The 109,720-nt window shown below is 71.4% G+C and carries 116 protein-coding genes and 4 tRNA genes (2 of these 120 running past the window's edge); 70 read left to right on the top strand and 50 right to left on the bottom strand.

Annotation, left to right across the window (positions count from 1 at the left end; all coding sequences use genetic code 11):
* The 3 genes from ACH54P_RS27900 to ACH54P_RS27890 form a co-directional block, all read right to left on the bottom strand.
* A protein-coding gene (locus ACH54P_RS27900; protein ID WP_489906302.1) for an STAS domain-containing protein crosses the window boundary here: on the bottom strand, window positions 1-1,558 show its 5' portion. 353 nt of this gene lie to the left of the window's left edge; the window shows 1,558 of its 1,911 coding nt (coding positions 1-1,558); the start codon lies at window positions 1,556-1,558; its stop codon lies beyond the left edge, outside the window.
* 121 nt (window positions 1,559-1,679) lie between these two features.
* Complete coding sequence (locus ACH54P_RS27895) at window positions 1,680-2,177, bottom strand: hydrogenase maturation protease (RefSeq protein ID WP_489906301.1); 498 nt, start codon at window positions 2,175-2,177, stop codon at window positions 1,680-1,682.
* A gap of 59 nt (window positions 2,178-2,236) precedes the next feature.
* Window positions 2,237-3,280 carry an SEL1-like repeat protein gene (locus ACH54P_RS27890; protein ID WP_489906300.1) on the bottom strand — a complete coding sequence of 348 codons (1,044 nt, stop codon included), beginning with the start codon at window positions 3,278-3,280 and terminating at the stop codon, window positions 2,237-2,239.
* A 176-nt stretch (window positions 3,281-3,456) separates the two neighbouring features.
* Here ACH54P_RS27890 and ACH54P_RS27885 point away from each other — a divergent pair, with 176 nt between their 5' ends.
* From ACH54P_RS27885 to ACH54P_RS27875, 3 genes are all read left to right on the top strand, one after another.
* Window positions 3,457-4,143, top strand: coding sequence for an HNH endonuclease family protein (locus ACH54P_RS27885; RefSeq protein ID WP_489906299.1), 687 nt, complete (start codon window positions 3,457-3,459; stop codon window positions 4,141-4,143).
* 9 nt (window positions 4,144-4,152) lie between these two features.
* Window positions 4,153-4,791: an alpha/beta fold hydrolase gene (locus ACH54P_RS27880; RefSeq protein ID WP_489906298.1), complete on the top strand. Its 639-nt coding sequence runs from the start codon at window positions 4,153-4,155 to the stop codon at window positions 4,789-4,791.
* 142 nt (window positions 4,792-4,933) lie between these two features.
* Entirely contained in the window at window positions 4,934-5,677 is a 744-nt protein-coding gene (locus ACH54P_RS27875; RefSeq protein ID WP_489906297.1) for a 3D domain-containing protein, read from the top strand.
* Between the two features lie 4 nt (window positions 5,678-5,681).
* Here ACH54P_RS27875 and ACH54P_RS27870 read toward each other — a convergent pair whose 3' ends face one another.
* Both ACH54P_RS27870 and ACH54P_RS27865 read right to left on the bottom strand, forming a co-directional pair.
* On the bottom strand, window positions 5,682-6,320 hold the full coding sequence (locus ACH54P_RS27870) for a nitroreductase family protein (RefSeq protein WP_489906296.1): 639 nt from the start codon (window positions 6,318-6,320) through the stop codon (window positions 5,682-5,684).
* Between the two features lie 18 nt (window positions 6,321-6,338).
* Window positions 6,339-7,316, bottom strand: a complete 978-nt coding sequence (locus tag ACH54P_RS27865; protein WP_489906295.1) for an aldo/keto reductase — start codon at window positions 7,314-7,316, stop codon at window positions 6,339-6,341.
* A gap of 41 nt (window positions 7,317-7,357) precedes the next feature.
* Between ACH54P_RS27865 and ACH54P_RS27860 the strand changes: the two genes are divergently transcribed.
* On the top strand, window positions 7,358-7,849 hold the full coding sequence (locus tag ACH54P_RS27860) for a MarR family winged helix-turn-helix transcriptional regulator (RefSeq protein WP_489906294.1): 492 nt from the start codon (window positions 7,358-7,360) through the stop codon (window positions 7,847-7,849).
* On the opposite strand, the gene ACH54P_RS27855 is transcribed toward ACH54P_RS27860, so the two are convergent.
* From ACH54P_RS27855 to ACH54P_RS27845, 3 genes are all read right to left on the bottom strand, one after another.
* Window positions 7,850-8,269, bottom strand: a complete 420-nt coding sequence (locus ACH54P_RS27855; protein ID WP_489906293.1) for an ATP-binding protein — start codon at window positions 8,267-8,269, stop codon at window positions 7,850-7,852.
* Between the two features lie 61 nt (window positions 8,270-8,330).
* Window positions 8,331-9,110 (bottom strand): SigB/SigF/SigG family RNA polymerase sigma factor, encoded by a 780-nt coding sequence (locus ACH54P_RS27850; protein ID WP_489906292.1) that lies wholly within the window; start codon window positions 9,108-9,110, stop codon window positions 8,331-8,333.
* Window positions 9,107-9,523: an anti-sigma factor gene (locus tag ACH54P_RS27845; RefSeq protein ID WP_489906291.1), complete on the bottom strand. Its 417-nt coding sequence runs from the start codon at window positions 9,521-9,523 to the stop codon at window positions 9,107-9,109. Before ACH54P_RS27845 ends, ACH54P_RS27850 begins: the two co-directional genes overlap by 4 nt.
* Window positions 9,524-9,686: 163 nt before the next feature.
* Here ACH54P_RS27845 and ACH54P_RS27840 point away from each other — a divergent pair, with 163 nt between their 5' ends.
* From ACH54P_RS27840 to ACH54P_RS27830, 3 genes are all read left to right on the top strand, one after another.
* Window positions 9,687-9,995, top strand: a complete 309-nt coding sequence (locus ACH54P_RS27840) for a WhiB family transcriptional regulator (RefSeq protein WP_489906290.1) — start codon at window positions 9,687-9,689, stop codon at window positions 9,993-9,995.
* Between the two features lie 205 nt (window positions 9,996-10,200).
* Entirely contained in the window at window positions 10,201-10,554 is a 354-nt protein-coding gene (locus ACH54P_RS27835) for an STAS domain-containing protein (RefSeq protein ID WP_086673555.1), read from the top strand.
* A gap of 144 nt (window positions 10,555-10,698) precedes the next feature.
* On the top strand, window positions 10,699-11,487 hold the full coding sequence (locus ACH54P_RS27830) for a metal-dependent hydrolase (RefSeq protein WP_489906289.1): 789 nt from the start codon (window positions 10,699-10,701) through the stop codon (window positions 11,485-11,487).
* On the opposite strand, the gene ACH54P_RS27825 is transcribed toward ACH54P_RS27830, so the two are convergent.
* Window positions 11,450-12,232, bottom strand: a complete 783-nt coding sequence (locus ACH54P_RS27825; protein ID WP_489906288.1) for a nuclear transport factor 2 family protein — start codon at window positions 12,230-12,232, stop codon at window positions 11,450-11,452. The two genes, ACH54P_RS27830 and ACH54P_RS27825, sit on opposite strands and share 38 nt — an antisense overlap.
* Window positions 12,233-12,328: 96 nt before the next feature.
* Here ACH54P_RS27825 and ACH54P_RS27820 point away from each other — a divergent pair, with 96 nt between their 5' ends.
* Window positions 12,329-12,889, top strand: coding sequence for a TetR/AcrR family transcriptional regulator (locus ACH54P_RS27820; RefSeq protein WP_489906287.1), 561 nt, complete (start codon window positions 12,329-12,331; stop codon window positions 12,887-12,889).
* On the opposite strand, the gene ACH54P_RS27815 is transcribed toward ACH54P_RS27820, so the two are convergent.
* Both ACH54P_RS27815 and ACH54P_RS27810 read right to left on the bottom strand, forming a co-directional pair.
* The gene (locus tag ACH54P_RS27815) at window positions 12,863-14,182 is read right to left on the bottom strand and encodes a helix-turn-helix transcriptional regulator (RefSeq protein ID WP_489906286.1); all 1,320 of its coding nucleotides are present in this window, start codon (window positions 14,180-14,182) and stop codon (window positions 12,863-12,865) included. The two genes, ACH54P_RS27820 and ACH54P_RS27815, sit on opposite strands and share 27 nt — an antisense overlap.
* 9 nt (window positions 14,183-14,191) lie before the next feature.
* Complete coding sequence (locus ACH54P_RS27810; RefSeq protein ID WP_489906285.1) at window positions 14,192-15,424, bottom strand: MFS transporter; 1,233 nt, start codon at window positions 15,422-15,424, stop codon at window positions 14,192-14,194.
* A gap of 141 nt (window positions 15,425-15,565) precedes the next feature.
* Between ACH54P_RS27810 and ACH54P_RS27805 the strand changes: the two genes are divergently transcribed.
* Window positions 15,566-15,889, top strand: coding sequence for a hypothetical protein (locus ACH54P_RS27805; protein WP_489906284.1), 324 nt, complete (start codon window positions 15,566-15,568; stop codon window positions 15,887-15,889).
* Between the two features lie 63 nt (window positions 15,890-15,952).
* Window positions 15,953-16,399, top strand: a complete 447-nt coding sequence (locus tag ACH54P_RS27800; protein WP_489906283.1) for a hypothetical protein — start codon at window positions 15,953-15,955, stop codon at window positions 16,397-16,399.
* On the opposite strand, the gene ACH54P_RS27795 is transcribed toward ACH54P_RS27800, so the two are convergent.
* A complete protein-coding gene (locus ACH54P_RS27795; protein WP_489906282.1) occupies window positions 16,396-18,033 on the bottom strand; it encodes an ABC transporter permease in 1,638 nt (545 codons plus the stop codon). The genes ACH54P_RS27800 and ACH54P_RS27795 overlap by 4 nt on opposite strands.
* The gene (locus tag ACH54P_RS27790) at window positions 18,030-18,926 is read right to left on the bottom strand and encodes an ABC transporter ATP-binding protein (protein WP_489906281.1); all 897 of its coding nucleotides are present in this window, start codon (window positions 18,924-18,926) and stop codon (window positions 18,030-18,032) included. The genes ACH54P_RS27795 and ACH54P_RS27790 overlap by 4 nt, the downstream gene beginning before the upstream one ends.
* 93 nt (window positions 18,927-19,019) lie before the next feature.
* Between ACH54P_RS27790 and ACH54P_RS27785 the strand changes: the two genes are divergently transcribed.
* Entirely contained in the window at window positions 19,020-19,508 is a 489-nt protein-coding gene (locus ACH54P_RS27785) for a GbsR/MarR family transcriptional regulator (RefSeq protein ID WP_489906280.1), read from the top strand.
* Here the strand turns inward: ACH54P_RS27785 and ACH54P_RS27780 are convergent.
* Entirely contained in the window at window positions 19,505-20,068 is a 564-nt protein-coding gene (locus ACH54P_RS27780) for a TetR/AcrR family transcriptional regulator (protein WP_489906279.1), read from the bottom strand. The genes ACH54P_RS27785 and ACH54P_RS27780 overlap by 4 nt on opposite strands.
* Window positions 20,069-20,150: 82 nt before the next feature.
* Between ACH54P_RS27780 and ACH54P_RS27775 the strand changes: the two genes are divergently transcribed.
* The 4 genes from ACH54P_RS27775 (at window position 20,151) to ACH54P_RS27760 (ending at window position 22,960) form a co-directional block, all read left to right on the top strand.
* Complete coding sequence (locus tag ACH54P_RS27775; protein ID WP_489906278.1) at window positions 20,151-20,771, top strand: NAD(P)-dependent oxidoreductase; 621 nt, start codon at window positions 20,151-20,153, stop codon at window positions 20,769-20,771.
* Window positions 20,772-20,780: 9 nt separating this feature from the next.
* On the top strand, window positions 20,781-21,458 hold the full coding sequence (locus tag ACH54P_RS27770; RefSeq protein ID WP_489906277.1) for an SGNH/GDSL hydrolase family protein: 678 nt from the start codon (window positions 20,781-20,783) through the stop codon (window positions 21,456-21,458).
* A gap of 420 nt (window positions 21,459-21,878) precedes the next feature.
* The gene (locus ACH54P_RS27765; RefSeq protein ID WP_489906276.1) at window positions 21,879-22,484 is read left to right on the top strand and encodes an RNA polymerase sigma factor; all 606 of its coding nucleotides are present in this window, start codon (window positions 21,879-21,881) and stop codon (window positions 22,482-22,484) included.
* The gene (locus tag ACH54P_RS27760) at window positions 22,481-22,960 is read left to right on the top strand and encodes a carboxypeptidase regulatory-like domain-containing protein (protein ID WP_489906275.1); all 480 of its coding nucleotides are present in this window, start codon (window positions 22,481-22,483) and stop codon (window positions 22,958-22,960) included. Before ACH54P_RS27765 ends, ACH54P_RS27760 begins: the two co-directional genes overlap by 4 nt.
* Here the strand turns inward: ACH54P_RS27760 and ACH54P_RS27755 are convergent.
* Both ACH54P_RS27755 and ACH54P_RS27750 read right to left on the bottom strand, forming a co-directional pair.
* Window positions 22,957-23,721, bottom strand: coding sequence for a polysaccharide deacetylase family protein (locus tag ACH54P_RS27755; RefSeq protein WP_489906274.1), 765 nt, complete (start codon window positions 23,719-23,721; stop codon window positions 22,957-22,959). The genes ACH54P_RS27760 and ACH54P_RS27755 overlap by 4 nt on opposite strands.
* 83 nt (window positions 23,722-23,804) lie before the next feature.
* Window positions 23,805-24,242 (bottom strand): SRPBCC family protein, encoded by a 438-nt coding sequence (locus ACH54P_RS27750; RefSeq protein WP_086673582.1) that lies wholly within the window; start codon window positions 24,240-24,242, stop codon window positions 23,805-23,807.
* 68 nt (window positions 24,243-24,310) lie between these two features.
* Between ACH54P_RS27750 and ACH54P_RS27745 the strand changes: the two genes are divergently transcribed.
* Together ACH54P_RS27745 and ACH54P_RS27740 are read left to right on the top strand one after the other, a co-directional pair.
* Window positions 24,311-26,278, top strand: coding sequence for an FUSC family protein (locus tag ACH54P_RS27745; RefSeq protein WP_489906273.1), 1,968 nt, complete (start codon window positions 24,311-24,313; stop codon window positions 26,276-26,278).
* Window positions 26,279-26,301: 23 nt separating this feature from the next.
* Entirely contained in the window at window positions 26,302-26,511 is a 210-nt protein-coding gene (locus tag ACH54P_RS27740) for an antitoxin (RefSeq protein WP_489906272.1), read from the top strand.
* On the opposite strand, the gene ACH54P_RS27735 is transcribed toward ACH54P_RS27740, so the two are convergent.
* From ACH54P_RS27735 to ACH54P_RS27725, 3 genes are read right to left on the bottom strand one after another with little or no spacing between them, the layout of a single operon-like run.
* Window positions 26,512-27,489, bottom strand: a complete 978-nt coding sequence (locus ACH54P_RS27735) for a prephenate dehydrogenase (protein ID WP_489906271.1) — start codon at window positions 27,487-27,489, stop codon at window positions 26,512-26,514. It abuts the gene before it with no gap.
* Between the two features lie 26 nt (window positions 27,490-27,515).
* Window positions 27,516-29,528: an FAD-dependent oxidoreductase gene (locus ACH54P_RS27730; protein ID WP_489906270.1), complete on the bottom strand. Its 2,013-nt coding sequence runs from the start codon at window positions 29,526-29,528 to the stop codon at window positions 27,516-27,518.
* Window positions 29,528-30,070: a PadR family transcriptional regulator gene (locus ACH54P_RS27725; protein ID WP_489906269.1), complete on the bottom strand. Its 543-nt coding sequence runs from the start codon at window positions 30,068-30,070 to the stop codon at window positions 29,528-29,530. Before ACH54P_RS27725 ends, ACH54P_RS27730 begins: the two co-directional genes overlap by 1 nt.
* Before the next feature lie 14 nt (window positions 30,071-30,084).
* Between ACH54P_RS27725 and ACH54P_RS27720 the strand changes: the two genes are divergently transcribed.
* Entirely contained in the window at window positions 30,085-31,113 is a 1,029-nt protein-coding gene (locus tag ACH54P_RS27720; RefSeq protein WP_489906268.1) for a patatin-like phospholipase family protein, read from the top strand.
* On the opposite strand, the gene ACH54P_RS27715 is transcribed toward ACH54P_RS27720, so the two are convergent.
* Both ACH54P_RS27715 and ACH54P_RS27710 read right to left on the bottom strand, forming a co-directional pair.
* A complete protein-coding gene (locus tag ACH54P_RS27715; protein ID WP_489916666.1) occupies window positions 31,110-31,952 on the bottom strand; it encodes an SAM-dependent methyltransferase in 843 nt (280 codons plus the stop codon). The two genes, ACH54P_RS27720 and ACH54P_RS27715, sit on opposite strands and share 4 nt — an antisense overlap.
* Window positions 31,953-31,989: 37 nt before the next feature.
* A complete protein-coding gene (locus tag ACH54P_RS27710; RefSeq protein WP_489906267.1) occupies window positions 31,990-32,439 on the bottom strand; it encodes a MarR family winged helix-turn-helix transcriptional regulator in 450 nt (149 codons plus the stop codon).
* A 153-nt stretch (window positions 32,440-32,592) separates the two neighbouring features.
* On the opposite strand from ACH54P_RS27710, the gene ACH54P_RS27705 reads away from it, so the two are divergent.
* The gene (locus ACH54P_RS27705; protein ID WP_489906266.1) at window positions 32,593-33,555 is read left to right on the top strand and encodes an alpha/beta hydrolase; all 963 of its coding nucleotides are present in this window, start codon (window positions 32,593-32,595) and stop codon (window positions 33,553-33,555) included.
* A gap of 156 nt (window positions 33,556-33,711) precedes the next feature.
* Complete coding sequence (locus tag ACH54P_RS27700; protein ID WP_489906265.1) at window positions 33,712-34,920, top strand: alpha/beta hydrolase; 1,209 nt, start codon at window positions 33,712-33,714, stop codon at window positions 34,918-34,920.
* Between the two features lie 15 nt (window positions 34,921-34,935).
* Here ACH54P_RS27700 and ACH54P_RS27695 read toward each other — a convergent pair whose 3' ends face one another.
* On the bottom strand, window positions 34,936-35,838 hold the full coding sequence (locus tag ACH54P_RS27695) for a serine hydrolase (RefSeq protein WP_489906264.1): 903 nt from the start codon (window positions 35,836-35,838) through the stop codon (window positions 34,936-34,938).
* Window positions 35,839-36,028: 190 nt separating this feature from the next.
* Between ACH54P_RS27695 and ACH54P_RS27690 the strand changes: the two genes are divergently transcribed.
* Entirely contained in the window at window positions 36,029-36,670 is a 642-nt protein-coding gene (locus ACH54P_RS27690; RefSeq protein ID WP_489906263.1) for a DUF4383 domain-containing protein, read from the top strand.
* A 15-nt stretch (window positions 36,671-36,685) separates the two neighbouring features.
* Here the strand turns inward: ACH54P_RS27690 and ACH54P_RS27685 are convergent, their stop codons facing one another.
* Window positions 36,686-37,675, bottom strand: coding sequence for an SCO0930 family lipoprotein (locus tag ACH54P_RS27685; protein ID WP_489906262.1), 990 nt, complete (start codon window positions 37,673-37,675; stop codon window positions 36,686-36,688).
* Window positions 37,676-37,927: 252 nt separating this feature from the next.
* Entirely contained in the window at window positions 37,928-39,361 is a 1,434-nt protein-coding gene (locus ACH54P_RS27680; RefSeq protein ID WP_489906261.1) for a nitrosuccinate lyase, read from the bottom strand.
* Between the two features lie 68 nt (window positions 39,362-39,429).
* On the opposite strand from ACH54P_RS27680, the gene ACH54P_RS27675 reads away from it, so the two are divergent.
* Complete coding sequence (locus ACH54P_RS27675; RefSeq protein ID WP_489906260.1) at window positions 39,430-40,062, top strand: TMEM175 family protein; 633 nt, start codon at window positions 39,430-39,432, stop codon at window positions 40,060-40,062.
* 4 nt (window positions 40,063-40,066) lie between these two features.
* Here ACH54P_RS27675 and ACH54P_RS27670 read toward each other — a convergent pair whose 3' ends face one another.
* Window positions 40,067-40,609: a DinB family protein gene (locus ACH54P_RS27670; protein ID WP_489906259.1), complete on the bottom strand. Its 543-nt coding sequence runs from the start codon at window positions 40,607-40,609 to the stop codon at window positions 40,067-40,069.
* A 210-nt stretch (window positions 40,610-40,819) separates the two neighbouring features.
* On the opposite strand from ACH54P_RS27670, the gene ACH54P_RS27665 reads away from it, so the two are divergent.
* A complete protein-coding gene (locus ACH54P_RS27665) occupies window positions 40,820-41,665 on the top strand; it encodes a COG1361 family protein (protein WP_489906258.1) in 846 nt (281 codons plus the stop codon).
* A 54-nt stretch (window positions 41,666-41,719) separates the two neighbouring features.
* On the opposite strand, the gene ACH54P_RS27660 is transcribed toward ACH54P_RS27665, so the two are convergent.
* Window positions 41,720-42,265, bottom strand: a complete 546-nt coding sequence (locus tag ACH54P_RS27660; RefSeq protein WP_489906257.1) for an AAA family ATPase — start codon at window positions 42,263-42,265, stop codon at window positions 41,720-41,722.
* A 111-nt stretch (window positions 42,266-42,376) separates the two neighbouring features.
* Between ACH54P_RS27660 and ACH54P_RS27655 the strand changes: the two genes are divergently transcribed.
* The 3 genes from ACH54P_RS27655 (at window position 42,377) to ACH54P_RS27645 (ending at window position 44,749) form a co-directional block, all read left to right on the top strand.
* Window positions 42,377-42,452: transfer RNA gene (locus ACH54P_RS27655), tRNA-Lys, on the top strand.
* A gap of 718 nt (window positions 42,453-43,170) precedes the next feature.
* The gene (locus ACH54P_RS27650; RefSeq protein WP_489906256.1) at window positions 43,171-43,341 is read left to right on the top strand and encodes a hypothetical protein; all 171 of its coding nucleotides are present in this window, start codon (window positions 43,171-43,173) and stop codon (window positions 43,339-43,341) included.
* A 376-nt stretch (window positions 43,342-43,717) separates the two neighbouring features.
* Complete coding sequence (locus tag ACH54P_RS27645; RefSeq protein WP_489906255.1) at window positions 43,718-44,749, top strand: helix-turn-helix domain-containing protein; 1,032 nt, start codon at window positions 43,718-43,720, stop codon at window positions 44,747-44,749.
* A 24-nt stretch (window positions 44,750-44,773) separates the two neighbouring features.
* Here ACH54P_RS27645 and ACH54P_RS27640 read toward each other — a convergent pair whose 3' ends face one another.
* Window positions 44,774-45,199, bottom strand: a complete 426-nt coding sequence (locus ACH54P_RS27640; RefSeq protein WP_489906254.1) for a contact-dependent growth inhibition system immunity protein — start codon at window positions 45,197-45,199, stop codon at window positions 44,774-44,776.
* A 185-nt stretch (window positions 45,200-45,384) separates the two neighbouring features.
* Between ACH54P_RS27640 and ACH54P_RS27635 the strand changes: the two genes are divergently transcribed.
* The 6 genes from ACH54P_RS27635 to ACH54P_RS27610 all read left to right on the top strand — a co-directional run bounded on the left by ACH54P_RS27635 (window position 45,385) and on the right by ACH54P_RS27610 (window position 52,194).
* Window positions 45,385-46,620 (top strand): glycosyltransferase 87 family protein, encoded by a 1,236-nt coding sequence (locus ACH54P_RS27635; RefSeq protein WP_489906253.1) that lies wholly within the window; start codon window positions 45,385-45,387, stop codon window positions 46,618-46,620.
* A 9-nt stretch (window positions 46,621-46,629) separates the two neighbouring features.
* A complete protein-coding gene (locus ACH54P_RS27630; protein WP_489906252.1) occupies window positions 46,630-47,133 on the top strand; it encodes a SixA phosphatase family protein in 504 nt (167 codons plus the stop codon).
* Between the two features lie 57 nt (window positions 47,134-47,190).
* Window positions 47,191-49,512 carry a xanthine dehydrogenase family protein molybdopterin-binding subunit gene (locus tag ACH54P_RS27625; protein ID WP_489906251.1) on the top strand — a complete coding sequence of 774 codons (2,322 nt, stop codon included), beginning with the start codon at window positions 47,191-47,193 and terminating at the stop codon, window positions 49,510-49,512.
* Window positions 49,509-50,348 (top strand): FAD binding domain-containing protein, encoded by an 840-nt coding sequence (locus ACH54P_RS27620; RefSeq protein ID WP_489906250.1) that lies wholly within the window; start codon window positions 49,509-49,511, stop codon window positions 50,346-50,348. The genes ACH54P_RS27625 and ACH54P_RS27620 overlap by 4 nt, the downstream gene beginning before the upstream one ends.
* On the top strand, window positions 50,345-50,803 hold the full coding sequence (locus ACH54P_RS27615; protein ID WP_489906249.1) for a (2Fe-2S)-binding protein: 459 nt from the start codon (window positions 50,345-50,347) through the stop codon (window positions 50,801-50,803). The genes ACH54P_RS27620 and ACH54P_RS27615 overlap by 4 nt, the downstream gene beginning before the upstream one ends.
* Before the next feature lie 86 nt (window positions 50,804-50,889).
* A complete protein-coding gene (locus ACH54P_RS27610; protein ID WP_489906248.1) occupies window positions 50,890-52,194 on the top strand; it encodes an alginate lyase family protein in 1,305 nt (434 codons plus the stop codon).
* Between the two features lie 45 nt (window positions 52,195-52,239).
* On the opposite strand, the gene ACH54P_RS27605 is transcribed toward ACH54P_RS27610, so the two are convergent.
* Window positions 52,240-52,956 (bottom strand): S1 family peptidase, encoded by a 717-nt coding sequence (locus ACH54P_RS27605; protein ID WP_489906247.1) that lies wholly within the window; start codon window positions 52,954-52,956, stop codon window positions 52,240-52,242.
* A gap of 272 nt (window positions 52,957-53,228) precedes the next feature.
* On the opposite strand from ACH54P_RS27605, the gene ACH54P_RS27600 reads away from it, so the two are divergent.
* Entirely contained in the window at window positions 53,229-55,088 is a 1,860-nt protein-coding gene (locus ACH54P_RS27600) for an ArnT family glycosyltransferase (RefSeq protein WP_489906246.1), read from the top strand.
* Here the strand turns inward: ACH54P_RS27600 and ACH54P_RS27595 are convergent.
* Together ACH54P_RS27595 and ACH54P_RS27590 are read right to left on the bottom strand one after the other, a co-directional pair.
* Window positions 55,078-55,449, bottom strand: coding sequence for a hypothetical protein (locus tag ACH54P_RS27595; protein ID WP_489916664.1), 372 nt, complete (start codon window positions 55,447-55,449; stop codon window positions 55,078-55,080). The two genes, ACH54P_RS27600 and ACH54P_RS27595, sit on opposite strands and share 11 nt — an antisense overlap.
* A 22-nt stretch (window positions 55,450-55,471) precedes the next feature.
* Window positions 55,472-55,837 carry a hypothetical protein gene (locus ACH54P_RS27590; protein ID WP_489906245.1) on the bottom strand — a complete coding sequence of 122 codons (366 nt, stop codon included), beginning with the start codon at window positions 55,835-55,837 and terminating at the stop codon, window positions 55,472-55,474.
* A 447-nt stretch (window positions 55,838-56,284) separates the two neighbouring features.
* Here ACH54P_RS27590 and lanKC point away from each other — a divergent pair, with 447 nt between their 5' ends.
* The 4 genes from lanKC (at window position 56,285) to ACH54P_RS27570 (ending at window position 62,592) form a co-directional block, all read left to right on the top strand.
* A complete protein-coding gene (lanKC, locus tag ACH54P_RS27585; RefSeq protein ID WP_489906244.1) occupies window positions 56,285-58,846 on the top strand; it encodes a class III lanthionine synthetase LanKC in 2,562 nt (853 codons plus the stop codon).
* A 32-nt stretch (window positions 58,847-58,878) separates the two neighbouring features.
* The gene (locus tag ACH54P_RS27580) at window positions 58,879-59,016 is read left to right on the top strand and encodes a SapB/AmfS family lanthipeptide (RefSeq protein ID WP_489906243.1); all 138 of its coding nucleotides are present in this window, start codon (window positions 58,879-58,881) and stop codon (window positions 59,014-59,016) included.
* 103 nt (window positions 59,017-59,119) lie between these two features.
* Window positions 59,120-60,787, top strand: coding sequence for an ABC transporter ATP-binding protein (locus tag ACH54P_RS27575; protein ID WP_489906242.1), 1,668 nt, complete (start codon window positions 59,120-59,122; stop codon window positions 60,785-60,787).
* A complete protein-coding gene (locus ACH54P_RS27570; RefSeq protein ID WP_489906241.1) occupies window positions 60,784-62,592 on the top strand; it encodes an ATP-binding cassette domain-containing protein in 1,809 nt (602 codons plus the stop codon). The genes ACH54P_RS27575 and ACH54P_RS27570 overlap by 4 nt, the downstream gene beginning before the upstream one ends.
* 227 nt (window positions 62,593-62,819) lie before the next feature.
* Here the strand turns inward: ACH54P_RS27570 and ACH54P_RS27565 are convergent, their stop codons facing one another.
* Entirely contained in the window at window positions 62,820-63,233 is a 414-nt protein-coding gene (locus ACH54P_RS27565) for an acyl-CoA thioesterase (protein ID WP_489906240.1), read from the bottom strand.
* Window positions 63,227-64,459: a hydroxyacid-oxoacid transhydrogenase gene (locus tag ACH54P_RS27560; protein WP_489906239.1), complete on the bottom strand. Its 1,233-nt coding sequence runs from the start codon at window positions 64,457-64,459 to the stop codon at window positions 63,227-63,229. The genes ACH54P_RS27565 and ACH54P_RS27560 overlap by 7 nt, the downstream gene beginning before the upstream one ends.
* A gap of 183 nt (window positions 64,460-64,642) precedes the next feature.
* Between ACH54P_RS27560 and ACH54P_RS27555 the strand changes: the two genes are divergently transcribed.
* From ACH54P_RS27555 to ACH54P_RS27500, 12 genes are all read left to right on the top strand, one after another.
* Window positions 64,643-66,301: a thiamine pyrophosphate-binding protein gene (locus ACH54P_RS27555; protein WP_489916662.1), complete on the top strand. Its 1,659-nt coding sequence runs from the start codon at window positions 64,643-64,645 to the stop codon at window positions 66,299-66,301.
* Window positions 66,302-66,515: 214 nt separating this feature from the next.
* Window positions 66,516-66,689: a hypothetical protein gene (locus tag ACH54P_RS27550; RefSeq protein WP_166640346.1), complete on the top strand. Its 174-nt coding sequence runs from the start codon at window positions 66,516-66,518 to the stop codon at window positions 66,687-66,689.
* A 208-nt stretch (window positions 66,690-66,897) separates the two neighbouring features.
* The gene (locus ACH54P_RS27545; RefSeq protein ID WP_013222289.1) at window positions 66,898-67,101 is read left to right on the top strand and encodes a cold-shock protein; all 204 of its coding nucleotides are present in this window, start codon (window positions 66,898-66,900) and stop codon (window positions 67,099-67,101) included.
* A 64-nt stretch (window positions 67,102-67,165) separates the two neighbouring features.
* Window positions 67,166-67,390 carry a heavy-metal-associated domain-containing protein gene (locus tag ACH54P_RS27540; RefSeq protein WP_489906238.1) on the top strand — a complete coding sequence of 75 codons (225 nt, stop codon included), beginning with the start codon at window positions 67,166-67,168 and terminating at the stop codon, window positions 67,388-67,390.
* A 223-nt stretch (window positions 67,391-67,613) separates the two neighbouring features.
* Complete coding sequence (locus ACH54P_RS27535) at window positions 67,614-68,648, top strand: ATP-NAD kinase family protein (RefSeq protein WP_489906237.1); 1,035 nt, start codon at window positions 67,614-67,616, stop codon at window positions 68,646-68,648.
* Window positions 68,645-69,550: a thiamine pyrophosphate-dependent dehydrogenase E1 component subunit alpha gene (locus ACH54P_RS27530; protein WP_489906236.1), complete on the top strand. Its 906-nt coding sequence runs from the start codon at window positions 68,645-68,647 to the stop codon at window positions 69,548-69,550. Before ACH54P_RS27535 ends, ACH54P_RS27530 begins: the two co-directional genes overlap by 4 nt.
* A gap of 15 nt (window positions 69,551-69,565) precedes the next feature.
* Window positions 69,566-70,582 carry an alpha-ketoacid dehydrogenase subunit beta gene (locus ACH54P_RS27525; RefSeq protein ID WP_489906235.1) on the top strand — a complete coding sequence of 339 codons (1,017 nt, stop codon included), beginning with the start codon at window positions 69,566-69,568 and terminating at the stop codon, window positions 70,580-70,582.
* A 116-nt stretch (window positions 70,583-70,698) separates the two neighbouring features.
* On the top strand, window positions 70,699-71,961 hold the full coding sequence (locus ACH54P_RS27520) for a GAF domain-containing protein (RefSeq protein WP_489906234.1): 1,263 nt from the start codon (window positions 70,699-70,701) through the stop codon (window positions 71,959-71,961).
* 18 nt (window positions 71,962-71,979) lie between these two features.
* The gene (locus tag ACH54P_RS27515) at window positions 71,980-73,107 is read left to right on the top strand and encodes a sensor histidine kinase (RefSeq protein WP_489906233.1); all 1,128 of its coding nucleotides are present in this window, start codon (window positions 71,980-71,982) and stop codon (window positions 73,105-73,107) included.
* 175 nt (window positions 73,108-73,282) lie between these two features.
* Window positions 73,283-74,701 (top strand): GlnX family signal transduction membrane protein, encoded by a 1,419-nt coding sequence (locus tag ACH54P_RS27510; protein ID WP_489906232.1) that lies wholly within the window; start codon window positions 73,283-73,285, stop codon window positions 74,699-74,701.
* Window positions 74,698-75,669, top strand: coding sequence for a glutamate ABC transporter substrate-binding protein (locus ACH54P_RS27505; RefSeq protein ID WP_489906231.1), 972 nt, complete (start codon window positions 74,698-74,700; stop codon window positions 75,667-75,669). The genes ACH54P_RS27510 and ACH54P_RS27505 overlap by 4 nt, the downstream gene beginning before the upstream one ends.
* 52 nt (window positions 75,670-75,721) lie before the next feature.
* Window positions 75,722-78,415 carry a serine/threonine-protein kinase gene (locus ACH54P_RS27500; RefSeq protein ID WP_489906230.1) on the top strand — a complete coding sequence of 898 codons (2,694 nt, stop codon included), beginning with the start codon at window positions 75,722-75,724 and terminating at the stop codon, window positions 78,413-78,415.
* Window positions 78,416-78,442: 27 nt separating this feature from the next.
* Here the strand turns inward: ACH54P_RS27500 and ACH54P_RS27495 are convergent, their stop codons facing one another.
* The gene (locus tag ACH54P_RS27495) at window positions 78,443-79,036 is read right to left on the bottom strand and encodes a PaaI family thioesterase (RefSeq protein ID WP_489906229.1); all 594 of its coding nucleotides are present in this window, start codon (window positions 79,034-79,036) and stop codon (window positions 78,443-78,445) included.
* 237 nt (window positions 79,037-79,273) lie between these two features.
* On the opposite strand from ACH54P_RS27495, the gene ACH54P_RS27490 reads away from it, so the two are divergent.
* Window positions 79,274-80,608 carry an MFS transporter gene (locus tag ACH54P_RS27490; protein ID WP_489906228.1) on the top strand — a complete coding sequence of 445 codons (1,335 nt, stop codon included), beginning with the start codon at window positions 79,274-79,276 and terminating at the stop codon, window positions 80,606-80,608.
* A 340-nt stretch (window positions 80,609-80,948) separates the two neighbouring features.
* Here ACH54P_RS27490 and ACH54P_RS27485 read toward each other — a convergent pair whose 3' ends face one another.
* From ACH54P_RS27485 to ACH54P_RS27470, 4 genes are all read right to left on the bottom strand, one after another.
* Entirely contained in the window at window positions 80,949-81,425 is a 477-nt protein-coding gene (locus ACH54P_RS27485) for a hypothetical protein (protein WP_489906227.1), read from the bottom strand.
* 5 nt (window positions 81,426-81,430) lie between these two features.
* A complete protein-coding gene (locus ACH54P_RS27480) occupies window positions 81,431-81,985 on the bottom strand; it encodes a SigE family RNA polymerase sigma factor (RefSeq protein ID WP_489906226.1) in 555 nt (184 codons plus the stop codon).
* A gap of 4 nt (window positions 81,986-81,989) precedes the next feature.
* Window positions 81,990-82,289 (bottom strand): hypothetical protein, encoded by a 300-nt coding sequence (locus ACH54P_RS27475; protein WP_489906225.1) that lies wholly within the window; start codon window positions 82,287-82,289, stop codon window positions 81,990-81,992.
* 178 nt (window positions 82,290-82,467) lie between these two features.
* Window positions 82,468-83,679 (bottom strand): L,D-transpeptidase, encoded by a 1,212-nt coding sequence (locus tag ACH54P_RS27470; protein WP_489906224.1) that lies wholly within the window; start codon window positions 83,677-83,679, stop codon window positions 82,468-82,470.
* Window positions 83,680-84,137: 458 nt separating this feature from the next.
* On the opposite strand from ACH54P_RS27470, the gene ACH54P_RS27465 reads away from it, so the two are divergent.
* Window positions 84,138-84,341, top strand: a complete 204-nt coding sequence (locus ACH54P_RS27465) for a cold-shock protein (RefSeq protein ID WP_003097368.1) — start codon at window positions 84,138-84,140, stop codon at window positions 84,339-84,341.
* 136 nt (window positions 84,342-84,477) lie between these two features.
* Here the strand turns inward: ACH54P_RS27465 and ACH54P_RS27460 are convergent, their stop codons facing one another.
* Window positions 84,478-84,909 (bottom strand): hypothetical protein, encoded by a 432-nt coding sequence (locus ACH54P_RS27460; RefSeq protein WP_489906223.1) that lies wholly within the window; start codon window positions 84,907-84,909, stop codon window positions 84,478-84,480.
* 1,012 nt (window positions 84,910-85,921) lie between these two features.
* On the opposite strand from ACH54P_RS27460, the gene ACH54P_RS27455 reads away from it, so the two are divergent.
* The 5 genes from ACH54P_RS27455 to ACH54P_RS27435 all read left to right on the top strand — a co-directional run bounded on the left by ACH54P_RS27455 (window position 85,922) and on the right by ACH54P_RS27435 (window position 87,513).
* Entirely contained in the window at window positions 85,922-86,176 is a 255-nt protein-coding gene (locus ACH54P_RS27455) for a hypothetical protein (protein WP_086838175.1), read from the top strand.
* A 169-nt stretch (window positions 86,177-86,345) separates the two neighbouring features.
* Window positions 86,346-87,122: an SCO6745 family protein gene (locus ACH54P_RS27450; RefSeq protein ID WP_489906222.1), complete on the top strand. Its 777-nt coding sequence runs from the start codon at window positions 86,346-86,348 to the stop codon at window positions 87,120-87,122.
* A gap of 117 nt (window positions 87,123-87,239) precedes the next feature.
* Window positions 87,240-87,312: transfer RNA gene (locus ACH54P_RS27445), tRNA-Glu, on the top strand.
* Between the two features lie 22 nt (window positions 87,313-87,334).
* Window positions 87,335-87,408, top strand: a tRNA-Asp gene (locus tag ACH54P_RS27440).
* Window positions 87,409-87,439: 31 nt separating this feature from the next.
* Window positions 87,440-87,513: transfer RNA gene (locus ACH54P_RS27435), tRNA-Phe, on the top strand.
* A 51-nt stretch (window positions 87,514-87,564) separates the two neighbouring features.
* Here ACH54P_RS27435 and ACH54P_RS27430 read toward each other — a convergent pair.
* Both ACH54P_RS27430 and ACH54P_RS27425 read right to left on the bottom strand, forming a co-directional pair.
* Complete coding sequence (locus tag ACH54P_RS27430) at window positions 87,565-87,948, bottom strand: hypothetical protein (protein ID WP_489906221.1); 384 nt, start codon at window positions 87,946-87,948, stop codon at window positions 87,565-87,567.
* 28 nt (window positions 87,949-87,976) lie between these two features.
* Window positions 87,977-88,300 (bottom strand): hypothetical protein, encoded by a 324-nt coding sequence (locus ACH54P_RS27425; RefSeq protein WP_489906220.1) that lies wholly within the window; start codon window positions 88,298-88,300, stop codon window positions 87,977-87,979.
* 183 nt (window positions 88,301-88,483) lie between these two features.
* On the opposite strand from ACH54P_RS27425, the gene ACH54P_RS27420 reads away from it, so the two are divergent.
* Window positions 88,484-88,834, top strand: a complete 351-nt coding sequence (locus ACH54P_RS27420; protein WP_489906219.1) for a YciI family protein — start codon at window positions 88,484-88,486, stop codon at window positions 88,832-88,834.
* On the opposite strand, the gene ACH54P_RS27415 is transcribed toward ACH54P_RS27420, so the two are convergent.
* Entirely contained in the window at window positions 88,822-91,185 is a 2,364-nt protein-coding gene (locus ACH54P_RS27415; RefSeq protein WP_489906218.1) for a sensor domain-containing protein, read from the bottom strand. The two genes, ACH54P_RS27420 and ACH54P_RS27415, sit on opposite strands and share 13 nt — an antisense overlap.
* Window positions 91,186-91,225: 40 nt before the next feature.
* Complete coding sequence (locus tag ACH54P_RS27410; protein ID WP_489906217.1) at window positions 91,226-91,978, bottom strand: rhomboid-like protein; 753 nt, start codon at window positions 91,976-91,978, stop codon at window positions 91,226-91,228.
* A 169-nt stretch (window positions 91,979-92,147) separates the two neighbouring features.
* Here ACH54P_RS27410 and ACH54P_RS27405 point away from each other — a divergent pair, with 169 nt between their 5' ends.
* Window positions 92,148-92,672, top strand: a complete 525-nt coding sequence (locus tag ACH54P_RS27405; protein ID WP_489906216.1) for a hypothetical protein — start codon at window positions 92,148-92,150, stop codon at window positions 92,670-92,672.
* On the opposite strand, the gene ACH54P_RS27400 is transcribed toward ACH54P_RS27405, so the two are convergent.
* A complete protein-coding gene (locus ACH54P_RS27400) occupies window positions 92,673-93,119 on the bottom strand; it encodes a pyridoxamine 5'-phosphate oxidase family protein (protein ID WP_489906215.1) in 447 nt (148 codons plus the stop codon). It lies immediately after the preceding gene.
* A gap of 87 nt (window positions 93,120-93,206) precedes the next feature.
* On the opposite strand from ACH54P_RS27400, the gene ACH54P_RS27395 reads away from it, so the two are divergent.
* The gene (locus ACH54P_RS27395) at window positions 93,207-93,782 is read left to right on the top strand and encodes a TetR/AcrR family transcriptional regulator (protein ID WP_489906214.1); all 576 of its coding nucleotides are present in this window, start codon (window positions 93,207-93,209) and stop codon (window positions 93,780-93,782) included.
* On the opposite strand, the gene ACH54P_RS27390 is transcribed toward ACH54P_RS27395, so the two are convergent.
* Window positions 93,733-95,055: a nucleobase:cation symporter-2 family protein gene (locus ACH54P_RS27390; RefSeq protein ID WP_489906213.1), complete on the bottom strand. Its 1,323-nt coding sequence runs from the start codon at window positions 95,053-95,055 to the stop codon at window positions 93,733-93,735. The genes ACH54P_RS27395 and ACH54P_RS27390 overlap by 50 nt on opposite strands.
* Window positions 95,056-95,175: 120 nt before the next feature.
* Here ACH54P_RS27390 and ACH54P_RS27385 point away from each other — a divergent pair, with 120 nt between their 5' ends.
* The 6 genes from ACH54P_RS27385 to ACH54P_RS27360 are packed head-to-tail and all read left to right on the top strand — an operon-like array spanning window position 95,176 to window position 100,678.
* Window positions 95,176-96,315, top strand: coding sequence for a 5-methyltetrahydropteroyltriglutamate--homocysteine S-methyltransferase (locus tag ACH54P_RS27385; protein WP_489906212.1), 1,140 nt, complete (start codon window positions 95,176-95,178; stop codon window positions 96,313-96,315).
* Window positions 96,315-96,635, top strand: coding sequence for an NIPSNAP family protein (locus ACH54P_RS27380; RefSeq protein ID WP_489906211.1), 321 nt, complete (start codon window positions 96,315-96,317; stop codon window positions 96,633-96,635). Before ACH54P_RS27385 ends, ACH54P_RS27380 begins: the two co-directional genes overlap by 1 nt.
* Window positions 96,636-96,676: 41 nt before the next feature.
* Window positions 96,677-97,468 carry an IclR family transcriptional regulator gene (locus ACH54P_RS27375; RefSeq protein ID WP_489906210.1) on the top strand — a complete coding sequence of 264 codons (792 nt, stop codon included), beginning with the start codon at window positions 96,677-96,679 and terminating at the stop codon, window positions 97,466-97,468.
* Between the two features lie 24 nt (window positions 97,469-97,492).
* The gene (locus tag ACH54P_RS27370) at window positions 97,493-98,716 is read left to right on the top strand and encodes an NAD(P)/FAD-dependent oxidoreductase (protein WP_489906209.1); all 1,224 of its coding nucleotides are present in this window, start codon (window positions 97,493-97,495) and stop codon (window positions 98,714-98,716) included.
* Window positions 98,716-99,888, top strand: a complete 1,173-nt coding sequence (locus tag ACH54P_RS27365) for a 4-hydroxybenzoate 3-monooxygenase (protein WP_489906208.1) — start codon at window positions 98,716-98,718, stop codon at window positions 99,886-99,888. The genes ACH54P_RS27370 and ACH54P_RS27365 overlap by 1 nt, the downstream gene beginning before the upstream one ends.
* A gap of 52 nt (window positions 99,889-99,940) precedes the next feature.
* On the top strand, window positions 99,941-100,678 hold the full coding sequence (locus ACH54P_RS27360; RefSeq protein ID WP_489906207.1) for a Clp protease N-terminal domain-containing protein: 738 nt from the start codon (window positions 99,941-99,943) through the stop codon (window positions 100,676-100,678).
* A 128-nt stretch (window positions 100,679-100,806) separates the two neighbouring features.
* On the opposite strand, the gene gndA is transcribed toward ACH54P_RS27360, so the two are convergent.
* Window positions 100,807-102,246 (bottom strand): NADP-dependent phosphogluconate dehydrogenase, encoded by a 1,440-nt coding sequence (gene gndA, locus ACH54P_RS27355; protein WP_489906206.1) that lies wholly within the window; start codon window positions 102,244-102,246, stop codon window positions 100,807-100,809.
* A gap of 85 nt (window positions 102,247-102,331) precedes the next feature.
* The gene (locus ACH54P_RS27350; RefSeq protein WP_489906205.1) at window positions 102,332-103,252 is read right to left on the bottom strand and encodes an MBL fold metallo-hydrolase; all 921 of its coding nucleotides are present in this window, start codon (window positions 103,250-103,252) and stop codon (window positions 102,332-102,334) included.
* A gap of 236 nt (window positions 103,253-103,488) precedes the next feature.
* Here ACH54P_RS27350 and ACH54P_RS27345 point away from each other — a divergent pair, with 236 nt between their 5' ends.
* The 4 genes from ACH54P_RS27345 (at window position 103,489) to ACH54P_RS27330 (ending at window position 106,792) form a co-directional block, all read left to right on the top strand.
* A complete protein-coding gene (locus ACH54P_RS27345) occupies window positions 103,489-104,352 on the top strand; it encodes a helix-turn-helix domain-containing protein (protein WP_489906204.1) in 864 nt (287 codons plus the stop codon).
* Between the two features lie 159 nt (window positions 104,353-104,511).
* Window positions 104,512-105,342, top strand: a complete 831-nt coding sequence (locus ACH54P_RS27340) for an SAM-dependent methyltransferase (RefSeq protein ID WP_489906203.1) — start codon at window positions 104,512-104,514, stop codon at window positions 105,340-105,342.
* Complete coding sequence (locus ACH54P_RS27335) at window positions 105,339-106,187, top strand: SAM-dependent methyltransferase (protein ID WP_489906202.1); 849 nt, start codon at window positions 105,339-105,341, stop codon at window positions 106,185-106,187. The genes ACH54P_RS27340 and ACH54P_RS27335 overlap by 4 nt, the downstream gene beginning before the upstream one ends.
* Window positions 106,184-106,792, top strand: a complete 609-nt coding sequence (locus tag ACH54P_RS27330) for a class I SAM-dependent methyltransferase (protein WP_489906201.1) — start codon at window positions 106,184-106,186, stop codon at window positions 106,790-106,792. Before ACH54P_RS27335 ends, ACH54P_RS27330 begins: the two co-directional genes overlap by 4 nt.
* An 83-nt stretch (window positions 106,793-106,875) precedes the next feature.
* Here ACH54P_RS27330 and ACH54P_RS27325 read toward each other — a convergent pair whose 3' ends face one another.
* Together ACH54P_RS27325 and ACH54P_RS27320 are read right to left on the bottom strand one after the other, a co-directional pair.
* Complete coding sequence (locus ACH54P_RS27325; protein ID WP_489906200.1) at window positions 106,876-107,130, bottom strand: hypothetical protein; 255 nt, start codon at window positions 107,128-107,130, stop codon at window positions 106,876-106,878.
* Between the two features lie 3 nt (window positions 107,131-107,133).
* Window positions 107,134-107,445 carry a hypothetical protein gene (locus ACH54P_RS27320; protein WP_489906199.1) on the bottom strand — a complete coding sequence of 104 codons (312 nt, stop codon included), beginning with the start codon at window positions 107,443-107,445 and terminating at the stop codon, window positions 107,134-107,136.
* 287 nt (window positions 107,446-107,732) lie between these two features.
* On the opposite strand from ACH54P_RS27320, the gene ACH54P_RS27315 reads away from it, so the two are divergent.
* Window positions 107,733-107,987 (top strand): DUF397 domain-containing protein, encoded by a 255-nt coding sequence (locus tag ACH54P_RS27315; protein ID WP_489906198.1) that lies wholly within the window; start codon window positions 107,733-107,735, stop codon window positions 107,985-107,987.
* Window positions 107,988-108,122: 135 nt separating this feature from the next.
* On the opposite strand, the gene ACH54P_RS27310 is transcribed toward ACH54P_RS27315, so the two are convergent.
* Window positions 108,123-108,647 (bottom strand): hypothetical protein, encoded by a 525-nt coding sequence (locus ACH54P_RS27310; protein WP_489916660.1) that lies wholly within the window; start codon window positions 108,645-108,647, stop codon window positions 108,123-108,125.
* Window positions 108,648-108,723: 76 nt separating this feature from the next.
* Window positions 108,724-109,720, bottom strand: partial view of a hypothetical protein gene (locus ACH54P_RS27305; RefSeq protein WP_489906197.1) — the 3' portion only. 146 nt of this gene lie beyond the right edge of the window; the window shows 997 of its 1,143 coding nt (coding positions 147-1,143); its start codon lies beyond the right edge, outside the window; the stop codon is at window positions 108,724-108,726.

Here is a 109,720-nt window from a genome sequence, read left to right as displayed (position 1 = left end):
GCGACGAGCCGACGGAACCGCCTTCGCTGGACGACGTGCCGTGCGTGAACGTCTTGCCCATCTCTTCGGTCAGCTGCGAGAGCACGAACTTGAAGCCGCGGCCGATGAACTCCGCCGCGGCCGCCGCCTCGTCGGCGTTGCCCAGCTGCATCAGCAGGCTGACGCTGCCCGCGCCGCCGAGCAGCTTCCGCAGGTCGTCCCGCAGGTGCCGGAGCAGGAAGACCAGCCGGACCCCCGACCGCCGGGCCTGCTGGGCCATCGCCTCGAGGGCTTCGAGCCCGATCTGGTCGGCGCCGGCGACGATCAGCACCTCCCGGCCCGTCGTGTCGCGCGAGTGCAACTCCTGCAGCGCGCGGTGGAACACGACGTGGTCGAGGAACCGCTTGTGCCTGCCGATCTTGGTCCGGGTCGCGACGACGGACAGGCCGCGCGCCGGCCAGCTCGCGCGGAACCCGGTCGGGGCGGCTTCGGTGTGCTCGGCCCTGGCCAGCCCGCGGATCTCGCCTTCGAGGGCGATCAGCTCGTTGCGGACCTGCTCGGTGTTGCCGACGGTGTCGACGTAGGAGTTGAGCTTCCGCAGCTCGTCCGCCGACAGCGTTTCGTCGGAGCCCGCGTCGTAGACCCGGCGCAGCACCTGCAGCCCGGCGACCAGCTTCGTGAAGGTGACCGGCCCGGTCAGTCGTTCGGCGACCGTGGTGAGCAGGTCCGCGTGCAGGCCGCGCAGGTCGGCGCCCATCGCGGTCCGGTTCAGGTTGTGCATCGCCTCGGCGAGCACCTCGGCCAGCTCGTGCGCGTCGAGGTCGGCGAGCAGGCCGAACGCGCCGAGGTCGCGGGGCAGCTCGTGCACCGCGACTTCGTAGCCCTTGCCGGCCGCGGCGGTCACCAGGTCGTCGCCGAGGGCCATGTCCGTCAGGTCCAGCAGCATGATCGACGCGCCGCCGGCCAGCTGGGCCGTGCCGCTGGTGGTGAGCAGGCTCGCCCAGCCGTCCTCGGTCCCGCCGAAGACGTCGACCCGGTTCGGCCGCGACGACAGCTTGACCGGCTGCCAGAGCATCGCGGAGTTCACCCGGTTGCGCTCCCGCCGGTCGTGCTCGGCGACGCGCTGTTCCCAGGCGAAGTGCGCGTGCTTGTACGTCTCGAGCGCGTGGTCGTACTGCGTCTTGTACGTCCGCTTCATGACGGTGAACCGCCGCCGCGTCCGGAAGAAGTGGATGAGGGCGAGCAGCACGCCGATGGCGAGCACGACGGTCGTGGTCACCTCGGCGACCGCCGGGATCTTCGAGGAGACGGTCTCGGCCATGCTCCCGACCATCACCACCAGCACGAAGGTGAGCGCGAGCCAGCCGAGCAGGCCCAGCCAGGCGCGCTTGCTGCGCTTCTCGCGCAGCTGGTAGTCGTACGGCGCGTACACCTGCTCGGCGACCGGCGGGTGCGCGGCCTCCGGGCTCACCGTGACCGGCGCCGGCGGGGTGAACTCCCACCCCCAGTTTTCCCGCGCGCCGAACAGCCGCTCCCACATTTCGGTCGTGCCGCCGACCGCAACGTCCCGCCCCTGCACTGGCCCCTCCGGAGTCCGCCGTTCGCCCGGTTGCCGGATGATTGTGCCTGAAGGGGGCCTGGGAAGTGACAGAGTTCCCCCGATCGTCCACATTCGGACAGTGACCGGGAGATGACAGGCGTCAGACTTCGGTCTTCTCCTTGACCGGCAGCCGCGGGCTGGTGCCCCACGCGAGTTCGGTGACGGCGCGGACGGCGGCCGGCACGGCGGCCTCGACCTCCGGCGACAGCCCGATGCCGCCGCCGACGTGCGCCGGTTCGCAGCAGACGAGCAGCACCCGGCCGGCGTCGCCGCCGAGCAGCCGCAGCAGGCGGAACACCGCGTCGCGCGGCATACCGTGCGCGTCGATCGACGGCGCCGCGGCCAGGTCCTCGGTGTCCGCCTCGACGAGGGTGAGCGTGCCGGGCGGCCTGCCGTGCGGGGTCGCGTCGAGCAGGATCGTCGTGTCGTAGCCGCCCAGGAGGTCGTAGGCGAGGTGCGTGCCGGCGATGCCGTAGTCCGCGATCTGCACCCACGGCGGCAGATCGGCCTGCTCCAGCTCCTGGATCACTTCGACGCCGAAGCCGTCATCGCCGAGGAAGATGTTGCCGATACCCGCGACCAGGACTCGTGGCCTCATTGCGCGACCTCCAGGGATGCGCTCTCAGGCTAGAACTGTGAAGTGGATCACACAATAGGTCAGTGCTGGTGCTCGCGCTCGTCCTGGGCGTTTTCCGCGCGGGCGAGCCACAGCTCGGCCTCGTGGGCGGCGCCCCGCGACCGCAGCATGCGCGCCAGGCTGAGCATGCCCTGGACGTCTCCCGTCTCGGCGGCCCGGCGGAACCACTGCTCGGCCCCGGCGAAGTCCTCGCGGTGCTCGGCGAGGTGACCCAGGTTGGTGAGCGCGGGGACGCTGCCGTGCTCGGCGGCCTTGCGGTACCAGGCGGCGGCTTCGCCCTCGTCGCCGCGGTTGCGGGCCAGCACGCCGAGGTTGGTCATCGCGGCCGGGTCGCCGCGCTCGGCGGCGTCGAGGTACCAGCTCTCGGCCTCTTCGACGTCGCCACGGCGGTGCAGCAGCAGCCCGAGGCGCACGATCGCCTCGGCGTGGCCGCCGCTCGCGCCCTGGCGGTACCAGGACTCGGCGTCGCCCGGCCGGCCGAGGCGTTCGGCCTGCCTGCCGAGCTGGCAGGTGGCCGCGAGGTCGCCCGCCTGCGCCGCGGCCCGCCACCAGCGGGAGGCCTCCGCGGCCTGGCCGCGGTCGCGGAGCACGATGCCGAGGTCGATCATCGCGCCGGTGACCCCGGCGTCGGCGGCCTGCCGCAGCCACGACTCGGCCTCTTCGCCCTTGCCCTGCTCCCGGAGCAGGCGCCCGAGCGCCGCGATCGAGGGCAGGTCGCCGGTGCGGGCCGCCTCGCCGTACCAGTGCTGGGCGTCTTCGCGCTTGCCGCGCCGCTCGTACGACCGGGCGAGGTTCAGCATTCCGTGCGGCTCGCCGGCCAGCGCCGCTTCGTGGTACCAGCGCTCGGCCTCGTCGTGCGCGCCGCGGTCGGCGAGCAGGCGCGCCAAGGACGTCATCGAGAGGCGGTCGCCGCCGTTGGCGGCCTTGCGGAACCACGACTCGGCTTCGGCGAGCTCGCCGCGCTCTCGCATCGCCGATCCCATCCTGGCCATGGCGACGACGTTGCCGCCCTCGGCGGCTTTGCGCTGGAAGAACTCGTCGAACTTCTTGAGCCGACCGGGCATCGGCTGCTCCCTCCGGATGGTTCCTGCTCCGGTAGTCGCAGTTGATCGGCTTGATGTGACAGCTGCGTCTTGGGTGGGCGAGGTCACATTCGCGCCAGCGCGTCGTGTCGGCGCGGTTTTCCCGCCCCGGCAGAGTGAGACTACGCCGCGCCCACGCGCAGGTGAGAGGAGAAATCTTGGCGGCCCGCGGTTTTCGGCTCAGCGTCACCCACCGCATCCTGCTGGTAGTCGCCGTCCTGGCGGTCGCCCTCTTCGGCTACTGGGTGACGAGCAGAGGCGCGGGTGCGACCCCGCCGTCGACCTCGGCCTCGCCGACGGCCGCCGTCCCGGTCAGCGCGGCCGACGCGCAGAAGCAGCTCGACGAGCTCGCCATCGCCGCGCGGACCTCCATGGACGGCTATTCCCGCGAGAAGTTCCCGCACTGGGACAGCCAGGGGTCCGGCTGCGACACCCGCGAGGTCGTCCTCAAGCGCGACGGCCAGGACGTCAAGACCGACAAGGACTGCAAGGCGACGTCCGGGACGTGGACGAGCATCTACGACGGCGAGACGTGGACCAAGGCGACCGACCTCGACATCGACCACATGGTCCCGCTCGGGCAGGCCTGGGCGAGCGGCGCGAAGACGTGGACGACTGAGAAGCGCGAGCAGTTCGCCAACGACCTGACCCGGCCGCAGCTGTTCGCCGTCACCGACAACGTCAACCAGCAGAAGAGCGACAAGGCGCCGGACCAGTGGAAGCCGCCGCTCGTGGCGTTCTGGTGCACGTACGCGACCGACTGGATCATCGTCAAGCACTACTACGGCCTCACCGTCACGCAGGGGGAGAAAACGGCCTTGACGGACATGCTCCGCCGCTGCTGAGCTGCCGCCATGACGACATTCGCGCTGATCCACGGCGGCGGCGGCAGCGGCTGGGACTTCCACCTGCTCGAGCGGGAGCTGGCCGCCCGCGGCCACGACGCGATCGCGCCGGACCTGCCGATCACCGACCCGTCCGCCGGGTTGGCGGAGTTCACCGAAACGGTCCTGGCCGAGCTGGGTGAGCGCACGGACGTCGCCGTCGTCGGCCATTCGTACGGCGGGTTCACCGCGTCGCTGGTCGCGGCGAAGCTGCCGGCGCGGCTGCTGGTGTACCTGGCGGGGATGATCCCGGCGCCCGGTGAGGCGCCGGGGCAGTGGTGGGGCAACACCGGCTTCTCCTCGCCCGCCGGGCTGAGCGAAACCGAGCAGTTCTTCAACGGCGTCTCGCCCGAGCTGGCGGAGGAGTGTCAGGCCCACGGGCGCGAGCAGGCGAGCAAGGAGTGGGACGAGCCGTGGCCGCTGGCGGCCCACCCGGACGTCCCGACCCGCGTCCTCCTCTGCCGCGACGACCGGTTCTTCGTCCCGGACTTCCAGCGCAAGGTGGCTCGTGACCGGCTGGGCATCGAGCCGGACGAGATCGACGGCCCGCACTGCGTCACGTTGAGCCATCCGGCTCAGCTCGCCGACCGCCTGGTGAGCTACCTGTAGCGGCGGCTACGCCGTCCGGGCCCTAAAGGTCTAGACCTATTGACGCGTTGGTCCAGGCCATTTACCTTTTGGCCAGCGGTGAACCCGCACCTCCCCACCTGCGTCACCTCCACCCCGGTCCCCGCCATGGAGGTTTCCCGTCATGCGCTTCGCCAGGGTCCTCGCGCTGGCGGCCTTCGCCGCCGGCAGCCTGCTCGTCGCTCCCTCAGCGTCCGCGGCCGCCCTGCCCACCTGCCAGCACTTCTACTCCGGGCCGATCCCGGACCGGCCGGTCACCGGCGGCCAGGGACCCGGGACGCTCGTCGGCGCCGTCGACGTCTCCGGCCGTCTGCCCGCGCCCGGCTCGGTCAGCGGCGGGCTCGGCGCCGACGGCAAGGTCACCTTCACCTTCGCCCGGGTCTCCGGCGCGAAGGCGTACCGCGCGTTCCGCAACGGCCAAGCCCTGCAGTGGATCAGCGACTGGGGCCAGCCGACGCTCACGGTGACCGACGCGAGCCCCTGCCAGAACGCGAACTACCAGCTCTACGCGATGACGGCCGAGGACAACTCGCCGGGCTCGCTCGGCCAGATCTCGACCGCCTACCGCCTCGACGGCGCGAACCACCTGGCGGCCTACCGCGTCCCGGCGGGCACCACGCTGCACTACCGCGTCACGGCCTACAACGACGTCGCCCAGACCGCGCTGGGTTACAGCGCGGGCCCGGGCTACTGCGCGGTCGACGCCCGGATCATCCCGTGGGGCACCAGGTTCTCGGTCCCGGGCTACGGCGAGTGCTACGCCGCGGACATCGGCAGCTGGATCAAGGACGACATCGTCGACGTCTGGCTACCCGGCTCCCAGGCCGACGCGTGGGGCATCCAGGGGCTGACGCTGACGGTGCGCTAGCGCGTCACCAGCGGTCGAGGTGCACCACCTCGTCCAGCGGCTGCCGCGCCGCCGGCTTGAACGTCTCGCCCGTGTAGAACGCCGTCGGGATCAGGGCCGCCTGGTGGACGTTCTTCGGCAGCCCCAGGACCTCCGCCGCCTCCTGCTCGTACTTCAGGTGCAGCGTCGTCCACGCCGTGCCCAGCGTCACCGAGCGCGCCGCCAGCATGTAGCTCCACACCGCCGGCAGCAGCGAGGCCCACAGCCCCGCCTGGTTGCCCGGCGGCAGCTCGGCGGACGGCGTCTCGAGGCACGGCACCACCAGCACCGGGACGTCCCCCATCCGGTCGGCCAGGTACGCGACGCTGTCGCCGACCCGCTGTTGCACCTGCGCCCGCGAAGGGTCGTCCGCGAACAGCTTGCCCGCCGCCCCCGGGGACGCCAGGTACTCGTGGCACGCCCGGCTGTAGATCGCCCCGAGCGCGGCCCGCTGGTCCGCGTCCGTGACGACCAGCCACTGCCACCGCTGCGTGTTCGAGCCGCTCGGCGCCTGCAGCGCGACCTGGAGGCAGTGCTTCACCAGGTCGAGCGGCACGTGCCGGTCCAGGTCGAGCCGCTTGCGGACGGTCCTGGTGGTCGTCAGGAGCTCTTCGGGCGTCATCATCGGCCCATCATGCCGGGCTCACCAGCGATCGTGCACCAGCGGCCGGATCAGCTCGTCGTACGTCTCGCGGACCGCCGCCAGCGCCTCCGGGGACAACGGCGGGAGCGCGGCCGCGGCGGTGTTCGCCTCGGCCTGCCCGGCGTTGCGCGCGCCCGGGATCACGGTGCTCACGCCCGGCTGGTCGATGATCCACCGCAAGGCGAACTGCGCGAGCGTCCGGCCGGCCGGGACGACCCCGCGCAGCCGCTCGACGGCCTCCAGCCCGACCTCGTACGGGACGCCGGAGAACGTCTCGCCGACGTCGAAGGCTTCGCCGTGGCGGTTGTAGTTGCGGTGGTCGTTCTCGGCGAACGTCGTGTTCGCCGTGTAGCGGCCGGACAGCAGGCCCGACGCCAGCGGCACCCGCGCGATGATCCCGGCGCCCGCCTCCGCGGCCGCGGGCAGCACGCGCTCCAGCGGCTTGAGCCGCAGGCAGTTCAGGATGATCTGCACCGAAGCGACGTTCGGCCGCGCCAACGCCGTCAGCGCCTCTTCGCAGGTCTCGACGCTCACGCCGTACGCCTTGATCCGGCCTTCGGCGACCATCTCGTCGAGGGCGTCGTACACCGCGTCGGAGGAGTACACCGGCGTCGGCGGGCAGTGCAGCTGGACCAGGTCGAGCGTGTCCACGCCGAGGTTGCGGCGCGACCGGTCGTTCCACTCGCGGAAGTTCGCGGCGACGTAGTTCTCCGGCACCTGCTCGACCCGGCGGCCCATCTTGGTGGCCACGAAGACGTCGCCGCGTTCGGCCAGGAACCGGCCGACGAGCCGCTCGCTGCGGCCGTCGCCGTAGACGTCCGCGGTGTCGAAGAAGGTGACGCCGGCGTCGGCGGCGGCGTTGAGCACGGCCAGTGCGTCGTTCTCGTCGACCTCGCCCCAGTCCGCCCCGAGCTGCCAGCAGCCGAGCCCGACGACGGACACCTCGCGGCCCAGGCGGGCGATCTTCCGGTTCTCCATGCCGCGATCCAAGCACACGCCCCGGCCTATGATCGGCCGTCATGGCCATGACATCGGGTCCGGACGGGCTCGGGACCCGGATGCGGCACGTCCTCGAGGTCCTCGAGGGCGACGTCGCGCAGTTCCTCGCCGACATCGGCCTCGGCGACTACCGCCCGCGGTACTCGGGAGTGGTGCGGGCGCTGCTCGCGCGCGGCCCGCTGGCCATCCGCGACCTCGCCGCGGAGATGGGCGTGACGCACTCGGCGGCCAGCCAGACCGTCGCGCAGATGAACCGGGCCGGGCTCGTCGCGCTCGAACCGGGCGCCGACGCCCGGCAGCGGATCGTGTCGCTCACCGCGAAGACGCGTGACCTGCTGCCGCTGATCGAGGCGGAGTGGACGGCGACGACCGAGGCGTCGGAGGCGCTGGAAGCCGAGCTGCCGTACCCGTTGCGCGGGGTGCTGGACGCGATCGCCGAGGCGCTGGAGCGCAAGCCGTTCCGGCAGCGGATCGCCGAGACCGAGGCCGCGCGGGAGCTGCTGGAACCCTGATCAGGCGCCGGGGATGCGGAAGACGGCCCAGACGAACTTGCCACCGGGGCAGCGTTCGAAACCCCAGTCCAGCGACAGTGCCTGCACCAGGACGAGCCCGCGGCTGCGGGCTTCGGCGGGCGAAGGCGCCCGCAGTTCGGGCAGCATCCGCCCGGTGTCGTAGACCCGCAGCGTCAGCCGTCCGTCGGCGTACTCGAACTCGAGCCGCTGAGGACGCTCGCCGTGCTCGAAGGCGTTCGTCACCAGCTCCGACGTCGCCAGCATGACGTCGTCCAGCTGGCGCTCGTGCAGGCCGAGGCCCACCAGCGCCGAGCCGACCTCGTGCCGGGCCAGGGCCGGGGCCGTGACGTCGGCCGGGAGGAACACCCTGCGGGACGCGGCTGTCGCAGCCGTCCGCTGCGGCATCCTCGACGTCGTCATCCGGCCCCCTCCCAGTGAGTTCGGTACCGTCCGCGAAGTACCCATGCGGGTGAGCAGCTAATCAGGTGCCGTCGGCCAGCTCGGATTCGTCCAGGCCCGAACGCAGTTTCTTCAGCGTCGCGGCCAGCAACCGCGACACCTGCATCTGGGAGACCCCGACGCGGCGCGCGATGTCCGACTGGCTCATCCCCGAACCGAACCGCAGCGCGACGATCTTGCGCTCCCGGTCCGGCAGGCTCTCCAGCATCGGGCGCAGCGCCTCCCGCAGTTCGGCCTGGCCCAGCTCGGCGTCCGGCGCCCCGAACCGGGTGTGCGCCGCGTTCTCCAGCAGGTGGTCGAGCGACGCGCCGTAGCGGCCCTGACCGGCGCGAAGTCCTTCGTAGACGTCTTCGATGGGCACGCCGAGCCGGGCGGCGATCTCACTCGGCCGTGGCGCGCGCGACAGCTGCACAGTGAGCTCTTCGCGCGCGGCGGAGATGTTCGCGTTCAGCTCCTTGAGCCGCCGCGGCACCCGCACCGACCAGCTGTTGTCCCGGAAGTGGTGGCGCAGTTCGCCGGAGATGGTCGGCACGGCGAACGCCAGGAAGTCCGTTCCCTGCTCGGGGTCGAACCGGTCGACGGCGTGGATCAGCCCGACCGTGGCGATCTGGACCAGGTCCTCCATCGCCTCGTCGCGGTTGCGGAACTTCCGGGCCAGGTTGCGCGCCAGTTCCAGGTGCGCGCGCACGAGGGTGTCCCGGATGCGCTCGCGCTCCGGGGAGTTCGCCGGCAGCGCGGCGAGTTGGGCGAACAGCGCGCCGACGTCCAGGTCGTCCCCGCTGTTCCCGGCGGGGTCGGTCACGAGCCCGCCGCCTGGCTCTCCCGGACGAGGTCGACCCGGGACAGGTAGCGCCCGTTCTCCGGGGTCACGGTGCGCTGCGCCGACGTCGCGAGCGCGGTCAGCAGCTGCCACGACAGACCGGCGTCGTCCTCGTGGTCGGGGGTGTCCGCGAGCACTGAGACGGAGACCTCGATGCGCGGCCCGCTCCAGGAGAAGACGCAGGTCAGGCGGCCGTCCGAGCTGGCGGGGAGCAGCAGCGAGCAGGCTTCGTCCACCGCCATCCGCAGGTCCTCGACCGCGTCGAGGTCGAAGTCCTGGCGCATCGCGATGTCGGCCACGATGGTCCGCAGGGTGGGCACGACGTGCGGGATCGCAGCCGTCCGCACCTCGATGACCTGCGCGCCTTCCGGGACGAGCGGGGCGTTGTCCTCCACGTTTGTTCCTTTCTCCGGCTCGCGCTCCAGATGTCTGGCGGTGTCCTCCGACGCCCGGTCAGCGAGATGCCCGTGGGGTGAGCAAACCAAACCCGGGTTTGATCCGCTCCACCGGCGGGCATGTAGCGGTCGACGTGCTGATCCTGGGAAAGGCAGGGACGACATGGCTGACGTGAGCCGGCTGCCCAACGTGGTTGCTGAAGAGTGGGAATGGCAGCTGCGCGGTTCGTGCCGGGGTGCGGACAGCAGCCTTTTCTTCCACACGGACAACGAGCGGGGTTCCGCGCGCGAGCGGCGGGAGGCGCGGGCGAAGGCGATCTGCCAGGCCTGCCCGGTGCTGGCGCAGTGCCGCCAGCACGCGATGACCGTGCAGGAGCCGTACGGCATCTGGGGTGGCCTCGGGGAGATCGAACGGCGGCAGCTGTTCCTGCGGCAGCGCCGGGCCGCGCGGAAGGCCATGAGTGCGCACTGACCAGGCAGGATTTGATCGCAAGTGAGCAGTTGGCGCGAAAGGGCGGCGGCCGTGGCGGGCTCGGCCGCATCCTGGGTTAGGGTTGGCCCCGGAGTTGCCTTGACCGTGTCCGGCGCAAGCTATGGAAGGCACGGTGACACGGTTGCCGCTTGAGACAACAGGCGCGTACCCGGCGCAGGAGCAGCGCCTGACGAGGAGAAACTGCATGCCCGCAGCCGACCAGAACGCCACCCCGCCCGGGTTCGGCATCACGCTGGACACCGACGCGACGGAGCCCCGGGTGGTGGTCACCGGCGAGCTCGACCTGCTGACCAGCCCGCAGCTGCAAGAGGCCCTGGCGGGGCTGATCGCGGACAAGCGCGCGCAGCGGGTCGTGGCCGATCTGACCGGGGTGACCTTCTTCGATTCCTCCGCGCTGAACGTGGTGCTCCGCGCACAACGCCAGGCCGGCGAGCAGGAAGTCGAACTCGAGGTCGTGCCGAGTCCCGCGGTGAGCCGCGTGATCGAGCTCACCGGCGTGGCCGAACACCTGAGCGTGTCGGAGGACCCCCAAGCCTGACCGCCCACTAGGTTTTTGCGGAATTGAGGCTTATTCCGGCCAGTCCGCCTCGCACGAGGACCGCGGATCACCGCGGAAGCCATGCGGCGGGCGACGGCTGGACGAGCCTCACCGGTTCCGCAGAACCCTGGGGGCGGCACGATGATGGGGCGGACGCATGCCCTGACCGGCTGGTGCGCGGGCTTGGCCCTGGCGCCCGCGGTCGGGGCGGGTTCGGTGCACCAGGCCGTGGTCTTCGCGGCCACGACAGCGGGGTTCGCCCTCCTGCCCGACCTGGACCACCCCGGAGCGAGCGCGTCCCGCCTCCTCGGCTGGCTGACCGGGGCACTGTCCTGGGTGCTGCGCCGCGTTTCGGCGGCGTTCTACGCGCTGACGAAGGGCCCGCGCGACGAGAAGGTCACGGGCAAGCACCGCCACCTTTCCCACACGGTCCTGTTCGCGGCCGGCCTGGGCGTGCTGGCGTCGTGGGGCACCACCGAAGGCGGTCCGTGGGCCGTGGTCGGCGTGGTGATCTTCGGCCTGATGCTGGCCGAAGGCGCCCTGGGCGACTGGCTGCTCCCGGTGAGCGGCGCGGCGGTGGCGTGGTGGTTCTTCACGGCGCCGCCCGACCGGGCGGGCGAGCTGGCCTCGATCTCCGGCTGGCTGGGCATCGCGGTGGCGGCGGGGTGTCTGACCCACTGCCTGGGTGACGCGCTCACGGAGTCGGGGTGCCCGTTCCTGTTCCCGATCCCGATCGCCGGCGAGACCTGGTACGAGATCCGGCCGCCCCGCGTGCTGCGGTTCAAGACGGGCAAGAAGGTCGAGAAGCGGCTGATCTTCCCGGTGTTCGCGCTGGCGGGGGTGTTGCTGGTCCCGGGGGTGTGGGGCTACACGGTGAGCACCTTCGAGCGGCTGTTCATCCCGCCGACGAGCCAGCAGGCGACGACTCCCTGAACTGCCGCATCCGCTCGGCCGCCGCGGCGGTGTCCGCGTAGTCGCGGGTGTGGACGATCCGGCCGTCGCGGATCGTCATCACCATCACGTACGACGAGACGAAGCTCGTGCCGTGCATCTCCTGGTGCAGGTCGAACTCCGCCACCAGCACCGCCGGGTCGGCGGTCGCGTGGACCACCACCTTGTCCGCTCGCACGATCCGGCGGACCGCGCCGGCCGCGTGGAACCGGCGGCGCAGCTCCTCGCGGCCACGGGTCACGTGGGGTGCTCCGGGTGGCGTGAACGGCATCTCCAGCGTCACGTCCGGGGCGTACAGGTCCGCGAGGTCGTCCCAGCGGTTTTCCACCGAAGCTGCCAGGAACGCGTCGAACACCGCCCGTGCTCCCGCCGAGGCACCAGCCACGTTCGGGTAGTCGCGGTAGGACGTGATCAAGCCCTCGGCCACCGTCACGACTCCCACCGACGACGGGAACGTGAACGACGGCCCGGACACGGTCAGCTCCAGCACGAACCCCGTCTCCGTCAGCACGACCTCGACCCGCACCTCCTCCACCCCGATCGCGCGCGCCCGCGAGCCGCCCGCGGTGAGGGCTTCGACGATCGCGTCGCGGCCATCGATCCGCTGTCCGAGGAACGGCAGCTCGTAGACCGCGTCGGGCGCGAAGAGGTCCGCGAACGGCGAAGTGTCCAGGGTCGACATCCCCTGGCGGACCAGGGCGGCGATTTCGGGCACGGTGCGGGGCATCGGAATTCTCCTGGGAGACTGGACGTTGATTCGGAACGGTGAACCCGCTTACGACGATACGGAGCGTGCGTTCCGGTTGTCAACGAGGAGAACGTCATGGAGAAGATGCGCGCGGACGCGCGGCGCAACCGGGCCAAGGTCCTGGCCGCCGCCGAGGAGGCGTTCGCCGTCGATGGGCTGGCCGTGCCGCTCGACGACATCGCGCGGCTGGCCGGCGTCGGCGCCGGGACCGTCTACCGGCACTTCCCCAGCAAGGAAGCGCTCTTCCAGGCCGTCGTCCTCGAGCGCATCGAACAGTTCGCCGAAGAGGCCCGCGGGCTCGCCGCCGCCGAGGACCCGGGTGAAGTCTTCTTCGACTACTTCGTCCGCGTCATCAAGCAAGCCTCGCTCAACCGGGCCATCTGTGACGCGCTCGCCGAGTCGGGCGGGCACGCTTTCAAGGCCGGTGCGGGCGACGACTTCCGCGCCGCCCTCGCGACGCTGCTCGAGCGGGCCCAGGCCGCCGGGGCCGTCCGGGCGGACATCGACGGTGACGACCTGCGCGCGCTCATCGTCGGCTGCCTCGCCGTCGAGCGGTACTCGCCGGGGAGCCGGCACCTGGTCCGCGTCGTCGTCGACGGGCTGCGCGCGTCAGCCGGCGAGGACGATGTCGCGTAGCTGCGCCCGGCTGGCGATGCCGAGCTTCGGGAACAGCTTGTAGAGGTGGTAGCCGACGGTCCGCGGGCTGAGGAACAGCCGCGCGCCGATCTCGCGGTTGGACAGCCCGGCCGCGGCCAGCTCCGCCACCTGACGCTCCTGCGCCGTCAGCTGTCCGGAGGCCGGGGCGAACGATCCGGCCGCCCGCAGTTCACGCCTCGCCGTCGCGGCCCACTCGGCCGCGCCGAGGCTCTCGAACGTCTCCAGCGCCGCCCGCAGCTCGGCCCTCGCCTCGGTGACCCGGCGCTCGCGCCGCAGCCGCTGGCCCTGCCGGAGGCGGCCGCGCGCCCGCTCGAAAGGACTGTCCAGGACGGGGACCGAGGTCCGCCCGCCGGAAAGCGCTTCCGCGCGGTCCGCCTCGGCCGCGGCGAAGACGTCTTCGTGCCCGAGCGAGGTGAGCCGTTCCGCCGCCGGGTCGTACTCGCCGCGGGAGAGGTGCAGCGCGCCCAGTGCCCACCGGGCCTGCGCCGCGGCCAGCGCGTTGTCCTGCGCGGGCGCGTCCCGCAGCACGAGCCCGGCGTACGAGCGGCACGCGCCGGCGTCGCCGCGCAGGGCGGCGAGCCGCGCCAGCACCGCGCGGGCGTCGGCCAACGTCACGCGCTGCCCTTGGTCGGCCGCGATCGCGACGGCCTCCTCGGCGTGCGCCTGGGCGTCGTCCCAGCGGCCCAGGTCCAGTTCCAGCTCGGCCAGCCACGGCAGCAGGACCGCGTACAGCGCCAGGATTCCGTTGACGCGCAGCCGTTCCGCCGCGACCAGCCCGAACTCCCGCGTCGCGTGCCGGTGCGGGCCGCGGCGGCTGATCGCCATGGTGACGAGCCAGCGGTGCGCGTGCCGCTCGGTGAGCGAGTCCGGGACGGTGTCGAGGATCTGCCACGGGTCCGGCGCCTCGCCGTCCGCCACGAGCAGCTCGGCCAGGACGTGGAAACCGGGTTCGCAGTCCAGCGCGCCGATCCGCCGGGCCAGCGCGCGGACGTCGTCCCAGCGGTCGCGGTGGTGCGCCGCGTCGATGGCCAGGAACAGCAGCCGGGCGGCCTGACCGGGCTCGACGTGCCGGGCCACCGACGTCAGGTGGTCCTGTGCCGCGGCCAGGTTCCCGCTGTACAGCTCGATCAGCCCGCGCAACCGCCCGGCCAGCGGGCGGGCGACGGGCTCCGGCACCGCCGAAGCCATGGTCGCGAGGAACTCGCGGGCCCCCGCCGGATCGCCGCCCTTCCACGCGGCGTGGGCGGCCTCGGCGAGCTCGTGCGCGTCCATGCCCCGAACTTAGGAGCGCGCCGCTGAGACCCCGCTCAGGTCACGCAGTTTCCGCAGCGGCGAGCACACCATGACCGCCGCCGACGCCAGCACGCCCGCCGCGGCGATGTGCAGCGTCGCCCGCATGCCGAACGCGCCGGCCAGCGCGCCGCCGAGGAGGCTGCCGAGCGGGACGACCCCGAACACCAGCGTGTTGGTGATTGCGTTGACCCGGCCCAGCACCTCCGGCGGCGTGACGGTCTGCTGGAAACTCAAGCCGAAGACGCTCAGCACGATCACGCTGTAGCTCGTGAAGAACCCGGCGAGGACGTAGCAGGCGAGCGCCCAGCCGCGTCCGGTGAACGGGTAGAGCTGGTACGCCAAGCCGAACAGCACCGCCGCGCCCAGCAGCGCTCGCGCCTGGCCGATCCGCTCGCCGAGCCGGCGCGCCGTGAGCCCGGCCGTGAGGGCGCCGGTCAGCGACGCGGTGCCGAGCAGCCCGATCGCCCAGGGGGAGAGCCCGACGTCGCGGACGAGGAAGACGATCACGATCCCCAGGTGGGCCGACTGGAAGAAGCTCGTCGACGCGAAGTACGCGCCGATCGTCAGCAGGACCGGGTTGCCGCGAACCACCCGCAGCCCTTCGCCGATCTCGTGGAGGAGCCGGCGCTCCCGCGGTCGGGGGTGCACGTCGGGTGTCCTGATGCGGCGCAGCCAGAGAGCCGACCACAGGTAGCTGGCGGCGTCGACGGCCAGCGCCGTGGTGGTGCCCAGTGCCTGGACGATCAGCCCGGCGAGGCCGGGGCCCGCGACCGCCGCCATCGACCGGTTGGTCTGGAGCCGCGCGTTGGCCTCCGGCAGGTCTTCGCGGGAAACCAGCCGCGGGACGTAGGTCTGGTGGGCGACGTCGAAGAACACGCTCAGCAGCCCGACCCCGAGGACGACGACCAGCAGGTGCGCCAGCCCGAGCACACCGAACAGCGCGGCGACCGGGATCGACGTGATCAGCAGGGCGCGCCCGACGTCGGCGCCGATCAGCACCGGGCGGTGGCGCACGCGGTCGCACCAGGCGCCGATCTGCAGGCCGAGCACCAGGTACGGCAGGGTTTCCGCGGTCCGGAGCAGCGAGACCTCGAAGACCGACGCGCCGAGGGTGGTGGCGGCCAGCAACGGCACCGCGAGCACGTCGATCCGGCTGCCGAGCTGGCTCGCGAGGTCGGCGAGCCAGAGCCGCCGGAAGTCCGGCTTCCGCAGTACCCCCATGAATCCCAAGCTGGCAGAGGCGCGCAGCGAGTTCAAGAAAGTTGAGCCGATTAGACTCAAGGTGCACGGTCGGTAACAAGAGTTAAGATCAACGCGAGTTAGTCCTCGTACCTGCGCTGCGCGTAGCGAGGGGGTGCCCGGATGAGTGGCCGACGTACCTGGGGTTCCGTCGCCGTGACCGGGCTGGCGGGCTTCGCCACCGGACTGCTGGTCGCCGCGCTGCTCGTCGCCGGTCGCAGCACCCCGCGGCCCGTCGAAGTCGTCACCGCGCCGTCCACCTCCGCCACCCCGGCGGTGCCGGTCACCGTCACCGCGTCGGCGCCGCCGTCCACCGTCACGTCGGTCGAGACGTCGCCGCCGACCACCACCACCCGCTTCGTCGAGGTGACCGTGCCCCCGACGACCTCGACGACTTCGGTCACCCCGACCTCGACCTCGCGCGTGCTGCCGTTCACCGACGGCTGAGCGATGCAACCGTCCCGCCGCGAGCTCCGTCTCGACGGCATGCGCTGTCTTGCGTGGATCGCGGTGGGGGTCTTGGCCGTCACGGCCGGTTGTGCCGGACCGGAGACCGCCTGCCCGGCGATCGGCTACCTCACCGGTGTCGGCCTGACGGTCCCGGCGCCGGCGGGCATCACCCGCGCGACGCTCGAAGCGTGCTGGCGCGGCCAGTGCGTCACGGACCAGGTGGCGCTCTACCCCGAGACGTCCGCGGGCGCGACGACCTGCACCGGCTCCGGCCCGGACAGCTCGTGCGGGACGTCGATGATCCCGACCGGCGGCCTCCACGGCTTCGCCGGCATCCCCGGCCTGCCCGCCGAACCGGTCCGGATCACCGTCCGGTTCGACGACGGCAAGCCGCACACCGTCGACGTGACGCCGACGACAACCGAGCCGAACGGCCCCGCCTGTGGGAAGGCGGGGCCGCAGGTGCTGCTCGAGGTGGGCGCGGACCGCGAACTCCGGCCGCGTTAGCCGACGTCGCGGCGCCGCCAGCCGGCCAGCCCGGCGGCCAGCGCCACGACGGCGACCGCCGAGAGCCAGACGAGCGGCGTCGCGGTGAACTCCTGGCCGGGGAGCTTCGGCGGGTGCTGGAACGGCGAGACGTCCAGGACCGCCTGCGGCAGGTCGAGGACCGGCCCGAACAGGCTGAGCAGCAGCCCCAGCGCGCCGATCGCCCAGGCCGCGGCCGAGAACGCCGGCAGCAGCCCGAAGATCGCCACGGCCAGCGCGACCACCACCCACGCCGCGGGCAGCTGGACGAGCATCCCGGCGAGGACGTCGCCGACCGAGCCGCCGACGTCGCCGGTGCGCAGCCCGTTGGCCAGGCCCATGAACAGGCCGCCGGTCAGCAGCAGCAGCGCCGTGCCGAAGAAGGCGAACACCAGGTGGCTCCCGGCCCAGCGCAGCTTGCCGACGCTGGTGGCCAGCACCGGTTCGAGCCGGATCGCGGTCTCCTCGCCGCGCATCCGCAGCGCGGCCTGGATCCCGTACAGCGACGCCACCATGGCGAACATCCCGGCCATCGCGGCGAGGAACGCCTGCGTAAGCGCGTGGCTCCCGCCGAGCCGTTCGAAGATCTGCTGCGCCTGCGGGCTCGACCCGACCAGGTCGCCGATGCCGCTGGCGATCGAGCCGAACACCGCGCCGACGACCGCCGTCCCGATCGCCCAGCCGAGCAGCGGGCCGCGGTGCAGCCGCCAGGCGAGCGCGAGCGGCGACCGCAGGCCCGGCGCCGCCCTCGCCGGGCCCGGCCGCGGCGGCAGGATGCCGACGCCGACGTCACGGCGGGGCAGCAGCCAGTACCCGGCCGCGCCGGCGACGAGGGTCAGCGCCACCGGCAGCAGCAGCACCCACCAGCGTTCGCCGGCGAACGGCCGGATCTGCTGCACCCAGCCGATCGGCGACAGCCAGGACAGCCAGCGAGCGTCCACAGTGGAGTCCCCGGCGCCGCGGAGCAGGAACGCGGCGCCGACCACGGCGGTGCCGATCCCGTTGGCCGTGCGGGAGTACTCGGCGAGCTGGACGGCGATCCCCGCGACCGCGGTGAACACCAGTCCCACGAGCGCTTCCGACGCCCCGAAGGCGAGCGAACCGGCGGCGGGTAGGCCCGCGCCGATCATGGTGGCGACCTGGACGAGCCCGATCAGCACGCTCGCCCCGCCCGCCACCAGCAGCGACGCCGTCAGCGCCGCGTACCGGCCGACGACCGCGGACGCGAGCAGCTCCGCGCGCCCGGTGTCCTCTTCGGCGCGGGTGTGCCGGGTGACCGTGAAGACCACCATCAGGCCGATGAGCAGCGCGAGGAACCCGCCCATGCGCCAGGCGATGAAGCCGCCGGACGTCGTCACGTCGAACGGCGGCCCGTAGAGCAGCGCGTACGACGGGTTGGCGGTTGCCCCCGCCTGCAACGCGAGCCGGTCGGCCGGCGTCGGGTAGAACTGCGTGAACGAATTGACGGTGCTCGCCGGCACGACGCTGAGCAGCACGATCCAGATCGGCAGGATCACCCGGTCACGGCGCAGGGCGAGCCGGGCGAGGTGCCAGGTGCCGGCCAGTTCGTGCGCGGGCGCGACCTCGGCTTCGGCACGCGAGAGGGTCGCGGTCATTTCGCGCTCGCCTCGGTGGTGTAGTGCCGCAGGAACAGCTCCTCCAGCGTCGGCGGCTGGCTGACCAGGCTCCGCACGCCGACTTCGGTGAGCCGGCGCAGGGCCTCGTCGAGCGAGCGCGTCTCGACGTCGAACCGGACGCGGTTGCCCTCGACCTTGAGGTCGTGGACGTTGGCCAGCTTCGTGAGCCCATTCGGCGGCCCGGCCAGCTCGGCGGTGATGGACGTCCGGGTCAGGTGGCGCAGCTCGGCGAGGGTGCCGGACTCGACCGTGCGGCCGTTGCGGATGATGCTGACCTTGTCGCACAGCGCCTCGACCTCGGCGAGGATGTGGCTGGAGAGCAGCACGGTCCGGCCCTGCTCGCGTTCCTCCTGGATGGCGTACTGGAACGTCGCCTCCATCAAGGGATCCAGGCCGGACGTCGGCTCGTCGAGGATCAGCAGGTCCACGCGCGAGGCGAGCGCGGCGACGATGGCGACCTTCTGCCGGTTGCCCTTCGAGTACGTCCGCCCCTTCTTCTTCGGGTCGAGGTCGAACCGCTCGATGAGCTCGGCGCGGCGCTTCTCGTCGAGCCCGCCGCGCAGGCGGCCGAGCAGGTCGATCACCTCGCCGCCGGAGAGGTTGGGCCAGAGGTTGACGTCGCCGGGCACGTAGGCCAGGCGGCGGTGCAGGCTCGCGGCGTCCTTCCAGGGGTCGCCGCCGAGCAGCCGGACGTCCCCCGAGTCCGCGTGGAGCAGGCCGAGCAGCACCCGGACGGTGGTCGACTTCCCGGCGCCGTTCGGGCCGAGGAAACCGTGCACCTCCCCAGCGGGCACCTGCAGGTCGAGGCCGTCGAGGGCCTTCGTCCGGCCGAACGACTTGTGCAGGTCGATGACCGAAATGGCATTTTCCATGTCTCGGAAGCTACACTCGGTTCACGAAGTTGTGAAGTTAAGAAAATGTCTAGATTGAGTGATCTTGGGGGCGGGTTACGGGAGGATGGGCCGATGACGACGCCTGACACGAAGCGGGACGAAGACGCCGTCCGCCGGTACGTCGAGAGCCTCGGGCTCGTGCTCTCGCAGATCGGGATGCAGCGCATGTCCGCGCGGGTGTTCGCCGCGCTGATGACCACCGACGAGGGCCGGCTGACCGCCGGTGACCTGGCCTCGCAGCTGTCGGTCAGCCCCGCGGCCGTCTCCGGTGCGGTGCGCTACCTCGAGCAGATCGGCCTGGTCGCCAAGGAGCGGGAGCCCGGTGAGCGCCGCGACCACTACCGCCTCTACGACAACCTCTGGTACGCCACCTTCCTCAAGCGCGACCGCATGATCATCATGTGGCGCGACGCGGCCGAGAACGGCATCGACGCCCTGGGCGAGGACTCGCCCGCCGGGCAGCGGCTTGCCGAGATGCGGGACTTCCTGTCCTTCATGCTGGAGGAGCTCAACGGGATGTACGAGCGCTGGCACAAGCTCCGCGAGGAGAAGAACCGCTAGAGCGCGGCGAGCAGGGCGTCCGCGAGCCGGCCGGCGATCTCGGCCGGCTCGCGCTCTTCGAACGTGGCCAGGAACGCCTGCTGGAAGCACGCGCCGAGCAGCAGGGCCGCGACCGCGTCGACGTCGGCGCCCGCGCCGACCCGGCCCCGCGCCTGCTCGACCCGCAGGTACTTCGCGACGCCTTCGAGCAGCCCGCGCGGGCCGTGCCCGCCCAGGCGTTCGCGGTGGGAGCGCAGCAGCTCACGCGAGGAGAACACCGAGACGGCGATCGGGAAGCCTTCGAGGTAGAAGGCCAGGCCGAGCCGGGCGATGCGGACGAGGTTGTCCCGCAGCGGGGCCTGCCCGGGGTCCGCGATCAGCTCGGTCAGCGTCGCGCCGAGCGCCGGCAGTTCCTCGCCCAGCACGCTGAGGAAGAGGTCGGTCTTGTCGCGGAAGTGCTTGTAGAGCATCGCCTCCGAGTAACCCGCGGTCTGCGCGATGACCTTGGTGGTCGCGCGGGCGTAGCCCTGTTCGCGCATCACCTTCGCGGCCGCGGCGACGATCTCTTCGCGGCTTCCCATGCGAGCTCCTCAGCGGTTTCTCAGTGCGGTTAGTGAACACTCACCCTACCTGGTGAGTGTTCACTAACCGAGGAGGATCACCGTGAAGATCACCGTGCTGGGAGCGACCGGGGGTGTCGGCGGCGAGGTCGTCGAGCAGGCGCTGGAACGGGGGTGGCACGTCACGGCCGTGGTGCGCGACCCCGCCCGGCTGGCCGTGCCGGGGCACGAGCGGCTGGACGTCGTCGTCGCCGGGCTGCGTGACCACGAGAAGCTGGCGGGCGCCGTCGAAGGCCGCGACGCGGTGGTGTCGGCGCTGGGCTCCCGGCAGCGCGGGCCGACGACGGTCTGCGTGGACGGCGCCCGCGCGGCGATCGAGGCCGGGGCGAAGCGCCTGCTGGTGGTCAGCGCCAGCGGCATGCACACCGAGGGGGACGGCTTCTTCACCCGCAGGCTCGTGAAGCCGCTGCTCAACACCTTCCTGAAGCACGGCTGGGCGGACATGCTCGCGATGGAGGCCCTGGTCACGGCCACCGACCTGGACTGGACGGTCGTCCGTCCGCCGATGCTCCTCAATGGGCCCCGCACGGGCAAGGTCGCGAGCCGGCTCGACGGGAACGTCCGCACGTTCACCATCCGGCGCGCCGACGTCGCCGCCTACCTGCTCGACGCCGTGGCGGAGCCCACGTTGATCAGGACGAAAGTCTCGATCGCCCACGGCTAACGTCGAAGCATGCTCCTCCTCCTCGCCGCCCAGGCGCTGTACGTCAAGCGAACGACGCCGCGGCTGCCCGGCGCCGCCGGGCCGGCCGAGGGACTCGTGCCGGGCGCGGGGGAGCCGTTCCGCCTGGCCGTGCTCGGCGAATCCACAGTGGACGGCGTCGGCGCGCGGGACCACGAGGAGGCGCTCACCGGCTGCCTCGCCCGCGAGTTCGCGCGCCACGGCCGGGCCGTGCGCTGGCAGGCCGTCGGCCGGACCGGGGCCAACGCCCGGACCGTCCGCGCCGAGCTGGTCCCGCTGGTCCGCCCGGCCGACCTCGTGGTGGTCGCCCTCGGCGTCAACGACACGATCGAGCTCCGGACGGCCGCGGGCTACCGCCGCGACCTGCTGGCCCTGGTCGTCGAGCTGCGGCGGCGGCTCGGCCCGGTCGACGTCGTCCTGGCCGGGGTGCCGCCGATGTCGCGCTTCCCCGCGCTGCCGAGGCCGCTGCGGGACGTCCTGGCGGCGCGGTCGGCCGCGCTGGACGCGGCGGCCGCCGCCGTGGCCGGGGTGCCGGGCGTCCGGCACGTGCCGATGGACCCCGGGCTGCTCGACCCCGCGGCCTTCGCGTCGGACAACTTCCACCCGGGCCCGGCGGGGTACGCGCGGTGGGCGCAAACGCTTGCGAGCCCACTCTCCGTGATCAATTAGCCGCCCTGCGTCGATCTTCAAGAAATTCCGCCGGTTCGTGTATCTGGCGGTGCTCCCACTGCGTCCTGTGGAGCAGCCAAGCACGGAGATGAACGCGGCAGGGGGTGCCGGGTTCGACAGGAAACGCGGTGACCGGGAGCCGAGGGGGCTCCCGGACACCGTCGGCCGGGTGCCCTTCGGGGGAGGGGACATCCGGCGGGGCCCGTTGGGGAGCGGGCCCTTGAGGGAGGGGAGTACCGGTCGGCGTGGGTCCACCCGCCCGCGTCGGCCGGTACCTCCCGCCGACATTGACCGATGAGCGCGACCGACGAAGTAAGTGACTTGATGTATCCGAGATCCACCTGCACGCTCCTTCCCCCCGAAGGACCCGCGATACTGCCGAAGCCGACTCGAAGACTTTTCCGAAGAGGGGCAGATACGGTGACCGACGTGCAAACCACAGAGGTAGATCCGCCTTGGGAAGGCCTGACCGGCGCCGAGCTGCACGCCGCGTGCATGCAGGCCGCCCGGGACGGTGATCGCCGGGCGATGGACCGCCTCGTCGCGGAGCTGACCCCGCTCGTCTGGCACGTCGCCCGGGCCAACGGCCTCGACCGCTCGGTCGCCGAAGACGTCGTCCAGACCGTGTGGCTCGCCCTCTTCAGCCAGCTCGGGAAGCTCAGAGACCCCAAGGCGCTCGCCGCCTGGTTGATCACCACCACCCGGCGCGAGGCCACCCACCCGTTCGGCCGCCGCACGCAGCCCCTGCCGCTGAGCGACGAAATCGCCGAAGCCATGCCGAGCACCCAACCGGCACCCGAAGACGAAGCGATCCGCGCCGACCGCGACCGCCGGGTCTGGCGCGCTTTCGTCCGGCTGCCCGATCGCTGTCAGGAACTGCTGCGGCTCACCGTGCTCGCCGGCCGGGCCGAATACCAGCTCGTCGCGGAGGCGATGCGGATGCCCCGCGGCAGTGTCGGACCGACCAGAGGACGCTGCCTCGACCAGATGCGCGAACTCCTCGCCAGTGAAGGGGGAAGCCGATGAACGACGTCGGGGCGCCGGGAGGCCGAGCCTTCCAAGACGACGAAATCCTGCTGGCCGACATCGGCCGCTTCCTCGACGAACTGGACCCGCCGCCGGATGACCTGGTGCAGCGGGTCCAGTTCGCGCTCGCGCTCGAGGACCTCGACGTCGAGGTCGCCCGGTGGGAGCGGATGGACAACCTCGCCGGGGTCCGCGGCGGCGGCACCGGGACGATCACGTTCACCGTCAGCGACCTGACGGTGATGATCAACCTGACGAAGATGGGCAAGCTGCACCGCATCGACGGGTGGCTGGTGCCGGCCGGCCAGTACGGCGTCGAGGTGCGGGTCGCCGAGCACGGGACGACGTCCACGACCGCCGACGAAGGCGGCCGGTTCGTGCTCGACAACGTGCCGTGCGGGACCACGCAGATCCTCGTGCACCTCGGGGACGTGTCGTGCCGCCGGACCGTCGTGACACCGACGGTGGTCCTTTAACCCAGGAAGTCGGCCAGGGGGACGGGGATGAGCCCGTCCTTCTTCGCCTGTTCGACGAACGCCGTGTAGTCCTCCGCGAAGGTCTTGCGGAAGTGCATCAGCACGATGTCGCCGGGCCGGAGCTTGTCGCCGGCCTGGAACTGGACGTGCCCGTCGTTGACCGCGGCCGTCCAGAGCACGGCGGCGCGCATCCCGCACGCGGCCGCCGCGCGCAGCGTGTTCTGGTCGTAGTTGCCGAACGGCGGCCGGAACAGCGACGGCCGCACGCCGAGCCCGCGCTGGAAGTCGTCGGCGTCGTCGCAGATCTCCTTGCGCTGGAACTCGTAGGGCTTGCCCTTGAGGTTCGGGTGGTCGACCGTGTGGTCGCCGAGCGTCGCGCCGGTGGCGTCGAGGATCTGCTTGAAGTAGGCCTCGTGGCCCTTTACGTACTTCTGGTTCAGGAACAGCACCGGGTGGGTCCCGTTCTGCTGCATCAGCTTGAGCGCGTCGGGGTCCTTCACCGCGCCGTCGTCGATGGTGAGGAAGACGTACGGCTGGCCGGTGGTGATCCGGCGGACCACCGGGACCTGGCCGTTCGTCACGGCGGGTGCCTTCTGCTGGACCGTGCCGAACGGGTACGGCCCCGGCGTCTTGACCCCCGGGGCGGCCCCGGCGGCCGGGTTGGGCTGGCTCGTGCCGAACTGCCGCTCGGCCGGCTCGCTCGCCGAACACGAGGTCAGTGCCAGTGCCGCCGCGACCACCACCGCTGTCACGCGCTTCATCCACGCCCCCTCTCGAAAACTACCCGATCGGGTGACGTGGGGGCGGGGGGTGGCGTTGACCTCGTGTGGCCTGGGCCACCCCGTCAGCGCCCGGTTTCGGCCGCCTTGACGAGCTTGCCCGAGAACAGGCGGATGACCGCGCGCAGCCCGGCGGCGAGGGCGGGCCCGCTGCCCTTGACCGGCTCGGTGAACGACCCGGTCCACCGCAGGTGCGTGCCGCCGTCGGCGGTCGGGGTGAGGAGCACCTCGGCCCGGTAGTCCTTGATCGGGTTGGCGCCGAAGAACGTGTAGACGTGCTTGCGGCCGGGCTCGTACTCGACCGTCTCCTCGCGGATCAGCACCGGCCAGAGGCCGACCTCGCGGACGGCGCCGACGCCGGGGCCCGGCCGCTTCCAACGGGCCTGGACGATGAGTGGCTTTCCCCACTCCGCCCAGCGCGGCCCCTCGGCTTCGCGGGCGAACAGCGCCTCCGGTGGGGCCGTGCTCGTGCGGTTGACCTCGAAGGAGAACTTTCGGCCCACCGGAACCTCCCGCGTTGTTGACAGGTTGATAATTAATCGTCTCGCGCAGCGTAGGTCAAGATGGGGGCGTGAGCACGCCGCGCCCCGACCTCGCCGCGCCGCACTGGCTCGTCCAGCTCCTGCGCAGCAAGCCGGTCCCGGTGCCGTGGAACATGGTCGCCCGCGCCGTCGCCGCGCTGGCCGTGCCGCTCGCGGTCGCGTACGCGGCGGGCGACATCGCCGTCGGCGCGCTCGTCTCGACCGGGGCGCTGCCCGCCGTGCTGTCCGAATCGGCCGGCCCCTACCGGTACCGCGCCAGGAGACTCGGCGGCGCGACGCTCGCCGCGACCGCCGGGTACTTCGTCGGGCTGCTCACCGGCGGCACGCCCGCGCTGTCTGTCCCCGCCGTGATCGTGGTCGCCGCCGTTTCCGCGCTGATCAGCGCGGCCGGCAGCAACGCGTCCGTCGCCGGGCTGCAGATGTTCGTCTTCTGCGTGCTCGGCACCGGCCAGCACGCGACGGGCGTGCGCGTCGAGGTCCTGCTCGGCTTCTTCTGCCTCGGCGCGGCCTGGAGCTTCCTGGTCGCGCTCGTCACCTGGACGGTCCGGGCGACCAGCCCCGAACGCACCGCCGTCGCGCACGTCTACGTCGAGCTGGCCGCGATGCTCTCGGCGACCGACCCGGCCGTCTCCCGGGTGGCCCGGCACCGGCTGACCACGGCGATGAACACCGCCTACGACCAGCTGCTCACCGCGCGCTCGTGGCTGTCCGGCCGCGACGCCGCCTACCGGCAGCTGCTCAACCTGCTCTCGGCGACGACTCCCGCGGTCGAGGCGTCGGTCGCGATGGTCAACGCCGGCCGCCGCACGCCGCAGGAGGTCATCGACCACTTCGTCGCGCTGTCGGCGTCGGTGCTGGCGGGCCAGCCGCTGCCGGAACCGCCGCCGACGCCGCCGGACGACGCCGACCCGGTGCTCACCGCGCTGTACGCGGGCCTGGTCCGGATCGGCAAGGGCGACGACCGGAAGCGCCGCGAGCCGACGCCCTGGTACCGGCGCCTGCGGGCGTGGGCGGGCTCGCTCGCGTCCGGCCCGCTGACGTGGATCGCCGCGCTGCGGCTGACGCTGTGCGTCGCGATCGCCGAGGTCGTCGGCCTGCTCGTGCCGCTGGAGCGGTCGTACTGGATCACCCTGACCGTCGGCATCGTGCTCAAGCCCGACTTCGGCTCGGTCTTCGGCCGCGCGGTGCTGCGCGGAGCCGGCACGGTCATCGGCGTCGGGATCGGCGCCGCGGTGCTCGGCTTCGGCGGGGACGGCTGGGTGCTGGTGGTGCTGATCGCGGTGTTCGCCGGCGGCGTCGCGATCGGCAAGGTGCGCAACTACGGCGTCCAGAGCGCCTTCGTGACGCCGTTGATCATCCTGCAGATGGACCTGTCCCACAACGGGAACTGGAACGTGGTGCTGGCGCGGCTGATCGACACGACGCTGGGCTGCGTGATCGTCCTCGTCTTCGGCTACCTGCTGTGGCCGGGCAGCAGGCGGCCGCAGGTGGGCGGCCGCCTGGCCGGCGGGCTGGACGCCGTCGCGAAGTACGTCCGGTGCGCGCTGGTCGAGGCGTCGTCGGGCGAGGCGCGGCTGGCGCGGTCGCGTGCCCGGCGCGGGGCCTACCGGGCGCTGGCCGACCTGCGGACGGCGTTCCAGCAGGTGGTCGTCGAGCCGTCCGCGAACGGCCGCCAAGCGGTGGCGTGGTGGCCGGTCATCGCCGCGCAGGAGCGCGTCGCGGACGCGGTCACCGAGGTCGGTGTCACGATCGGGCGGGGCGTGCCACCGCCGGACCCGGCCGACGTCGAGCTGATCACGGCGGCCCTCGACGAGCTCGCCGCGGCCGTCCGCGAACAGCGTGAGCCGCGGTCGATGCCGCTGCCCGACGCCCCGCAGCTGTCCGGCGTGGTCGACCAGCTCGAGTCGGCGTTCGACGCCGTCCGCGGTCCCGACCTGGTGGAACACACGCCGTTGCGGCTCGTCCGGCGGTTCCTGCCCTACCACAGGCGCACGTGACGTCCGTACGGTTGGATGAGGACATGGGAATCGACTTCGAGGCACTGAAGGGCAAGGCCGAAGAGGCCCTGCGCGAGCACAACGACAAGATCGAGGACGGCCTGGACAAGGCGGGCGAGTTCGCCAAGTCCAAGTTCGCCGGGCACGACTCGCAGATCGACAGCGGCATCGAGAAGGCGAAGAGCTTCCTCGACAAGTTCGACGACAAGCCGGACGCCCCGCCGGCCCAGTAGTTACTGGACTTCGCCGGTCGCGATCCCGTCGGTGAGGCCGGTGATCCGGCCGCCGCGCTCGCCGAGCGCGATCAGGCCCTGCCGCGCGTCCGGGGCCGACAGGCTGATCCGGACGCCGGCGCGTTCGACGTCCAGGCTCGCCGCAAGGGCTTGCGCGCCTTCGTAGCCCGCGTTGATCGTGGCCGCCAGGCCGCCGGTCGACGCCAGCGAACCCCGCGCGGCGCCGAGCCGGCCGAGGGCTTCGTCGACGATCGGCAGCAGCGCGTCCCGGTTGCCTTCGGTCATCGCCCGGACGAGCTGGGGGTTCGAGCTCGCGACCCGCGTGCCGTCGCGGTAGGACCCGGCCGCCAGCGACATGGCCAGCGGGCCGCCCTCGGCGCCGATCGTGGCCAGGATCGCCGCGAACAGGTGCGGCAGGTGCGAAATCCGGGCGACGGCTTCGTCGTGGGACTCCGCGGGCAGCGGGACCACGTGCGCGCCGATGTCCAGCACCAGCTTCGCCACCTCGGCCCACGCTTCGAGGTCGGTGTCCTCCTCGACGGCGACCACCCAGGCCGCGCCCTGGAACAGCGACGCGTCGCCGGCCAGCCAGCCGGAGTTCGACGTCCCGGCCATCGGGTGCCCGCCGACGTACCGCGTGTACGGCACGCGACGGCGGACGGCGTCCAGGACCGGCGCTTTCACGCTGGTCACGTCGGTGAGCAGGCAGTGCGACGCGTGCTGGGAGACCAGGCGCAGCAGGTCTTCGACGGCCGGGAGCGGCACGGCGAGCACCACCATCGCGTCGTCGGCCGCGGCCCGGTGCAGGGCGGCTTCGACGTCCGTCGTGACGTCGTAGCCCGCTCTGCTCGCCGCGTCCGCGTCCCCTTCGGAAACCGCGGCGCCGAACGCCGTGCGGCCGCTGGCGGCCGCCGCGCGCAGCAACGACCCGCCGATCAGCCCGAGCCCGATCACGCATACGTCTCGCACGGGGTTCATCCTGCCAGTGCCGGACGCCCCACGGGCTACAGCGCGGCCGCGAGCCGCGTTCCCTGGTCGATCGCGCGTTTCGCGTCGAGTTCCGCGGCGACGTCGGCGCCGCCGATGAGGTGCACCGGGAGCCCGGCGGCGCGCAGTTCGTCGGCGAGGTCCCGCACGGGTTCCTGACCGGCGCAGACGACGACCGTGTCGACCTCCAGCAGCCGGGGCACGCCGTCGACGGTGATGTGCAGGCCGTCGTCGTCGATCCGCTCGTAGGTGACGCCCGGGATCTGCTCGACACCCTTGGCCTTGAGCGCGGCCCGGTGCACCCAGCCGGAGGTCTTGCCGAGCCCGGCGCCGATCCCGGACTTCTTGCGCTGCAGCAGGTACACCTGCCGCGGTGACGGTTCGGGCTTCGGCCGGGCCAGCCCGCCCGCGGCCTGTTCCGGGTCCGTGACACCCCATTCGGCCATCCACGCGTCGAGGTCGAGCGCCGGTGAACCGCGGTGCGTGAGGAACTCGCTGACGTCGACGCCGATGCCGCCCGCCCCGACCACCGCGACCCGGTCGCCGACCGGCTTGCCGTGCCGGACGACGTCCACGTAGGACAGCACCTTCGGGTGGTCGATCCCGGGCAGCGACGGCACGCGCGGCGCGACGCCGGTGGCCAGCACGACCTCGTCGAAGCCGGTCAGGTCCTTCGCGGCCACGCGCGTGCCGAGGTGCAGCTTCACCCCGGTCACCTCGACGCGCCGCTGGTAGTAGCGGATCGTCTCGGCGAACTCCTCCTTGCCGGGGATCTTCCGCGCGATGCCGAACTGGCCGCCGATCTCGTCGCCGGCTTCGAACAACTCGACGCTGTGCCCGCGCTCGGCCAGGGCGGTCGCGGCCGCCAGCCCGGCGGGCCCGGCGCCGACGACGGCGACGTGCTTCGACCGCCGCGTCGGGGCGAGGGTCAACGTCGTCTCGTGGCCGGCGCGCGGGTTGACCATGCAGGACACGAGCTTGCGCTTGAACGCGTGGTCGAGGCAGGCCTGGTTGCACGCGATGCAGGTGTTGATCTCGTCCTCGCGCCCGCTCTCGGCCTTCCGGATCCACTCGGGATCGGCGAGGAACGGCCGGGCCATCGACACGAGATCGGCGTCACCGCTGCTCAGCGCCTCCTCGGCGACCTGCGGCATGTTGATCCGGTTCGAGGTGACGACCGGGATGTCCACGTGCGGCTTGAGCTTCCCGGTCACCCAGGTGAACGCGGCGCGCGGCACCGACGTCACGATCGTCGGCACGCGGGCCTCGTGCCAGCCGATGCCGGTGTTGATGATGGTGGCCCCGGCGGCTTCGACCTCCTTGGCGAGCGCGACGACGTCTTCCCAGCGCTGGCCGCCCGGCACGAGGTCGAGCATCGAAAGCCGGTAGATGATGATGAAGTCGTCGCCGACCATTTCCCGCGTGCGCTTGACGATCTCGACGGCGAACCGGCGCCGTTTCTCCGGCGTGCCGCCCCAGGCGTCGGTGCGCTTGTTGGTGCGCTCGGCGAGGAACTGGTTGATCAGGTAGCCCTCGGAGCCCATGATCTCGACGCCGTCGTAGCCCGCTTCGCGCGCGAGAGCGGCACATTCGGCGAAGGCGCGGATCTGCTGACGCACGCCGTAGCCGGTCAGCGCGCGCGGCCGGAACGGGTTGATCGGCGCCTTGATGCTCGACGCCGACACGCTCAGCGGGTGGTAGGCGTACCGGCCGGCGTGCAGGACCTGCAGCGCGATCTTGCCGCCGGCGTCGTGGACGGGCGCGGTGAGCTGCCGGTGCTGGCGGGCTTCGGCGGACGTCGTCAGCTTCGACGCGAGCGGCAGCAGCCAGCCGGTGCGGTTGGGCGCGAACCCGCCCGTGACGATCAGCCCGACGCCACCGCGGGCGCGTTCGGCGTAGTACTCGGCCAGTTCGGGGAAGTGCGCGGCCTTGTCTTCGAGACCGGTGTGCATCGAGCCCATGAGGACCCGGTTGCGCAGGGTCGTGAAGCCGAGGTCGAGCGGGGCGAGCAGGTTCGGGTACGGGCTCATCAGGCGTCCTTGGTGGGGTGGAGGGCGGCGAGGACTTCGTCGAACCACTCGACCTGGCCCTCTTCGACGCGGATGCCGCCGCGCAGGACCAGGTACTGGTGCAGCTTCTGGCCGTGGAGGGCGGCGGGAGCGGGGAAGTCGCGTTTCTCGATCTGGCGGTAGACGTCGAGGCGCTCGGCGTGGGCGGCGCGGTGCCGGACGATTTCTTCGGCCACCTTCGCCGGGTCGCCGAACGTCGCGCCGCGGATCTTCACGGCCAGCTCGACCGGCCCGGCCGACGGGTCCGGCTCGGCCAGCCAGCGGACGAGTTCGGCGCGGCCGCTGTCGCCGACCGTGTAGACCTTCTTGTCCGGCCGCCCGGACTGCGCGACGACGTCGACGGCGACCCAGCCCGCCTCTTCCATCCGCTTCAGCACGCGGTAGATCTGCTGGTGGGTGGCGCTCCAGAACAGCCCGATGGACTTCTCGAAGCGGCGCGTGAGCTCGTAGCCCGAGCCGGCGCGCTCGGACAGCGAGACGAGGATCGCGTGCTCCAGTGCCATGCTTGGAGGGTGCTATGCAACGAGTTGCAGTGCAACGAGGCGCGCATCACTTCACCCACCCGGGTGGGATAAATCGGGTCGACGAATCGACGGAAAAGACCAGGATGGGAGGAGTGCACCCGGTACTCGAACTGATCTCCGAACGGATGGCGGCGGGCAGCGTCCCGGGCGAACGCACCGACGGCAGGCGCCTCGCGCTCGCCATCGAGGGCGGCAGCAGCCGCGGCACGTACTCCAGCGGCATGGTCCTCGCGCTGGACGAACTCGGTGTAACGCGAGCGTTCGACGCCGTCTACGGCTCGTCGGCCGGCGCCCTGAACGGCGCCTGGCTGCTCTGCGGCCGGTCCTCGACCGGCGTGCGGACCTGGTGGAACCCGGTCGTCATGCGCCGCATCATCAACCCGCTGCACACCTTGCGCGGCCGGGCGGTGATCGACCTCGAATACCTCGTCCACCAGGTCTATTCGGTGCTCGAGCCGATGGACTTCCCGGCGATCCTGGCCAACCCGGTGACGTTCCACCCGCTGGCCACGGACGCCGACACGGGGGCGTCGACCGACCTGCACCCCTTTCTGGCCGACGTCGACGCGATCAAGATCGCGCTCGCCGCGTCGTCCTGCATGCCGGTGCTGGCCGGGCCGCCCATCCCGATGGCGGGCCGCCGGTTCGTCGACGCCGGCGTGGCCGAGCCGATCCCGTACCGCACGGCCTTGGCCCAGGACGCGACCGACGTCCTGGTGCTGCGCACCCGGCGCGCCGACGAGCTGCCGCTGCCGCCGCCGCGCGTGCACGACGTCGTCGTGCCGCGGTTCCTGCGCCGCCAGGCGCCCGGCGCGATCGAGGCCTGGCGGGCCACCTACCGGCGGGACGTCGAGGACGAGGAGGTCCTGGCGTCCGACCCGCGCATCCTGAGCGTCCGCCCGCCCGCCGGGTCGCCGGACGTGGTGGTGCTGGAGCGCGACCCCGAGGTGCTGCGCAAGGCCGTCGACCTGGGCAAGAGCGCCGTCCTCGACGTGCTGGAAGAACTGCGCGAAGCGTCTTAGGGCTTGCGCGCGACGCCGCCGATCACGCGCGATTCGGACGGCGAGCCGGCGAACACCGTGTGCTCGTCCGGGTGCCACGCCGGCGCGTAGACGAGCCCGGGCGGGAGCATCGGCCAGCCGCCGAAGAAGCGTTCGAACTCGGCCATGGGCCGCAGGAAACCCGGGTTCGTCGTGGTCTCGTAGTACTCGAGCAGGTCGATCAGCGCCCGCCGCTCGTCTTCGTTGACCGGGTTCTCGTTCGTCATCTGGGAGAGCACGAGCAGCGAGCCGGACGGCAGCCGGTCGCGGTAGAACGCGAGCAGCTCGTCGGGGTGCTGCTCGTCCTTGATGAAGTGCATGACGGCGTTGATCACCAGGGCGATCGGCTCGCGCACGTCGATGATGGCCGAAGTGGTCACCCGCTCCCAGAGGTCCTCCGGCTGCAGGAAGTCCGCGGCGATGGCGTGGTGGCGCTCCGGGTCGGCGGTGTCGGCGAGCAGCAGCGTCGAATGCGCGAGCGCGATGGGCTCGTTGTCGATGTAGAGCACGCGCGTGTCGAGTTGCGTACTGGTGTCATCGGCGACTTCGTGGACGTTGCCCGCCGTCGGCAGGCCCGAACCGATGTCGACGAACTGCCGGATGCCGGCGCGCACGCACTCGCGGACCGCGCGGCCGAGGAACTGGCGGCTCGTCAGGCAGTACTCACCCATGAGCGGCAGGCGCTTGCGGACCATCTCGGCGAACTCGCGGTCGATCGCGTAGTGCGTGGTGCCGCCGATGAAGTAGTCGTAGATCCGCGCCGCCGACGGCCGGTCGAGGCTGCCTTCGACGGCCTTGAGCGCGTCGTCGTGGTTGATCATGATCATCCCTTCGTGGTCCATGCTGCCACGGGAACGATCACGCCGGGGCCGACGCGTCCCGATAGGCGTTCACGGACTGCGTCAACCGGTCGAGTTCGGCGCGCATCCGGGCCACGCCGGCTTCGTCCAGGCCCATGGCGTCCCCGATCACGGCGGGGATGCCTTCGGCCTTCTCCCGCAACGCCTTCCCGGTCTCGCTCAGGCTGACGCGGACCGAGCGCTCGTCGTCGGCCTGCCGGTTCCGGAGCACCAGTCCCGCGGTCTGCAGGCGCTTGAGGAGCGGCGACAGCGTGCCCGAATCGAGGTTCAGCTCGGCGCCGAGCTCCTTCACCAGGCGGTGGTCCTGTTCCCAGAGCGCCAGCATGACCAGGTACTGGGGGTAGGTCAGGTCGAGGTCTTCCAGGACGACCCGGTACAGCGACGTCACCGCGCGCGACGCCGAGTACAGCCCGAAGCAGAGCTGGTCGTCCAGCCGCAGCGATGCCATGGCGGCTCCTCTCTCGTAACTCTCCATGGTCCCCGACCAGGTGCTGCGTGGCAACTTAAGTGCCCTGCATCTCATTGGACGTCATTCAGTTGTGCACAACTCAGTTGCGAGCTACCTTCATGGCACCAGCTTGCTCCACCCGAGGAGGACGACATGACCGCCAACCCGCACAACCTGGCCCTCGAACCGGCCGCGCAGGCGTTCGCCGAGGCGACCGACCAGCCGCCGTACCTGTTCCAGCTGCCGCCGGCCGAGGGCCGCAAGGCCGTCGACGGCGTCCAGGACGGCGACGTCGCCATGGCCGACGCTTCGATCGAGGTCGTCAAGGTCCCCGGCGGTCCGACCGGCGAGGTCGAGACGCGGATCGTCCGGCCGGCCGGCGTCGAGGGCCCGCTGCCGGTGATCGTCTACATCCACGGCGCCGGCTGGGTGTTCGGCGACTTCCACACCCACCAGCGGCTGGTGCGCGAGCTGGCGGCCGGTGTCGGTGCCGCCGTCGTCTTCCCCGAGTACGACCGCTCGCCGGAGGCGCGCTACCCGGTCGCCATCGAGCAGAGCTACGCCGTCGCGAAGTGGGTCGCCGAGCACGGCGCCGAGCAGGGACTCGACACTTCGCGCATCGCGATCGCCGGCGACTCCGTCGGCGGCAACATGACCGCGGCGCTGACCCTGCTGGCCAAGCAGCGCGGCGACGTCACCTTCAAGCAGCAGGTGCTCTTCTACCCGGTGACCGACGCGAACTTCGACACCGAGTCGTACCTGGAGTTCGCCGAGGGCTACTTCCTCGGCCGCGAGGGCATGAAGTGGTTCTGGGACCAGTACACGACCGACCCCGCCCAGCGCGCGGAGATCACGGCGTCGCCGCTGCGCGCGTCGCTCGACGAGCTCGCCGGGCTGCCGCCGGCCCTGGTGATCACCGGCGAGGCCGACGTCCTCCGCGACGAAGGTGAGGCGTATGCGGCGAAGCTGCGTCAGGCCGGCGTGCCCGTCACCGCCGTCCGGTACCAGGGGATCATCCACGACTTCGTGATGGTCAACGCGCTTCGCGAAACCCACGCCGCCGAGGCCGCGATCACCCAGGCCATCACGGTGCTGACGCGGGCCTTCGAGCAGTGATTTCCCGGGGCAACTGAGAAAACGCTGAGCCCGACGCGCGTTGCGGCCCTATGACAGAAGTCACAGGGCCGCAACGCGCGTGGTCCGTCAAACGTGATATATACGCGACTCCCGTGATCCGGGCGCGCATTTCTGCCCGCCCGGAAGGACCGTTCCATGCACCTGAGCAGCATCCGGCTCGATTCGCCGGTCAACATGATCATCGCGGTCGTGCTGACGCTGCTCGCGATCATCGCGGTCCCGTGGTTCTGGGACCGGTGGAAGCGCAAGCGGCTGTGGCGCAGCGCCACGATCCTCCTCGCGGTCGCCTGCCTCGTGGTCACCACCGGCATGGCGGGCAACATGATCGGCGGGTTCTTCCCGACGGTCGGCTCGCTGCTCGGCACCGGCGTCTACTCCGCGCAGGGCACCGACGCCGAAGCGGCGCAGAACGGCGAGGACCTCGACAAGCTGCGGGACACCGGGGTCGCGCACGCTCGCGAAGGCAAGGGAACCGTCGTCCACATGAAGGTGAGCGGGCGGCGCACGAAGCTCACCCGCGACGTCACGGTCTACCTGCCCCCGCAGTACTTCGACGCGGCGTACAAGGACCTGCGGTTCCCGGCCGTCGAGTGGATCCCGAACTACCCGTCCGGGCCCGAGGTCTTCACCAGCGGCTACCACATGCCGGAGCAGCTCGACGCGGCGATCGCCAAGCGCGTGCTGCCGCCGACGGTGGTGATCGTCCCGGACCCGACGGGCGTGCCGAAGGTCGGCCACGACACCGAATGCGTCGACGAGGTCAACGGCACCGCGAACGACACGTACCTGACGGCGGACCTGCGCGACTGGGCGCTGCACAAGCTCGGCGTCTCGGCGAACCGCCAGGCCTGGACGATCGCCGGCTGGTCGTCCGGCGGGTACTGCGCGATGAACCTGGTGACCCGGCACCCCCAGTGGTACGGCCAGGCGGTCAGCGTCAGCGGCTACGAGAAGGCGCAGATCGACGCGGAGACCGAAGACCTCTTCCACGGGCGGCAGGACATCAACGACGCCAACAACGTCAAGATCAACGTCCGCCTGCACCCGTCGCCGGTGGAAATCCTGGCCATTTCGGGAGCCAAGGAGAACAACGAGAGTTCCGCGATCGACCAGATCCGCGCGGCCGCCCGGCAGCCGGTGCGGATTTCGTCGTGGCGGATCCCGGACGCCGGCCACAACATGAACACCTTCAAGTCCCAGATCCCGGACCTGCTGTCCTGGATCGGCGCGCGCACGGCGGCCCCGGCCCCGGCCGGGCGCCAGGTGGAGACCAGCGGCGGCGTGCTGCCGTGGCCCCTGCCCCGCTCCGGGGCGCACGGGGCCCTGGCGGACACGGACCAGTAGGCCGGGGGAGCGCTTTCAGCCGAGCAGCGCGGAGACGACCGCCGTCACCCGCCGGGAGCCGGTCGCGTAGTCGACCGAGCTGGGGTGTTCGGTCAGCACCACGACGATGTAGCGGCTGCCTTCGCCGAGCACGCCCGAGGTGTGCAGCATCCGCGTCGGCCGGCAGCACGACCAGCCCTGCTTGACCGCCCACGGCCGGTCACCCGCGGCGTCCGGGATGCCGAAGTACTGCCGGAAGTTGTCGGACCCCCGCTCGGTCGCGCCCTTCAGCGCGGTGAGGATCGCGGCGGGCGCGTGGTCGAGCACGTACTGGTAGATCCGCACGACGTCCTTCGCCGTGATCCGCGTGTCGCCCCAGCGACCGGGATCCGCGGGCGGCCGCGTGCCGGTGAGGCCCAGCTTCGTGGCCCAGCGCGTGACGATCGCCGGCCCGCCGTAGGTGCTCCAGAACTCGCTCGCGAGGGCGTCGTCGCTGCGGGACAGCATCCGCTGCACCTGCGCCGTGGGACCACCCCGGTCGAGCACGGAGAGGGCGATGAGCAGTTTCACGAGCGACGCCGACGTGTACCCGCGATCCGCGCGCACGGAGACGGTCGCCGCGCCGCGCTCGCGGTCGAACACGACGGCGCTGACGTTGCCCCCGGGCACCAGCCGGTCCAGCGCGGCGGCGTCCACCTGTGCCCCGATCTCGGGCTCGGACTGGGCCGGCTCGGACTTGGGCGGCTTGGACGGCGACGGACTGGGTGTCGGCTCCGGCTCCGGCTCCGCCGTGTCCGGAGTTTCCGTCATCGATGTCACGGCTTCTGCGACCGCGATCGGCTCAGTGGCCGCGCTCGTGCCATGACTCGCGGTGACGATCACCGCGCCGATTGCCCCCAGGCACAGCCCCACCAGAAAGACGCTGCTCAGCTTGCGCATGATCCGGATTGCCGGAAGTGCGCCTTGCTGTTCGCTGGATCGGGTGAATCTGTGGGATAGCTCTCGAATCGGGGTCGATCCGCGAACGGCCGGCGGTCCTGCGGGCAAGCAGGATCGTTTCGCTCCCCGTAGTGGCTGGGTACCCGGGTGCGGTGACGGTCGTCACCACCTGCTGGGAAGGACTGGAGTCATGGTTCACGCGAAAGGCGCACGCATCCGGGTCCAAGGACTGCAGCCGGCTCAGGTGCTGGCCGGGCTGACCGGGATCGCGTTCCTCGTGGTCGGCATCATCGGGTTCACCAGGACCGGCTTGGGGAACTTCGCCGGCCACAACGACGCCGGGTTCTGGCGGTTCTCCGGCAACCCGCTCACGAGCCTCGTCCGCGTCGTGACCGGCGTGGTCGGCCTGCTGCTGGCGTTCGGTTCGGGCCGCGCCCGGACGTTCGGCTGGCTGCTGTTCATCGGCTACGGCCTCTTGTTCGTCTGGGGCCTGATGATCGACGGGCTCATCTCGAACAACCCGTTCGCCAACGCCGGCAACCCGATGGACCTCGGGCCCGCCGACACCTGGCTGCACCTCGGCGTCGCCGCCCTCGGTCTGCTGATCGCCGTCCTGCCGGCCCGCCGCACCATCCTCGTCCCCGAGGACGAGACGGTCGACGAGCCGACGGTTGTCGAGCAGCGCACCGACCACACCGACCGCATCGATCGCACGGACACCACCGACCGCGTCGCCGACGAGCCGCGCCGCCGGTCGTTCCTGCGCCGTGACCACAAGGGGCGAGGCCCGGAGGTCACTCGTGAAGAGCGTCCGCCGGGCCTCGCCCACTAGCAGTTTCGGGGTGGCTCAGTAGGTGGTGCCACCGGAGGAGTTGCTGGTCCCCGCTCCACTGTCAGCCGCCGGAGCCTGGTTGGCGGTGGAGCTGGGGGTGGTGCCGACCTTGCAGCCGTTGGGCTCGATGACGAACCAGGTGCCGTTGACGCCCATGCCGTTCGCGTCGCCCGGCTTCAGGTCCTTCGCGAAGGTGTAGACCGGCCAGCCGCCGACCGTGACCTGCTCGGTGCCGTCGGCGCGCTTGACGCTGCCGAGCAGCTTCGAGTCGATGCCCTGCAGCTCGACCTTGCCGTTCGAGAGGACGGCAGGCCAGGTCTTGGCGCAGTCACCGTTGCAGGCGGACGTCTTGGCCTTCTTGGTGTCCTTCTGGAACAGGTAGAGCGTCATGCCGTTCTGGTCGACGATCGCGTCGCCGAGGCCGTCGATCTTGCTGGCGCTCAGCTTGACGACGCCGGCTTCGGTGCTCGCGGCCTGCCCGGCCTTGCCACCCTTGGCGTTGGCCGCGTACCAGGCCCCGCCGACGCCCTGACCGGTCGCGTCACCGGCCTTGGTGTCCTTGGCGTAGCGGTAGAGCGCCCACCCGCCGACGGTGATCTGCTCGGTGCCGTCGGAGCGCGTGACCTTCCCGACGAGGTTCTTGTCGACGCCTTGGACCTGAACGTCCCCGGTGGCCAGCATCGGCGGCCACGCCTTGGCGCAGTCCCCGTCGCAGTTGGACTTCGGCGGCTTCGCCGTGTCCTTGTCGAACCGGTAGAGGGTCATGCCGTTCTGGTCGGTGAGCACCTGGCCCACACTGGCGACGTCCGCGACGACCAGTTTGGATTCGTTCGACGCCGGAGCGGCGTTGCCCACCTGGCCGTTGCCGAGCTGGCCGCCACCGGTGCCACCCGCCGCCGCAGGAGCGACAACCGGCTGCGCAGTCTCGACACCCGAGCAAGCGGTGAGCATGGCCAACCCGGCTGCCGCAGCGGCGACGGAGACGGCAATGCGCGTGCGAAGCATGGAAGTTCTCCTTGTGTCCGTTGGGGTTTCCCGCCGCTCGGTGCGGCTGCCTTGATACCCACTACACGGACCCCCGCCGGGGGCGGTTCAAAGAATTTTCCCCAGGATCGGCCGGCGGCCGGACGGGTGGCAGACGGGGGCGGCTGAGCTGCGGACCGTCGGCTTCTGCGCCCAGGCGTGCGAGACGAGCCACCCTTGGCCTCAGCACCCGGGCGTGCGGAGCTGGAGTCGCCCGTCTGCGGTGCCGGCCGACTACTCCGAAGCGCCGTCCGGGCCCGGCTCGGTGCCGCCGAGCGCGCGGTCGACCAGCGTGGCCGCCGCGCCGGTGTAGCCGGCGGGGTCGAGCAGGTCGTCCAGTGCGGCCGGGGTGAGGACCTCCGTGATCGCGGGGAGCTCGTCCAGCACCTCCCGGAGCGGCCGGTCTTCGCGCACCGCTCGCTGCGACGCCTCGCCCAGCAGTTCCTTGGCCTTCGCCTTGCCGAGCAGCGGCGCGAGGACGGCGGAGAGCCGTTCGGAGACGATCAGCCCGTGCGTCGACGCCAGGTTCGCCCGCATCCGGTCCGGCTGCGCCGTGAGCCCGCGCGCCAGCTCGGCGGCGGTGTGCGCGGCGCCGCCGGTCAGCCGGAGGCACTCGCGGATCAGCTGCCACTCGGCGTGCCAGACCCCGGCCGAGCGCTCGTCCTCGGTCAGCATCGACTGCGTGACCCCCGCGGCCAGCACCGGCACCTGCAGCGCGGCCGACCGGATCAGCGTCGCGAGCACGGGGTTCCGTTTGTGCGGCATCGCCGACGAGCCGCCCCGGCCATCGGCGGCCGGTTCGGTGACCTCGCCCAGCTCGGTCCGGGTGAGCGTCGCGACGTCGACGGCCAGCTTCCCCAGCGCGCCGGCCGTGAACGCGAGCGCGCTCGCGAGGTCCACGACCGGCGTCCGCAGCGAATGCCACGGCAGCACCGGCGCGGCCAGCCCCGTCTCCTCGGCGAACGCGGCGGTCAGGCGTTCCGCATAGTCGCCCCCGCCCCCGCCCCCGCCCCCGCCCCCGCCCTCGTCGGCGAGGCGCGCGTACTCGACGTACGCCGCCAGCGTTCCGGCCGCGCCGCCGAGTGACACCGGCAGCCCGCCGTCGAGCACGCGCCGGATCCGGACGGCCGCGTCCAGCACCAGCTGCCGCCAGCCCGCGGCCTTGAGCCCGAACGTCGTCGGCACCGCGTGCGCCGTCAGCGTCCGCCCGGCCATCGTCGTGTCCCGGTGTGCGCGCGCCAGCTCGGCCAGCGCCTCGGCCGTGGCGTCGAGGTCCGCGACGAGCGGCCGCAGCGTCCGGTCGGCGACCAGCATCATCGCCGTGTCGAAGATGTCCTGGCTGGTCGAGCCGCGGTGCACGTACTCGGCCGCGTCGGGCGCGATCTCGCCGACGGCCGACGTCAGCGCCTTGACCAGGCCGACGACCGGGTTCGCCGTCGCCCGCGACCCGCGCGCCAGCTCGACGACGTCGATCCGCGCACTGCCCGCCGCCTCCGTGATCGCGTCCGCGGCCTCGGACGGCACCGTTCCGAGCCGCGCCTGCGCTCTCGCGAGCGCCGCCTCGGCGTCGAGCATGGCGCGCAACCAAGCCGCGTCGCCGGTCGACGCTTCGGCCGGAGTACCGGCCCGCACGGGGGAAAGGAGCCCGGAGTCGGGGTCGACGGTCATGGCGTCAGCATCGCACGCGTCCGCCCTCGCCGGCGGCCACGCAGCCGGTTCTGGCACGCTCTCCGGCCATGACTAGCGCCACGTCCACGGAAGACACCGAAGCCCGCGCGATCGCCGCCGAGCGGCTCACGTTCTTCTCGGAAGCCGTCGTGGCCATCGCGATCACCCTGCTCGCGCTCGAGCTGCCGCTGCCGGAGGGCGCCACCAGCGCCGAACTGCTGCGTTCACTCGGTGATCACCAGTCCGAATACATCTCCTTCCTGATCAGCTTCGCGGTGATCGGCGGCCACTGGCGTGCCCACCACCGCCTCTTCCACTACGTCACCACACTGGGCGGCGGCCTGATCCAGCTCAGCTTCGGCTGGCTGCTGACGCAGGTGATCATGCCCTTCGCCACCAAGGTGATCGCCGAAGACGGCGCGTTCGAATTCCGCTTCGTCTTCTACGCACTCGTGCAGGTCGTCGCGCTGACGTTGTTCCTCCTGATGGCCCGTCAGATCCAGCGGCACCACCTCTACCGCGCGGACACCCCGCCGGAGCTCTTCGGCACGGTCTACCGCGGGGTCGGCACGATGGCGATCGCCTTCGCCGTCTCGATCCCGGTCGCCTTCTTCACGCAATGGGCCTACGCCTGCTGGATCGTCATTCCCCTCGTGGTCAACCTCCTCTTCCGGTTCCGCCGCCGGACGGCGGAAGCCTGAGCCGCTATTCGCCGGTCGCGCCGTCGATCCGCTCTCGGATCAGGTCGGCTTGCCCGATGTGCCGGGCGTACTCGCCGATCATGCGCAGCATCAGCCAGCGCAGGGTGAACGGTTCGCCGGTGCTGATCCGGGTACCGGTCTGATCGAGCGGGCTCGCCGTGACGATCTCCCGGGAACGCTCGCATTCGGCCTGCCACAACGAGAACGCTTCGCCGACGTCACCGTTCAGCGCGGTGAAGTCCTGTTCCGGGTCGTCGTCGGAGTAGTACAGGTTCGGGACGTCCTCGCCCGCGAACTGGATCCGGAACCACCAGCGTTCGACGCCGGTGAGGTGCCGCAGCAGTCCGTGCAGGGTCAGCGTCGACGGTGGTACCGAGCGTTCGGACAGCCGCGCCGGGTCCAGGCCGGCGCACTTCAGCTCGAAGGTGCGCCGGTAGTAGTCGAGACTCTCGGTGAGGGCCTGCCGCTCGCCCGCCACCGGCGTCGGGTCGACCCGGGGGCCGGTCAAGCGGGGCGGAGCCGCCACCGGGGTGGTGTGTTCGGTCATGTGCGGAGCGTGCCACAGGGGTCCGACAATTTCGGTTCGCCGGCGGGGCCGGTGACCGGGCAACCGGCTCGAAACCCCAGTTCAGACACGGTTTCCCGAACCCGGTAACGAATCTTGGACCGCGCCGATCTGATCTTCGTCACCCCTGCTGCGCACGCCTGTCCCCACGGTCGGAGCGCACCCTCGGTCCGGAACCAGGAGATCACGACTATGCAGCGAACCGGTCGAAGAACCGCCGTGCTGGCCGCGCTGACCACCGCCGTTCTGTTCGCGGCGCCCGCCGTCGCGGCCGCGGCCCCGCCCACGAGCGCGGTCGACGTCAACACGACCACCGTGCGCGCGGGCGACACGTTCACGGTCACCGAGCAGCTGTACAACCCGACGGACTTCACCGTCACCGGCGCGAAGGCGGCGCTCTACGCCAAGGAAAAGCCGGTCGTCGACCTGGTGGACCTCGTCTCCTGCACCGGCGCGATCGCGTGCGACCAGTACCTCAGCAGCTTCCGCGGCGGCGTCGGCGACCTGGCCGCGGGCGAGAGCCGGACGGTGACGTTCACCTTCCGCGTCCAGGAGGACGTCCAGCCCGGCCAGTTCACGCTGCAGCACCAGTTCGCGGGCGACAACTACGCGTTCGGCGTCGAAGACGGCCCGGCCGTCACGATCGCCGCGCCGGACAAGGCCGACGTCAAGGTCGCGCTGACGGCCACCCCGCGCGCGGGCCTGGTCGCCCGCGTCGACTACGTGATCACGGTGTCGAACACGGGCCCGGCCACCGCGACCGGCGTCCGCGTGACGGCCAACCCGGGGTCGAACCGCACGATCGCGTCGATGACCGGCTGCACCCGCTCGGGAGCCGCTCTGACCTGCACGATCGGCACCCTGGCCCCGGGTGCCTCGGCGACGGCGAAGTTCTCCTCGGAGAGCGGGTTCTTCGCCTGGGGCGCGTTCACGGCCACGGCCCAGCGAGCGGCGAGCACGCCGGCCGACCCGAACACGGCCAACGACACGGCGTCGAAGAAGTGCACGGCCTACACCGGCCTCTACGTGCAGTGCTGACGATCTGACGCGCGGGGCCCGGCCGGGCCCCGCGCGTTCGTCCACAGAGGAACGTCAGAGCGCGAACTCCGCCGAGCGGGCCCGGCGCCGCACGGCGTCGGCGGTTTCCTCGACGGTCTGCTCCGTCGTGTCCATGACGTTCCCTTCGAGCTCGCCCAGCGCGGCGAACGCGCCGTGCATCCCCGTGATGGGTTCGACCTCGGTGAGCTCCCGGCCTTCGCGCGCGGTCCCGCGAGCGAGGGTGACTTCGAGAGTCGGCCGCAGCACGACGTAGAAGAGGTCCAGACCGTCCCGCTTCGCGGTGTCACGGAAGGGCTCCAGCGCCCAGGGGCCGATGATCCCATCGAGGACGACGTCGTAGCCGCCGCGTGCGTAGCCACACGCGGCCTCGGCGATCACCCCGAGCACGACCTCGTTCTGACCGGCGGCTTCGGGCAGGTACGGCGGGACGAAGCCGGTCCGGATCCAGACGTAGAAGCTGTCGGTGTGCAGGTGCACGGCCGGCCGCGACGCGTTTTCGGTGACCAGCCGCGCGACGGTGGACTTCCCGGCACCGGGCGGCCCGGTGAGGATCAGCAGCGAACCAGGTGTGGAGGGCATGGACGCATCATGGGCGGCGCGCCCGGCGAGAACCAGTCTTGACCTTCCGGGCGGCCTCAGCCGGACCCGGTGTGCGGGAGGGTGACGGGGGCCTGGCTAAACTGGGGGCGCGGGCCGTTAGCTCAATTGGTAGAGCTGCGGACTTTTAATCCGTAGGTTCTGGGTTCGAGCCCCAGGCGGCCCACCAAGATCGACAACCTCGCTGACCCGCGGAGCTGTCCGCGTCTGCTGATCACGTGGACCATGACGTGATCTTGCGGGGGCGCGCAGAGCGCTCTGAACAGCGGGAGAGCGGCGACCGGCATCCTCCCGACCGTGAATGAGGGACTCGTCCGGACCGTCGAACGGGGCCTCGCAGTCGAGCGCGACGTAGCGACGTGCTCGGGCTCCAGTGTTGCCGGATCGGCGTTCAGGGCCAAGCCTCGGAAGTTGCTTTGTCGTTTCCGCGACTTGGCAACAACGCGTTCACCTGCGGAAACATCGTCGCGGCGTGGTCGAAGGCGGGTGTCGGGACCGTCGCCGGAGTCGACAGCCGGGGAGCTGAACCGATGTTTGCGCCGCGGCGATGCCCGATATTGCCGATCACTCGGCGTCCACCTGACGACAGGGGGGATGTTGCGGGTCACTGCCGGCAACGTGCGGGTCTCGCTTCTCGAAGCGATCGCGGGGCACGATCGAACCGCGGCGCACGGAGCGTGTCGGCGCGGGGTGAGGTCGCAGTCATCAACACCGACCCCGCGGATCGAGCCGACGACAGCTTCAGTGGAGGCAGTTCGTATTACGCCCGGCGCCGCGCACCTTGTCCGGACGATGCGGAGAACAGGAACCCTCATATGTGGACCTTGTATGCGGTAACTCATCGGCGGCGTTCGGCCCCGCCCGGACGTCAGCGATTCCGGATCCTGGTGTTCGTCCTTGCGTCGGTCGTGGCGCTGCTCGTCTGGGGCGTGAGCGCTCAGACTGCGCTGACCGTGGTCGGCGGTTCCGGGTTGGTTGCCGCCGAGATCGCCAACCGGCTCCTCGGCCCAGCCGGCTCGGACGGTGACGAGCCGGACCAGCCGAAGAAGGTGCGCTGAGCAAATCCGGGGCACCCGTTCCGCCTCAACGGCGTGCGTTTGAACGTTTTCCCAGTTCACCGCCGGAAGGTGGCGTGAGGGCTGATGTTGCCGATCGGGACGGCAACGTCGTTATGCCGTGCACGGGTGGGCCGAGAAGGCAGGATGCATGGCGGCAGTACGAGTGTGTGCGGGTGCAGTCGCCAGACCCCCGGGCCCGTGAGACGGGCTCCGGCCGGCACTCGGTACTGGCTGGGAGCGACTCGTCCGGACCAAGGAACAGCAGGGGAGCGCAGTTGATGTCGCGTAGATGCACTGAGGTGTCCGCGCGGACCGTCGGCAGGTCGGTGCCATCGTTGACGGCGGTGATCCCGGCAGGGACGGGGTGGGTGTCGCGGTGAGCGCGAAGAAGAAGCCGATCCCGAACGACACGCCGCTGGGGCAGTTCGCCGGCGAACTCTACTCGGCGATGCTGGCTGCGGGGATCACCAAGAACGCCGACCTCGCCGAACGCGCTTTTCTCAGCACGTCCGTGGTCAGCCGAGCCTTGAGCGGCCGGGACCGGCTCCCGACCGAGGACACCGTTCGCGCGCTGGCCGCCGGGTTCGGTGGTGACCCGGACACTTGGAGCGCCCGCCGGGCCGAGGTCGCCGCCGAGATCGAGAAGGGCCGGACCCGTCCCGGCCGGCTCCCGCGGCAGACGCCGAAGGTGGACGATCGTGCCGAGGCGTGGGTGCCCTTTGATCCCGAGGCCGTCGCCGACGGCCGGATCGGCCCGGGCGCATCCGCACTGGCCGGCCCGGTCACGTCCGTGTCGGCGGCTGCCGAACCGGTCGCGGCCGCACCTGACCAGGAGCCACGGCGCAGGCGCTCGAGGCGGTTGCCGCTCGTGGCCGCCGCAGTCGCGCTGGTCGTCGGCGTAGCGATCGTGGTTGCTCCGTCTTCGGGCATGCTCGCCTCCGTGACGACGGGCACGCCCGCTCCGAGGTCCGAGACGCAAGTACCTGCGGCTGCCTCGACCAGCAGGGAGCCGGCGGATCCGGAGCTGTATGTCATCCCGGGCCCGGGACAGGCGCAGCCGGTCCCGGATGAACTGGTCTTGAGCTCGGGAGCAGGAGGCGCAACCCAGTCGATCACGATCAGCGCGATGGCCAGTCCCGGTGTCGCCGGCCCGTACCGGTTTTATGGCGAGGCCGTCGTCACCAGCGCACACTGTCGGCGGATCATGCTCAATGTCGAGGGCGGATCAGCCGGTGGCGCGACAACCGAGCTGCATACTGCTTCATCACGTTATGACCTGTCGGAATTCAGCGTGGCCGGTCAGCTCAATGTCCCCTTCCACATCAGCGCCGACAGCGGAGGCGGCTGCGGAGACTTCCAGGTTCGCTTGCTCAACCTCACTGCCTCCCTCAACCGGGCCACAGGATGATCGTGAACGGCTTGCGCGTCTTCTTCAGCTCCGGAAGGCGTTGATCTGCTGCCAGATGGTGTCGTGCAATGAGCCGTGCTCGTCGAGGTTGCCGAGAACCTCGATCGAGGCGATCACCCCTGATGCACGCTGACGTTGACCCGGGTGCTGCTGCCAGTACGCCGGCGGGACTTTCAGCACCGCGGTGAGCAGGTCGCCGGGGTAGAAGTGGCCTTCGGCGAGTGGGTTCTGCTCGAGGCGGGTCAGCGCGACGGGAAGCAGCACGTCGAGGCTTATCTGCTGGGCCAGCAGGACACGGAGGTCTTCGGTGTCCATGGCCTCGACTGGCTTGTGACGCAGCTCGTAGCAGGTCTCGACCAGCCGGGTCGCGTCGGCCGGTGGGTCGCCCCAACGGTGGCCTTCGAGCTGCTCGAGCGTGAGCGAATAGTCCACGTCAGGACTGGTCCCCATGGCTCCCCCGTGTCTGCTGCCGTGGTCGTGACCAGCCTACCCACCTTGAAGTTCCGTCGGATCACGGTGACCATCGCGGTCAGCACCTGCCACGAAAGGCTGAATTCAACGGGTGAATCAGAGACGCAGGGGGGTACACGGTCGTCGTTCCCGAGGCGCGAACTGTACGCAAGCTGCCGGCGCCGGTGTGGTGGTCGGTGCTCTCCGGCCTGCTCCTGCTCGTCGTGCTCGCCGGGTACACGGTCTGGACCGGGATCTGGACGCCGACCGGGTTCTACCTCCAGGATTTCGTGGCCTATGTGGCCACCGGCCGGGCGGTTCGGGCCGGGCAGCCGCTGTACGAGCCGGGCGTTTCGCACCTGCCGATGATCGGGGGCACCTTCAAGTACACCCCCTTTGCCGCTGGGGTGTTTGCCGTTCTTTCCGCTGTTCCTCAGCTGCTGCTGCCGATGGTGGCGCTGCTCGGCAACCTGTTCGCGCTGCTCGCCGTGATCTGGATCGCGCTGGGCAAGCAGGGGTACGCGCCCGACCACGGCCGGGTTGCGGCGACCGCTGCCTTGACCGCTCTGGCTCTTCCGCTGCAGCCCGTGCTGATGAACTTCACCGTGGGGCAGGTGAACCTGATCCTGCTGCTGCTGGTCCTGGGGGACCTGACCGGCCGGGATCGCTGGTGGAGCGGGGTGGGTGTCGGGCTGGCCGCGGGGATCAAGCTGACGCCGGGGTTCTTCGTCGTCTACCTGCTCCTCACCCGCCGGTTCCGGGCCGCGGGCGTGGCCGTCGGGACGTTCGTGCTCACCGTGCTGGCGGGTTTTGTGGCTCTGCCGCACGATTCGGGGGTCTTCTGGTCGGCGAACGTGGCGGACCCGTCGCGGATCACCGGCAACGACAACGCGATGTCACCGGAAAACCAGTCGGTCCGGGGTGTGCTGGCGCGGCTGCTGGGCATCGCGGACGTGCCCGGTCCGGTGTGGATCCCGGTCGCGGTGGTCGTCGCGGCCGTGGCGCTCTGGATCGCCGTGCGCGCCCACCGGCAGGGCCGCGAGCTGCTGGCGGTGAGCATCGTCGGCGTGGCGATGGTGCTGGTGACGCCGTGGACGTGGACGCACTACTGGGTGTGGCTCGTGCCGTTCTTCGTGATGGCGGCCTGCGGCGCGCTGCGGTCCCGCACGTGGTTCCCGGCGGCCGCGCTCGCGGTGGTGTACCTGCTGCTGTTCGGCTGGCGGGTCAGCGACCGAACCGACGCCCCCATCGTCGGGATCGTGGTCCTGCCGGAGAACTACCCGCCGCTGCTCCAAGCCGTGGCCCACACGCTGTACATCGTCGTGGCGGTGGGCCTGCTGGTCCTGGCCGCCGTAGCGCCCGGCTGGCTGAACCCGCGCCCGGAACCCGACGCCGCCCTCCTCCCAGGACGAGCTGGCTAGGGTGGGCGGATGGACGCGACGAGGTGGCTCATCGTTCTCCGGCACGCCAAGTCGGACTGGTCGGACGACCTCCCCGACCACGAACGGCCCCTCGCGCCCCGCGGCATCCGGGACGCGCCCAGGCTCGGCCGGTGGCTCACCGAAACCGGTCACGTCCCCGAGCTGGTCGTCTGCTCCACCGCCCGCCGGACCAGGGAAACCTGGCTTCGCGTCAGCGACGAGCTGCCGGCGAAGCCGCCGGTCGAGTACGACGAAGACCTCTACGGCGGGGACGTCGACGAGTTCCTGACCGCCGTCCGCAGGACGCCGCCCGAGGTCACGCGGCTCGCGCTGGTCGGGCACGAGCCCGGCGTCAGCGAGCTGACCCTGCACCTCGCCGGCCACGGGGCGGACACCCGGGAGGTGCAGGCGAAGTTCCCCACCGGGGCCGCCGCCGTGCTCGCCACCACCGACAGCTGGGACGCGCTCACCGCGGCCCGGCTCGTCGCCTTCTTCCGGCCGCGCGACGCCTGAAAGTTCGCCCTTATGTACGGCGCGGGCCGCACCGGGGAGATGGCAACGTAAAGAGGCGTGGACGGGCTGATCGGGGCGCGAGTACGCCGCACGGAGGACCTTCGGCTGCTCACCGGCCGCGCGCGGTTCGTCGACGACGTCGACCTGCCCCGGATGCTCGAAGCCGCCGTCCTGCGCTGTCCGCTGCCGCACGCGCGGATCAAGCGCATCGACACCCGCGCGGCCGCCGAGCTGGGCACCGTGCTCACCGGCGCCGAGGTCAAGTCGCTGGTCAAGGCTCCGCAGCCGGTGATCTGGCGGAACGTCCCGGACATGCGCCTCACCGACGCTTACCCGCTGGCCGTCGACCGCGTCCGCTACCCCGGGCAGGGTGTCGCGGTGGTCGCCGCGAAGGACCGGGCCACCGCCGAGGACGCCCTCGAGCTCATCGACGTCGAGTACGAGGAACTCCCGGCCGTCAGCACGCTCGAAGAGGCGATGGCCGACGGCGCTCAGCGGCTCTACGACGACTGGCCGGACAACGTCTGCGCGCGCACGTCCGTCGTCACCGGGGACGTGGAAGCCGCCTTCGCCGAGGCCGACGTCGTGCTCGCCGAGTCCTTCCGGTTCGCGCGCCAGATGGGGACGCCGCTGGAGACCCGCGGCGTGGTCGCGACCTGGGATCCCTTCACCGGACGGCTCGACGTCTGGCTCGCGACCCAGGCGCCGAACCTGGCCCAGGAGCTGCTCGCGGAGGTCCTCGGCCTGCCTGTCGCCAAGATCCGCGTGCGGACCCCGGACGTCGGCGGCGGCTTCGGCAACAAGTTCGACTTCTCCGGCGAAGAGGTCCTGGCCGCGCTGCTGTCGCACCGCACCGGACGGCCGGTCAAGCTGATCGAGGACCGCGTCGAGAGCTTCGTTGCCAACGTGCACTCGCGCGAGCAGAAGATCGACGTCGAGTACGCCGCGAAGGCCGACGGCACGATCACCGGCGTGCGCGGCACCGTCCACGGCGTGCTCGGCGGCGAGCTCGGGACGATCGCTTTCGGTCCCTGCTTCACCACGGCGGCGTGCCTGACCGGCCCGTATGCCATCCCCGCGGTCCGGATGGACGTCGTCGCCGTGGTGACCAACCGGACGCCGTACGGCTCCTACCGCGGCTGGGGGCTGCCGAAGGCGAACTTCGTGCAGGAGCGGATGGTCGAGCTGCTCGCCGCCCGGCTGGGCCTGGACGCGCACGCCGTGCGGCGCAGGAACTTCGTGCCCCCGGAGGCGTTCCCGTACCAGAGCCCGGTGTTCGTCTACGACAGCGGCCGCTACGAAGACTGCCTCGACCTGTGCCTGAAAGCCGTCGAAGAGGCGGGCTGGGCCGAGGTGCGGGCGCGCCGCGCGTCCGTCGGCATCGGCTACTCCTTCCACAACGAGATCACCGCGTTCGGCCCGAGCCGCATCGTGAACCTGAGCGGCCTGTGGCACTCGGGGTTCGACGAGGAGGTCGTGCGCATCGACTCCACCGGCCACGTCACCGTCCACACCGGACAGTCGGCGATGGGGCAGGGGATCCACACCGCGCTGGCGCAGATCGCCGGCCACGCGCTCGGTGTCCCGCTCGACCACGTCACGGTCGTCTCCGGGGACACGGATTCCTGTCCCTACACCGGGTACGGCACCGGCGCGAGCCGGGCGGCCGCGGTCGGCGGCGCCGCCGTGCTCACCGCGGCGACCCGGCTCAAGGCGAAGGTGCTGCGGATCGCCGCCCACATCCTCGAGGCCTCGCCGGACGACCTCGTCGTCGAGAACGGCCGGATCTTCGTCGACGGCGTCCCGCACCGCTCCATCGGCATGGACCAGGTCGGCGACGCGGCGTACCGGCGGCTCCAGGGCCTGCTCCCCGAAGACGAGACGCCGACGCTCGAGGAGCGCGAGGTCTACGACCCGGCCAACGTCGCGACCGCGTTCGGCTGCACCGCCGTCCTCGCGGAGGTCGACCCCGAAACCGGCGTGGTGACCTTGCTCGGCTACCTCATCGCGCACGACTGCGGCACGGTGATCAACCCCCTGATCGTCGACGGCCAGCTGCACGGCGGCGCGGCGCAGGCCATCGGCGGCGCGCTGTACGAAGAGCTCGTCTACGACGGCGGACGGATGCTGACCAGGACGTTCCGCGACTACCTGGTCCCGTCGGCGACCGAGGTCCCGCCGTTCACGCTCGCGCACATGGCCACACCCGCCGACCACGTGCCCGGCGGCTTCAAGGGCATGGGCGAGGCCGGGGTGATCGGCGGCGGTGCCGCGATCGCGCACGCCGTCGAGGACGCGTTGCGCGAGTACGGCGTCAAGATCACGGCGTTGCCGATCACCCCGCCGGGCCTGCTGGCCGCGATCAAGAGCGCGCGATGAAGGCCGCCGCGTTCGACTACGTCCGGGCGGGATCGGTCGACGACGCCGTCGGCGCGCTGGCCGCCGAGGGTTCGCAGGTCCTCGCCGGCGGGCAGAGCCTGGTGCCGCTGCTGAACATGCGGCTCGCGCGGCCGTCCCTGCTCGTCGACGTCAACGGTCTCGCCGAGCTGGCGTACGTCCGTCGTGAAGGCGAGTACGTCGAGATCGGCGCGCTGACCCGGCAACGCGCCGTCGAGACGTCGGACGTGGTGCGGCGCGAGGTGCCGCTGCTCGCCCAGGCGCTGCGGCACGTCGGGCACGTCACGACCCGCAACCGCGGCACGCTCGGCGGCAGCCTCGCGCACGCCGATCCGGCGGCGGAACTGCCCGCCGTCGCGGTCGCCCTGGACGCGGAACTGGTGGTGCGCGGGCCCCGCGGTGAGCGGGTCGTCGCCGCGCGGGAGTTCTTCGTAGGTCCATTTAGGACAAAAGCGTCAGGGGAGCTGCTGACCGCGATCCGCTTCCCGGTGCAAGCCGGCACCTGCGCGATCGAAGAACTTTCCCGTCGCAGCAAGGATCTGGCGCTCGTCGCGGTGTTCGTCACGCTGGAGTGGTCGGACGGCCGGTGCGCGCGGGCCGGGATCGCCGTCGCGGGTGCCGGTCCGACGCCGATCCGGGCCACTGCGGCCGAGGAGCTGCTGCACGGCCGGTCGCTCGCCGACGACGTCATCGCCGAAGCCGCCCAGGAGATCGCGGCGGCCACCGATCCGCCGTCCGACCTGCACGCGCCCGCCGACTACCGCCGGGAGATGGCCGCGGTGCTCGGTCGGCGGGCCCTGACGAAGGCGGTCCGATGAAGGTCACCCTGACGGTCAACGGGCAGGTGTGCAGCGCCGACTGCGAGCCGCGGCGGACGCTGGCCGACTTCCTGCGGCACGACCTCGGCTTCACCGGCGTGCACGTCGGCTGCGAACACGGCGTCTGCGGCGCCTGCACGATCACGTTCGACGGCGCCACCGCGCGGGCGTGCTGCCTGCTCGCCGTGCAGGCCGAGGGCGCCGAGATCACGACCGTCGAGGGCATGGCCACCGGCGGCGAGCTGAGCCCGCTGCAGCAGGCGTTCCGCGACCACCACGGCCTGCAGTGCGGCTTCTGCACGCCGGGGATGCTGGCGACGGCGGCCGAGCTGCTCGCGGCCAACCCCGACCCGACCGAAGCCGAGATCCGCGAGGCGCTCGCCGGGAACCTCTGCCGGTGCACCGGCTACCAGTTCATCGTCGACGCCGTCCGCGCGGCCGCCGGGAACCGGTAACGCGAAGGCATTGCCTCAGCGAAGTTCACATGCGTACTCTCCATTCACTCACAGGTTTGACGTTCATATTTGTGAATGGAGCGGACATGGTTTTCCGCCACACCGTCGTGGCCGCGCTCGCCGCGCTCGGCCTCCTCGCCACGTCGTTCGCCGCGCCCGCCGAGGCCGCCCCGCGGCCCACCGGCTGCACGGTCCCGGTCCTCGGGCCGGTGTGCGCGCCCGACACCGCCGTCCTCGACGGCAAGCAGCTGCTCCGGACGAAGTTCGCCGCGCTCGTCGGGGAACGGACGTCCCGGACCGCGCTCGACAACCTGCTCACGGCCGCCGCGGGCGACCTCACCGCCGGGCCGTGGAGCGTCACGACGAAGGAGCAGGTCCCGCCCAGCGGCGACAAACACGACTACCTCAGCCTCGCGCCCTACTGGTGGCCGACCACGCAGCCGACCGCGGACAACCCGTGGGGCTGTCCCTTCGTGCAGAAGGACGGCCAGCGCAACCCGATCGTCGACGAGATCACCGACCACGCCTACCGCGGCCAGGCGTTCACCGCGATCTACCGGCTCGCGCTGGCCTGGTACTACACCGGGGACGCGCGGTACGCCCAGCGCGCGGCGCTCGACCTGCGCACGTGGTTCCTCGACGCGGCCACGAAGATGAACCCGAACATGAACTACGCCCAGGGCATCCCGTGCAAGGTGGACGGCCGCGGCATCGGCATCATCGAGTTCTCCTACACGCTGACGCAGGTCGTCGACGCCACCGCGATCCTGGCCACCGGGGCCCCCGGCTGGACGAAGACCGACCAGGCCGGCATGACCGGCTGGTACACGCAGTTCCTGGACTGGCTGCGCACCAGCAAGAACGGCACCGACGAAGCCAAGGCGCAGAACAACCACGGCAGCTTCTACGACATGCTCGCCGCCGCGCTCGCCCTCGGCACCGGGCAGCGCGACCTGGCCAGGACGATCGCCGAGAACGCCGGGCCGAACCGGATCGCGCCGCAGATCCAGGCCGACGGCTACCAGCCGCAGGAGGCGAGCCGGACCCGGAGCTGGCACTACTCGAACTTCAACCTGGTCGCGCTGACCCGGCTCGCGCAGATCGGCAAGCACGTCGGCGTCGACCTGTGGCACTACACGGCACCGAGCGGGGCGACGCTGTTCAAGGCGGTCGACTTCCTGATCCCGGGCGCCACGCAGGGCCAGTCCGCGTGGCCGTACCCGGAACTGGACTTCCGGCCGTACGCGGCGCTGGACGTGCTGCACGCGGCGGCCGACGCGGGTGACAAGGCGGCGCGGACGGCCTTGCCGCGGGTGCCGGTCGAGCCGGGCGGGGACCTCTACCCGGTCCGGCCCGCCGCCGAACAGCTCGACGACATTTCGACGTCCTGACGCGCGAAAAGGGCCCGGCGGCGCGGCCGGGCCCTTTTCGGGGAATCAGACGCCCGCCACCTGGGAAATCCAGCTGCGATAACGCGTGATGTTCGTGTACGCGGTGTTGTTCACCCGGTCGCTGGTCGACGCGACGCCGACCTGGCGCCCGGAGGCGAACATCGGGCCGCCCGAGTCGCCGCCGGCGGTGATGCCGTTGACGCGGTTCGCGCACACCGCGACGCCGCCGGTGTAGTCGCTGCAGCTGATCGAGTTCACCCGGACCGTCGCGACCTTCAGGTACCGCGACTGGCAGTTGATCTCGGAGCCGCACTGGCTGGTGGCGCCCCAGCCGTAGACGGAGACGTTCTGGCCGACCGAGACGTCACCGACGCTGCCGAGCGGCGAGTAGGTGGCGTTGACCGAGGTGGTGAGCCGGACGATCGCCAGGTCGGCGGAGCCGGGGTACTTCGTGATGGTGGAGCCGGTGGCCATCGTCCCGCCGCTGGACTGGTCGAGGCTGCCGATCCGGAACGTGTAGGTGCCGGAGCTGCTCACGCAGTGCTTTGCGGTGAGGACGTACTGCGGCGCGATGATCGTCGCGGTGCAGTTCTGCTGGCCGTTGACGAACAGCCGGGCCGCCCAGGGACCGCTGGTGGCGGTGCTGCCGCCGATGATCGACGGCTGGGCCTGCGGGGTGCTGTCGGCGGCCGCGGGGCCGCCGAGGCCGACGACGGCCAGCGCGGTGCTCGCGGCCAGCAGGACGAACTTGCCGAATTTCACGCTCACTCCTTTTCGCGCGGGGAGAACCGCGCGGGGGAAAGCCGGTGGGGACCGAACACGAAGATTGTCCGAGTCGCGAGGGAATGTCCGGAACCGACGAAAGTCGCCGGGCGGATCCGTATTTAATTCCGCGCGCGGGATACGGGCAGTTCCCTTACTGTTCCGCGCTCCACCCTGGGGTGGAGCCCGCACGATCGGGTTCAAACCCGGGCTTGAGGACTCCGGCGTCGCGCCGCCCTAGCGTTCTGGGGGTGGGTACCGGAGGGGGAGCGATGACGGCGAAGGCCGAGCGGGTCGCGGTGGGGGCGGTGCTGGCCGTCGCGGCCGTGCTGTGGGGGTGGGCGCTCGGCGGCCGGGCGCTGCAGCCGTACTACGTCGCCGCGGTGCATTCGATGTCCCGCGACGTCACGGCGTTCTTCTTCGCGGGCTTCGACCCGGCGGGCGTCGTCACGGTCGACAAGCCGCCGCTCGCGTTCTGGACCCAGGCGCTCGGCGTCGCGGTGTTCGGCTTCCACCCGTGGGCGATCGCGCTGGTCCAGGTGGTCGAGGGCGTGGCCGCCGTGTTCGTGCTGCACCGGGTGGTGCGCCGCTGGGCGGGACCGCGGGCGGCGTTGCTCGCCGCGGCCCTGTTCGCGTTGACGCCGATCACCGCGGCGATCAACCGCGACAACCTGCCGGACACGCTGCTGGTGCTCCTGCTGCTGCTCGCCGCGTACTGCGTCACCCGCGCCGACGGCGGCAGCCGGTGGCTGGTGTGGGCCGGCGTGTTCGTCGGGCTGGGCTTCCTCACGAAGATGCTCGCCGCGTGGATCGTGCTGCCGGGGCTGGCGCTCGCCGCGTTCGTCGTGACGCCCGGCTCGCGCGGGCTCCGGATTGCCCGGGTCGGCCTGGCCGGGGTGGTGACGCTGGCCGTGTCGCTGGCCTGGCCGGTCGCGGTGAGCCTGTGGCCGGGGGCGAAGCCGTTCGTCGGCAGCACCACGGACGGCTCGGTGTGGCAGCTCGCCTTCGGCTACAACGGCCTGACGCGGCTGGTCGGCGGCACCGAGGGGTACGGCGCGGCCGTCGGCACGGCGCTCGGCGGTGGACCGGGGCCGCTGCGGCTGTTCGACGCCGAGGTCGGCGGGCAGATCGCCTGGCTGCTGCCGCTCGCGCTGGTCTCACTGGTCGTGGCCGCGTTCCGCGCCCGCGGGGCGGCGCCGGGCGTGCGGGCGGGCTGGGTGCTGTGGGGCGGCTGGCTCGTCGCGGGAGCCGCGGTGTTCTCGTTCACCGGCGGCATCTTCCACGCGTACTACACCGCCGAACTCGCCCCGGCGATCGCCGCGCTCGCCGCGAACGGCCTGGTCACCGCCTCGACGTGGCCCCGCGCCCGGTTCGTGCTGGCCGCCGCGGTGGCGGGGACGGCGGTGTTCGCGTACGTCCTCCTCGACCGGACCCCGGACTGGCTGCCGTGGCTGCGGTACACCGTCCTCGTCCTGGCTCTGCTCGCCGTCGTCGCGGCTTTGCTGCGGGCTTCGCGCGTCGCCGTCGCGACCGGGCTGGCCGCCGTCCTGGCCGGGCCCGCCGCCTTCGCCGTCGACGCGGCCGCGCGGCCGGTCAGCGTGCTGGAGACCGCCGACCCGGGTGCCGGGCCCCCGTCGACCGCCGCGTTGCGGACCGTCGTCGGGATCAACACGGGCTCGGGCGCCGAGGCCGGGTACGTCCATTTCATCGAGAGTTCGTACCGGCTGAGCCCCGGCCAGCGGGAGGTGCTCGCGTACGCGCAGGCTCAGGCGCCGTCCGCCGGCGTCGTCCTGGCGGTCGAGGGCGGGACGTACGGCGCGGACCCGTTCGTGCTGAACACCGACGCCCGCGTCGCGGCGCTCGGCGGCTACCTCGGCTTCGACCCGGCGCCGTCCGCCGCGGACCTCCCGGGCTGGGTGGCGGCCGGGAAGCTGCGGTTCGTGCTGCTGCCGCAGGTGTTCCTCGACATCGGCCGCGCCGCGGGCCGCCCGTCCGCGGTCACGGCGGCGGACGCCGGTGAGCTGCCCCGCCGGATCGGCTGGGAGGCGAAGCACTGCCGTCCGGTACCGCCCGCGCGGATCGGCCCGGCCGCCGCGACGGCCGGCGTGCTCTTCGACTGCGTCAGGCCGTGACCTTGGCCGGCGCGGTCCGGCGCAGCCAGTACAGCCCGATGACCGGCAGCACCAGCGGGATGAACAGGTAACCCTCGCCGTAGACCGACCAGACCGTCGGGTGCCGGAACGCGGCCGCGTCGACCAGGCTCAGCGTGCCGATGGTCAGCACGCCCAGCAGCTCGATCGAGCAGGCCGCGAGCGCGACGCGCCACCAGGCGTCGCCGCGCTTGGCCAGCGCGATCGTCGCGACGATGTAGACGACCGCGGCGAACGCGGAGAGCAGGTAGGCCAGGGGTGCCTCGTGGAACTTCGTGCCGATCTGGACGCCCGCGCGCGACGTCGCGGCCAGCGCGAAGATCGCGTACACGGCGACGAGCACCCGTCCGGGGCCGCTGGCCGTCCTACGCTGTTGCTCCACTCCACACCTCGTTCAGTCGCAGCACCATCACCGGGATGGCCAGGCAGGCGATGCCGAGCACCGCCGTGCTCGACCGGCTCCGCTCGGCGAGCGCCCAGGCGGCGCCGACCGGCAGCACGACCAGGCAGCCGATGAGGTAGGCCAGGTAGGTCGCCAGGCTGCCGGGGCGGTCGCCGCCGGCGAGCAGCACGATGCCGATCACCAGCTGGACGACCAGCAGCAGTTCGAGGACCGCGAGCGCGATCAGGAGCGGGTTGTCCGGCAGCCGGTTCCGGGCCGACTGGACGAAGCTCCAGAGCGCGACGAGCGTGGCAGCCACGGCGACCGTGACGGCGAATCCGAAGATCACCCGTTCCTCCTTCCGGTCCGCCGGGCGCCAACTTACTCCGTGGTACCGGCTGGTCCGTTCGCCGAGGTGCCCCGAGCGTGGCGCGGGCCACGGCAGCGTTCCACAGTGGACGCATTTGGCCCAACGAGGTGTGCTCGCACCCGGAAAATTGATCACCAGCTCGGCTTGATGGCAACACGCCAATTCGATGGTTTATTCCGTGTTATCCTTGTGTGGACCTGCGGGAATGCTGTAAGAAACTTCGTGTTACACCCCGACAGGGTGGTTGGCCATCGGCCAAGAATTACGCTGGGTCCTACTACTGCGCGGTAAGTGCCCTTTTTGCCTACCTCGGATAGCCCAGTTGAACCCCCGGGTTGGCGGATTGGCCCGACCCCGTCCGGCGTGGGGGAATATTCCTCGTCCCGGAGCAACGATGTCCGGGGATCACACGGAGGGGTATCTTCGATGGACCTGCGCTACGAAGCTTTTTGCTTCGCCGACCCGTTGTTCTACGACGAACAACAGGAAATCGGCGCGCCGGTCGACGATTTCGCCCAGGCGCTGCCGGCACCCCCCGAGGGCTGGGTCACCGCCGACCGCGGCGTCTGGCGGGCCCTGCGCCCGCAAGATCGCCCGCTTCCCGGCCAGGGGTGGAAGATTCACGTTTCCGCTGGTCTGGACAATGCCCGGCGCGTGCTCGTGCAGGTGCACGAGTACTGTATCGAGCACCGGATCTCCTACAAGCACCTCCGCTCGCTCATGATCCTGCTCGCCCGGAATTCGAAATACGCTCCTCGTGACGGCAGCGCCAAGCTCATCACCATTTACCCGGCTGACAACGACGAGCTGGAGCGCGTTCTCGAAGATCTGGCCGCCCGCCTCGAAGGCGAGCACGGCGCCTATATCCTGAGCGACCTGCGCTACGGAAGCGGCCCATTGTATGTCCGGTACGGCGGCTTCGCAGAGCGGTGGGTGGAGCAGGGCGGCACCCGCGTCCTGGCGATCAGCAAGCCGGACGGAACGCTCGTCCCCGACAATCGGGAGCCCCGGTTCTCCGTGCCCGACTGGGTGGAGATTCCGGCGTGCCTGGCCGGCAGCATCGCCGCGCGGAAGGCCGGCGACCCGGCCCAGTTCCCCTACCGGGTGACGAGCTCCCTGCACTTCTCCAACGGCGGCGGCGTCTACCTGGCCACCCGGAAGGAAGACGGCGAGGAGGTCGTCCTCAAGGAGGCGCGGCCGCACGCCGGCCTCGACCGGACGCGCACCGACGCGGTCGAGCGCTTGCGCCGCGAACACGAGGTCCTGGAGCGGCTGGCCGGTATCCCCGGCGTGCCGCGGGCGTTCGAGCGGTTCACCGTGTGGGAGCACCACTACCTGGCCATGGAGTACATGCCCGGGACGCCCCTGGGCGGCTGGCTCGCGCAGAACTACCCGCTGACCCGCCGCAACCGCACGGACGGCGACCTGATCGCCTACACCGAACGCGCCCTCGGGCTGCTCGCCAAGCTCGAGGGGATCATCGACGCGGTGCACGAGCGGGGGATCGTCTTCGGCGACCTGCACCCGCAGAACGTCCTGATCGACCCCGACACCGACGAGCTTTCGCTGATCGACTTCGAGCTGGCGGCGGACGTCGACGGCGGCGACCGCCCCGCGCTCGGCGCGCCGGGCTTCCGGGCGCCCGCCGACCGGTCGGGCACCGAGGTCGACGACTACGCCCTCGCCGCGTTCCGGCTGTGGTTCTTCCTGCCGCTCACGACGTTGCTCGAGCTGTCGCCGGCGAAGCTGCGCGGTTACGCCGACTTCGTGCAGCGCACGTTCGACGTGCCCGAGGGGTACGCCGACGCGATCGTCGCCGGACTCGCTCCGCGCACCGAGCCGGCGAGTCCGGCGATCACCACCACCGAGCTCGACACCTCGCGGCCGGACTGGGCGCTCGTCCGCAAGCAGGTCACCGCGGCGATCCTGGCGTCGGCGACTCCGCAGCGGACCGACCGGCTGTTCCCCGGTGACATCGAGCAGTTCCGCCTCGGCGGCGCGTGCTTCGGCTACGGCGCGGCGGGCGTCCTGCACGCCCTGGAGGTCGCCGGGGCGGGCCGGTTCCCCGAGCACGAGCGGTGGCTCCTCGACAGCGTCCGCCGCGAGCCGCCGCCGCGTCCCGGGTTCTTCGACGGCACGCACGGCATCGCGTACGTGCTGGAGAACTTCGGGTACCACGACGCCGCGACCCGGCTGCTGGCCTCGTCGGCGCAGCTGGTCGCGCAGACCACCGACCACGCGCTCGAGGGCGGGCTCTCGGGCATCGCCCTGACGCAGCTGCACTTCGCGGCGCGGCGGAGCGACAACGAGTTCGGCCGGCAGGCGCTCGCCATCGCGGTGCGCCTGGCCGAGGCGCTGGACACCGCCACGCCGCCCGGGAAGGCCGGCCGCGCCGGGCTGCTCAGCGGCTGGTCCGGGCCCGCGTTGCTGTTCGTCCGGCTGTACGAGCAGACCCACGAACAGCTGTGGCTCTCCCTGGCCGACCAGGCCCTGCTGCGCGACCTCGAGGAGTGCGTCACCACCGACGACGGGTCACTGCAGGTCCGCGACGGCGACAGCCGCACGCTGCCCTACGTTGGCGTCGGCAGTGCCGGGATCCTGATGGTCGCCGAGCAGCTCGCGCGCCACTTCCCGGACGCCGAGGTGCTGAAGAACCGTCCCGGCCTGCGCGAAGCCTGCCGAGGCGAGTTCGTCGTCTTCCCGGGCCTGCTGTTCGGCCGGACCGGCCTGCTGACGGCGCTGGCCATGGACCCGGAGCCGGACGAGGTCGTCCGCGCGGCCGTGGACATGCACCTGTCCCGGCTGGCCTGGCACGCCGTGCCGTACAAGGACGGGCTCGCGTTCCCCGGCAACCTGCTGCTGCGGTTGTCGATGGACGTCACCACCGGCGGAGCGGGCATCCTGCTCGGGCTCTCCGCCGTACTGGACGGCAGGGCAGTGCTGCCCTTCCTCGACGGAACGCCGTCCCCCCAGACCTCCGGTCGCTGACCGGGCGGAAGAAGAAAAGAGAAGGGAACATCATGGAACTCGTTCTGGAGTTGCAGTCGCTCGAGGCCCTCGACACCAACGGCGGCGGCGGCGGCGGTGGCGGCGGCCAGTCGAACCTGAGCCTGCTGGCCCACTGCAACAACAGCACCCTCAGCGTCGTCGCCTGCTAGGTGTGCCGATAGGTGCGGGAGCGGCACAGGCCAAGTGCGCCGCTCCCGCACCTTCATTCTGCGCTCTCCCACCCCGGCGCGGGAACTCGTTCGAAGGAGTGAGATGACGGCGTCCGCGGACCGGCTGCTCCTCGCGACGCTCCGGCTGGACCGAGGCCGTCTCTGCGCTCTGGGGGGCACCGCACTCGTCGCCACCGGCGCGGCCCTGGTGCTGCCCGGTGCGCTCGCCGACGCCGTCGACGCCGTCATCTCCGGCCGTCCGGCCCTGCCCGCCGTGCTGTGGCTGCTCGTGGTCGGCGCGGCCGAAATCGCGGCCGACATCGCGGGCAGCGTGCTCACCGTCCGGCTGGTCAGCACCGCCACCGCCTGGCTGCGGCGGAAGGTCGGGGGCCGGCTCTTCACCCTGGGCACGCGGTCGCCGCTCGCCGAGGGTGACGCGATCAGCCGCCTCAGCGGGGACTGCACGGGCGCGGGCGCCATCGGCACGCTCGTGGTCCAGCTCGTCGCGATCGTGCTGATCTCCACCGGCGCGCTCGGCCTGCTCGGGCTGCTCGACTGGCGGCTCGCGGTCGTCTTCCTCGCCAGCGTCCCGTTCGCGCTGCTCATCGCCCGTGCCCACCTCCGTCGCACCGCCGACGACGTCCTCACCTACCAGCGGGTTTCCGGTGAACTGGCGGCCCGCATGCTCGACGCCGTGGCCGGGCTGCGCACGATCGCCGCGTCCGGCATCGCCGAACGCGAGGCCGACCGGGTGCTGCGGCCGTTGCCCCGGCTCAACCGAGCGGGCCAGGGCATGTGGCGGACCCAGGCCCGGATGGTCTGGCGGGCCGCCCTGCTCTTCCCCGCCGTCGAGCTCGCGGTCCTGGTGGCCGCCGGGTTCGGCGTGCAGGCCGGCCGCCTCAGCATCGGCGACGTCCTCGCCGCACTCGGGTACGTCGCCCTCGGCATGCGGCTCGTCTCCCAGATCCCCCTGCTCACGGCCGTCTCGAAGGCGCGGTCCTGCGCCGAGCGCCTGACCGAGGTCCTCGACCTGCCGGTGCCCGCGCCCGGCGAGCTCGGGCTGCTGCCGGGCGACGGCACGCTCGTGGTCCGGCACGCGCGGGTGCCCGGGGCGCTGGAGAGCATCGACCTGACGGTGGCCGGCGGGACGTTCCTCGCCGTCGTCGGCCGGTCCGGGTCGGGCAAGTCCGCGCTGGCCGGCGTCCTCGGCGGGCTGGTGACGCCGGACGAAGGCAGCGTCCTGCTCGACGGCCGCCCGCTCGACCGGCTGCGCCCGGAGGAGCTGCGCGCGGTCGTCGGCTACGCGTTCGAGCGCCCGGCCCTGCTGGGCGCGACGGTCTCGGACGCCGTCGGCTACGGCTCCTGGGCCGGCGACGCCGCCGTCCGCGCCGCCTGCCGCACCGCCCAGGTGGACGACGTCGTCGTCCGCCTGCCGAACGGCTACCACACGCCGCTCGCCGAAACGCCGTTGTCCGGCGGCGAAGCCCAACGGCTCGGGCTCGCCCGGGCGATCGTGCACAACCCGCGCGTGCTCATCTTCGACGACGCGACGGCCAGCCTCGACACCATCACCGAAGCCGCCGTCGAACGGGCGATGACGACCGCGCTGCCCGGACGCACGCGGATCGTCGTCACCCACCGCGCGAGCACGGCCGCGCGAGCCGACCTCGTCGTCTGGCTCGAGGACGGCCGGATCCGCGCGACGGCCCCGCACACCGCCCTGTGGCGCGAGCCGGGCTACCGCGCTGTCTTCACGGAGGACAGCGCGTGAGCCTGAAGCGGTTGTACTGGGCGACCCTCGCCGGTCAGTGGCGCGGTGGCCTCGTCCTCCTGCTCTGCTCCGCGCTCGAGGGCCTGCCCGCGTTCTTCTCGGGCCGCCTGGTCGAGCTCGCCGTCGACCGCGGGTTCGCCGCCGGGCGGCCCGCGACCGGCCTGGCGTGGCTCGGCCTGTTCGGCCTCGCCGCGTTGCTCGGCGCCCTGGGCTCGCGCATGGTGTGGCACCAGCTCGGCAAGGTCGTCGAGCCGCTGCGCGACGAGCTGGTGACCGCGGTGGTCCGCGGCGTGCTGCACGACGAGTCGCCACCCCGGAACCAGCCGGACGCCAGCGGCGTCGCCCGCATCACCCAGCACGTCGAGGTCGTCCGCGACGCCACCGGCGGGCTGCTGGTCCAGGCCCGCGGCATGCTCGTGACGACGATCAGCGCGCTCGCCGGCCTGGTCACGGTGGCCGGCGGGCTGGTCGTGCCCGTCGCCGTGCCCGTGGTCGCCGCGGTGACCGCGTTCGCGTGCCTGCTGCCCTCGCTCGCCCGCCGCCAGCGCGCCGCGGCCCTGGCCGAGGAGCACATGGCGGCGACCGCGGGCGCGTCCCTGTCGGGCATGCGCGACGTCGTCGCCTGTGGCGGCGAGCCGATCGCCACGCTGGCCCTCTACGAGGCCGTCGACGCCCAGGCCCGCGCCGCGGTCCGGGTGGCGAGCTCGGGCGCGCTGCGCTCACTGGTGATCTCCGTCGGCGCGTTCGTGCCGTTGCTGCTGGCCCTGCTCCTGGCGCCGGGCATGGTCGCACGCGGAGAGCTCACCGCCGGCGCGGCACTGGGCGCGCTGGTCTACCTCGCCACCACGATGCAGCCGGCGTTGCGCGGCCTGGCCGCCACGGCAGGCACGGTCGTCCTCCGCCTCATCGTGGCCTTGCGCCGCCTGTCGGAGACCGCCCAGGTACCGGCGGCCCAGGACGGCGACGCCCGGCCGCGCGGCGTGGACGTCCGGCTGCGCGGGCTGACCTTCGGCTGGGGCGCCGCGGCCGAACCCGTCGTGCGCGACCTCGACCTCGACCTCCGGCCGGGCGACCACCTCGCCGTGGTCGGGCCGAGCGGGATCGGCAAGTCGACGCTGGCCGGGCTCGTGACCGGCATGCTCACCCCGCAGGAAGGCCGGGTGCTCCTCGGCGGGGTGCCGGTGCGGGACGTGCCACCGGCGCTCCGGCACGAGCTGGTGGCCCTGATCCCGCAGGAGGCCTACGTCTTCGCCGGCACCGTGCGGGACAACCTCGCCCTGTTCGCCCCCGGCGCGTCCGACGCCGTGCTGCTGGCCGCGGTGGCCGACATCGGAGCCGACGGCCTGGTCCGCCGGCTCGGCGGCCTGGACGGCACGATCGGCCACGGTGGCGAAGGGATCTCCGCCGGTGAAGCGCAGCAGCTGGCCTTGGCGCGCGTGTACGCGGGTTCAGCGCGTGTCGTGATCCTCGATGAAGCGACCTCCCATCTCGACCCGCCGTCGGAAGCCCGTGCGGAGCGGGCCTTCGCCGCACGGGATGGTGTTCTGGTGGTCATCGCGCACCGGTTGTCGTCCGCGTTGCGTGCGCACCGGGTGCTGGTCATGGACGGCCGGGAAACCGCGTTGGGCAGCCACGCCGACCTGCTCGCCCGGTCGGCGCGGTACGCGGAGCTGATGCAGGCGTGGGCACCGGTGACTGGGGAAGCAGCCACCGAAGTCCCGCTGCCCGCCGGTGAGGCGGTGTCCGCGGGCGGAGCCGGTGCGGTGCACCGGCAGCCGGTTTCCCGGACCACTCAGGTGAGCTGATCGCCGTCCACTGTGGACCGTTTCATCGTTGCTCCCACTTTATCGCGCCCGAAGGCCGGCGGAACCCCTCGCGGCGAATCTGTGGACAACTCACCGGTTTCCGGTCCCCCTGTGGACAACTCGGGTCGATCGCCCCGTTCTGTCGGTGCCGTGGGGCATGATCGGAAGCACAGGGAAGGCCCGGAAGCGACACCGTCAGAAAGGAGGTGACCCGCCGGCGGTGCGCGTCAGCCGGGCTGCAGTGCCTCCAGTGCCTCGCGCAGCTTGCCGGAGAGCGGCGTCGGCCGGCGTGACTCGCGGTCCACGAACACGTGCACGAAGTGCCCTTCCGCGACCAGGGACTCATCGGCGGCGTACATCCCGATTTCGTAGCGCACGCTGGACTTCCCGAGGTGCGCCACCCGCAGTCCCACCCGCAGCGAACCAGGAAAGGAAACCGATGAGTGATACCCGCAGTGCGACTCGACGCACAGCCCGATCACCGCCCCGGCTTCGATGTCGAGGCCGCCCTGCTCGATCAGCCACGTGTTGATCACGGTGTCCATCAGCGAGTAGTGCACCACGTTGTTGACGTGCCCGTAGACGTCGTTGTCCTTCCAGCGCAACGGAACCGTCTGCCAGTGCGGGTACCCGTTCACCACAGCGACACCGACTCGCGCAGGATGCCCGAAAGGTCCTCCGCGGACGCCTCGCGCGGCGCGGTGGCCAGCAACCGCTGCTGCTTCAGGGTTCCCTCGACCAGCGAGTCCACATCGGACTCCGTGTAGCCGACGGCACCGATGCCGTCCGGGATGCCGATCTGCCGCATCAGGTCGATCAGCACCGCGGGCAGGTGGTCGGCGAAGTCGCCGGGCCACTCGAAGTCGGGCGCCAGCAGGCGCGCGACGCGCAGGTGGCGGTCCGGCGCCGCGTCGAAGGTGAAGCGGAACGCGGCGGGCGCGGTCAGGGAGACGGCCATGCCGTGCGGCACCATGGGCTCTTCGCCCGGGTAGCCGTCCGGGTGGAAGTCCCGGACCTGCCCGGCGATCGGGTACGCGTTCGCGTGCGGGATGTGCACCCCGGCGTTGCCGAACCCGAGTCCGGCGAAGGTCGCGGCCAAGGCCATGGCCTCGCGCGCCTTGAGGTCGGAACCGTCGCGCACGGCGGCGGGGAGGGCCCACGACAGCAGCCGCAGTGACTGCTCGGCGAACATGTCGGCCAGCGGGTTCGAGCCGCAGTACGGCACGCGCTGTTCCGGGCGCTTGCGCTCGAACTCGGTGTACGGCTTGGCGGTGTAGCTCTCCGCGGCGTGGCAGAGGATGTCCATGCCGCTGGCAGCGGTCACGCCGGCCGGCTGGCTGACGGTGAGCCGCGGGTCGACGACGGCGAGGGTCGGGCGCAGCCGCAGGTGGCTGATCCCGCTCTTGACGCGCAGGGACAGCACGTCCAGGACGCAGACCGTGGTGCTCTCCGAGCCGGTGCCGGTGGTGGTGGGCACCGCGACCAGCGGCTTCAGCGGGCGGGCCGGTGCGCGGCCGCCGCCGACGGGCGCGTTGACGTAGTCCATCAGCTCGCCGTCGTTGCTGGTCAGCAGGTTCGCGGCCTTGGCGGTGTCGATGGCCGAGCCGCCGCCGACGGCGACGAAGGCGTCGTACGGACCGGTTCCGCGCGCGAAGTCAACCGCCTTCTGCATGCTGACATCGGTGGGTTCGACGTGTACGCCGTCGAAGATCTCGGTTTCGATGCCGTAGCCCGCGATGCCGTCGGCGATGCGGCGGGGCCAGCCGGTCGCGGCCACCTGCGGATCCGTTACGACCAGCACGCGGTGCGCGCCGTACTGGGTGAGGTCGTAGCCGATCTCGTCGCTGGCGCCGGTGCCGTACTTCAACCCCGGTGCGCCATAAGTAAAAACAGTTTCACGTTCCGTCGCGGCCAAGACTGCGGTCCTCGCTCCCTTGATCGGCTAGCAGTCGGTCAAAGCGGACATTCAGTCCATCCTTACCGGGTTTCGGCGAAGATCACTTGACTGCACTGAACGGTGCCCGCCTAAGCTCTCCTCATTAGATACCAACTGGGAGCGACCGTCGCCCAGACGGCCGTGCGGATCCTGACCGAGGCGCGTGTCCGCCGCGTGTACGCGGTGGTCGGTGAGTCCTTCCTGGAACTGCTGGACGCCCTGCAACGCGAGCGGGAGATCACGCTGGTCTCGGCCCGCCACGACGCGGGCGCGGCGTTCATGGCGGAGGCGGAAGGCAAGCTGACCGAACGTCCCGCCGTGCTGCTCGCCAGCCGCGGGCCGAGCGCGGCGAGCCTGGCCATCGGCGTCCAAACGGCCTACCAGGACGAAACTCCGATGGTCGTGCTGCTGGAGACGCCCGCGGCGGCGCCGATGCCGTTGTCGTCCGGGGAGCTGCCGACGTCGGACCTGACGGCGATGTTCGAGTCGATCGCCAAGTCGACGTTGCGGGTGACCGACCCGGACAGCTTGCCCGGGCTGCTCGCGCACGCGCTGACCACGTCGCAGGAGGGGCGGCCGGGGCCGGTCGTGCTCGGCGTCCCGTGCGACGTCTGGGGCATGCCCTACGACGCGGCGAAGCCGATGGCGCGGGTGCGGCCGCCGGCGTCCGGGACGCTGGGCCGTTCGGCGGACGCCGTGGCGCAACTGGTGGACGAGGCCAAGTACCCGGTGGTCATCGTCGGCGGGCGGGCCCGGTCCGCGCGCGACGAGCTGATCGCGGTCGCCGACGAGCTCGCGCTGCCCGTCTACAACGCCTTCCGGCGGCAGGACGCCTTCCCGGAGAACCACGCGCGCTACGCCGGTCACCTCGGGCTCGGCATCCCGGCCCGGCAGCTGGACGCGCTCGAGCGCGCCGATCTCGTGCTCGCGCTCGGCACCCAGCTCGACGAGGTGACCACCCAGGCCTACCGCTACCCGACGGCCCAGCAGACGCTGGTCATGGTGGGCACCGGCATCGACGTCAGCCCGAAGCGGCGGGGCCTGACCTTCCGCGTCGACTCCGAGGTCGAGCCGTTCCTGCGGGAGCTGCGCGCGGTGGCGTCGCCGCGGACGAGACGGGCTTCGGCGGCGAACGCGGCCGTCCACACCTTCATGACCCCGCCCGACACCAGCGGGAACACGCGGGTGCACCCCGTCGACGTCGTCCGCGCGCTGCGCAAGCTGGCGCCCGAGGACACCATCGTGACCAGCGACGCGGGCAACTTCGCGCAGTTCATGCACCGCTACTGGTGCTTCACCGCGCCGCGCAGCCAGCTCGGCCCGAGCAACGCGGCGATGGGCTACGCCGTGCCGGCCGCGGTGGCGGCGAAGCTGGCCGAGCCGCGGCGGACCGTCGTGGCCATGGTGGGGGACGCCGGCACGCTGATGACCGGCCAGGAGATCGAAACGGCCGTCCGGTACCGGGCGCCGGTGATGGTGGTCGTGTTCCAGAACGGCGTCCACGGCGCGCTCGCCATGCACCAGGCCCGCACGCACGGCAGGCTCTCCGGCGTGTCCATCCCGCTGACCGACTTCGCGTCGTGGGCGCGTGGACTGGGCGCGGCGGGGTACACCGTGGACGATCGTGAAGAGCTCGAGCCGATCATCGCCAGCGCGCTGGTGCGGCAGCGGCCGTGCGTCATCGACGTGCGCACGGACCCCGACGTCGTGACCCCGGACGTCCGGCTGTCGGCCCTGCTGGGGCAGGCGCGCCCGCAACCGCCCGCCCAGTAACGGTTTTGCTCGGTTTCATTCCGGAAAACGCCGGGAATGTCGTGTGGTAGCAGGGCGTTGGCTCGGGTAACCTGGCGGTGTTCCGGTGGTGGTTCGCCGCTGAACCTTCCCGGCCGGGTCCCGGCGGGAGACAACCGGTTTCTGTCGGTGCCGTACGGCACCATCACGGTCATGACCCGCGCCGAAGCGGGCAGGGAACGAGGGGAGTTTCGACGTGACCGATCACCAGCACGCATCCGAACCAGCGCGGAAGTCCTCGGGCGTCGTACCGGTGCTGTTCAGCGCCAGCGCCGAGGCCCACGACGACGCCGTGGTCGCGGCCGAGCACGACACGGCCTGGCGCTCGCCGTTCACCACGGAGGGGCTGCGGCCGGCGAGTGGCGAATAGCTCACCCCTCATGGGTGAAGACCGCTTGTCCGCGCTGGTCGCATGTGCTTTACTTCAGTTGGTCTCGATTTTTGTGTTCGTGTTGAGTCACGCTCGCAGAACTCAGCGGGCGTAGTGTCTCCTCACCGAGGAAGCAAACCGTCCCCGTGCTGACCCGGGTCGCCGAAGTGGCTTCCTGTTTTTTGGTGTTACACATGGAGACTTTTTTATGACTCAGGGCACTGTGAAGTGGTTCAACTCCGAGAAGGGGTTCGGCTTCATCACCCCCGACAACGGTGGCGGCGACGTCTTCGTTCACTACAGCGAGATCCAGGGTAACGGCTTCAAGAGCCTGGAAGAGAACGCTCGCGTCGAGTTCGAGATCGGCCAGGGCCAGAAGGGCCCGCAGGCCACGTCGGTCACCGTGATCTGACTTTGATCTTGGGAAAGGGCCGTCACCCGTTCGGGGTGGCGGCCCTTTTCGTATGCTCCGCACCATGATCGAGCACGGATACACCGTCTCCGGGATGAGCTGCGGCCACTGCGCCCAGTCGGTCACCGAGGAAATCACGGCGCTGCCCGGAGTGGCCGAAGTGGACGTCGACGTCCCGGCCGGCCGGGTGGTCGTCCGCGCCGAAGCCGCGCTGGCCGAGGCCGACGTCCGCGCCGCCGTCGAAGAGGCGGGTTTCACCTACGAGGGCACGACCAGCCTCGTCCCGTAGCCCTTTCCCGGCACCGGCTCCCGGTTGGTTCTTTCCCCGCACCGGCTCCAAGGTGGACAGTCCACTGGAGATGATGTTGGGCCGGTCGGGTGGTTCGCGGCTGTGATCTTCGCCGCAGCGCAGGCCCGGTCACGCCCGCCGCCCCAGTGCAACGCCCTGCAACCCTTTCGCACCTGCCCGTGTGCGGAGTCTCCTGTCCTCCGGCGAAGGAGCAGGAGGTCAGGTGGGTGAAACGGTGGCGGGGATCGTCGCGAACCCGGCTTCGGGGCGGGACATCCGCCGGCTGGTGGCGCAGGCATCGGTGTTCCCCACCGCGGAGAAGGCGAACATGGTCCAGCGGCTGCTGGCCGCGTTCGCGGTGACGGGCCTCGACCGCGCCCTCGTCTCGACCGACCTCGGCGGGATCTCCGCCGCGGTGCTGCGGGCGCTGGGCCGGGGCGGCACTTGGCCGAAGGTCGACTTCTGCGAAGACGATCCGATCACCGGGACCGCCGCCGACACGACGAACGCGGTCCGCCGGATGGTCGAAGCCGGCGCCGGGGTCATCGTCGTCCTCGGCGGGGACGGGACCGCCCGCGTCGCCGCCGCGGCCTGCGAAGACGTGCCGATCCTCGCCCTTTCCACCGGGACCAACAACGCCTTTCCGCAGATGCGGGAGGCGACCGTGGCCGGCCTGGCCGCCGGGCTGATCGCCACCGGGCAGATCGATCCCGACCTCGTCACCCACCGCGTCAGCGTGCTCGAGGTCGTCACGAAGGCCCGCCGGGAGATCGCGCTCGTCGACGTCTGCGTGTCGCTGAGCAGGCACATCGGCGCGCGGGCGCTGTGGGACCCCGCGTCGCTCACCGAGCTGTACTGCACCTTCGCCGAGCCGGACGGCATCGGCCTGTCCAGCGTGCCCGGCCAGCTCTGCCCGAGCCCGCGGTCGAGCCCGGACGGCGTCGCGCTGCAGCTGGGGCCGGTCGGGGAGACGCCGTACGTCGTCCACGCGCCGATCGCGCCCGGGCTGGTGCGGCCCGTCGGGGTGCGGGGGTGGGGCGTCCTGCGCGCCGGCGTGCGGGTCGAGCTCGCCGCGGCCGGCGGCGTCATCGCGCTCGACGGCGAGCGCGAACTCGAGCTGAAGACCGGCGAGAGCGCGTTCGTCGAGCTCAAGCCGGACGGGCCGTGGTGCGTCGACGTCCGCGCGGCGATGGCCGAGGCCGCGCGGAAAGGGCTGTTGCGCACGGATACCGAGCTGGGCAAGGAGCGCCGGAGATGACGGACACCCTGCGGGAGGCGTATCGCGTGATGCGCACTATCCGGGCCTTCGAAGAGCGGGTCCACGAGGAGTTCGCGACCGGCGAAATCCCCGGGTTCGTGCCCCGGTACGCCGGTGAGGAGGCGTCGGCCACCGGCGTCTGCCTCCACCTCGACGACCGTGACGCGATCGCCGGCACCCACCGCGGCCACGGCCACTGCATCGCCAAGGGCGTCGACGTCAAAGGCATGATGGCGGAGATCTACGGCCGCCGGACCGGGTCCTGCCACGGCAAGGGCGGCTCGAGGCACATCGCCGACCTCTCGAAGGGCATGCTCGGCGCGAGCGGCATCGCCGGCGGTGGCCCGCCGCTCATCTGCGGCACCGCGCTCGCCGCGAAACAGCAGAACACCGGCGGCGTCGGCGTCGCGTTCTTCGGCGACGGCGCGGGCAGCCAGGGGACGACGCTGGAGGCGCTGAACCTCGCGTCCGCCTGGAACCTGCCGGCGATCTTCGTCGCCGAGAACACCAGCTACGCCGAAGTGACGTCGAGCGCCTGGTCGGTCGCGTCCGACAACATCGCCGACCGGGCCGCCGGGTTCGGCGTGCCGGGCGTGATCGTCGACGGTTTCGACTTCTTCGCCGTGCACGAAGCCGCCGGCGAGGCCATCGACCGGGCCCGCGAAGGCGGCGGCCCGACGCTGATCGAGGTCAAGTTCACCCGCTTCGCCGGGGACGGCGGCGCCGACTGCCTCGAGCGGTTCCGCGCCGGCGTCACCGACCGCGGTGAGCTGCCCGGACAGGTCCTCGACGACATCGACGCCGAAGTCGCGAAGCTCATCGAGGAGGCCGTCTCCGCGGCGAAGGCCGCGCCGAAACCCACGCCGGCCGACCTGGAAACCGACGTCTACGCCTCGTACTGACAGGAGCGCACGCCCATGGCCCGCACGATCAGCTACCGCGAGGCGATCACCGAGGCGCTGGCGCAGGAGATGACCCGCGACGAGTCGGTCATCGTCATGGGCGGGGCGCTCGGCGTCACCCAGGGTCTTCTCCCGGAGTTCCCGGGCCGGGTGCTGGACACACCCGACTCCGAAGCCGCCTTCGTCGGCGCGGCGATCGGGGCCGCGACGCGCGGGCAGCGGCCGGTCGCCGAACTCGAGTTCGTCGACTTCGTGGGCGTCTGCTTCGACCAGATCTTCAACCAGGCGGCGAAGTTCCGGTACATGTTCGGCGGCCACGCGCGGACGCCGGTGGTGATCCGCACCCGGTACGGCGCCGGGCTGCGGGCCGCGGCGCAGCATTCGCAGTGCCTGTACCCGATCTTCACGCACGTCCCCGGGCTGAAGGTCGTCGTGCCGTCGAGCCCGTACGAGGCGAAAGGCCTGCTCGTCCAGTCGATCCGGGACGACGACCCGGTGATCTTCTGCGAGCACAAGGCGTTGTACGACACCAGCGGCGAGGTGCCGGAGGACAGCTACACGATCCCGTTCGGCGTGGCGAACGCCGTCCGCCACGGCGACGACGTGACGATCGTCGCGATCGGCCGGATGGTCGGGGTCGCCGAAGAAGCCGCGAAAGTGCTGGCAGCGTCCGGGATCGAAGCCGAGGTCATCGACCCGCGCACCACGAGCCCGCTCGACAGCGAGACGATCCTGAAGAGCGTCGGCCACACCGGGCGGCTGGTCGTCGTCGACGAGGCGTCGCCGCGCTGCAACCTCGCCACGGACATCTCGGCGCTCGTCGCGAAGGAGGCGTTCGGCTCGCTGCGCGCCCCGATCGAGATGGTGACGCCGCCGCACACGCCGGTGCCGTTCTCCGACGTCCTCGAAGACCTCTACGTCCCCGACGCGCAGAAGGTGCTCAACGCCGCGAAGGCGGTTGTGGAGTACCCGGCTGCCGACAGGCGTCCCACCCCGCCTCCGGTGGTTCTTGGCCCCGCCGGAGGCCGTTGAAGGGCTCTTCGCCGGCACCTCCCTGGCCGGCGAAGAGCCCTTCGCGAGATCGTCGCCACCTACCGATCACCGGACAGAAAAGGCAGACTGAGGAGGTTGAGCGCAAGGAGCGGCGGTTGGGGCAGCGAGACCTCGAGGCAGCGTTGCCGGCCGGGGCCGACCCCCGGCGGCACGCGCGTGTCCTCGCACAGGTGCACGAAGCGGCCCTGGCCGGCAAGGCGCTGCCCAGCCGTCCGCGGGCTGTGATCGGCGCGTCCTGGCAGCGGATGCGCCGCATCGGCCTGGACCCGGACAGCCGCGCCGCCGCGCCCGTCCTGACCTTCGAAGAGCTGGAAGGGCGCCGCCGCACGAGCGGGCTGGCCGAGGCGCTGCCGACGCTGCGCGGCGGCCTGATCAGCCTCGCCGAGCAGGCCGCGCACATCATGGTGATCGTCGACGCGGGCGGCAAGGTGCTCTGGCGCGACGGCAGTGCCGCGGTCCGCCGCCGCGCCGACGGGCTCGGGTTCGTCGAAGGCGTCGATTGGCAGGAAGAATCCGTCGGCACCAACGCGATCGGCACGGCGCTGGTCGCGCGCCGCCCGATCCAGGTGTATTCCGCCGAACACTACGTCCGGGCCCAGCACTCCTGGACCTGCGCGGCGGCGCCGCTGCACGATCCCCGCGACGGCAGGCTGCTCGGCGTCGTCGACCTCTCCGGTCCGGCCCCGACCGTCCACGCGTCGACGTTGGCGCTGGTCGACGCCGTGACGCGGCTCGCGGAGTCCCAGCTGCGTACCACCCACCTCACCGAGCTCGAACGGCTTCGCGGCTTCGCCGTCCCAGTGCTCGCGAAAGTCGGCGGCCGGGCCGTGGTGGCCGACGAGCACGGCTGGGTCGCCGCGGCCGCCGGGCTCGCGCCGGTCGACCGGATCGCGCTGCCGACCGGCCTCGCACCCGGCCGCGTCTGGCTGCCGGCGTACGGCAACTGCGCGGTCGAGCCGGTGCCCGGCGGCTGGCTGATCCGGCTCACCGAGAACGAGGCCACCCCGCCGACCAGCGTCGTCCTCGACGTCCGGTCGCCGCGCGAGCCCGAGCTGACCGTCGCCAGCGCGACCGGCACCTGGACGCACCGGCTGAGCCCGCGCCACGCCGAGATGCTGTACGTGCTGGCCATCCACCGCGACGGCCGTTCGGCGTCCGAGCTGTCGTCCGACCTGTTCGGCGACGCCGGCCGCACGGTGACCGTCCGCGCCGAGATGTCCCGGCTGCGCCGCCACTTCGGCGGCATCCTCGGCGCGAAGCCGTATCGTTTCGCCGACGACGTCGAGGTGCTGGTCCGGCGGCCGCCGACGCCCGAAGCGGTGCTGCCGCACTCGCTCGCCCCGGCCATCCGCGGCTGAACCCGGAAAGGGGCCAGTGTGCCGAAGCGGCTCGCGCTGCCGGACACCATCGCGCCGAGCTGGCTCGTGGTGCAGGTGCTCGGCACCCTCTTCTTCGCGGCGACGCTGCTCACCGCGCGCGAGCCGGACGCGCGGATCTGGGCCGGTTACGGCGTCGCGAGCGCGTGCTGGCTCGGGTTCGTCGTCCTCGCGTCCCGGCTCCCGAAGACGGCGGCGGCGCTGCTCGCCGTCGCCGGCACGCTGCCGTCGGCGCTCGCCGGTGCGGCCGGGGACTCGTCGGCGATCGTCCTGGCCGCCATCGCGCTCGGCCGGCTGGCGACGCTCACCTCGGCCGGCGTCGGCGCGATCCTCGGGATCGGCCTGCTCGACATCGCGCTCGCGGTGGCGTCGCGCACCCTCGCCGGGCACGGCCTCGCCGACGCGCTCGCCGACGCCGGCGTGCTGCTGCTGCTCGTGCTGATCGGGCTCAACCGCCGCCAGTACGAGGTCCAGGCGATGCAGGCCGAGGCCCTGCTCGAGCAGACCCGGTACGCGCAGGCCGAGCACGCGCGCGCCGCCGCGCTCGATGAACGCACCCGGATCGCCCGCGAACTCCACGACGTCTTGGCGCATTCCCTGGGCGCACTGGGGGTCCAGCTCGAGCTCGCCGAGGCGCTCCTCGAAGAACGGTCCGATGTGGACGGTGCACTGCACTCGGTCCGGCGCTCGCGACGGCTCGCCGCCGACGGGCTGGTCGAGGCGCGCAACGCCGTCACCGCGCTGCGCCGGGACGTCCTGCCCCTGACGGACGCGCTCGCCGCGGCCGCCGCCGCGCACGCCCGCGACCACGGCGTCGCGGTGGCCTTCGACGCGGACGGCGAGACCCGGCCGCTGCCGTCCGCGGTGGTTGTCGCGCTGGTGGGCATCGCGCGAGAGGCGCTGACGAACGCGGGCAAGCACGCGCCGGGCGAGGACGTCCGGATGCGGCTGAGCTACGACCCGGGAGCCGTCCGGCTGGACGTCCGCAACGCCCTCGGCGAATTCACCCGGACAGGTGAAGGTTTCGGCTTGGCCGGAATGCGCGAGCGGCTTGCCCTCGCCGGTGGCACGCTGACCACGGGCCCGGAAGACGGCCACTGGCGCGTGCTCGCGGAGGTGCGGAGCTGATCGGAGCACCTGCTCCGAGATCACGTGCTGATGACGGCGGGCGGTGCCGGTGGCTGCGCGCACGCCGACTCGGCTACCTTCTGCGAGTACCGCTCACATCGATTTTGCGGGGGTTCCGGGTGGCGAGGCCCCCGGCCCGGGGCGAAGCCCCGGATGGCAGGGGGAGGAATCGGGGATGACCAGCACTGCGACGGCCCCGGGGCCCACGGCGCCCGCGCCGGGACCCCCACCGTCGCCACCGGACGGCCGTGACCGCGCCGGGGGCCGCAGCGGGCTGCTGGGGCTGCTGGACCTGCCGGGTCAAGGGGTCCGCGCGATCGTCCGGTCCGCCGCGACCACCCCCGGCCGGCTCACCGTGATCGCCGTCGGGCTCGTGCTGCTGGCCCTCGTCGCCGGGCTGGTCGCGACGCTGTCGGTGCAGGACCGCGACGACACGATCACCGGCGTCATCGACCACCGCGAGCCCCTCGCCGCGGCTTCGCAGCAGGTCTACCGCTCGCTCTCGGACGCGGACGCGACCGCCGCGAGCGCGTTCCTCTCCATCGGCACCGAGCCGCCCGAGCTCCGCCAGCGCTACGAGCGGGACATCGCCGAGGCCGGCGCGGCGCTCGCGAAGGCGGCTTCCGACGCCACCGACGTCGCCGACGCGGCCACTCCGGTCGACGTGCTGAACCAGCAGCTGCCGGTGTACACCGGGCTCGTCGAGACGGCGCGGGCGAACAACCGGCTCGGCTACCCGGTCGGCGCGTCCTACCTCCGCGAGGCCTCCGAACTGATGCGGGCGAAGATCCTGCCCGCCGCGCAGGACCTCTACCGCGTCGACACCGAGCGGCTGATCGACGAGCAGGACGACGCCACCGGTTTCCCGTGGCTCGCCACGATCCTGATGGTCGCGCTGCTGGCCGCGCTCGTCGTGGCCCAGGTCTACCTGACCCGGCGCACCAACCGGCTGCTCAACGTCGGGCTCGTCGTCGCGACGGTCGCCGTCGTGGTGTCGCTGCTGTGGGGTGCGGTCGCGCTGATCGTGCAGGGCAGCCTGGTCGGCAGCGGCCAGGACGACGGCTCGCACCGCGTCGACGTGCTGGTCCGCGCGCGCATCGCCGCGCTGCAGGCCCGCGCGGACGAAACGCTGACGCTGGTCGCCCGCGGCGACGGCGCGGCGTACGAGAAGGACTTCGGCACCAACGCGGTCCACCTGGTCGGCCCGGACGGCAACGGCGGCCTACTCGGCGAAGCCCGCGGCCTGATCCAGGACGGCGAAGGCGCCGCGAAGGTCGCGGACGCGACGAAGGCCGCCAACGACTGGCTGCGCGCGCACACGAAGGTGCGCGCCCAGGACGACGCCGGCCAGTACCAGGAAGCCGTCGACTTCGCCGTGCTGGAGGACAAGACCGACGGCTCGGCCCCGGCGTTCCGGCGGCTCGACGACAGCCTCCAGGCGGCGATCGACGTCGGCAGGCAGGAATTCCTCGACGACACCCACAACGGCGACCGCGCGCTGACCCTCCTCGCGCCCGGCCTCGCCGTGCTCGCGGTCGTGGCCGCGGCGGGTGCCACCATGGGGATCCGGGAGCGACTGAGGGAGTACCGGTGAGCAGGCGGGGGAACACGGTCCGGGCGGGTGTGCTGGCGGTCGTCGCGCTGCTGGCGGCGTCCTGCGGCAGCCCCGGGAAACCGGTCGACCCGGCGCCGGTGAGCAACGCGGCCTGGCCGCAGCCCGCCCACGTCGGCGGCCCCGACGCGACCGCCGGCGGCGGCGCCGACACCAGCTGCAACCCGCTGGCCAGCCTGGCGCCGGGCGGCACGTCGATCGCCGCCGGCTCGACCATGGCGAAGATCAAGGACCGCGGGAAGCTGATCGCCGGCGTCGACCAGACCACGTACCTGTTCGGCTTCCGCAACCCCACCTCGGGCAACCTCGAGGGCTTCGACATCGACATGGTCAACGCGGTCGCCAAGGCGATCTTCGGCACGGCGGAGGGCCACGTCCAGTTCCGCGCGATCCCGTCGTCGCAGCGCGAGGACGTCCTGGAGAGGCACCAGGTCGACATCGTGGTCCGGACCTACAGCATCACCTGCGCGCGCAAGCAGAAGGTGCAGTTCTCCTCGGTGTACTACGTGGCCGGTCAGCGGATCCTGGTCACGAAGGAGTCGAAGGTGACCAAGCTGGCGGACCTCAGCGGCAAGAAGGTGTGCGCGACCAAGAAGTCGACGTCGCTGGCGAAGATCGCGACGGACCCGGCGAAGCCCCAGCCGGTCTCGGTGGACAACTGGTCGGACTGCCTGGTGATGCTCCAGCAGGGCCAGGTCGACGCGGTGTCGACCGACGACACGATCCTCGCCGGGATGGCCGCGCAGGACCCCACGCTGCAGGTCGTCGGCGACCAGTTCACGCAGGAGAACTACGGCATCGGCGTGCCGAAGGACAACGAAGACATGGTCCGCTACGTCAACGCCGTGCTCGACAACATCCGCGGCAGCGGCGTGTGGCAGGACAGCTACCGCCGCTGGGTGGAAGCCCGGCTGGGCCCGGCTTCGCCGCCGTCGCCGCAGTACCAGTGAGCCGGTCGCGACTAGGATCGATCCCCGGACGCCGGGGATCTGGGAGGTAGCAGTGTCGGAGGAGCCGCGCCGTCCTCGGCACGCCGCGCCGGACGACGAGCAGCAGCAGCGGGCCGCGCCGAGCTGGCAGCCGCCACCACCGGTGCGGTGGGAGACGCCGGAACCGTCGATCTCCGGCCGCCTCGACGACGGCGAACCGTCCGGCGGGCCCGGTGGGTCCGGCGGTGAGGAGACCGTCTTCCACGCCCCCGTGCGCCGCCCGCCGACGCCGCCGCGCGGCCAGCCGGCACCCCCGCGCGGGCCGATCCCGGGCGCGGACGACCCGACCCGGCCGCCGGGCAGCATCAACCCCGTCCTGCCGCCGGTCCAAGCGACGCAGGCGGTGCCACCGCCGGCGCCGGCCGTCCGCCCGGACCCGGAAGCGCCACAGCCGACGAGCGTGCTCGCCGCGCCCGCCCCGGAAACCCAGAGCATCATGCCGCCGGCGCCGCGGCCGGACACCGGCCCGGGCACGCCCCTGCCGGACCCGGGCACGGAGAGCGTGCTGCCCGAGCGCACCAGCGAAGGCAGGCACACCGGAACCGGCACGGGGACCGGCAGCGGCTCGGGCTCCGGCCCGGGTGCCTTCCCCGGCACTTCGCGGCGGACGTCGTCGCGGACGTCGAGGTCGCGGCGCGGCCGGCTCGGCGCCGGGCTCGTCGAGGTCCCGCCGGTGCCCGCGCGCGACCCGGCGTCGGCGGTGCTGACGAACCCGGTGGTGTCGGAGGAAAAGCGCTTCTGCGGCAGCTGCAACGCGAAGGTCGGCCGGGGCAAGGACGGGCAACCCGGCTCGCCGGAAGGCAAGTGCGAAAACTGCGGCACGCCGTTCTCGTTCGTCCCGAAGCTGCAGCCGCACGAACTGGTCGGCGGCCAGTACGAGGTGCTCGGCGCGCTCGCCTACGGCGGGCTCGGCTGGATCTACCTGGCGCAGGACCACAACGTCAGCGACCGCTGGGTCGTCCTCAAAGGACTCATCGACACCGGTGACCCGACGGCACTGGCGGCGGCGGCCAACGAGCAGCGGTTCCTGGCCGAGGTCGAGCACCCGAACATCGTCAAGATCCACAACTTCGTGCAGCACCCGGACACCCACAGCGAAACGACCGTCGGCTACATCGTCATGGAGTACGTCGGCGGCCAGTCGCTGCGCCAGCTCGCGCTGGCCCACCACCGGGAAAGCCGGCGTCCCGAGCCGCTGCCGATCGGCCAGGTCATCGCGTACGGGCTGGAAATCCTGCCCGCGCTGGGTTATCTGCACAGCCAGGGCCTGCTCTACTGCGACCTCAAGCCCGACAACGTCATCCAGACCAACGAGCAGCTGAAGCTGATCGACCTCGGCGCGGTCCGCCGGACCGACGACTACGAGAGCCCGCTGTTCTTCACCACCGGCTACAGCGCGCCGGAACTGGCGACGCAGGGCGCGTCGGTGGCGTCGGACCTGTTCACCGTCGGGCGCACGCTCGCCGTGCTGAGCTTCGAGTTCACCGGCTACACCACCAAGTTCAAGACGACCCTGCCCGGCCCGGACGCGGTCCCGCTGTTCGCGCTCTTCGGTTCGTACTACCGGTTCCTGCGGCGCGCGACGCACGCCGACCCGGACCGGCGGTTCCTCTCCGCCGAGGAGATGGCCGACCAGCTCACCGGCGTGCTGCGCGAGATCATGGCGCTCGGCACCGGCAAGCCGCGGCCCGGCGCGTCCACGGTGTTCGGCCCGGAGAGCCGCACGTTCGGCGTCCAGCTGGTGGTGCCGGAGGCCGGCGCGAGCGTGGCGCTGCCCAGTGCGGACGAAGTCGTCGCCGGCCTGCCGATCCCGCAGGTCGACACGGACGACCCGGCGGCGGGCGTGCTCGCCACCACGACCGCGCTCGACCCGCGGGGCGCCATTGAGGCGCTGGCCGGCGCGCCGCGGGAGTCGATCGAGGTGCGGCTGCGGATCGTCCGCGCCCGGATCGAGCTGGGCGAGCTGGCGGAGGCGCAGCGGCAGCTGCAGGCCGCGCAGTACCTGGCGATCAAGAACGGCTTCCCGCACGACTGGCGGATCGACTGGTACCGCGGCCTGATCGAGCTGGCCGGCGGCCGTTCCCGCGTCGCGCACGTCGCGTTCGAAGCGGTGTACGACGAGCTTCCGGGCGAGATCGCGCCGAAGCTCGCACTGGGCGTCAGCGCCGAAGGCGTCGGCGACTACTTCGCTGCCGCGCGGTTCTACGAGCTGGTCTGGCGGACCGACCGCAACTACGTCAGCGCCGCCTTCGGCCTCGCCCGCGTCTACCTCGCGCAGGGCGCGCGGGCCGGCGCGGTCGAGGTGCTCGAGACGGTGCCGCCGTCCTCGACCCACTACGTCGACGCGCAGGTCGCGGCGATCAAGATCAAGACGACGGCGACCAAGGCCAACGGCCGCGAGACCCCGGTCACCGAGCACGACCTGCTCGACGCGTCGGCCCGGCTCGAGCGGCTCCGCCTGGACGTCGAGCGGCAGACCCGGCTCAGCGCGGGCGTGCTCGAAGCCGCGTACGAGTGGCTTCGCGGGCCCAAGCAGGGCGGCCCGACGCCGGGGGCGCGGGTGCTGGGATGCTCGCTCGAGGAGCGCGAACTGCGGTTCGGGCTCGAGCGGTGCTACCGGGCGCTGGCGCGGCTGGCGACCACGATCGAGCAGCGCGTCGAGCTGGTGGACCGGGCGAACGCCATCCGGCCCCGCACGCTCACCTGACCCGGCGCTCCCCGGCGGAGCGCCCGGTCAGGGGTTGATCTCCCAGTCGCGCTCGCCGCGTTCACGCTGGTTCTTCTCGTGCTGCGCGGCCAGCTTCTGCAGGGCTTCCGGGTCGCCGTGCGTGCTGAAGTGCTCGAAGCCCACGACGATGAACAGGGCCCGGGCGCTCACCGCGATCGGGCCGTCCTCGGCGTCGAGGCGGCCGTCCGCGCTGACGTAGATCTTGCGGCCCGCGAGGCCGTCGAGCCGGGCCTCGATGAACAGCGTCGAGCCGACCGGGACCGGGCGGCGGAAGTCCGTCTCGAGCTTGCCGGTCACCGCCGGGCGGCGCATGAGGTTGCCGACCGTCGAGCCGAGCGCCTCGTCGAACGCACACGCCAGCAGGCCGCCGTGGGCCAGCCCCGGCGCGCCCTGGTGGGCCGCGGTCACGGTGAACCGCGAGTGGACGACCTGGCCCTCGCCGACGGTCGACCGCAGGTGCAGCCCCGCGTCCAGCTCGTCGCCGCACCCGAAGCACTCGCCGAAGTGCACGCCGAGCTCCGTGCCCGGAGACGGCGCCTTCGGGTGCGGGACCGCCGGCTCCACCGGCACCGGCGGCCACGGTTGAGAAACACGACTCATGCGCTGACGTTAACTCGCGGGTAAACAGCGGCCGCGCCCGACCCGGGCCGTATGCGGTAAACCTCCTCCTCTCAGTAGCCGGAAAGTTCCCCACCGTATCGAATTCCCGGCTCAGACTGCCGACCTCCGATCGCCGGGCAAGACTGGGCTGATGAGCTCGAACGGCCCAATGGGCACTGCACGGAGGAGGTTGTCGCCGGCATGAGCGAAGCAGCAGCAACGACGGGCAAACCGTCAGTGGACGAGAGAACCGTCAAGCGCGCCGTGTGGGCGTCGGCCATGGGCAACGCCACCGAGTGGTACGACTACGGCGTCTTCACGTCGGGCGCGATCGCGGTGAGCATCGGCTCGCAGTTCTTCCCCGGCGAAGGCAACGCGGTCCTGAAGTCACTGGCGCTGCTCGCGGTCGGGTTCATCGTGCGGCCGTTCGGCGGGGCGTTCTTCGGTCCGCTCGGCGACAAGATCGGCCGCAAGCGGGTCCTCGCCATCACGATCCTGCTGATGTCCGGCTGCACGTTCCTGGTCGGCGTCCTGCCGACGTACGCCGGCAGTTACAGCATGGGCATCGCGGCTCCCATCGCGATCCTGCTGCTGCGGATCATCCAGGGGTTCTCGACCGGTGGTGAATACGGCGGAGCGGCGACGTTCATCGCCGAGTACTCGCCGACGAAGCGCCGGGGCTTCTTCGGCAGCTTCCTCGAGCTGGGCACGCTGGGCGGTTACGTCCTCGGCAACCTCGTGGTGCTGTCGGTGACGCTGTCGCTGTCCACCGACCAGGTCGACGCCTGGGGCTGGCGGATCCCGTTCTTCGTCGCGCTGCCGCTCGGCCTGATCGGGCTGTACCTGCGGAACAAGCTCGAGGACACCCCCGAGTTCCGCCGGCTGGAGGCCGCGGGCGAGAAGCCGCAGAAGGCGCCGCTCAAGGAGATCTTCGTCCGCAACTGGCGGATGATCCTCAACCTGATCGGCATCGTCCTGCTGCTGAACGTCGCGGACTACCTGCTGCTGACCACGATGCCGACGTACTTCACGGACACGTTGAAGATCAACGACAACACGTCGACGCTGATCATCATCGGGGTCGAGGTGATCCAGATGGCGATCATCATCCCGCTCGGCGCATTGTCCGACCGGATCGGCCGGAAACCGCTGCTGCTCACCGCGGCCATCGGGTTCCTGGTGCTGAGCTGGCCGTGCCTCAAGCTGATGCAGTCCGGCAGCATCCTGTGGCTGTTCGTCGGGTTCCTGATCGTGGCGATCCTGCTGGTGTTCATGCTCGCGGTGATCGGCTCGACGTTCCCGGCGATGTTCCCGACGCGGGTGCGCTACGGCTCGTTCGCGATCGGCTACAACATCTCGACGTCGCTGTTCGGTGGGACCTGCGGGGTCATCGTCACGGCGTTGATCAAGAGCACCGGCAACGAGGACTGGCCGGCGTACTACCTGATGGCGGCGGCGCTGATCGCGATCCTCCCGATCATCAAGATCCCGGAGACGTCGCAGGTGCCGATGGACGAGATCGACACCGAAGACACTGGCGGCAAGCTGGCCTCCGCCGCCGCTCAGCGCTGAGCGACCGCCGGGAAAGACGTGTGCCCCGTCCGGATCGCCGGGCGGGGCACACGTGCGCCGTGGGTCAGTTCGCGTCGCTGCGAGGAGTGAAGCGCTTGCGGGACCAAGCGGCGAGCGCACCCGCGACCACGACAGCGATTCCGGTTTCGACGATCAGCGCGGCGAGCACCATGTGCTTCCTCCTCGGGTTCTCGGGCCGGCGGCGGAGCGTCCGGCTGAGCGGGGTTCCGGCGTCCGATCGGAACGCCACCGGGCATGTCGCCACGACCCGGCCGGGTATTTCGTCGGAAACCCACTAGCGAACGGTGATCTACGCCACGTCGCTGACCTGCGGAAACCGTCAGCGTGACGTCGTGGACGCCGTCGGCTCGGCGGGGAGCGTCCGGGTGGTGCCCGCGGACGGCGGCTGGGTCGTGCTCGGCGTCGGGCGCGAGAGCGGCCGGCTCGCGGACGGCGGGTTCGGCCGTGCCGTGCGCGACGACGTGCGGCCCGGCTCGGCCGCGGGCGGCGGGATCGAGGTCGCCGGGATCTCGTCGGCCGTGCTCGACGGCGTGGGGGCGGTGGTGCCGATCGTGGACAGCCCGGGATCGGCGGGTTGCACGGGGTCCGGCGGTCCGACGCGGTGACCGGCCAGGAAACCGGCCACCGCGAGGATCACCGCGGTCGCGGCCGAGGTGCCCGCGACCGCCAGCCGCTTGCGCCGTCGCCGGACCAGGCCGCCGCGCTCGATCACGTCGGCGGCTTCGAGGCGCATCGGCGGCTGCGAGCCGCCGGCCGCGCCGGTCAGGAACGCGCGGACGTCGTCTTCGGGGTCCATGTTCGTCACCTCCCCTCCCTGGACGCGCTGAACATCAGCGCGCCGTGGTGCGGGCCGAGCCGGTTGCGCAGCGTCGCGAGGCCACGGGAGGCCTGGCTCTTCACCGTGCCGGTGCTGCAGCCGAGGGCCTGCGCCGTCTCCTCGACGCTCAAGTCCTCGAAGTACCGCAGCACCAGCACGGCGCGCTGCTTGGGGGCCAGTACGGCCAGCGCCTGCCGGACCAGCACGTCCTGGTCGCTCGCGGCGGGTTCCGCCGGGAGCTCCGGCGGGGTGTCGGTCAGCCGCTCCCGTTTCCACCTGCTGCGCCGGTGCTCGGCGAGGAACGTGCGCAGCACGACCTTGCGGGCGTAGGCGTCCAAGGCGTCGTGGCGCGACAGCCTCGGCCAAGCGAGGTAGAGCTTGAGCAACGCGGCCTGCGTGAGGTCCTCGGCCTGGTGCCAGTCGCCGCAGAGCAGGAAGGCCGTGGACCGCAGGCTGTGCGCGCGCTCGCCGAAGTACCGGGCGAACTCGCCGTCCCACGGCGAGCCCGGCCCGGTCGACGGACGGGAGCGGGAAATCACCTGGCTACCGGGTCACCCCGATGGCCGGCAGGTGCAGGTCACCGGTCGGGCCGGCGGGGACGGCGCGGGGCACGCGCGGAGCCCGCTCCGGGCGGGCCGGCCGCGTCGTCTCGCGCGGCGCGGGGGCGGCCGTCGGCTCGGCCGGCCGGCTGGTGGCCGGGACCGGGGCCGGCGGCAGGGTGGGCCGGGCCGTCGTCGCGGACGGGGCCGGCGGCTGCGCCTCCGAAGCCAGCGCGATGCCACCGGTCAGGGCACCACCGGCGAGCACGAGCGCGCCGAGGGACAGGGCGATGCGGATACGCAAGACAGCTCCTCATTCTCGCGGGCGCGGCTGGGGTCGTCGCGCCTCTGCCCTTAGTCATGCGGTGGCCGGCCGGCCGGGTTGCATCGAATTTCGTCGGTGGCGCGGATTTCTCCGGAAAGCACGAACGGCCGGGAAGCCCGTGCTGGGCTTCCCGGCCGCCCGGTGTTCCTCGGTGGTCTCAGCCGGCGAGCGCCGACAGCTTCTGCCAGCTCGCCCAGTCGTACGTCCAGTCGCTGTAGTCGCCGTCCTTGGCGGTCAGCGTCTGCGTGCTGCCGGTGATCTCGACCGGGTCGCCGGTGAGCACGCCGTCGTAGTACTCCTTGGCCCGCGCCGGGGACAGGTTCAGGCAGCCGTGGGAGATGTTCTTCTTGCCCTGGGCCCAGACCGACGCCGCGAGGCCGTGGATGAACTCGCCGTTGTTGGAGATCCGGACCGCCCACGGCACCACGACGTTCTCGTAGTGGTACTTCGGGTTGCTCATCGCGTACGTGGCCTGCTTGCCCATGACGACGTGCACGCCGCTGTGGGTGACGCGGCCCGGGTCGGAGTCGAGGCCGTAGCTCACCGGGTAGTCGGCGATCTGCTGGCCGTCGCGGATCACCTGCATGGTGTGCTGCGTCGTGTTGCCCTTGACGATCTGCGAGCGCCCGATGGCGAAGCTGGCCGAGACGTCCTGCTTGCCGTACACGCCGTCGCCGACCTTGACGCCGTAGATCTTGGCGTTGACCTTCACCTGCGTGTTGGGCTTGAAGTACTCCTTCGGCCGCCAGTGCACCGAGGTGTCGCCGTTCAGCCAGGCCCAGGAGCCCTCGGTCTTCGGCGTGGTCTCGACCGACAGCGCCTTCTCGACGGACGCCTTGTCGGTGACGCGGCTCGGGAAGGTCAGGGCGATCGGCATCGCGATGCCGTACGTCTGGCCGTCGCCGACGTTCAGGCTGGCCGACACCTGGCGCTTCGGCTTGACGGTGGTGAACGCGCCGCCGATGGGCAGGTTCTTGCCGTCGGCGCCCTGCGCCTGGCCGGACCAGGTGTAGGTCTTGCCGTAGCCGAGCTGCTCGGTGGTGGTCCAGGTCTTCTTGTCCGCCGACGTCTGGCCCTGGACCTGCTTGCCGTCCGGGTTGGTCAGCGTGACCGACAGGATCGTGCCGTCGGCGACCTGGACGCTGACCGGTTCGCCCGGCGGCACGTCCTGGGCGCCGCCGGCCGGCGTCACCGTCAGTTTCGCGGGTTGCGCGGTGGGCGCCGGCGCCTGCGTCGGGCCGCCCCCCGACGAGCCGCTGGCCGAGACCGTCGGCTCGCTGCTGCACGCCCCCAGCGCCAGCACGGCGACCAAGCCCAGTGCCACAGCCGCGCCCCGGCGCCGCGTGGAGATCCTCACCGTCACACCCATTCCCCTTTGCCCCTTTTGGTGCTTCCCCCCAACGAGACGTCCCGCAGACCCGCGACGTTGAGTAATAGTCGAGTGACGAAAGTCACACTTGTGCGCGAAGGCTTTCACGGAGGGGGCACGGCCGACTCCGAGCCGTATCCGGTGATCACGGGGTCGATGCGCTGCGCCAGAGTAGCCGGTGGGCCCGGCAGAACGGGGTGGGAAGCCCTACGACGTTCCGGTGACCTTGGTGCGCACAGCCGGTTTTCGCCTCGATCACGGGGTTCAACTTTGGCCAGATCCCGGTAGTCTGCTCTCAGGCCGTCGTTTTGCGTGTTCGTGGCTTCACACTCGCGGAACTTCTGACGCGAGCCATGGAGCCGACCCGCTCTTGACTCGTCTCGTTGGAACCGCCCGGGACGGTCGGGGTGCCGCTTCGGTGGCATTCGAAGCGGATCTGTGTAACGAGGAGTACAGCGGTGGCGCAAGGCACTGTGAAGTGGTTCAACGCGGAGAAGGGCTTCGGCTTCATCGCGCAGGACGGCGGCGAAGGCGACGTGTTCGTTCACTACTCGGAGATCGAGGGCCGCGGCTTCCGCACCCTCGAGGAGAACCAGCGGGTGGAGTTCGAGGTCGGCCAGGGCCAGAAGGGCCCGCAGGCCCAGAAGGTCCGCGCGATCTGAGACTGAGGCTTGTTCTCCTGCCCGGCAGTCCCGCGGACGACGGATGAACAGGCCTCACAGGCCCTTTGCGTGTCTTAAGGCCTGAGCGAAGGGCCCCCGGCTCAGCCGGGGGCCCTTTCTCATGCGTGAGCGGCGGCTACCGCCCGCCGACCGGGGCGTCGAAGGCGTCGGCCGGGAAGTGGAACTCGTCGGTGAGGTCGGTGAGCTCGCCGGCCTGCTGCCGCTGGTCCTGCAGCGAGGAGGCCTGGCCCTCCCAGTTGAGCCGCTCGAGGATCCACTCCTGGGCGAGCGCCTGGGGCGAGATGTTGCGTTCCTCCGCGATGTCCTTGAGCTGCTGGCTGGCGATGAGGCTCATCCGCAGCTGGTAGACCTGCGCCTCCCCGAACCGCTTGCCGGAGCCGGTGCTCTCCATGTCGTTGTCCGGCGCCAGCGCGGCCAGATAACTGGTGAGCTCGGTGTCCTCGACGACACCGTCACCCGCAGGCTTCACGGCACCACGATGACGCCCGGAGGACGCGGCTTTCAGGTTCGTGCGGCTGCTCAAGCGGCCAAGTGAGGGAAGAGGCACGAACGCCACGATAACGGTTAGGTCTCACCACACAAACCACTGTGAGCCACGACACGCCCCCAATATTCCCCATTCAGCCCAACCGCCCCCCAATCAGCCCAACCCAAAAGAACAGAGGGCAACCCCCCAATAACCCACCGAGTCGATCACGCACCCCGAGCAAGAAACAAGACAACGAAAAGAAGCCCGCCGAACCCGCAAGGGAGGGGGCAAGGGGAGCAAGCGAGGCGAGCAAGCAGAGAGGCAGGAAGGCAGGGAGGGAGGGGCGAGCAGGGAGGGCGAGCAGGGAGGGGCGCGGCAGGGCGGGGCGGGCAGGCAGGGCCGGGCGGAGTCGGGCAGGGCGGGCCGGACAGGCCAAGGCAGGGCGGGGCAGGGCGGGGCAGGCCGCAGTGGGGCGGGCAGGGCAGGCAGGCGGGGCAGGGCAGGCAGGCAGGCGGAGCGGGGCGGGGCAGGGCAGGGAGGGCGCGCCAGCGCCTGAACCGGGCGCCCCAACGAAAAGCCCCACGCACGACGACACGAAGGGCGCGCAGCGCCCGAACAACCAACAATCGCCAGGGCGCGCAGCGCCCGAAGCGAAAACCCAGCCACGCTGGAAGCCGCGAGAGAGGCACCGTGGGGGGTCCGGGGGCTCGGCCCCCCGGGCAGTACGCCGGAATGAATGGGCCGTAGCGAAGGGCGAAGCCCGAGCAGGCCCAGAAATGGAGGACCCCCGCGCCAGGGGGAGGAACGCGGGGGTCGGAGGGGATCTCCACAGGCGCTGACCGGGGGTGTGTCAGCTCTTCGATTGTTGCACGAGTTGGTGGGTTGGGCGAGTGGAGAGCGGGATTTTTCCGCGTGCGGTGTCACTCCTGACGCGGGGTGACGTTCGTTCGGGTGGTGTCCTTCTCCGTGGTTGCTGATTGCGCTGCGTTGAGCGGAGCGTGGCCTCAGGTTCACTCTCCGGGGGGCTGTGTGTGGCGCCCGGCGCTGGTTAGCCTCGCGGCCAAGCTGTTGTGAGCCGTATGGAGGGGCTATGAGCGGGTCTGTTGAAGTGCGGCAGTTCCTCCTTCGGTACGAAGGTGCCGATGGGGGGAGTGCTCCGTTTGCCGGGGCGTTGCCGGCGCAGCGAAGTGGTGCTGCTGATGCTCAGCGGGTGTCGGACGATCAGGTTCGGCGGGCTCGGCTGGCGGTGGCGAATGGTGCGTTGGGGGTTGAGGACTGTGTGCAGTTGCTGGAGATGCTGGGCTTGAATCTGGATGAGGACGGGCAGGCGCCGGTTCAGCGTTGAGTGGGGTGTGGGCCGGCGGGGTCCGGTGGGCGGTGTTGGCCGCCGGGCCTGTCCGGTGATGTTCGTGCAGGTTGCACGTCTTTCTGGGGAGTAATTGGCAAGGGTTCGGCCGTTCCTTGACGCCGGTTTCGTAACAGTGTTACGTTTGCCGGGTCGAAAGGGGACGGACATGACGACGATCGAGGGCGTGGCCGGGCTGGCGCACCGGATCCGGCCGGTGGTGCAGGTGCTGGGCGGCCGGTTCATGACGTCGCCGGAGCTGGCGGCGGTCGAGGCCGAGGTCGGGTTGCCGCCGCGCTCGCTGTACGTGCGGGGGCGTTCGGCGGTGCTCGGCGACGTGCCGCCGAAGGTGGCCGCGGAGCTGTTCGGCATCTTCCCGCACTGGCTGTTCGACTTCGTCCTGCCGTCGGCAACGGCTGCCCTCGATGCACCCGCCGCGGTCCGTGCCTACGCGGAGTCATCGGCGCGGTGGTCGCGTGTCAACCTTTCGGCCGCACCGGAGGCCGCCCGCTTGGCGGAACTGCTGTTCCGCGTGATCGACGCGGCCGACGCCAGCGGGCTGGCGCTGTTCGCCGGCTGGAAGAACGCCGAACGCCCCGCGGGCGACGTCGAGCGCCTCGGTTTCGCGCTGATGGTCTTCCGCGAGCTGCGCGGCGGCCTGCACTTCGCCGCGTTGCGGGCGCTGGGCCTGTCCGTGCCGGAGGCGGTGGTCGCGGACCCGGAGGGCGGCCGCGCGCGCCTGCTGCGCACGGCGTGGCCGGAGGACGCGGCCGACGAGCTGCTCGCCGCGGCTGAGCGCAAGCCGGACCTGCGCGACCGGTGGCAGCGCGCCGAGGTCCTGACCGACGAGCGGGTCGGCGAGCTGCTGGCGTCGGCGCTGACGGAGGCGGAGCAGGCCGAGCTCGAGCGCCTGCTGGCCGAACTGGCGGCGTTTGCGCAGGTCTGAGCTTCGCTGGGGGCTTAAGGAACCCCCGGTGCAAAGCGGTGGCGGCGTGCCCTATGCTTGTAATCGCTCCCAGGGGGACCTGAGAGCGCGGTCGGTCGGTCACCCGAAACCGACCGGGCTCCCATCGTTCAGCGGCCTAGGACTCCGCCCTTTCAAGGCGGCAACGCGGGTTCGAATCCCGTTGGGAGTACGCAGTACTGTAGTAAACGCAAGGCCCTGTGGCGCAGTTGGTTAGCGCGTCGCCCTGTCACGGCGAAGGTCGCGGGTTCGAGTCCCGTCAGGGTCGCAAGATCGTTCGGCTCCTTGCCGGCGTTCCCGGCCAGGTAGCTCAGTTGGTACGAGCGTCCGCCTGAAAAGCGGAAGGTCGCCGGTTCGACCCCGGCCCTGGCCACCGGAACGAGAACCGCCCTGATCACTCAGGGCGGTTTTTTCTTGTCCGGGTTCAGGTTCGGCGGGGGACGACGACGATCTGGTCCCCGTCTTCGTAGACGATCTCCCCGGGCGGCTGGTGCGAAACCAGCCTGGCGCATCGGACACCGTGGGCATCGAGAATCTCGAGGTAACCGTCAGCCCGGGCGACGAGCGCTTCGGCCGACTCCTTGAACCACGCCGTTGCGCCCGGATTGACCGACGGGTCGTAGACCGCCGGATCGACGCTCGTCGGATTGGTGTAGTGCGCCTCGTACCAGGCGTGATTGGTGCGGCGGAACTCCTCCTGCTCGGGAGTGAGCTCGCCGGCCTTGCTCAAGCGGTTGATCAAGCCGAGGAAGCCGGGGTGCCGTCCGTCGGCGTCGGGTTCGGCGCTCTGGAACCTGATGTACGTCACGTGTCAGTCCTACCGCGGCGACCCGGGGTCAGCGGACCTCTTCGACGTGGAAGTACCCGACCGGCCGGGGGCCTTCCGTGATCACGACGACGGTGCCCGCCTGGATCCGGTACGGGCCGGAGTTCCCGACCACCAGCCAACGTCCGGCCGCGGGCGAAACCACGGCGCCGGGCTCCAGGCGGCGAAGCACGAAGGACGCCAGGCCGGAGCCTGCGGTCTCCGGCGGCACGAACGCATTGGCGGCGTAGTCATCGCCCCGCGGCGGCCCGGTGGCGCGTCCGCCCTGCCCGGCGGTCAGCCAGACGACTCGTCCGCGGAAGGGGAACGGCACATCGCCGGGTAGCTCGGTCACCGGCCGAGTGTGCCTCGCACGTGGTCCTCGAACCGCTGCTGGGCCGGCCCCGGAGGACCGAAGAGTGGGGCGCTAGGCCGAACGAGTGAACCCCGGGAGGCCGTGTCCGGACCCGCGAACGCACTCCGACCCACCGGCGAAAGGCAGCCCACCCCGGGCCGCCACCCATTTCGGGGAGTCGACATGCGTTACCTGCTTACCCTCCACATGAACCCGACCCTCTGGGGCACCCTCACCGACGAGCAGAAGAACGGTGTCTACGAGGGCCACGGCGCCTTCATCGAGCACATCACCGCGTCCGGCGAGATGGTCGAGACCAAGGCGCTCGCCGAGGCGGGGGACACCAAGACCGTCCGGGTAGAGAACGGTGTTGCGCGGACCAAGAACGGCGCCTTCGTCGAGGCGGACGCCTTCCTCTGCGGCTACTACGTCGTCGACGTCGAGAGCGAGGAACGCGCGGTCGAGCTGGCCGCGAAGATCCCCGATGCCCAGTACACCGCCGTCGAGGTGCGGAAGGTCGTTCACGAAGGCTGAGCGCCGAACAGCTCCGCCGCCGGGACCGGGCGGCCGAGGTGGTAGCCCTGGGCCTGGTCACAGCCGAGTCCGCGGAGCAGCTCCAGCTGCTCCGCGGACTCGACGCCTTCGGCGATCACCGTCAGGTCCACCGCGTGGGCCATCGCGATGATGCTCGTGACGATCGCCTCCGCGTCGCGGGATTCGGCGATGCCGGTGATGAACGAGCGGTCGATCTTGAGCGTGTCCAGCGTCAGGCTGCGCAGCTGCGCGAGCGACGAATAGCCCGTGCCGAAGTCGTCGATCGCCAGCAGCACGCCCAGCGAACGCAGGGAAGCCAGCACTTCCGCGGCCGCCTGCTGGTCGCGCATCAACGCGCTTTCGGTGACCTCCAGGCACAGCGCGCCGGCGGGCAGCCCGGTGCTCGCCAGCGCGTCCTGCACCGCCGGCACCAGGTGCGGGTTGTCGAGCTGGCGGGCCGAGAGGTTGACCTTCAGCGTCAGGTCCTTCCGGCTGCCGGTGCGCCGCGCGGCGATCTCGCGGGTTGTCGCGCGGAGCATCTCCTTGCCGATCACGTTGATCAGGTCGCTCTCCTCGGCGAGCGGGATGAACTCCGCCGGCGAGATCGGGCCGTGCCGGGGGTGCGTCCAGCGCAGGAGCGCCTCGACCGCGACCATCTCGCCGGTCCGCAGGTCGACGACCGGCTGGTACGCGGGCCAGAGCTGGCCGTCGTGCACCGCGTCGCGCAGGTCCTGCTCCATCCGCAGCCGCCGCTGCATGCGCTCGCGCAGGCCGACGTCGAAGAAGTGGTGGCGGCCGCGCCCGAGCGTCTTCGCCTGGTACATCGCGACGTCGGCGTCGCGCAGCAGGTCCTCGGCGCTGCGTCGGTCGGCGCAGCCGACGAGCACGACGCCGATGCTGGCGTCGAGGTGCAGCTGCCTGCCGAGCACGCCGATCGGCTCGGCCAGCGCGGCCCGCAGGTGCTCGGCCAGCGCGCGGACCTCGCCGGGTTCGGTGACCTCGGCGGTGACGACGACGAACTCGTCGCCGCCGAGCCTGCCGACCAGGTCGTCGCGGCCCGAGCTGCGGCGCAGGCGCTCGCCGACGATCCGCAGCACCTGGTCGCCGACCGAGTGCCCGAGCGAGTCGTTGATGACCTTGAACTTGTCGAGGTCGACGAACAGCACCGTGACGGCGCCGCGCCCGGCGGCGTCGAGCCGGCCGAGCACCAGCGTCCGGTTCGCCAGCCGGGTGAGCGGGTCGTGGGTGGCGTCGTGCGCCAGCTGCGCGCTGATCGCGCGGGTTTCGGTGATGTCGGTGAACGAGGTGACCACGGCCATCGCCGACGGGTCGTCCGGGTTGAGCAGCCTCGACGTCAGCGACACCCAGACGTCGCGGCCGTCCGGCCGGCGCAGGCGCACGACCAGGCCGTTGTGCGTGACGCCGGTCCGCCGCGTCTGCACCGACGGCATTTCGTCCGGCGGGATCCAGTGCCCGGATTCGGTGAACAGCACGAGCGTGTGGCACGCGACGCCGATCAGGTCGGCTTCGGCGACGCCGAGGATCCGGCACGCCGCCGGGTTCGCCGCCTCGATGAGCCCGGTCGGGCCCATCACCAGCACGCCTTCGTCGAGGGACGCGACGACCGTGCGGTAGTTCTGCTCGGCCCGGCGCCGCGCGGTTTCGTCCGCGCAGACGAGCACGTAGCCGTCGTTCATTTCAGCTGCCGAGACGCGGACCGCGAGGGGAGCACCGTCCCGCCGCCGGTGCACCGCCTCGGCGACGCCGCCGCCGCGCCGGATGGCCGGCAGGTCGAGGGGTGCGCCGACCAGTTCGCTCGCGCGCCGTCCGACGGCTTCGGCCGAGGTCCAGCCGTACACCGCTTCGGCGGCCGGGTTCCAGCTGGTCACGACCCCTTCGCCGGTCGTCGCGATCAGGGCGTCGCTGACGTGCGACACCAGTGCGGCCTGGTAGCGGAGGGCGTCGGCGGCCGCCTTCTTCGCCGTGATGTCGCGCATGACGACCTGGTACGCGAGGCGGTCGTGGAGGCGCACCGACACCGTCTCCACGGCGAACTTGCTCCCGTCCAGCCGGGACATGAGCGCTTCGACGGGCTCGGTCGCCTCGCCCGGCTCGGTCAGATGCGCGAGCCTCTCCACCACCGCGGGCCGCGAGTCCTCGGCGACGAAGTCGGTGAACCGGCGGCCGACGACCTCGTCCGCCGACCGCGCGGCGAAGGTTTCGAGCGCCGCGCGGTTGGCGTAGGTGAGGACGCCGTTTTCGTGGACGCAGATCGCGTCCGGGCTCAGTTCGACCAGCTCGGCGAGGTCGGCGGGGGCCGGCCCGTTCGCGGTGACGGAGTCTGCCTCCATGTGCGCCCGTCCCCCATGAAGTCGGCGTGTGGCCCGTCGATTACACCACCGACTCCGGTTTGTGTATATCCGCCGGAATCCGCTCCCGGCCTGCGGATGCGCCACGCAGCCGCGGGCCCCAGAACAGCAACCCGAAGTGCGCCGCGAATGTGTGCCCGAGCAGGGTGACGATCGAATCGAGGCCGGCCGGGTCGTCCACGAGGTAGATCACCGCGATGAACGCCTCCATCGCGGCGAGCGCCCAGAGCCGCGGGCGCCCGCGCAGCAGGAAGACCAGCGCGCCGGCCGTGGTGAAGAAGCCGTAGCTGACGCCGAGGTCGAGCCAGTGCCCGGCCGAGCGCGGCAGGACGTGGGCGCTGATCAGGGCCATCACCGGCAGCTCGGTGACGAGGGTGGCGAGCACGTGGCCGGAGAAGAACACGGTCGCCGCGCGGCGGGCGCCGAACCGGCGCTCCAGCGGGGCGACGGCGATCGCGAAGATCACGACGTACACGAGCCAGCCTTCGTCCGAAAGCCAGATCGCGCTGGTCAGCAGCGAGGTCAGCGGCCGCCGCCACAGGTTGTGGGCGTCCGTGCTGGACAGCTGGAGCAGCCGGCCGGTCACCGCCGGGTCGGCGAACCTGAGCAGCAGGGTCGTGCCCAGCAGGAGCACCAGGTAGCCGAACGTGAAAGGCGTCGTCTTCGGATTCGGGATGAACCGGACAAACGTGGCCCAGCTGACGGGACGCCGGACGGTGAGCCCGGGGGCCGGCCGTCCGGCTTTCAGCAGCATGGCGTCAGCTTCGCCGGTCATGCTGGGAGTATCACGAAGCTCAGCTGTGAATCCGCTGTGACTGTCACTCACCGTCAGGTATCGCGACGTGTGACGAATTTTTGCCGAGACCTCACCCATTCGGGTGCTTTGTGCGGTAATAATACGGCCACGATGTCGGCCGAAAGGCCCTCTCGGGAAGGTCTGTCGGGTGAACGACGAGGTATCGGTCGCCGAGCTGCTCGTTCGCGAGGGCTGGGGCGATCGCCCGCCGCCGGCGAACTCGCGGTGGCGAGTGGTCGCGGTGATGCTCGCCGTCGTCATCGGCTGCGGAACCGCCGCGGTCCTGGTCGCCTTCAGCAGCGGCAAGACCCGCCAGGACGCGTCCCCGGTCGACCAGATCCAGGTCATCCCCATGCCGCAGCGCACCACCGGCCTCGGCGGCGCGGACCAGGCCACCGACTCCCCGCCGGAGGGCGGCACCGGCGGCGGCGACGTCGTTCCGGGTGTCGGCGAGCACCGCGCCACCGTCACCGAGGTGCCGGGGCGCACCTCGGAGCCGCCGAGCAGCACCGGGGAAACCGCGACGCCGACCACCACGCCGACCAGCGGGGTCACGGGGACGCAGGTCACGCCGACGACAACCACCCCGCCAGGAGGGGGTGGGCAGACGCGTACCTCGACGGCGACGAAACCGCCCCCGGCTTCGTGCGTCCTCGTGATCATCTGCTGGTGATCAGGAGAGCTTCTCCGAGACGTCGCTGAAGTCCGAGGTGTTCCAGCGCTCGGGGCGCATCACGATCGCGATGTTGTTCCCGTGGGACTCCTCGGTCGCGTCCGTGTACGCCTCACTCACGCCCGGCGGCAGGTAGCGGGCCGCCACCTCGTGCCGCTCCGCCCTGGTCATCGGCCACGTCCTGACGACCGGGCCTTCGACCGAGACGTACTTGTAGACGCCGTCCTGCTGCTGCACGCACAGCGAGAACCGGCCGGCCGCCTCGATCAGCCGGGTTTTGCGCAGCCCGGGGGACGTCATCACCATGACGTCGCCGCCCGGCTCGTAGCGGTACCAGATCGGCGTGGTCAGCGGTGCGCGGCCGGGTTCGGCGGCGACGCTCAGCACGCCGACGTGCGGTTCGGCGAGGAACGCTTCGCGCTCTTCCCGGGTCATCTTGCGGGCCATCCCCGCCTCCTTAAAGCCATTTGATTTGCCTTAAGGCTAGCCGCAAGCCGACGGCAAAAGCAAGGGGGTTTGCTTTAAGATGTCCTCATGACCCGACCCGGCGGCCGCAGCGCCCGCGTCCGAGACGCGGTGCACGAAGCCGTCGTCGACCTGCTCGCCGCGGGCCACATCGACGTCGCGATCCCCAAGATCGCCGCGCACGCGGGCGTCAACCCGACCAGCATCTACCGGCGCTGGGGCAGCCGCGACCACCTGCTGCTCGACGCCGCCGTGACGCGCCTGCGCACGACGTCGCCGATCCCGGACACCGGCTCGCTGCGCGGCGACCTGCTCGGCTGGGCCGACGGCGTCGAACACGCGATGCGCGACCGGCACGGCCAGGTGCTGCTGCGCGCGCTCGTCGCGACCCTGGCCCCCGAGGCGGAGCCGGTCGAGTACCTCAAGGCCCGCGGCGACGACCTGCAGAAGACCATCGACGCGGCCGCGTCGCGCGGTGAGAACGTGCCGTCGGTCGACGACGTGCTCGACTTCGTCCTGGCCCCGCTCTACCTGCGCGTGCTGTTCCGGCGCCCGGTCGAGCCGGGCCTCGGGGCCCGGCTCGTCGACCGGTTGCTCACGGCGCTTCCAGCAGATCCGGTTCCGAGCGCCGGCCGAGGTGGTTGAACAGCAGGTTCAGCGCGAACGCCAGCACCGCCGCCACCGTGATCGAGCTGCCGCAGATGGTCTGCAGCCAGGCCGGGAAGTGCTGGAAGATCTTCGGCGCGAACGCCGGCAGCAGGCCCACACCGAGCGCGACCGCGACGATGAACGTGTTGTGGTTGCCCGAGAACTCGACCTTCTTCAGGTTCTGCGCGCCGACCGCGGCGACCATCGCGAACATGACCACCGCGACCCCGCCGACGACCGGCTGCGGGATGGCCGCGATGAACGCGCCGATCTTCGGCACCAGGCCCATCAGCACCAGGATCCCGCCGGTCACCGCGACCACCCAGCGGCTGCGCACGCCGGTCATCCGCACCAGCCCGACGTTCTGCGCGAACGCCGTGTCGGGGAAGGAGTTCATCACGCCGCCGAGCACGGCCGAGAAGCCGTCGGTGGCCAGGCCGCGCGCGAGGTCGGAGTCGGTCGGCGGGCGCCCGGTGATCTCCCCGACGGCGATCATGTCGGCGGTCGACTCGGTGAACGTCACGAGCATGACCACGCACATCGACAGGATCGCGGCGATCGGGAACGTCGGCGCGCCGAAGTGGAACGGCGCCGCGAGCCCGAACCAGCTGGCCGCCGTCAGCCCGTCCCAGTGCACCAGCCCCATCGGGATCGCGGCCACCAGCCCGATCGCCAGCGCGAGCAGCGGCCCGATCTGGTTGGCGAACCCGCGCAGCACCCGCGTGAACAGCACGAGCAGCGCGAGCACGCCGAAGGCGAGCAGGAGGTGCGGCAGGGCCGCGTAGTCCGGCGCGGCAGGGTCGTTGCCCGCGATCAGCCCGGCGCCCGGGCCCAGCAGCGAGACGCCGATGACGAGCAGCAGTGTGCCGGTGACCAGCGGCGGGAAGAACCGGATGAGCTTCGCGAACGGCTTCGCGATGATCAGCCCGAAGACGCCGGACACCATCATCGCGCCGTAGACCGCGGGCAGCCCGTACTGCGACGCGATGAGGATCATCGGGTTGACGACGCTGAACGTCGCGCCCGCCACCACCGGCAGCCGGATGCCGAGGAGCTTCCCGATGCCGACCGCCTGGATCAGCGTCGCGATGCCGGCGACGAGCAGGTCGGCGTTCACCAGGAGCCCGATCGTCGCCGGGTCGAGCTTGAGCGCGCTGCCGACGATCAGCGGTACCGCGACCGAGCCGGCGTACATGATCGACATGTGCTGCAGGCCGAGCAGCGTCAGCCGTCCGGCGGGCAGGACTTCGTCGACCGGGTGTTTCGTCATGCACAGGCCCCTTTCAGCGAGGGACAGCCAACGCGTCGCGCGTGACGGTAGCAAGACCCGGACGTCATGATCTTGTTTCCGGGGGCGGCGGAACGGTCTCGGATGTGTGACCATCGGTGCATGACTTCGGGCGGTATTTCCCAGGTGGGTCCGCCGTTTCGCGCCGATCACGTCGGGAGCCTCCTGCGGCCCCCGGTGCTGCGCGACGCGCGACGGCGGCACGAAGGCGGCGAGATCGGCGCGGAGCAGCTCCGCGCGGTCGAGGACGACGCGATCCGCGACGTCATCAAGATGCAGAAGGCGGCCGGGCTGAGCTCGGCCACCGACGGCGAATTCCGGCGTGCCTCCTGGCACATGGACTTCATCTACGCGCTCGGCGGGATCTCCAAGAGCGACGAGCGGCTGCACGTCAAGTTCCACAACCTGGCGGGTGACCTCGAGTTCAGCCCGCCGGGGCTGCAGGTCGACGGCAAGGTGCGGCTCGACGAGCCGATCTTCGCCGAGCACTTCAAGTTCCTGCGGTCCCATGTGGACCCCGGCGTGACGCCGAAGCTGACCATCCCGTCACCGAGCATGGTCTACTACCGCGGCGGCCGGGCCGCGGTGAGCGAGAGCGTCTACCCGGACCTCGAAGAATTCTTCGCCGACCTCAGCGCGGCCTACAAGCAGCAGGTCAGCGCGATGGCCGAGCTCGGCTGCCGGTACCTGCAGCTCGACGACACCAGCCTCGCCTACCTGAACGACCCGGCGCAGCGGGAGCTCGTCGCGCGGATGGGCGGCGACCCGGACACGCAGCACCTGCGCAACATCGCCACGATGAACGCGGCGCTCAAGGACCGTCCGGACGGGCTCACCGTGACGACCCACCTGTGCCGCGGCAACTTCCGGTCGTCCTGGGCCGCCGAGGGCAGCTACGAGTTCGTCGCCGAAGCGCTGTTCGGGGAGCTGGCCGTCGACGGGTTCTTCCTGGAGTACGACGACGAACGCTCCGGCGGCTTCGAGCCGCTGCGGTTCGTGCCGAAGGACAAGAAGGTGGTGCTCGGCCTGGTCACGACCAAACGGCCGGAGCTCGAGGACCCGGACGTGCTGGTGCGGCGGATCGAAGAGGCTTCGCGGTACGTCGACATCGACCGGCTCTGCCTTTCGCCGCAGTGCGGGTTCTCCTCGACGGAGGAGGGCAACGACCTGACGGCGGACGACCAGCTGCGGAAGCTGGAGCTCATCGTGGCGACGGCCGACCGCGTCTGGGGCGGCCACTGATGATCACCTGCGTCGTCGACTACGTCATCGACCCCGCGAAGCTCGCGGACTTCGAACATTTCGCCGCCGCGTGGATGCGGTTGGTGCGGCGCGAAGGCGGCATCCACCACGGCTACTTCCTGCCGTCGGAGGGCGCGAGCGACGAGGCCAGGGCGCTGTTCAGCTTCGAGAGCTTCGCCGCGTACGAGCGCTACCGGACGCTGTTCGGCGTCGACCCGGACTTCATCGAGGCCGACAAGATCCGCGAGGAGAGCGGCTGCGTGGTGCGGTACCGGCGGTCGTTCATGCGCCCGCTGCTGCCGGACGACGAGGAGGACTGACGCGGGTTGCGGCTCTCTCCGCCGGTGCGAAGACTGGCTCCATGCGACACAGCGCGCGGCGGCCGCCGTCGGTCGTCGATCGGGTTCTCGACCTGCTCGGTGCCTTTTCCGCCGACCGGCCGCAGCTGACGTTGTCGGAGCTCAGCCGCCGCGTCGGGCTGCCGCTGTCGACCACGCACCGGCTGGCCGGCGAGCTCACCCGGCGCGGCGCGCTCATGCGCGACGAAGCGGGCGTGTACCGCGTCGGGCTGTGGCTGTGGGAAGTCGCTTCGCTCGCTCCGCACGGCGCGGAGCTGCGAGAGAGCGCGATGCCGTTCCTGGAGGACCTCTACGAGGCCACGCACCAGAACGTCCAGCTCGCCGTCCTCGACGGGCCGGAGGTGGTCTACGTCGAGCGCATTTCCGGCCGCGGTGCGGTGAACGTCCTGACGCGGGTCGGCGGCCGGCTGCCCGCCCACGCGACCGGCGTGGGCCAGGTGCTCCTGGCCCACGCCCCGGCCGACGTCCAGGAAGAGGTCCTGGCCGGCCCGCTGAAGACGTTCACGCCGAAGACGATCACCTCGACCGGGCAGCTACGGCGCGTCCTCGCCGACGTCCGCCGCGACGGCTACGCGATCAGTGACGGCCAGATCGAGCTGATCTCCCTGTCGGTGGCGGCCCCGGTGTACGACTCGACCGACGAGGTCGTGGCGGCGATCTCCGTGGTCGTTCCGGCCGAGGGGACGGACCCGCGGACGCTGGTCCCGGCGGTGCGGGCCGCGGCGCGCGGCATCTCGCGCGGGCTCGGGGCGCCGCGGGCCCTGCGGTCCTCGGGCGGCTCCTCGACGGCTTGAGCCTCTTGTGATCGGATGGCAGGCATGGGTGCACAGAACACGGTCCTCGTCGTCGGGGCGGGTCAGAGCGGGTTCCAGGCCGTGGCGTCGCTGCGGGACCGGGGCTTCGACGGCCGCGTCGTGCTGGTCGGGGACGAGCCGGGCGTGCCGTACCAGCGGCCGCCGCTGTCCAAGGCCTACCTGGCCGGGACCGCCGGGCTCGAGCAGCTCCACCTGCGCGGTGAGGACTTCTTCGCGGAGAAGGACATCGAGCTGGTCGAGGCCCGCGTCAAGGCCATCGACCGCGCCGCGCGCGAAGCCGAGCTCGAAGACGGCCGGAAGCTCGGCTACGACCACCTGATCCTCGCCACCGGCGCGCGGAACCGGACGCTGCCGGTGCCCGGCGCGGACCTGGCCGGCGTGCTGACCCTGCGGACGAGGGAGGACGCCGACCGCCTCCGCGCATCCCTCGCCGAGGCCGCGAACGTCGTGGTGGCCGGCGGCGGGTTCATCGGGCTGGAGTTCGCCTCGCACGCCGGCCGCCCGGTGACGATCGTCGAGGCGCAGGACCGGCTGCTCAACCGCGTCGCGACCCCGGAGATCTCCGGCTACTTCGCTTCCCTGCACCGCGACGCGGGGCACACGGTGCTGCTCGGCCAGGGCGTCTCGGCGCTGCACGGCGACGACCGCGTCCGCGAGGTCGAGCTGGCCGACGGCACCCGGCTGCCCGCCGACCTGGTCGTCATCGCCGTCGGCGTCGTGCCCGAGACGACGCTCGCCGAGGCCGCCGGGCTGCCGGTGGCCAACGGCGTGGTCGTCGACGCCCACCTGCGCACGGCGGACGAAAGGATCTTCGCCATCGGCGACTGCGCGAACTTCCCCTGCGTGCAGGCGGGCGCCGCCACGCGGCTCGAGTCCGTGCAGAACGCCGTCGACCAGGCCCGTTGCGTGGCCGCGGCGATCACCGGAACCGCGGAGCCGTACGCGAGCCTGCCCTGGTTCTGGACCGACCAGGCCGGGGCGAAGCTGCAGATCGCCGGGATCCTCGCCGGTGCCGACCGGACGGTGATCGCGGGTGACCCCGCCGGCGGCCGGTTCTCGGTGCTGTCGTTCCGCGACGACGTCCTCGTCGCCGTCGAGTCGGTGAACCGGCCCGCCGACCACATCGCCGCGCGGCGGCTGTTCACCGCGGACCCGCGACCCGCGTACGCCGACCTCGAAGCGAGCGCCTTCGACCTCAAGGCGCACCTCAAGGCGCGAGCGGCGTGATGCGCACCCAGGTCGCGGTGATCGGCGCCGGCCCGGCCGGGCTGGTGCTGTCGTTCCTGCTGCACCAGGCCGGGATCGACTGCGTCGTGCTGGAGGCTCGCGACCGCGAGTACGTCCGGCAGCGCGTGCGGGCAGGCGTGTGCGAGCAGCCGACCGTCGAGCTGCTGACGTCGCTGGGGCTGGGCGAGCGGCTGGCCGCGGAGGGCATGCCGCACGAAGGCCTGTCGCTGCGGTTCGACCGCGCCGACCACCGGATCGCGCTGACCGAGCTGACGGGCCGGGCGATCACCGTGTACGGGCAGCAGGAGATCGTCAAGGACCTGATCGACGCGCACGAAGCCCGCGGGTACCCGATCTCCTTCGAGGTCTCCGACGTCACGCTGTCCGATGTGGAGACTGATCGCCCGCAGGTGCGTTACCGCGACAGCGAAGGCCACGAGCAGACCATCGAGTGCGACGCCGTCGCGGGCTGCGACGGCTTCCACGGGATCTGCCGTCCGTCCATTCCGGACAGTGCGTTGACGGTGTACGAGCGCGAATACCCCTTCGCGTGGCTCGGCGTCCTGGCCCGGACACCGCCGTCGCACCACGAGCTCATCTACACCCACCACGAGCGCGGGTTCGCACTGCACAGCATGCGGACGCCGGAGATCACCCGGCTCTACCTGCAGGTCGACCCGGCGGAGTCGCTCGACGCCTGGTCCGACGACCGGATCTGGGCCGAACTCACCGCGCGGCTCGAGGTCGAGGGCGACTTCGTGCTCCGCGAAGGCCCGATCCTCGACAAGGGTGTCACGCCGATGCGCAGCTTCGTCGCGGAACCGCTCCGTCACGGCCGCTTGTTCCTCGCCGGCGACGCCGCGCACATCGTGCCGCCGACCGGCGCGAAGGGCATGAACCTGGCGATCGCCGACGTCCGGGTGCTGTCGCGGGCCCTGGCAGCGTTGCTGCGGGGCGACGAATCCCTGGCCCAGTCCTATTCGGACACCTGCCTGCGCCGGGTGTGGCGGGCGGAGCACTTCTCCTGGTTCATGACGACGATGCTGCACACCGACCCGCACGCCGACGGCTTCGCGCGGCAGCTGCAGCTGGCGCAACTGCGCTACACGACGTCGTCGCGCGCGGCGGCGACCAGCCTGGCCGAGAACTACGTGGGCCTGCCGTTCGCCTGAGATCGTCAACTCAAGGTTGACGATGGCCGATCGTCAACCTACAGTTGACGACATGACCCTACCGACCAACATCAAGCTCGACGACCTCATCAGCGCCATCAAGAGCAACAACGAGAAGGACGCCCTCGCCCAGCTGACCGACGCCGTCTACGTGGGCGAACACCTCGGCGACGTCGCCGACCACCTCATCGGCCACTTCGTCGACCAGGCCCGGCGCTCCGGGGCGTCGTGGACCGAGATCGGCCGCAGCATGGGCGTCTCGAAGCAGGCCGCGCAGAAGCGGTTCGTGCCCAAGGTCGACCCGGGTGGCGACCCCAGCGGTTCGATCGAGCGCGTCTACGGCCGCTACACCGACCGCGCCCGGCACGTCGTGGTCGAGGCCCAGAAGGCGGCCGCCGACCACGCCAGCCCGGAGATCGACACCGTGCACATCGTGCTGGGCCTGCTCACCGAGCCCGCGGCCCTCGCCGCCGGGGCGATCCTGGCCCAGGGCGTGCAGCTCGACGCCGTCCGCGAAGCCGCCGAAGCGCGGCTGCCCGAGCCCGTCGACCCGGCTCCGAACGTGGTGCCGTTCTCCGCGGCCGCCAAGAAGACCCTCGAGCTGACCATGCGCGAGGGCCTGCGGCTGGGGCACAACTACATCGGCACCGAGCACATGCTGCTGGCGCTGCTGGAGCAGCGTGAAGGGGCGGGCTTCGAGGTGCTCGACGGCCTGGGCGTCAAGAAGGACAAGGCCGAAGCGAAGATCCTGGAGGTGCTGGCGGAGATCCTCGCCGCGCGGGGGCAGTGAGACCGTTCTGGGTCGCCGTCCTGCTCGCGGCGGTCCTCGTCACGCTGCTCTGATCGGGAAGGACCAGGGGGTCTTCCCGGACGCGGAACGGCCCTCCGCACGCGCGTGCGGAGGGCCGTTCCGGCGGATCAGGCGTCGGATTCCGGGCGGCCCTCAGCGGCCCAGGCCGTGTGGAACGAGCCGTCGCGGTCCACGCGGCGGTAGGTGTGGGCGCCGAAGAAGTCGCGCTGACCCTGGACCAGCGCCGCCGGCAGCCGGTCGGCGCGGAGGCCGTCGTAGTACGCCAGCGCCGTCGAGAAGCCCGGCGTGGGGATGCCGAGGCGGACGGCCGTCGAGATCACCGAGCGCCACGAGTCCTGCGCGTCCTCGACGGCCTTGCGGAAGCCGCCCGAGGTGAGCAGCGTCGGCAGTTCCGGCTCGTCGGCGTAGGCCGCGGTGATGTCGTTGAGGAACTTCGCGCGGATGATGCAGCCCCCGCGCCAGATCGAGGCGACCTTGCCGAGGTCGATGTCCCAGCCGTACTCGGTCGCGCCGGCCTGGATCTGGTTGAAGCCCTGCGCGTACGCGACGACCTTCGACGCGTACAGCGCCTGCTCGACGTCGTCGGCGAAGCGGTCCAGCTCCGACCCGGACAGCGGCGACCGCGAGGGACCGCCGAGGCCGCGAGCCGCGGCACGCAGCGACGTCGACCCGGACAGCGAACGCGCGAAGACGGCTTCGGCGATGCCCGAGATCGGGACGCCCAGGTCGAGGCCGATCTGCACGGTCCAGCGGCCGGTGCCCTTCTGCTCGGCGGCGTCCGCGACGACGTCGACGAACGGCTTCCCGGACGATTTGTCGACGTGCGCGAGCACCTCGGCCGTGATTTCGATCAGGTAGGAGTCGAGCCGGCCGGTGTTCCACGTGCGGAACACGTCGGCGATCTCGGCGGGGGAGTAGCCGCCCGCGCCGCGCAGCAGGTCGAAGGACTCCGCGATCAGCTGCATGTCGGCGTACTCGATGCCGTTGTGCACCATCTTCACGAAGTGGCCGGCGCCGTCGGCGCCGATGTGCGTGCAGCACGGCTCGCCGTCGACCTTCGCCGAGATGTCCTCGAACAGCGGGCCGAGCGACTCGTACGACTCCTTCGAGCCGCCGGGCATGATGCTCGGCCCGTGCAGCGCGCCTTCCTCGCCGCCGGAGACGCCGCTGCCGACGAAGTGCAGCCCGCGCTCGCGCAGCGCCTTCTCGCGGCGGCGCGTGTCGGCGAAGTGCGCGTTGCCGGCGTCGATGATGACGTCGCCCTCTTCGAGCAGCGGCGCGAACTCGTCGATGACGGCGTCGGTCGGGCCGCCCGCCTTCACCATGATCACGACCTGCCGCGGCCGCTCCAGCGCGTTGACGAAGTCCTGCGCCGAGTACGCCGGGATGAAGTCACCCTCGTCGCCGAACTGCTCCACCAGCGCGCGGGTCCGCTCCTCGGACCGGTTGTGCAGGGCCACCGTGTGGCCGTGCCGGGCCAGGTTGCGGGCCAGGTTGCGGCCCATGACCGCCAGGCCGGTGACCCCGATGCTCGCCTTCTTGCTCATCCGCATCCTTCCGAAGTCTCTCTCGATTCAGACAGTAGTCCGATCGACGCCTCAAGGGAGGCCACGGAGGAGCAGCTCACCTAGTTCAGGAGAAGCAGCGGATCGGGCCCTTGTTGAAGGCGAGCATGTCGGTGATCGCCGCGACCAGGTCGATCTGCGCACCCCACTCGGCGCCGTCGAGCTCGGCGTACGCGCGGTGCAGGTTCCCCGGCAGCCGCTCCTGCTCGCTCAGCGACGCGAAGTCGCCGAGGTCCGTCTCCTTCGCGACCTCCAGCGGGGACAGCCCGGCGGCCTTCCCGCGCTCGGCCGTCTTCTGGACGAAGGCGAGGTATTCGTCCACTTTGTCCACGACGTCCAGCCCGCACGGGCCGCCGTGACCAGGCAAGATCACCTCCGGCGAGAGCTCGCGGACGACGTCGAGGCCCTGGCGCCAGCCGGCCACCGAGCCCATCAGCGCGAACGGGCTGCCGCCGTTGAACACCAGGTCACCGGCGTACAGCACGCGCTGCTCCGGCAGCCAGACCAGGACGTCGTTCGTGGTGTGCGCGGCGTGGCCGGGGTGGATCAGCTCGAGGGTGACGTCGCCGGCGTGCACGGTCAGCCGGTCGTCGAACACGATCTCCGGCGGCCGCGACCGCAGCTCGCCCCAGTCGCTGCCGACGAAGACGCCCTCGAACGTCTGGATGCCCTCGGCGACCATCAGCTCGCGGGTCTTCCGGTGGCCGATCACGGCCGCGCCCGTGACGAGGTAGTTGCCGTTGGTGTGGTCGCCGTGGTGGTGGGTGTTCACCAGCGTCGTCACCGGGCTGCCGGTGGCCGCCTCGACGGCGTCGAGCAGCGCGCGCGTCCGGCGTTCGGTCGAGCAGGTGTCGATCAGCACGGTGTGGTCACCGGCGTCGACGAACCCGCAGTTGTTGATGTACCAGGAGCCGTCCGGCTGGACGTAGCCGTGGACCTGGTCGGCCAGCCGGGTGACGGCGGCGGCGGAGGGGGAACGATCGGTCACGGGGTCACTATGCCCGAGCCGGGGCTCCGCCGGTTGGCGGAATAATTCGGAATTTCGCTGGTCCAGGCGAGTGATAGCGCAGGTGACTGGCATTCTGCGGCGTTTCCTGGAACGCTGCGCGATGTCATCATCGAGATCCGCAAGGTGAAGCACTAACCTGGGTGGGTTCGATAGTTCGCGCGCGACGGCGACCGGGAGGCCGCCGTCGCTTGGTAGTGGTCCGGGAGAGCAGGGCGATGGCCAGCACCGTCACCTCGCGCCGGAAGCAGCTCGGGAACGAGCTCCGGCATGCCCGCACCGCGGCGCGGATGACACAGCAGCAGGTCGCCGAGGTCCTCGGCTGCACCCAGGGCAAGGTCAACAAGATCGAGTCCGGTGCCGTCGGGGTGAAGCTCGGGGATGTGCGATCGATGCTGAACGCGTTCGGGATCAACGGCGAAGAAGCCGACACGCTGATGAACCTGGCGCGGGCCGCCGCGGGACAGCGCGGCCACTGGTCGGGCTACCGCTCGGTGGTGCCGCACTGGTTCCGCACCTTCACCGACCTGGAACCCGCGGCCGCGGAGATCCTCACCTGGCACGGTGAGCGCATCCCCGGCCCGCTGCAGTCCGAGCACTACATGCTCAAGCAGTTCACCGAGGCGGGCGCGACCGACGTGACGTCCCTGGTGCGCAACCGGCTCGACCGCAAGGCGGTGTTCGAGCAGCAGCAGCCGCCCTACTACCGGTTCATCATCAGTGAAGGCGCGCTGCGCCGGGCACCCGGCGGGTACGCGCCCGCGGTGATGCTGGACCAGGTCGAGCACCTGCTCTCGCTCGAACGGCACCCGCGGGTCTACGTGCACGTCCTGCCGTTCGGGGCGCGGCTGGCCGCGGTGCCCAACGACTTCACGATCATGCGGTTCCCGGACCGCACGCGGGACTTCGTCTACATCGAGCACTCCGCCGGCGGGCTGTACCTCGACGACGTCAAGGACTTCAACATCTTCGTCGACTCGTGGGACAGGCTGCGCGGAGCCGCGCTGGAGCGCCAGGAGACCCGCCAGTTCCTCAAGGAGCTCGCGGAGGGTTACCGCGCCCAGATGCAGCAGCTCCAATAGGGCGAATGGCTGTGACACCCGGGGCCTCGCCCCGGGCCGGGGCTCCGCCATCCGGACCCCCAAAAGAGCGAGAGCTGTCCCGGCCGGTGAACAACTTTCGGTAGAGTGAGCGAGTTGCGCTGGAATCCACCACCGGAAGTGCCGCCCGAAGGGGACATCGTGGACCCCGACTTCCTCCCCGATGCCGTCGATCTCGAGCGGCCGAACGTGGCGAGGATCTACGACTGGGCGCTCGGCGGCACGGCGAACTGGGCGGTCGACCGGCAGTACGGCGAGCTGGCCGTGAAAGCGTTTCCGCTGGCGAAGACCCTCGCCCGCGGCAACCGCGACTTCCTCGGCCGCGCCGTGCGGTACTGCCTGTCGGCGGGCATCACGCAGTTCCTCGACCTCGGCTCCGGCATCCCGACGGCGGGCAACGTGCACGAGGTGGCCGACGACTACGCCGACGACTGCCGGTGCGTCTACGTCGACAACGAACCGGTCGCCGTCGCGCACGGGCGGATGCTGCTGGAGGAAACGGGCGACCCCGAGCGGCACGCCGTCCTGCACGCCGACCTGCGTGACGCCCAGGACGTGTGGGAAGCCGCGCTGGCCACCGGCGTGCTCGACCCGGACCGGCCGATGTGCCTGCTGAGCGTGGCCGTGCTGCACTTCCTGCCGGACGTCACCGGCGTGCGCGAAGCCATCCGCGACTACCGGACGCTGCTGGCGCCGGGATCGGCGTACGTGTTGTCGCACGCGACCGAATCCGGCGTCGAGGGGGACGAGCTGGAGCAGATTCGCCGGCTGGTCAAGCTTTCCGAGCGGTCGAGCTCGCCCGCGGTGTCCCGGTCGCTCGACGAGATCGCCGCGTTCTTCGGTAACTTCGAGGTGGTCGAGCCGGGAATCGTGCCTGTGGGACAGTGGCGTCCCGAGCCCGGCGCCGCCACGGTCCCCCTCGCGAGCGTGGTCGGCGGTGTCGGCCGCAAGCCTGGAGGACTCATCGCATGACGACGCAGGACCCCGAAGCCCCTGAAGGTGTCGACCTCGAGCGGCCGAACGCGGCCCGCATCTACGACTGGTTCCTCGGCGGCGACGCCAACTGGGCCATCGACCGGCAGTTCGGCGAACAGGCGGTCAAGACCTTCCCGATGATCAAGACCGTCGCCCGGGTCGGCCGCGACTTCCTCGGCCGCGGTGTCCGCTACCTGGCGCGCAACGGCATCGACCAGTTCCTCGACCTGGGGTCGGGCGTGCCGACGGTCGGGAACGTCCACGAGGTCGCCGCGGAGGTGAACCCGGACGCGCGGTGCGTGTACGTCGACAACGAGCCCGTCGCCGTCGCGCACTCCCAGATCCTGCTGGAGAAGGAGGGTGTGGCGGACCGGCACGCGGTGCTCCACGGAGACCTGCGCGACCCGGCCGACATCTGGAAGCGCGCCCTCGACACCGGCGTCCTCGACCCGAACCGCCCGATCGGCCTGATCATGGTGGGCGTCCTGTACTTCCTCGGCCAGGACGAGCCGGTGGCCCAGACCATTCAGAAGTACCTGTCGCTGCTGCCGTCCGGCTCGTACTTCCTGTCCTCGCACCTGACGAGCGACGGCATGCAGGCCATGGCCGACTCCGAGAGCCGCGAGTCGATCATGAAGCAGTACAACCGGTCGAGCACCCCGATCCACCTGCGCAGCCGCGCGGAGTTCACGTCCTTCTTCGAGGGCCTCGAGCTCGTGGAGCCGGGCATCGTCTACCTCCCGGAGTGGCACCCGGAGGAGATGGAGTCCAAGGCCACGAAGAAGCTCGCGAACGACCCCGCGTTCGTCGGGCACATCTGCGGCCTGGGCCGCAAGCCGTGACGGCGGCCGCCTACGACGCGGTCGCGGTCCAGTACGCCGAGTTCGCCCACGACGTGTGGGACGACTACCCGCTGGACCGGGCGGCGTGGGTGGCGTTCGCGGACTCCGTGCGCGGCCGCGGCCCGGTCGCCGACCTGGGCTGCGGTCCCGGCCACCTGACGGCGCACCTGCGGGACCTGGGCCTCGACGTGTTCGGCGTCGACCTGTCCCCGGCGATGATCGAGCTGGCGCGCGCGGCGGAGCCGTCGCTGCGGTTCGAAGTGGGCTCCATGGCGGCTCTGGACCTGCCGGACGCGTCGCTCGCCGGGATCCTGTCGTGGTACTCGATGATCCACACCCCGCCGGCGGAGGTGCCGGGGTACTTCGCCGAATTCACCCGGACGTTGGCGCCGGGCGGTCACGTTCTGTTGGGCTGCTTCGAGTCCGGCGGCGGTCCGGTGGCGGAGTTCGACCACAAGGTCACGACGGCGTACTGCTGGCCGCTGGACGAGCTGGTGGCGCTGGCGGCCGCGGCGGGGCTCGCCGAGGTGGGCCGGTTGTACCGGGAGCCCGGGGACGGGGAGCGGCCGTTGCGGCGCGGCAGCCTGCTGCTGCGGAAACCGTAGCCGCGGACGGGCGGGGGACGCGAGAGCCCCGGTTCCGACCGGGAACCGGGGCTCTTGTGGTGGTGGCGCGGCAGTTCGGGGTTTCAGGCGCGCGAACCGATGCGGCCGCGCAGCAGCGGCGTCAGGTCGATCGCGGTCTCCAGCGGGCGCGTCGTGCGGACGCCGTCGGAGTGGTGGCGGAACGGGACGTCCTGGTCCGTCGCCCACGTCGTGGTCTTGCGCAGTGGCGCCTGGATCAGGCTGAAACCGAAGCGGTTCCGCAGTTCGTTCCCGATCCCCTGGCGGCCACGGTGCTCTTCCTCCTCGCGGCGGAAGAGCGAGTTCAGCCGGACGGCCATCGTCTACACCCCCAGCTCTCGTCGCGGTGCCCGGGCGGGTTCGCCGCCGGTCAGTCCGAGACAGGGTTCACACGGCATGCCGACCCCGGGGGCCAGCCATTCGACATCGGTGAGGGAAAGCGCTTCCCCGCACTTGGTTCGGACTCGGTCGTTCGGGGCTCCGCTACCCGGAACCCCCGAAAGACGCTGATCGTTCGCGTCGCGGGTGGCGGCCAGGTCGAAGACGTGGACCGCCCGGCGGGCCTCGCCGGCGGTTCCCCTGGCGAGCCTGCCCACGACCTGCGCGCCCGGTGGCGCACTGTCCTCGACGATCACGCTGATCCTCCCCCATGAGGTCCTGCGGTTGGCTTGGATCGGTTCGTTTTCGGCGCTCGGCCTGCGTAGATGACCGCCCGTCGCGAGCAGGCAGTCATTCACCGACACCAGCGCCCCGGCCGATGCGATTAATCCTACTCCTGGAATAATCTTCATGTCGAGGCCGGAGCTAGTTGATCACCCGCTTGGCCCTGTGGCCTACTCCATTGAGACACTGAGTAGCCGGGAGCGGGTACTTTCGACCAGGTCACGGCCGCGCCCCCCATCGATCCTCGGAGGTACGACCCATGGCGGATTATCCGTCGTTCGCGGATTACGATCCGAACACGGCCGTGTCCCTGTTCGAAGAGGCCGCCTGGGAGAAGTCGTTCGCCAGTGAGCCCAACGGCGGCAGCTGCGTCGAGGTCAACCTGGGCCGCGAGGGCGTGATCGGCGTCCGCGACACCAAGCTCGCGACCAGCCCGGTCTTCGTGTTCGACCCCGCCGAGTGGGAAGCGTTCCTGATCGCCGTCAAGGCCGGGCAGTTCGACCTGCCGGCTTGAGCTCCCGTCCTCGCGCGTGATCATGATCACCCGCTGGTGTCCAGAAATGGCGAAGGCCCCCTTCCCCGTCCTCTGGGGTGAAGGAGGCCTTCGCGACGGCCTGGATACGCGTGGCCGCCGGATGTGAACGAAATCTCACCCGATCGCCGGAAGCTCCCCGCCCCGCAACCGGCTCCGGGTCCGGCGCCACGCCACCACGACCAGCACCACGAGCCCGATCAACGGCAGCGTGCTGATCGCCCAGCTGACACCCATCGGCGGCCCCGGCTGCTCCAGCACCGGCAGTGCACGCAGGTCGCCGGTGCCGGACCCGGCCGGGCCGTTGACGGTGAAGTGGAACGTCCACTCTCCGGGCCGCGGCATCGACCGGACGTCGAGGCCCCAGACGTCACGCTTGCGCGGGTGGCGGACCAACGGCTGGGTGCGGTTCTTCCCGCCCTCCGGGTTGATCAGCGTGAGCGTGCCGGACTTGTCCTCGATCCCGCCGTCGGGGATGAAGGTGAAGTCCAGCGACTGCATGGCTTTCAGCGGCCAGGTGCTGAACCCGACCGTCAGCCCGTACGGGCCGGCCTGCACGTGCTCGGTGTGCACGATGTTCACCGGCTCGTAGGCGTTCGCGGGCGCCGCGGTGGCGAACAGCAGCCCGGCGACGGCGGCCAGGGCCAGGACAAACCGTCTTTTGGGGGCTCCGGGTGGCAGAGCCCCCGGCCGGGGCGCAGCCCCGAATGACACCGTCTTACGCATCAGCGGTTTCCCCCTTCTTCGCGGGCGCCAGCAGGCAGAGCATCCCGCCGAACCGCCACCCGGCGAACCCGCCGAGCAGCCCCAGTGCCGCGCTGAGCACGGCGGTCGTGGTCAGGTACCAGACCGGCGGCAGGTGCGCGCCGGTGTAGAGCAGGACGCGCTGGATCGGCAGGCTCAACCCCAGCAGCAGCCCGGCGAGGCCGCCGGCGACCACGGACACCCGTCCCGCGGGCCACCCGCGGCGGCGGCCGGCGAGGTACACCAGCTCCATCAGCCCGGCCACCGGCAGCAACGCCATCGGCGTCAGCGACGGCATCTCCGGCACGCCGGAGATCGCGTCCCGCAGCGGCAGGTCGACCATGTCCGCGTACGCCTTCGCCGCCCACGGCGAGAACCACCAGAACACCGCCTGCACGGCCGCGACCATCGTCGCGGTGCCGAGCGCGCCACCCGGACGGCGGAAGAACCCGGCACCGACCGCGACCAGCAGCACCGCCATCATCGAGCAGCCGATCGAGACGGCGTCGGCGTAGTCGTCCGGCACCTGCTGCAGCCCGAGCGCCAGCACCGGCCCGAAGGTGAGCAGCACGGTCAGCGACGCCAGCGTGCCGATCCGCCCCCAGCGGTGCTCCCGCGCCGCGGCGAACACCGCGGTCGTGCCGATCAGCGACACCGTGATCGACAGCAGCAGCCCGATGTGCGGCGGCGAGTCGATGACCGCGTCGAAGCCGTAGAGCCCGTGCCACCACTGGTCCCACAGGCCGTACAGCAGGAACGTCGCCGCGCCGACCCCTGAGACGAGGTAGCCCAGCGGCGCCGCGAACGTCCGGCCGAACACGTTGACCACGCGCCCGCCGATCCGCGGGTCGACCGGCCGCCCCGCGCGCCGCGCCGCCGTCGTCAGCAGCACGACGGCGAGGCTCGCCAGGCCGACGACCGCGCTGCCCGCGTACAGGAACAGGTGCGGCAGCGTGAAGAACGTGTCCGGG

It is taken from the genome of Amycolatopsis sp. N2S4-7, assembly GCF_058119595.1.
Note: the sequence above shows the minus strand (reverse complement) of the source record. Positions and strands in the feature narration are given on the sequence as shown.

Coding starts and splice junctions, on each gene's coding strand:
- ACH54P_RS27895 (WP_489906301.1), bottom strand. CDS start 2,177: ATGAGGCCACGAGTCCTGGTCGCGGGTATCGGCAACATCTTCCTCGGC.
- ACH54P_RS27890 (WP_489906300.1), bottom strand. CDS start 3,280: ATGCCCGGTCGGCTCAAGAAGTTCGACGAGTTCTTCCAGCGCAAAGCC.
- ACH54P_RS27880 (WP_489906298.1), top strand. CDS start 4,153: ATGACGACATTCGCGCTGATCCACGGCGGCGGCGGCAGCGGCTGGGAC.
- ACH54P_RS27875 (WP_489906297.1), top strand. CDS start 4,934: ATGCGCTTCGCCAGGGTCCTCGCGCTGGCGGCCTTCGCCGCCGGCAGC.
- ACH54P_RS27870 (WP_489906296.1), bottom strand. CDS start 6,320: ATGATGACGCCCGAAGAGCTCCTGACGACCACCAGGACCGTCCGCAAG.
- ACH54P_RS27865 (WP_489906295.1), bottom strand. CDS start 7,316: ATGGAGAACCGGAAGATCGCCCGCCTGGGCCGCGAGGTGTCCGTCGTC.
- ACH54P_RS27860 (WP_489906294.1), top strand. CDS start 7,358: ATGGCCATGACATCGGGTCCGGACGGGCTCGGGACCCGGATGCGGCAC.
- ACH54P_RS27855 (WP_489906293.1), bottom strand. CDS start 8,269: ATGACGACGTCGAGGATGCCGCAGCGGACGGCTGCGACAGCCGCGTCC.
- ACH54P_RS27840 (WP_489906290.1), top strand. CDS start 9,687: ATGGCTGACGTGAGCCGGCTGCCCAACGTGGTTGCTGAAGAGTGGGAA.
- ACH54P_RS27835 (WP_086673555.1), top strand. CDS start 10,201: ATGCCCGCAGCCGACCAGAACGCCACCCCGCCCGGGTTCGGCATCACG.
- ACH54P_RS27830 (WP_489906289.1), top strand. CDS start 10,699: ATGGGGCGGACGCATGCCCTGACCGGCTGGTGCGCGGGCTTGGCCCTG.
- ACH54P_RS27825 (WP_489906288.1), bottom strand. CDS start 12,232: ATGCCCCGCACCGTGCCCGAAATCGCCGCCCTGGTCCGCCAGGGGATG.
- ACH54P_RS27820 (WP_489906287.1), top strand. CDS start 12,329: ATGGAGAAGATGCGCGCGGACGCGCGGCGCAACCGGGCCAAGGTCCTG.
- ACH54P_RS27815 (WP_489906286.1), bottom strand. CDS start 14,182: ATGGACGCGCACGAGCTCGCCGAGGCCGCCCACGCCGCGTGGAAGGGC.
- ACH54P_RS27810 (WP_489906285.1), bottom strand. CDS start 15,424: ATGGGGGTACTGCGGAAGCCGGACTTCCGGCGGCTCTGGCTCGCCGAC.
- ACH54P_RS27805 (WP_489906284.1), top strand. CDS start 15,566: ATGAGTGGCCGACGTACCTGGGGTTCCGTCGCCGTGACCGGGCTGGCG.
- ACH54P_RS27795 (WP_489906282.1), bottom strand. CDS start 18,033: ATGACCGCGACCCTCTCGCGTGCCGAAGCCGAGGTCGCGCCCGCGCAC.
- ACH54P_RS27790 (WP_489906281.1), bottom strand. CDS start 18,926: ATGGAAAATGCCATTTCGGTCATCGACCTGCACAAGTCGTTCGGCCGG.
- ACH54P_RS27785 (WP_489906280.1), top strand. CDS start 19,020: ATGACGACGCCTGACACGAAGCGGGACGAAGACGCCGTCCGCCGGTAC.
- ACH54P_RS27780 (WP_489906279.1), bottom strand. CDS start 20,068: ATGGGAAGCCGCGAAGAGATCGTCGCCGCGGCCGCGAAGGTGATGCGC.
- ACH54P_RS27770 (WP_489906277.1), top strand. CDS start 20,781: ATGCTCCTCCTCCTCGCCGCCCAGGCGCTGTACGTCAAGCGAACGACG.
- ACH54P_RS27760 (WP_489906275.1), top strand. CDS start 22,481: ATGAACGACGTCGGGGCGCCGGGAGGCCGAGCCTTCCAAGACGACGAA.
- ACH54P_RS27755 (WP_489906274.1), bottom strand. CDS start 23,721: ATGAAGCGCGTGACAGCGGTGGTGGTCGCGGCGGCACTGGCACTGACC.
- ACH54P_RS27740 (WP_489906272.1), top strand. CDS start 26,302: ATGGGAATCGACTTCGAGGCACTGAAGGGCAAGGCCGAAGAGGCCCTG.
- ACH54P_RS27735 (WP_489906271.1), bottom strand. CDS start 27,489: ATGAACCCCGTGCGAGACGTATGCGTGATCGGGCTCGGGCTGATCGGC.
- ACH54P_RS27730 (WP_489906270.1), bottom strand. CDS start 29,528: ATGAGCCCGTACCCGAACCTGCTCGCCCCGCTCGACCTCGGCTTCACG.
- ACH54P_RS27725 (WP_489906269.1), bottom strand. CDS start 30,070: ATGGCACTGGAGCACGCGATCCTCGTCTCGCTGTCCGAGCGCGCCGGC.
- ACH54P_RS27720 (WP_489906268.1), top strand. CDS start 30,085: ATGCAACGAGTTGCAGTGCAACGAGGCGCGCATCACTTCACCCACCCG.
- ACH54P_RS27715 (WP_489916666.1), bottom strand. CDS start 31,952: ATGATCAACCACGACGACGCGCTCAAGGCCGTCGAAGGCAGCCTCGAC.
- ACH54P_RS27710 (WP_489906267.1), bottom strand. CDS start 32,439: ATGGCATCGCTGCGGCTGGACGACCAGCTCTGCTTCGGGCTGTACTCG.
- ACH54P_RS27705 (WP_489906266.1), top strand. CDS start 32,593: ATGACCGCCAACCCGCACAACCTGGCCCTCGAACCGGCCGCGCAGGCG.
- ACH54P_RS27700 (WP_489906265.1), top strand. CDS start 33,712: ATGCACCTGAGCAGCATCCGGCTCGATTCGCCGGTCAACATGATCATC.
- ACH54P_RS27695 (WP_489906264.1), bottom strand. CDS start 35,838: ATGCGCAAGCTGAGCAGCGTCTTTCTGGTGGGGCTGTGCCTGGGGGCA.
- ACH54P_RS27690 (WP_489906263.1), top strand. CDS start 36,029: ATGGTTCACGCGAAAGGCGCACGCATCCGGGTCCAAGGACTGCAGCCG.
- ACH54P_RS27685 (WP_489906262.1), bottom strand. CDS start 37,675: ATGCTTCGCACGCGCATTGCCGTCTCCGTCGCCGCTGCGGCAGCCGGG.
- ACH54P_RS27680 (WP_489906261.1), bottom strand. CDS start 39,361: ATGACCGTCGACCCCGACTCCGGGCTCCTTTCCCCCGTGCGGGCCGGT.
- ACH54P_RS27675 (WP_489906260.1), top strand. CDS start 39,430: ATGACTAGCGCCACGTCCACGGAAGACACCGAAGCCCGCGCGATCGCC.
- ACH54P_RS27670 (WP_489906259.1), bottom strand. CDS start 40,609: ATGACCGAACACACCACCCCGGTGGCGGCTCCGCCCCGCTTGACCGGC.
- ACH54P_RS27665 (WP_489906258.1), top strand. CDS start 40,820: ATGCAGCGAACCGGTCGAAGAACCGCCGTGCTGGCCGCGCTGACCACC.
- ACH54P_RS27660 (WP_489906257.1), bottom strand. CDS start 42,265: ATGCCCTCCACACCTGGTTCGCTGCTGATCCTCACCGGGCCGCCCGGT.
- ACH54P_RS27640 (WP_489906254.1), bottom strand. CDS start 45,199: ATGGGGACCAGTCCTGACGTGGACTATTCGCTCACGCTCGAGCAGCTC.
- ACH54P_RS27630 (WP_489906252.1), top strand. CDS start 46,630: ATGGACGCGACGAGGTGGCTCATCGTTCTCCGGCACGCCAAGTCGGAC.
- ACH54P_RS27620 (WP_489906250.1), top strand. CDS start 49,509: ATGAAGGCCGCCGCGTTCGACTACGTCCGGGCGGGATCGGTCGACGAC.
- ACH54P_RS27615 (WP_489906249.1), top strand. CDS start 50,345: ATGAAGGTCACCCTGACGGTCAACGGGCAGGTGTGCAGCGCCGACTGC.
- ACH54P_RS27610 (WP_489906248.1), top strand. CDS start 50,890: ATGGTTTTCCGCCACACCGTCGTGGCCGCGCTCGCCGCGCTCGGCCTC.
- ACH54P_RS27600 (WP_489906246.1), top strand. CDS start 53,229: ATGACGGCGAAGGCCGAGCGGGTCGCGGTGGGGGCGGTGCTGGCCGTC.
- lanKC (WP_489906244.1), top strand. CDS start 56,285: ATGGACCTGCGCTACGAAGCTTTTTGCTTCGCCGACCCGTTGTTCTAC.
- ACH54P_RS27580 (WP_489906243.1), top strand. CDS start 58,879: ATGGAACTCGTTCTGGAGTTGCAGTCGCTCGAGGCCCTCGACACCAAC.
- ACH54P_RS27575 (WP_489906242.1), top strand. CDS start 59,120: ATGACGGCGTCCGCGGACCGGCTGCTCCTCGCGACGCTCCGGCTGGAC.
- ACH54P_RS27545 (WP_013222289.1), top strand. CDS start 66,898: ATGACTCAGGGCACTGTGAAGTGGTTCAACTCCGAGAAGGGGTTCGGC.
- ACH54P_RS27540 (WP_489906238.1), top strand. CDS start 67,166: ATGATCGAGCACGGATACACCGTCTCCGGGATGAGCTGCGGCCACTGC.
- ACH54P_RS27530 (WP_489906236.1), top strand. CDS start 68,645: ATGACGGACACCCTGCGGGAGGCGTATCGCGTGATGCGCACTATCCGG.
- ACH54P_RS27525 (WP_489906235.1), top strand. CDS start 69,566: ATGGCCCGCACGATCAGCTACCGCGAGGCGATCACCGAGGCGCTGGCG.
- ACH54P_RS27510 (WP_489906232.1), top strand. CDS start 73,283: ATGACCAGCACTGCGACGGCCCCGGGGCCCACGGCGCCCGCGCCGGGA.
- ACH54P_RS27495 (WP_489906229.1), bottom strand. CDS start 79,036: ATGAGTCGTGTTTCTCAACCGTGGCCGCCGGTGCCGGTGGAGCCGGCG.
- ACH54P_RS27485 (WP_489906227.1), bottom strand. CDS start 81,425: ATGGACCCCGAAGACGACGTCCGCGCGTTCCTGACCGGCGCGGCCGGC.
- ACH54P_RS27470 (WP_489906224.1), bottom strand. CDS start 83,679: ATGGGTGTGACGGTGAGGATCTCCACGCGGCGCCGGGGCGCGGCTGTG.
- ACH54P_RS27455 (WP_086838175.1), top strand. CDS start 85,922: ATGAGCGGGTCTGTTGAAGTGCGGCAGTTCCTCCTTCGGTACGAAGGT.
- ACH54P_RS27450 (WP_489906222.1), top strand. CDS start 86,346: ATGACGACGATCGAGGGCGTGGCCGGGCTGGCGCACCGGATCCGGCCG.
- ACH54P_RS27420 (WP_489906219.1), top strand. CDS start 88,484: ATGCGTTACCTGCTTACCCTCCACATGAACCCGACCCTCTGGGGCACC.
- ACH54P_RS27415 (WP_489906218.1), bottom strand. CDS start 91,185: ATGGAGGCAGACTCCGTCACCGCGAACGGGCCGGCCCCCGCCGACCTC.
- ACH54P_RS27410 (WP_489906217.1), bottom strand. CDS start 91,978: ATGACCGGCGAAGCTGACGCCATGCTGCTGAAAGCCGGACGGCCGGCC.
- ACH54P_RS27400 (WP_489906215.1), bottom strand. CDS start 93,119: ATGGCCCGCAAGATGACCCGGGAAGAGCGCGAAGCGTTCCTCGCCGAA.
- ACH54P_RS27395 (WP_489906214.1), top strand. CDS start 93,207: ATGACCCGACCCGGCGGCCGCAGCGCCCGCGTCCGAGACGCGGTGCAC.
- ACH54P_RS27390 (WP_489906213.1), bottom strand. CDS start 95,055: ATGACGAAACACCCGGTCGACGAAGTCCTGCCCGCCGGACGGCTGACG.
- ACH54P_RS27385 (WP_489906212.1), top strand. CDS start 95,176: ATGACTTCGGGCGGTATTTCCCAGGTGGGTCCGCCGTTTCGCGCCGAT.
- ACH54P_RS27380 (WP_489906211.1), top strand. CDS start 96,315: ATGATCACCTGCGTCGTCGACTACGTCATCGACCCCGCGAAGCTCGCG.
- ACH54P_RS27375 (WP_489906210.1), top strand. CDS start 96,677: ATGCGACACAGCGCGCGGCGGCCGCCGTCGGTCGTCGATCGGGTTCTC.
- ACH54P_RS27370 (WP_489906209.1), top strand. CDS start 97,493: ATGGGTGCACAGAACACGGTCCTCGTCGTCGGGGCGGGTCAGAGCGGG.
- ACH54P_RS27365 (WP_489906208.1), top strand. CDS start 98,716: ATGCGCACCCAGGTCGCGGTGATCGGCGCCGGCCCGGCCGGGCTGGTG.
- ACH54P_RS27360 (WP_489906207.1), top strand. CDS start 99,941: ATGACCCTACCGACCAACATCAAGCTCGACGACCTCATCAGCGCCATC.
- gndA (WP_489906206.1), bottom strand. CDS start 102,246: ATGAGCAAGAAGGCGAGCATCGGGGTCACCGGCCTGGCGGTCATGGGC.
- ACH54P_RS27345 (WP_489906204.1), top strand. CDS start 103,489: ATGGCCAGCACCGTCACCTCGCGCCGGAAGCAGCTCGGGAACGAGCTC.
- ACH54P_RS27335 (WP_489906202.1), top strand. CDS start 105,339: ATGACGACGCAGGACCCCGAAGCCCCTGAAGGTGTCGACCTCGAGCGG.
- ACH54P_RS27325 (WP_489906200.1), bottom strand. CDS start 107,130: ATGGCCGTCCGGCTGAACTCGCTCTTCCGCCGCGAGGAGGAAGAGCAC.
- ACH54P_RS27315 (WP_489906198.1), top strand. CDS start 107,733: ATGGCGGATTATCCGTCGTTCGCGGATTACGATCCGAACACGGCCGTG.